The 115,343-nt window shown below is 60.5% G+C and carries 98 protein-coding genes, 1 tRNA gene, 2 pseudogenes and 1 riboswitch (1 of these 102 running past the window's edge); of the genes and pseudogenes, 37 read left to right on the top strand and 64 right to left on the bottom strand.

All coding sequences use genetic code 11. From position 1 onward, the window contains the following. Positions 1–1,161 carry the 3' portion of a helicase HerA-like domain-containing protein gene (locus tag ACWPWQ_RS13010; RefSeq protein ID WP_454009962.1) on the top strand. Its footprint begins 345 nt before the window's first position, so only the last 1,161 of its 1,506 coding nucleotides appear in the window; its start codon lies beyond the left edge, outside the window; it ends in the stop codon at positions 1,159–1,161. A 238-nt stretch (positions 1,162–1,399) separates the two neighbouring features. Here the strand turns inward: ACWPWQ_RS13010 and ACWPWQ_RS13005 are convergent, their stop codons facing one another. The 3 genes from ACWPWQ_RS13005 to ACWPWQ_RS12995 all read right to left on the bottom strand — a co-directional run bounded on the left by ACWPWQ_RS13005 (position 1,400) and on the right by ACWPWQ_RS12995 (position 4,923). Further along, positions 1,400–2,590 (bottom strand): amino acid aminotransferase, encoded by a 1,191-nt coding sequence (locus ACWPWQ_RS13005; RefSeq protein ID WP_454009961.1) that lies wholly within the window; start codon positions 2,588–2,590, stop codon positions 1,400–1,402. A 145-nt stretch (positions 2,591–2,735) separates the two neighbouring features. Next, positions 2,736–3,677 carry a hypothetical protein gene (locus ACWPWQ_RS13000; RefSeq protein WP_454009960.1) on the bottom strand — a complete coding sequence of 314 codons (942 nt, stop codon included), beginning with the start codon at positions 3,675–3,677 and terminating at the stop codon, positions 2,736–2,738. Between the two features lie 202 nt (positions 3,678–3,879). Further along, complete coding sequence (locus ACWPWQ_RS12995) at positions 3,880–4,923, bottom strand: porin (protein ID WP_202046094.1); 1,044 nt, start codon at positions 4,921–4,923, stop codon at positions 3,880–3,882. Positions 4,924–5,308: 385 nt separating this feature from the next. Between ACWPWQ_RS12995 and dinG the strand changes: the two genes are divergently transcribed. From dinG to ACWPWQ_RS12980, 3 genes are all read left to right on the top strand, one after another. Beyond that, positions 5,309–7,381, top strand: coding sequence for an ATP-dependent DNA helicase DinG (dinG, locus tag ACWPWQ_RS12990; RefSeq protein ID WP_454009959.1), 2,073 nt, complete (start codon positions 5,309–5,311; stop codon positions 7,379–7,381). Between the two features lie 144 nt (positions 7,382–7,525). Further along, a complete protein-coding gene (locus ACWPWQ_RS12985) occupies positions 7,526–8,185 on the top strand; it encodes a YccT family protein (RefSeq protein WP_454009958.1) in 660 nt (219 codons plus the stop codon). 73 nt (positions 8,186–8,258) lie between these two features. Continuing rightward, positions 8,259–9,155, top strand: a complete 897-nt coding sequence (locus ACWPWQ_RS12980) for a histone deacetylase family protein (RefSeq protein ID WP_454009957.1) — start codon at positions 8,259–8,261, stop codon at positions 9,153–9,155. A gap of 156 nt (positions 9,156–9,311) precedes the next feature. On the opposite strand, the gene ACWPWQ_RS12975 is transcribed toward ACWPWQ_RS12980, so the two are convergent. Further along, on the bottom strand, positions 9,312–10,460 hold the full coding sequence (locus tag ACWPWQ_RS12975) for an MFS transporter (protein ID WP_454009956.1): 1,149 nt from the start codon (positions 10,458–10,460) through the stop codon (positions 9,312–9,314). A 376-nt stretch (positions 10,461–10,836) separates the two neighbouring features. After that, positions 10,837–11,787 (bottom strand): ribosome biogenesis GTPase YlqF, encoded by a 951-nt coding sequence (ylqF, locus tag ACWPWQ_RS12970; protein WP_454009955.1) that lies wholly within the window; start codon positions 11,785–11,787, stop codon positions 10,837–10,839. Between the two features lie 326 nt (positions 11,788–12,113). Here ylqF and ACWPWQ_RS12965 point away from each other — a divergent pair, with 326 nt between their 5' ends. The 8 genes from ACWPWQ_RS12965 to uhpC all read left to right on the top strand — a co-directional run bounded on the left by ACWPWQ_RS12965 (position 12,114) and on the right by uhpC (position 20,747). After that, the gene (locus tag ACWPWQ_RS12965) at positions 12,114–13,505 is read left to right on the top strand and encodes an alkaline phosphatase (protein ID WP_454009954.1); all 1,392 of its coding nucleotides are present in this window, start codon (positions 12,114–12,116) and stop codon (positions 13,503–13,505) included. A gap of 23 nt (positions 13,506–13,528) precedes the next feature. After that, on the top strand, positions 13,529–14,896 hold the full coding sequence (locus tag ACWPWQ_RS12960; protein ID WP_454009953.1) for an alkaline phosphatase: 1,368 nt from the start codon (positions 13,529–13,531) through the stop codon (positions 14,894–14,896). Between the two features lie 49 nt (positions 14,897–14,945). Further along, on the top strand, positions 14,946–15,629 hold the full coding sequence (locus ACWPWQ_RS12955) for a hypothetical protein (RefSeq protein ID WP_454009952.1): 684 nt from the start codon (positions 14,946–14,948) through the stop codon (positions 15,627–15,629). An 82-nt stretch (positions 15,630–15,711) separates the two neighbouring features. Then, the gene (locus ACWPWQ_RS12950; protein ID WP_454009951.1) at positions 15,712–16,446 is read left to right on the top strand and encodes a substrate-binding periplasmic protein; all 735 of its coding nucleotides are present in this window, start codon (positions 15,712–15,714) and stop codon (positions 16,444–16,446) included. Between the two features lie 227 nt (positions 16,447–16,673). Continuing rightward, entirely contained in the window at positions 16,674–17,069 is a 396-nt protein-coding gene (rnk, locus tag ACWPWQ_RS12945) for a nucleoside diphosphate kinase regulator (RefSeq protein WP_247626555.1), read from the top strand. Between the two features lie 211 nt (positions 17,070–17,280). Next, positions 17,281–17,871, top strand: coding sequence for a transcriptional regulator UhpA (gene uhpA, locus ACWPWQ_RS12940; RefSeq protein WP_202046104.1), 591 nt, complete (start codon positions 17,281–17,283; stop codon positions 17,869–17,871). After that, the gene (gene uhpB / locus ACWPWQ_RS12935) at positions 17,868–19,385 is read left to right on the top strand and encodes a signal transduction histidine-protein kinase/phosphatase UhpB (protein WP_454009950.1); all 1,518 of its coding nucleotides are present in this window, start codon (positions 17,868–17,870) and stop codon (positions 19,383–19,385) included. Before uhpA ends, uhpB begins: the two co-directional genes overlap by 4 nt. A gap of 27 nt (positions 19,386–19,412) precedes the next feature. Continuing rightward, on the top strand, positions 19,413–20,747 hold the full coding sequence (gene uhpC / locus ACWPWQ_RS12930; RefSeq protein WP_454009949.1) for an MFS transporter family glucose-6-phosphate receptor UhpC: 1,335 nt from the start codon (positions 19,413–19,415) through the stop codon (positions 20,745–20,747). A 187-nt stretch (positions 20,748–20,934) separates the two neighbouring features. Here uhpC and ACWPWQ_RS12925 read toward each other — a convergent pair whose 3' ends face one another. Next, on the bottom strand, positions 20,935–22,062 hold the full coding sequence (locus tag ACWPWQ_RS12925; RefSeq protein ID WP_139437019.1) for a GGDEF domain-containing protein: 1,128 nt from the start codon (positions 22,060–22,062) through the stop codon (positions 20,935–20,937). A 485-nt stretch (positions 22,063–22,547) separates the two neighbouring features. Between ACWPWQ_RS12925 and ACWPWQ_RS12920 the strand changes: the two genes are divergently transcribed. The 4 genes from ACWPWQ_RS12920 to ACWPWQ_RS12905 all read left to right on the top strand — a co-directional run bounded on the left by ACWPWQ_RS12920 (position 22,548) and on the right by ACWPWQ_RS12905 (position 26,157). Beyond that, entirely contained in the window at positions 22,548–23,348 is an 801-nt protein-coding gene (locus ACWPWQ_RS12920; RefSeq protein ID WP_454009948.1) for a transporter substrate-binding domain-containing protein, read from the top strand. Between the two features lie 96 nt (positions 23,349–23,444). Then, positions 23,445–24,404, top strand: coding sequence for an amino acid ABC transporter permease (locus tag ACWPWQ_RS12915; protein WP_247626619.1), 960 nt, complete (start codon positions 23,445–23,447; stop codon positions 24,402–24,404). Next, positions 24,388–25,131: an amino acid ABC transporter ATP-binding protein gene (locus ACWPWQ_RS12910; protein WP_319916645.1), complete on the top strand. Its 744-nt coding sequence runs from the start codon at positions 24,388–24,390 to the stop codon at positions 25,129–25,131. The genes ACWPWQ_RS12915 and ACWPWQ_RS12910 overlap by 17 nt, the downstream gene beginning before the upstream one ends. Before the next feature lie 186 nt (positions 25,132–25,317). Next, positions 25,318–26,157, top strand: coding sequence for a sterol desaturase family protein (locus tag ACWPWQ_RS12905; RefSeq protein WP_454009947.1), 840 nt, complete (start codon positions 25,318–25,320; stop codon positions 26,155–26,157). 86 nt (positions 26,158–26,243) lie between these two features. Here ACWPWQ_RS12905 and ACWPWQ_RS12900 read toward each other — a convergent pair whose 3' ends face one another. The 9 genes from ACWPWQ_RS12900 to tadA form a co-directional block, all read right to left on the bottom strand. Then, positions 26,244–27,644, bottom strand: coding sequence for a basic amino acid/polyamine antiporter (locus tag ACWPWQ_RS12900; protein WP_454009946.1), 1,401 nt, complete (start codon positions 27,642–27,644; stop codon positions 26,244–26,246). Positions 27,645–27,653: 9 nt separating this feature from the next. Next, entirely contained in the window at positions 27,654–28,556 is a 903-nt protein-coding gene (locus ACWPWQ_RS12895; RefSeq protein WP_454009945.1) for a homocysteine S-methyltransferase family protein, read from the bottom strand. A 274-nt stretch (positions 28,557–28,830) separates the two neighbouring features. Beyond that, positions 28,831–29,373, bottom strand: coding sequence for a hypothetical protein (locus ACWPWQ_RS12890; RefSeq protein WP_162627170.1), 543 nt, complete (start codon positions 29,371–29,373; stop codon positions 28,831–28,833). A 19-nt stretch (positions 29,374–29,392) separates the two neighbouring features. Beyond that, the gene (locus tag ACWPWQ_RS12885) at positions 29,393–30,712 is read right to left on the bottom strand and encodes a hemolysin family protein (protein WP_139437003.1); all 1,320 of its coding nucleotides are present in this window, start codon (positions 30,710–30,712) and stop codon (positions 29,393–29,395) included. Positions 30,713–30,904: 192 nt separating this feature from the next. Further along, positions 30,905–31,615: a phosphate signaling complex protein PhoU gene (gene phoU, locus ACWPWQ_RS12880; protein ID WP_025327511.1), complete on the bottom strand. Its 711-nt coding sequence runs from the start codon at positions 31,613–31,615 to the stop codon at positions 30,905–30,907. Positions 31,616–31,806: 191 nt separating this feature from the next. After that, complete coding sequence (pstB, locus tag ACWPWQ_RS12875) at positions 31,807–32,625, bottom strand: phosphate ABC transporter ATP-binding protein PstB (RefSeq protein WP_005328825.1); 819 nt, start codon at positions 32,623–32,625, stop codon at positions 31,807–31,809. Positions 32,626–32,735: 110 nt separating this feature from the next. Next, complete coding sequence (pstA, locus tag ACWPWQ_RS12870) at positions 32,736–34,385, bottom strand: phosphate ABC transporter permease PstA (protein WP_319916641.1); 1,650 nt, start codon at positions 34,383–34,385, stop codon at positions 32,736–32,738. A 50-nt stretch (positions 34,386–34,435) separates the two neighbouring features. Continuing rightward, complete coding sequence (locus ACWPWQ_RS12865; RefSeq protein WP_454009944.1) at positions 34,436–36,673, bottom strand: phosphate ABC transporter permease; 2,238 nt, start codon at positions 36,671–36,673, stop codon at positions 34,436–34,438. A 201-nt stretch (positions 36,674–36,874) separates the two neighbouring features. Then, entirely contained in the window at positions 36,875–37,384 is a 510-nt protein-coding gene (gene tadA / locus ACWPWQ_RS12860) for a tRNA adenosine(34) deaminase TadA (RefSeq protein WP_454009996.1), read from the bottom strand. A gap of 269 nt (positions 37,385–37,653) precedes the next feature. Here tadA and ACWPWQ_RS12855 point away from each other — a divergent pair. The 4 genes from ACWPWQ_RS12855 (at position 37,654) to aceA (ending at position 41,828) form a co-directional block, all read left to right on the top strand. Continuing rightward, positions 37,654–37,730: transfer RNA gene (locus ACWPWQ_RS12855), tRNA-Pro, on the top strand. Positions 37,731–37,988: 258 nt separating this feature from the next. Continuing rightward, complete coding sequence (locus ACWPWQ_RS12850) at positions 37,989–38,129, top strand: hypothetical protein (protein WP_163153711.1); 141 nt, start codon at positions 37,989–37,991, stop codon at positions 38,127–38,129. A 705-nt stretch (positions 38,130–38,834) separates the two neighbouring features. After that, positions 38,835–40,442, top strand: coding sequence for a malate synthase A (gene aceB / locus ACWPWQ_RS12845; RefSeq protein ID WP_454009943.1), 1,608 nt, complete (start codon positions 38,835–38,837; stop codon positions 40,440–40,442). Positions 40,443–40,514: 72 nt separating this feature from the next. Continuing rightward, positions 40,515–41,828 carry an isocitrate lyase gene (gene aceA, locus ACWPWQ_RS12840; RefSeq protein ID WP_454009942.1) on the top strand — a complete coding sequence of 438 codons (1,314 nt, stop codon included), beginning with the start codon at positions 40,515–40,517 and terminating at the stop codon, positions 41,826–41,828. 93 nt (positions 41,829–41,921) lie between these two features. Here the strand turns inward: aceA and hda are convergent, their stop codons facing one another. The 3 genes from hda to upp form a co-directional block, all read right to left on the bottom strand. Then, positions 41,922–42,623, bottom strand: coding sequence for a DnaA inactivator Hda (gene hda / locus ACWPWQ_RS12835; protein WP_162519142.1), 702 nt, complete (start codon positions 42,621–42,623; stop codon positions 41,922–41,924). A 224-nt stretch (positions 42,624–42,847) separates the two neighbouring features. Continuing rightward, positions 42,848–43,876, bottom strand: a complete 1,029-nt coding sequence (locus ACWPWQ_RS12830) for a DUF2066 domain-containing protein (RefSeq protein ID WP_139434895.1) — start codon at positions 43,874–43,876, stop codon at positions 42,848–42,850. Positions 43,877–44,023: 147 nt separating this feature from the next. Continuing rightward, positions 44,024–44,650 carry a uracil phosphoribosyltransferase gene (upp, locus tag ACWPWQ_RS12825; RefSeq protein ID WP_005302745.1) on the bottom strand — a complete coding sequence of 209 codons (627 nt, stop codon included), beginning with the start codon at positions 44,648–44,650 and terminating at the stop codon, positions 44,024–44,026. Between the two features lie 175 nt (positions 44,651–44,825). Between upp and purM the strand changes: the two genes are divergently transcribed. Together purM and purN are read left to right on the top strand one after the other, a co-directional pair. After that, positions 44,826–45,863 carry a phosphoribosylformylglycinamidine cyclo-ligase gene (purM, locus tag ACWPWQ_RS12820; protein WP_454009941.1) on the top strand — a complete coding sequence of 346 codons (1,038 nt, stop codon included), beginning with the start codon at positions 44,826–44,828 and terminating at the stop codon, positions 45,861–45,863. 8 nt (positions 45,864–45,871) lie between these two features. Then, positions 45,872–46,510: a phosphoribosylglycinamide formyltransferase gene (purN, locus tag ACWPWQ_RS12815; protein WP_454009940.1), complete on the top strand. Its 639-nt coding sequence runs from the start codon at positions 45,872–45,874 to the stop codon at positions 46,508–46,510. Between the two features lie 175 nt (positions 46,511–46,685). On the opposite strand, the gene ACWPWQ_RS12810 is transcribed toward purN, so the two are convergent. The 5 genes from ACWPWQ_RS12810 to ACWPWQ_RS12790 form a co-directional block, all read right to left on the bottom strand. Beyond that, complete coding sequence (locus ACWPWQ_RS12810; RefSeq protein ID WP_454009939.1) at positions 46,686–47,447, bottom strand: Nif3-like dinuclear metal center hexameric protein; 762 nt, start codon at positions 47,445–47,447, stop codon at positions 46,686–46,688. Between the two features lie 142 nt (positions 47,448–47,589). Beyond that, positions 47,590–48,924: a sigma-54-dependent transcriptional regulator gene (locus tag ACWPWQ_RS12805; protein WP_454009938.1), complete on the bottom strand. Its 1,335-nt coding sequence runs from the start codon at positions 48,922–48,924 to the stop codon at positions 47,590–47,592. A 55-nt stretch (positions 48,925–48,979) separates the two neighbouring features. Continuing rightward, positions 48,980–50,014, bottom strand: coding sequence for a sensor histidine kinase (locus ACWPWQ_RS12800; protein WP_106886368.1), 1,035 nt, complete (start codon positions 50,012–50,014; stop codon positions 48,980–48,982). Between the two features lie 105 nt (positions 50,015–50,119). Further along, positions 50,120–51,541, bottom strand: coding sequence for a sigma-54 dependent transcriptional regulator (locus tag ACWPWQ_RS12795; RefSeq protein WP_454009937.1), 1,422 nt, complete (start codon positions 51,539–51,541; stop codon positions 50,120–50,122). 247 nt (positions 51,542–51,788) lie between these two features. Next, positions 51,789–52,637 carry a DUF2726 domain-containing protein gene (locus ACWPWQ_RS12790; RefSeq protein WP_454009936.1) on the bottom strand — a complete coding sequence of 283 codons (849 nt, stop codon included), beginning with the start codon at positions 52,635–52,637 and terminating at the stop codon, positions 51,789–51,791. A gap of 256 nt (positions 52,638–52,893) precedes the next feature. Between ACWPWQ_RS12790 and ACWPWQ_RS12785 the strand changes: the two genes are divergently transcribed. From ACWPWQ_RS12785 to ppx, 3 genes are all read left to right on the top strand, one after another. Continuing rightward, the gene (locus ACWPWQ_RS12785) at positions 52,894–53,406 is read left to right on the top strand and encodes a glycine cleavage system protein R (RefSeq protein ID WP_139434884.1); all 513 of its coding nucleotides are present in this window, start codon (positions 52,894–52,896) and stop codon (positions 53,404–53,406) included. 76 nt (positions 53,407–53,482) lie between these two features. Continuing rightward, a complete protein-coding gene (gene ppk1 / locus ACWPWQ_RS12780) occupies positions 53,483–55,552 on the top strand; it encodes a polyphosphate kinase 1 (protein WP_202046123.1) in 2,070 nt (689 codons plus the stop codon). Continuing rightward, entirely contained in the window at positions 55,542–57,032 is a 1,491-nt protein-coding gene (gene ppx, locus ACWPWQ_RS12775; protein ID WP_139434879.1) for an exopolyphosphatase, read from the top strand. Before ppk1 ends, ppx begins: the two co-directional genes overlap by 11 nt. A 58-nt stretch (positions 57,033–57,090) precedes the next feature. Here ppx and mgtE read toward each other — a convergent pair whose 3' ends face one another. The 14 genes from mgtE to ACWPWQ_RS12705 all read right to left on the bottom strand — a co-directional run bounded on the left by mgtE (position 57,091) and on the right by ACWPWQ_RS12705 (position 71,728). Further along, complete coding sequence (mgtE, locus tag ACWPWQ_RS12770) at positions 57,091–58,434, bottom strand: magnesium transporter (RefSeq protein WP_454009935.1); 1,344 nt, start codon at positions 58,432–58,434, stop codon at positions 57,091–57,093. Between the two features lie 124 nt (positions 58,435–58,558). Beyond that, a riboswitch (M-box (ykoK) riboswitch) is annotated at positions 58,559–58,728 on the bottom strand. A 179-nt stretch (positions 58,729–58,907) separates the two neighbouring features. Next, a complete protein-coding gene (gene flgL, locus ACWPWQ_RS12765) occupies positions 58,908–60,116 on the bottom strand; it encodes a flagellar hook-associated protein FlgL (RefSeq protein WP_454009934.1) in 1,209 nt (402 codons plus the stop codon). Between the two features lie 3 nt (positions 60,117–60,119). Then, positions 60,120–62,108, bottom strand: a complete 1,989-nt coding sequence (locus tag ACWPWQ_RS12760) for a FlgK family flagellar hook-associated protein (RefSeq protein ID WP_454009933.1) — start codon at positions 62,106–62,108, stop codon at positions 60,120–60,122. A gap of 3 nt (positions 62,109–62,111) precedes the next feature. Further along, positions 62,112–63,224, bottom strand: a complete 1,113-nt coding sequence (gene flgJ / locus ACWPWQ_RS12755) for a flagellar assembly peptidoglycan hydrolase FlgJ (RefSeq protein ID WP_454009932.1) — start codon at positions 63,222–63,224, stop codon at positions 62,112–62,114. 115 nt (positions 63,225–63,339) lie between these two features. Next, positions 63,340–64,437 (bottom strand): flagellar basal body P-ring protein FlgI, encoded by a 1,098-nt coding sequence (locus tag ACWPWQ_RS12750; protein ID WP_202046129.1) that lies wholly within the window; start codon positions 64,435–64,437, stop codon positions 63,340–63,342. 61 nt (positions 64,438–64,498) lie between these two features. After that, the gene (gene flgH, locus ACWPWQ_RS12745) at positions 64,499–65,170 is read right to left on the bottom strand and encodes a flagellar basal body L-ring protein FlgH (protein WP_139434917.1); all 672 of its coding nucleotides are present in this window, start codon (positions 65,168–65,170) and stop codon (positions 64,499–64,501) included. Between the two features lie 16 nt (positions 65,171–65,186). Then, positions 65,187–65,975 (bottom strand): flagellar basal-body rod protein FlgG, encoded by a 789-nt coding sequence (gene flgG, locus ACWPWQ_RS12740; RefSeq protein WP_010675290.1) that lies wholly within the window; start codon positions 65,973–65,975, stop codon positions 65,187–65,189. Between the two features lie 14 nt (positions 65,976–65,989). Then, positions 65,990–66,736, bottom strand: a complete 747-nt coding sequence (gene flgF, locus ACWPWQ_RS12735; RefSeq protein ID WP_139434871.1) for a flagellar basal-body rod protein FlgF — start codon at positions 66,734–66,736, stop codon at positions 65,990–65,992. Between the two features lie 146 nt (positions 66,737–66,882). After that, entirely contained in the window at positions 66,883–68,241 is a 1,359-nt protein-coding gene (flgE, locus tag ACWPWQ_RS12730; RefSeq protein WP_454009931.1) for a flagellar hook protein FlgE, read from the bottom strand. A 10-nt stretch (positions 68,242–68,251) separates the two neighbouring features. Next, positions 68,252–68,989 (bottom strand): flagellar hook assembly protein FlgD, encoded by a 738-nt coding sequence (locus ACWPWQ_RS12725; protein WP_454009930.1) that lies wholly within the window; start codon positions 68,987–68,989, stop codon positions 68,252–68,254. 105 nt (positions 68,990–69,094) lie between these two features. Further along, on the bottom strand, positions 69,095–69,514 hold the full coding sequence (flgC, locus tag ACWPWQ_RS12720) for a flagellar basal body rod protein FlgC (protein ID WP_005329775.1): 420 nt from the start codon (positions 69,512–69,514) through the stop codon (positions 69,095–69,097). After that, the gene (gene flgB, locus ACWPWQ_RS12715; protein WP_005329774.1) at positions 69,514–69,912 is read right to left on the bottom strand and encodes a flagellar basal body rod protein FlgB; all 399 of its coding nucleotides are present in this window, start codon (positions 69,910–69,912) and stop codon (positions 69,514–69,516) included. Before flgB ends, flgC begins: the two co-directional genes overlap by 1 nt. Before the next feature lie 62 nt (positions 69,913–69,974). Continuing rightward, positions 69,975–70,799 carry a CheR family methyltransferase gene (locus ACWPWQ_RS12710; RefSeq protein ID WP_005329773.1) on the bottom strand — a complete coding sequence of 275 codons (825 nt, stop codon included), beginning with the start codon at positions 70,797–70,799 and terminating at the stop codon, positions 69,975–69,977. Positions 70,800–70,816: 17 nt separating this feature from the next. Further along, positions 70,817–71,728, bottom strand: coding sequence for a chemotaxis protein CheV (locus tag ACWPWQ_RS12705; protein ID WP_025327540.1), 912 nt, complete (start codon positions 71,726–71,728; stop codon positions 70,817–70,819). A gap of 236 nt (positions 71,729–71,964) precedes the next feature. Here ACWPWQ_RS12705 and flgA point away from each other — a divergent pair, with 236 nt between their 5' ends. The 3 genes from flgA to ACWPWQ_RS12690 all read left to right on the top strand — a co-directional run bounded on the left by flgA (position 71,965) and on the right by ACWPWQ_RS12690 (position 73,398). Then, on the top strand, positions 71,965–72,570 hold the full coding sequence (gene flgA, locus ACWPWQ_RS12700) for a flagellar basal body P-ring formation chaperone FlgA (RefSeq protein ID WP_310650727.1): 606 nt from the start codon (positions 71,965–71,967) through the stop codon (positions 72,568–72,570). A gap of 94 nt (positions 72,571–72,664) precedes the next feature. Then, positions 72,665–72,985, top strand: coding sequence for a flagellar biosynthesis anti-sigma factor FlgM (gene flgM / locus ACWPWQ_RS12695; protein ID WP_025327542.1), 321 nt, complete (start codon positions 72,665–72,667; stop codon positions 72,983–72,985). Beyond that, complete coding sequence (locus tag ACWPWQ_RS12690) at positions 72,982–73,398, top strand: flagella synthesis protein FlgN (RefSeq protein ID WP_454009929.1); 417 nt, start codon at positions 72,982–72,984, stop codon at positions 73,396–73,398. Before flgM ends, ACWPWQ_RS12690 begins: the two co-directional genes overlap by 4 nt. Before the next feature lie 33 nt (positions 73,399–73,431). On the opposite strand, the gene yfcE is transcribed toward ACWPWQ_RS12690, so the two are convergent. Together yfcE and ACWPWQ_RS12680 are read right to left on the bottom strand one after the other, a co-directional pair. Further along, positions 73,432–73,986, bottom strand: a complete 555-nt coding sequence (gene yfcE, locus ACWPWQ_RS12685; protein WP_454009928.1) for a phosphodiesterase — start codon at positions 73,984–73,986, stop codon at positions 73,432–73,434. A gap of 10 nt (positions 73,987–73,996) precedes the next feature. Continuing rightward, positions 73,997–75,634, bottom strand: coding sequence for a peptide ABC transporter substrate-binding protein (locus ACWPWQ_RS12680; protein ID WP_454009927.1), 1,638 nt, complete (start codon positions 75,632–75,634; stop codon positions 73,997–73,999). 300 nt (positions 75,635–75,934) lie between these two features. Here ACWPWQ_RS12680 and ACWPWQ_RS12675 point away from each other — a divergent pair, with 300 nt between their 5' ends. Then, complete coding sequence (locus tag ACWPWQ_RS12675) at positions 75,935–76,858, top strand: DMT family transporter (RefSeq protein WP_454009926.1); 924 nt, start codon at positions 75,935–75,937, stop codon at positions 76,856–76,858. 169 nt (positions 76,859–77,027) lie between these two features. Here the strand turns inward: ACWPWQ_RS12675 and rsuA are convergent, their stop codons facing one another. Beyond that, positions 77,028–77,720, bottom strand: a complete 693-nt coding sequence (rsuA, locus tag ACWPWQ_RS12670; RefSeq protein ID WP_106886353.1) for a 16S rRNA pseudouridine(516) synthase RsuA — start codon at positions 77,718–77,720, stop codon at positions 77,028–77,030. 174 nt (positions 77,721–77,894) lie between these two features. Between rsuA and ACWPWQ_RS12665 the strand changes: the two genes are divergently transcribed. Continuing rightward, a complete protein-coding gene (locus tag ACWPWQ_RS12665) occupies positions 77,895–79,082 on the top strand; it encodes an HD-GYP domain-containing protein (protein WP_139434857.1) in 1,188 nt (395 codons plus the stop codon). Here ACWPWQ_RS12665 and ACWPWQ_RS12660 read toward each other — a convergent pair. After that, positions 79,079–79,267 (bottom strand): hypothetical protein, encoded by a 189-nt coding sequence (locus ACWPWQ_RS12660; RefSeq protein WP_139434855.1) that lies wholly within the window; start codon positions 79,265–79,267, stop codon positions 79,079–79,081. The genes ACWPWQ_RS12665 and ACWPWQ_RS12660 overlap by 4 nt on opposite strands. A 123-nt stretch (positions 79,268–79,390) precedes the next feature. Then, positions 79,391–80,044, bottom strand: coding sequence for a fructose-6-phosphate aldolase (gene fsa, locus ACWPWQ_RS12655; RefSeq protein ID WP_265436688.1), 654 nt, complete (start codon positions 80,042–80,044; stop codon positions 79,391–79,393). A 128-nt stretch (positions 80,045–80,172) separates the two neighbouring features. Here fsa and ACWPWQ_RS12650 point away from each other — a divergent pair, with 128 nt between their 5' ends. The 5 genes and pseudogenes from ACWPWQ_RS12650 to ACWPWQ_RS12630 all read left to right on the top strand — a co-directional run bounded on the left by ACWPWQ_RS12650 (position 80,173) and on the right by ACWPWQ_RS12630 (position 87,316). Further along, complete coding sequence (locus tag ACWPWQ_RS12650; protein ID WP_454009925.1) at positions 80,173–81,069, top strand: glycyl-radical enzyme activating protein; 897 nt, start codon at positions 80,173–80,175, stop codon at positions 81,067–81,069. 4 nt (positions 81,070–81,073) lie between these two features. Then, positions 81,074–83,506: a formate C-acetyltransferase/glycerol dehydratase family glycyl radical enzyme gene (locus ACWPWQ_RS12645; RefSeq protein ID WP_454009924.1), complete on the top strand. Its 2,433-nt coding sequence runs from the start codon at positions 81,074–81,076 to the stop codon at positions 83,504–83,506. Between the two features lie 95 nt (positions 83,507–83,601). Next, positions 83,602–84,347 (top strand): annotated as a pseudogene (locus tag ACWPWQ_RS12640) (DeoR family transcriptional regulator). 133 nt (positions 84,348–84,480) lie between these two features. Beyond that, a complete protein-coding gene (locus ACWPWQ_RS12635; protein ID WP_139434844.1) occupies positions 84,481–85,374 on the top strand; it encodes an EamA family transporter in 894 nt (297 codons plus the stop codon). 136 nt (positions 85,375–85,510) lie between these two features. Further along, complete coding sequence (locus tag ACWPWQ_RS12630) at positions 85,511–87,316, top strand: extracellular solute-binding protein (RefSeq protein ID WP_454009995.1); 1,806 nt, start codon at positions 85,511–85,513, stop codon at positions 87,314–87,316. An 86-nt stretch (positions 87,317–87,402) separates the two neighbouring features. On the opposite strand, the gene ACWPWQ_RS12625 is transcribed toward ACWPWQ_RS12630, so the two are convergent. Further along, positions 87,403–87,795: a DUF2750 domain-containing protein gene (locus ACWPWQ_RS12625; RefSeq protein ID WP_005331447.1), complete on the bottom strand. Its 393-nt coding sequence runs from the start codon at positions 87,793–87,795 to the stop codon at positions 87,403–87,405. Positions 87,796–87,889: 94 nt separating this feature from the next. Next, on the bottom strand, positions 87,890–88,447 hold the full coding sequence (locus ACWPWQ_RS12620; protein ID WP_454009923.1) for a hypothetical protein: 558 nt from the start codon (positions 88,445–88,447) through the stop codon (positions 87,890–87,892). A 248-nt stretch (positions 88,448–88,695) separates the two neighbouring features. On the opposite strand from ACWPWQ_RS12620, the gene ACWPWQ_RS12615 reads away from it, so the two are divergent. Next, the gene (locus ACWPWQ_RS12615) at positions 88,696–88,944 is read left to right on the top strand and encodes a TIGR02647 family protein (protein WP_202046142.1); all 249 of its coding nucleotides are present in this window, start codon (positions 88,696–88,698) and stop codon (positions 88,942–88,944) included. Here ACWPWQ_RS12615 and ACWPWQ_RS12610 read toward each other — a convergent pair. From ACWPWQ_RS12610 to ACWPWQ_RS12580, 7 genes are all read right to left on the bottom strand, one after another. Beyond that, positions 88,931–89,227 carry a hypothetical protein gene (locus ACWPWQ_RS12610; protein ID WP_454009994.1) on the bottom strand — a complete coding sequence of 99 codons (297 nt, stop codon included), beginning with the start codon at positions 89,225–89,227 and terminating at the stop codon, positions 88,931–88,933. The genes ACWPWQ_RS12615 and ACWPWQ_RS12610 overlap by 14 nt on opposite strands. Before the next feature lie 95 nt (positions 89,228–89,322). After that, positions 89,323–89,532 carry a cold-shock protein gene (locus ACWPWQ_RS12605; protein ID WP_005331438.1) on the bottom strand — a complete coding sequence of 70 codons (210 nt, stop codon included), beginning with the start codon at positions 89,530–89,532 and terminating at the stop codon, positions 89,323–89,325. A 205-nt stretch (positions 89,533–89,737) separates the two neighbouring features. Beyond that, complete coding sequence (locus ACWPWQ_RS12600; RefSeq protein ID WP_454009922.1) at positions 89,738–90,838, bottom strand: dihydrolipoamide acetyltransferase family protein; 1,101 nt, start codon at positions 90,836–90,838, stop codon at positions 89,738–89,740. Between the two features lie 94 nt (positions 90,839–90,932). After that, positions 90,933–91,919: an alpha-ketoacid dehydrogenase subunit beta gene (locus ACWPWQ_RS12595; protein WP_218409232.1), complete on the bottom strand. Its 987-nt coding sequence runs from the start codon at positions 91,917–91,919 to the stop codon at positions 90,933–90,935. Further along, positions 91,912–93,009, bottom strand: coding sequence for a pyruvate dehydrogenase (acetyl-transferring) E1 component subunit alpha (gene pdhA, locus ACWPWQ_RS12590; protein ID WP_454009921.1), 1,098 nt, complete (start codon positions 93,007–93,009; stop codon positions 91,912–91,914). The genes ACWPWQ_RS12595 and pdhA overlap by 8 nt, the downstream gene beginning before the upstream one ends. Before the next feature lie 261 nt (positions 93,010–93,270). Then, positions 93,271–94,287, bottom strand: coding sequence for a succinylglutamate desuccinylase (gene astE / locus ACWPWQ_RS12585; protein ID WP_454009920.1), 1,017 nt, complete (start codon positions 94,285–94,287; stop codon positions 93,271–93,273). A 272-nt stretch (positions 94,288–94,559) separates the two neighbouring features. Further along, a complete protein-coding gene (locus tag ACWPWQ_RS12580) occupies positions 94,560–94,769 on the bottom strand; it encodes a DUF1127 domain-containing protein (protein ID WP_005331430.1) in 210 nt (69 codons plus the stop codon). 522 nt (positions 94,770–95,291) lie between these two features. Here ACWPWQ_RS12580 and ACWPWQ_RS12575 point away from each other — a divergent pair. Beyond that, positions 95,292–96,185, top strand: a complete 894-nt coding sequence (locus tag ACWPWQ_RS12575; protein ID WP_454009919.1) for a DNA replication terminus site-binding protein — start codon at positions 95,292–95,294, stop codon at positions 96,183–96,185. Positions 96,186–96,283: 98 nt separating this feature from the next. Here ACWPWQ_RS12575 and ACWPWQ_RS12570 read toward each other — a convergent pair whose 3' ends face one another. The 13 genes and pseudogenes from ACWPWQ_RS12570 to ACWPWQ_RS12510 all read right to left on the bottom strand — a co-directional run. Further along, entirely contained in the window at positions 96,284–100,126 is a 3,843-nt protein-coding gene (locus ACWPWQ_RS12570) for a DEAD/DEAH box helicase (protein WP_454009918.1), read from the bottom strand. Between the two features lie 206 nt (positions 100,127–100,332). Beyond that, a complete protein-coding gene (locus ACWPWQ_RS12565) occupies positions 100,333–100,986 on the bottom strand; it encodes a YceH family protein (protein WP_454009917.1) in 654 nt (217 codons plus the stop codon). A gap of 171 nt (positions 100,987–101,157) precedes the next feature. Next, a complete protein-coding gene (locus ACWPWQ_RS12560; RefSeq protein WP_454009916.1) occupies positions 101,158–101,610 on the bottom strand; it encodes a glycine zipper 2TM domain-containing protein in 453 nt (150 codons plus the stop codon). Positions 101,611–101,787: 177 nt separating this feature from the next. Beyond that, the gene (locus ACWPWQ_RS12555; RefSeq protein WP_454009915.1) at positions 101,788–103,503 is read right to left on the bottom strand and encodes a Wzy polymerase domain-containing protein; all 1,716 of its coding nucleotides are present in this window, start codon (positions 103,501–103,503) and stop codon (positions 101,788–101,790) included. Between the two features lie 95 nt (positions 103,504–103,598). Continuing rightward, positions 103,599–104,684, bottom strand: coding sequence for an LPS O-antigen chain length determinant protein WzzB (locus ACWPWQ_RS12550; RefSeq protein WP_454009914.1), 1,086 nt, complete (start codon positions 104,682–104,684; stop codon positions 103,599–103,601). Between the two features lie 109 nt (positions 104,685–104,793). After that, a complete protein-coding gene (gene wecA / locus ACWPWQ_RS12545) occupies positions 104,794–105,846 on the bottom strand; it encodes a UDP-N-acetylglucosamine--undecaprenyl-phosphate N-acetylglucosaminephosphotransferase (RefSeq protein ID WP_429158077.1) in 1,053 nt (350 codons plus the stop codon). A gap of 1,908 nt (positions 105,847–107,754) precedes the next feature. Beyond that, positions 107,755–108,102 carry a hypothetical protein gene (locus tag ACWPWQ_RS12540; RefSeq protein ID WP_454009913.1) on the bottom strand — a complete coding sequence of 116 codons (348 nt, stop codon included), beginning with the start codon at positions 108,100–108,102 and terminating at the stop codon, positions 107,755–107,757. 2,597 nt (positions 108,103–110,699) lie between these two features. Then, a complete protein-coding gene (locus ACWPWQ_RS12535) occupies positions 110,700–111,341 on the bottom strand; it encodes a glycosyltransferase family 2 protein (RefSeq protein WP_454009912.1) in 642 nt (213 codons plus the stop codon). A gap of 34 nt (positions 111,342–111,375) precedes the next feature. Continuing rightward, positions 111,376–111,945: an acyltransferase gene (locus ACWPWQ_RS12530; RefSeq protein ID WP_454009911.1), complete on the bottom strand. Its 570-nt coding sequence runs from the start codon at positions 111,943–111,945 to the stop codon at positions 111,376–111,378. 5 nt (positions 111,946–111,950) lie between these two features. After that, positions 111,951–113,060: a dTDP-4-amino-4,6-dideoxy-D-glucose aminotransferase VioA gene (gene vioA, locus ACWPWQ_RS12525; protein WP_202046157.1), complete on the bottom strand. Its 1,110-nt coding sequence runs from the start codon at positions 113,058–113,060 to the stop codon at positions 111,951–111,953. A 40-nt stretch (positions 113,061–113,100) separates the two neighbouring features. Beyond that, a complete protein-coding gene (locus tag ACWPWQ_RS12520; RefSeq protein WP_202046158.1) occupies positions 113,101–114,531 on the bottom strand; it encodes a lipopolysaccharide biosynthesis protein in 1,431 nt (476 codons plus the stop codon). Continuing rightward, on the bottom strand, positions 114,531–115,079 hold the full coding sequence (gene rfbC, locus ACWPWQ_RS12515; RefSeq protein ID WP_454009910.1) for a dTDP-4-dehydrorhamnose 3,5-epimerase: 549 nt from the start codon (positions 115,077–115,079) through the stop codon (positions 114,531–114,533). The genes ACWPWQ_RS12520 and rfbC overlap by 1 nt, the downstream gene beginning before the upstream one ends. Before the next feature lie 50 nt (positions 115,080–115,129). Next, positions 115,130–115,343 (bottom strand): annotated as a pseudogene (locus ACWPWQ_RS12510) (glucose-1-phosphate thymidylyltransferase RfbA); the annotation flags it as partial.

Below are 115,343 nucleotides of genomic sequence, written 5' to 3'. Positions count from 1 at the left end.
GGCCCCCTGCTGCTGGCCCGTCTGCTCGGCCTCAACGACACCCAGAGCGGGGTGCTGGAGCTGGTGTTCAAGGTGGCGGACGACGAGGGGCTGTTGCTGCTCGATCTGAAAGACTTGCGCGCCATGGTGCAGTTTGCCGGAGACAACGCCAAGACCCTCACCACCCGTTATGGCAATGTGTCCACCGCCTCCATCGGCGCCATACTGCGCAACCTGCTCACCCTGGAGAGCGCGGGAGGGGACCACTTCTTCGGCGAGCCCATGCTGGACATTCAGGATCTGCTGCAGACCGACGGGGCCGGCCACGGCCACATCAATGTGCTGGCGGCCGGCAAGCTCACCCAGTCCAGCCGCCTCTATGCCTGCTTCCTGCTCTGGCTGCTCTCCGAGCTGTTCGAGCAACTGCCGGAGGTGGGGGATCCCGATAAACCCGTGCTGGTCTTCTTCTTCGACGAGGCACATCTCTTGTTCAACGACGCCCCCAAGGCGCTGCTGGAGAAGATAGAGCTGGTGGTGCGCCTCATCCGCTCCAAGGGAGTCGGCGTCTACTTCGTGACCCAGAGCCCGGCCGACATTCCCGACAGCGTGCTGGGGCAGCTCGGCAACCGGGTGCAGCACGCCCTGCGCGCCTTTACCCCGAGCGATCAGAAGGCGGTGCGCATCGCCGCCAACACCCTGCGCGCCAACCCGGCCTTCGACGCGGCCGGCGTCATCACCGAGCTCGGGGTGGGCGAGGCCCTGGTCTCCCTGCTCGATGAGAAGGGACGCCCCTGCGTGGTGGAGCGCGCCTTCATCGCCCCGCCCGCCAGTCGTATAGGCCCCCTGAACGACGCCGAGCGGCAGGCCCTGATCCAGGGGTCAGTGCTTCACGACAGATACGAGACCCGCGAGGATCGCGAATCCGCCTTCGAGCGGCTCAATGGCGGGGCACCGGCCGTCTCAGATGATGCCCCTCCATCCCCCTCGGAGCAGGGCGGCGGATTGCTCGACGCCCTCAACGGCATCCTGTTCGGGCGCACAGGCCCGCGCGGTGGCCAGCATGACGGCGTGGTGCAGACCGCCGCCAAGAGCGTGGCCCGCACCCTGGGCAACGAGGTGGGTCGCCAGCTGGTACGGGGGGTGCTGGGCTCTCTGCTGGGGGGCAGCAAACGGCGCCGCTGATACCGGAAAACAGGCATGAAAAAGCCCACCAGGGAACACCTGGCGGGCTTTTTACTGAGCGGATGCCGATGGTTGTGTTTACAGCACCTTGGTGATGGCATCGCACAGGGGATCTATATTGACGCGGGTGATTCCCGCATAGAACCTCTTCGCCTCAGTTACAGCACCTTGGCGATGGCGTCGCACAGGGGATCTATATTGACGCGGGTGATTCCCGCATAGAACCTCTTCGCCTCAGTTACAGCACCTTGGCGATGGCGTCGCACAGGGGATCTATGTTGGCGCGGGTGATCCCGGCCACGCTGATCCGGCCGGAACCGACGATGTAGATGGCAAACTCGCTCTTGAGGCGCTCCACCTGATCCTTGGAGAGGCCGGAGAAGGAGAACATGCCGTTCTGCTCGCGGATGAAGCTGAAGTCCTGGCTCACGCCGAGGGCGCCGAGTTTCTCCACCAGCAGCTCACGCATCTCGCGAATGCGCACCCGCATGGCCGCCACCTCTTCCACCCACTCTGCATAGAGGGCCGGATCGCTGACGATGGTGGTCACCACGGCGGCGCCGTGTGACGGCGGGTTGGAGTAGTTGGCACGGATGACGGTCTTGACCTGGGTGAAGGCCACGTCGGCAATCACCTTGGTCGCGCTCACCAGGGTGAAGGCACCGACCCGCTCGTTGTAGAGGCCGAAGTTCTTGGAGAAGGAGCTCGCCACCAGCAGCTCGTCGTGGCACTCGGCGAAGATGCGCAGCCCCTCGGCATCCTCTTCGATACCGCGGGCAAAGCCCTGGTAGGCGAAGTCAAACAGCGGCAGCCAGCCGGCGGCGGCGCTCTGTTTGGCCAGGGCGCGCCACTGATCCGCGGTGGGGTCAATGCCGGTCGGGTTGTGGCAGCAGCCGTGCAGCAGCACCAGATCACCGGCCTGGGCTTCGCAGAGCGAGGCCTGCATGGCGGCAAAGTCGAGACCCTTGGTCGCCGCATCGTAGTACTTGTACCACTTGACGGTGAGGCCGGCGGCCTGGAACACACTGACGTGGTTGGCCCAGGTGGGATCGGAGATCCAGATGGTCTTGGCCAGACCGTTGCGCACCACGAACTCGGCGGCAATGCGCAGGGCCCCTGTACCACCCGGCGCCTGGGCTGTCTTGGCGCGGCCGCTGGCGACCAGGGCAGAGTCCTGCCCGAACAGCAGTTGCTGCACTATGCGGCCATATTCGATATTGCCTTCAATACCGAGGTAGTTCTTGGTCTTCTCGTCGGTGAGCAGCTTCTGCTCGGCTTTCTTGACGCAATGAAGGATAGGAGTGGCACCGGTCTCATCCTTGTAGATCCCGACCCCCAGATTGATCTTGTGGCTGCGAGAGTCGGCACGGAAGGCTTCGGTCAGGCCCAGGATCGGATCCGCTGGGGCGGCAACAACCTTTTCAAACATGGTATTCCCTGTATTCCGTTGAGTTCGTTGGCTGGCAAAGTAGGTTGGCAAACAAAAGCGCCCCTTTGGCGAGCGCTCCGTCAACTCTTTATACCACTGCCTTCCATAGGGGAAAACCGCTTTCTCAAGGGGGATGACGGCCTCGTCAGCCGATGGCATGCCAGCCCGATGCCAGGGCACATACTTCGGCCGACAGGCCACGGTTGGACTCCACCAGATCGCTGCACAAAGCCCGCAATGGACGGGGGATCCGACTCGGCTCCCAGGGACGAGCGTCTTGCAGAGGGGCGGCATAGGCCTCCTTGATGGGGGTCAGCTCCCGGGGCAGCCACCAGCTGGCCGGGCGCCCCAGCCGCTGGGCCAATACCAGGACCCTGTCGACACCGGCCGGGTCCAGTGCTGTGAGGTGACTCCAGAGGGTCTGGGGAGGCAAGGCGGCAATCAGGGGTTGCAGGGCACCGGGATCCTGGGCGGGCAGCCAGACCAGCAAGGCATCCTCCGGGAGACTCAGCTCGGCGAAGACGCCAACGGAATCTGTGCTGATCACTCGCTGGATCTCCCCCTCCCCCCACAGGATCTTGCCAAGACCCGCCAGGGTGCGGGCGGGTAGTGCCACCTCTCCCAGGGTGCGCAACCAGGGGGCCGCATCGAGCAGGGTGCCACCGCTGAAGAACAGGCTGAACGGGCGGGCGGCCCGCAGCCGCAGCGGCAGATCGCTGCACAGCCGTATCCCCTTGTCTTCGAAGTTGATCTGCTCAACCGGACTGAAGCTCGCCTCCCCCTTGCGATAGAGCGCCGCCAGCACCCGCTCGTTGACCCGCTCCCCCAGTTGCCAGCCCTGGGCATGGAGCCACTCCTCGGGCTCGGGGGGGGCACAGGCCAGCTCGGCCAGCATCAGCTCACGGGTGAGATAGCGCCGTCCGGCCGGGGTCAGCTCATAGCGGTGATTGCCAAGGGGGAGCAGCAACTGATTGTCCCTGAGCATGCCGATGAGGGGCTGCCATTGGCGACCGCGGATAACCTGGGGCGCCTCGTCCAGCAACTGCTGAGCCAGCGCTCGCCACTCGGGGTGACTGAAATCGATCACACGCATCCTTCCCTGTCGGCAGACCATCTTTCAACGAATTGAATAATCTAGCGATTTACGACCAAGGAGCCAAGGGCGGAAAAGAGACAACGTGACCTGGCGCAGGGCCAAACGGCGGGGTATGAGGAAGGTGAAAGACAGATAAAACAAAACGGCCAAGCAAGCTTGGCCGTTTATCAACTAAATCCGTATTAAGACTGGATTAGAAGTTGTATTGCAGGGCAACAGTGAACTCGTCGTCCATGTCATCGATACCCTGGATCTTGTACTCGGTGTACGCCTTCAGCTTGGAAGTGAAGTTGTACTGTACGCCCAGCAGGGTTTCGTCAACCATGTCTTCGTAGGAAGAACCGGCAGAGTTGTCCTTGCCTTCCTTGAAGTTGTAGCCAGCCAGGAAGGTCCAGGCATCAACGTTGTAGGAAGCAGCCAGCTCGTAGCCACGACCTTCACCCTTGTAACCGGTGGTGTCGTTCTTCAGGTCGCCTTCGGTGTAGACACCGGCGAAGTAGAAGCCGTTGATGGCGTAGTGTGCGCCCAGGGCCCACTCGGACTTGTCACCAGTGTTGGTGCTGGTGGTGCTTTCCAAGTCGGAGTAAGCATAACCACCGTTCAGGCCCAGACCGAAGTCGAAGTCATAACCGATGGCAGCTGCGTAGCCGTAGTTACGCTTCAGGTCCGGGAATACGGTAGTGACGGTTTGGCCACCCATGTCAGAAACCTTGACGGCTTCGTCGTCGTTGGTCTGGTAGGACACTTTGCCCTTGAAACCACCGTAGGTGTTGGAGTAGATGATCTGGCCTTCTTGACGACCATCGTAGAAGTTACCGTAATCACCCCACTCGTTGAAGATATCGGTCGGCTCCAGCACGTCGTAGAACGCGGTGTCGGTCTGGCCGAAGATGATCTTGCCGTACTGGGTACCATCGAAGCCAACCCAGATGTGACGGGAGTTGAACTTGTTGTCGGAGTTTTCGGCGGAAACCTGCCACTCGGTCTTGGCAATACCGGACCAGGTGTTGTTCAGCGCAACTTTACCGGACCAGCCCAGACGGGAGGAACCGATCAGCTCGGCATCACCAGCGTTGCTGGCAGTGATGGGGCTGGCGTCTTGGCTGTCAGCGTAGTAGTTAGCCTGAACACGGCCGTAGATATCAAAAGAGGTACCGTCTTTGTCATAAACGACTGCGGCGTTAGCGGCAGATGCGAACAGAGCCGGGATAGCAATAGCCAGAATTGTCTTTTTCATAGTTGTTTCCAATGCCTACTGTAATTAAACACTAAGTCCTTGTTATTCCCTGTGTTAGCGATGTTCTTTGCATCACTATGCCGCCGAGACTATCACCGGGTTTTAGGATCCGCAACGAAAAAACTTGGAACTTTTTGAGAAAACCATAGTCATAGGGAAAAAATTGTGAGCTGAATCCCATATTGTTTGCCCTCTAAGGGAAAACGTTTACAGCGATACTTGCTGCCTGAACAGCCCTTTTTTGGTGGTTTATTGCACACACAATCCACCCCATGACATAAGTGCGGATCCCGGCCCGCAACCCCTGCCTCGCCTTGCCTCGACCCCGGCCGCCTGTTGCGGGTATCCTGTGGCCATTCATCCCAGACACGGTCACGCCCCATTCATGCTATCGACTCGCCTCAAAGCCACCATTCGCAATACCTATCGACAGATTGCCGATGGTTTACCCGGTTTTGTGCCGCGCAAGGAGCAGAATTTTCTGGTGGCCGAAATCGCCAAGACACTCACCGGAGAGTATGAAAAGAGTCGTCGCATCCTGGTGGCCGAAGCGGGCACCGGCATCGGCAAATCCCTCTCCTATGCCCAGGGCGCCATCCCGGTAGCGCGGCTCACCCAGAAGAAGCTGGTGATCTCCACCGCCACCGTCGCCCTGCAGGAGCAGCTGATCCACAAGGATCTGCCGTTCTACCATCGCCACAGCGAGCTGCCGTTTCGCTTCATGCTGGTCAAGGGGCGCCAGCGTTACTGCTGCGAGCATCTGCTTGAACAAGCGGCAAGCGGCGCCGACATGGCCAATTTCGAACTCGATTTCGGCAGCTTGAGCAAGCACAAGCCGTCAGATTCTGACAAGGAGCGCTATCAGGCGCTGTGGCAGGCCTATACCGAGGGGAAGTGGGACGGGGACAGGGACAACTGGCTCAAGCCCATCCCGGATCTCTGCTGGGATCGCATCGCCGCCGATCGCCACAGCTGCAACAAGGCGCTCAGCCACCATCAGCACTGCCCCTTCCACCGTGCCAGGAATGACATGGACGCCGCCGATGTGCTGGTGGTCAACCATGCCCTGCTGCTCTCCGATCTCACCATGGGCGGCGGCATCATACTGCCGCCACCGGACGAGTGTATCTATGTGCTGGATGAGGCTCACCACCTGCCGACCATAGCCCGGGATCACGGCGCCGCCTCGGCCAGCATCAAGGGGTCCCGCCGCTGGCTGGAAAAGCTGGTGCAGAGCGCAGGCAAGCTGGCCAGGGCGCTGAACAAGGAGAGCTTGCTCGACCCCCAGCTCAAGCTGCAGGATGCCCTGGCCTCCCTGCAGCCGGATCTCAAGGCGCTGGAGCAGTGGCTCGCCGGCAACGATCACCTGTTTGGCTCCGAGCAGCACCACAGATTTGCCGAAGGGGTCCTGCCCGATCCCCTGCCCATGCTGGCGGAGAACCTGAAGGAGGCGAGCAAGAAGGCGCTGCGGGCGCTGGACAGGATGCAGGGCGCCATCGGCGAGGCACTCAAGGACGGCGAAATCCGTCGCAAGGAGGCCGAACCCCTGCTGGCGGAGAGCGGTTTTCACCTGCAGCGGCTGGAGAGTTTCTGCGCCCTGTGGGAGATGCTGAGCCGTCACGTGCCCACTGGCAAGACACCGCTGGCCCGCTGGATGGCCAGGAGCGAGGACGGGGACATCTGGCTGCACGCCTCCCCCATAGAGGTGGGTTATCTGCTGGAAGAGTGGCTCTGGTCCCGCTGTCTGGGCGCCGTGCTGGTCTCGGCCACCCTCACCGCCCTCTCCTCCTTCAGCTATTTCCGCCACCAGGTGGGACTCAAGGAGCACGACGGCACCCGCTACCTGCGGCTGCGCTCTCCTTTCGAATACCACAAGGCCGAGCTCTATCTGCCCAAGATGGCCCATGAACCGAGCGCACCCGGCTTTACCCAGGAGCTGGTCGATACCCTGCCCCGGCTGCTGGCGGGCAAGGAGGCGAGCCTGGTACTCTTCTCCTCCTACCGCCAGATGAACGAGGTGGCGGTGGGCCTGCGGGCCAAGGGGCTCTCCCTGCTGGTGCAGGGGGAAGCGTCCCGCAACGCCCTGCTGACCTTGCACAAACAGAAGTGCGACGGCGGCCAGGCCAGCATCCTGTTTGGCACCGGCAGCTTCTCGGAAGGGCTGGATCTCCCCGGTCACTACCTCACCAACCTGGTGATCACCAAGCTCCCCTTCGCGGTGCCGAACTCCCCGGTGGAGGAGGCGACCGCCGAGTGGGTCGAAAAACGCGGCGGCAACCCCTTCCTGCAACTGACGGTGCCGGAGGCGTCCCGCAAGCTCATCCAGGCCTGTGGTCGCCTGATCCGCAAGGAGGCCGATCGGGGCCGGGTAACCATTCTCGATCGACGCCTTCTTACCAAGCGCTACGGCAAGGGGTTGCTGGACGCGCTCCCCCCCTTCACCCGGCGTATCGAGTGAGGCATGCCGGGTTTATTTGACAGATGAGTCAGCAAACTTCCCGCCGGGCGGCGCCATAAACGGCTATTGCTGCTGTGGGGCAAACCTGTAAAAATGAGCCCCTATTTTTCAGTGGGCAATCGCCTGACTGTTCAAGGAGATGAAATGAAACTGACTGTTCTGGTGCCGGCTCTGGCTGGTCTGTTGTGGGCAGGTAGCGCCCTGGCTGATAGCCAACTGGAAATACACAATCCCTATGTGGTGCAGCTGATCGATGGCGAGTCCATCAATCCCAAGCTGCTGGAGAAGACCAGCAGCTTCCCCATCAGTGCAGGCAAGCACCAGCTGGTGGTGGCCTTCGAAGGCAACTACTCCAACCGCAACGACATCAAGCTGGTGACCGCCGAGCCCCTGGTGATCAACTTCACCGCCGGTGACAACCAGAAACTGGTGCTGGATTTCAAGAAGCCCCGTAACGAAGACGAAGCCAAGGCGTTCGTGAAAGAGCAGAAAGTCGTGCTCAAGGACAAGGTCAGCGGTCAGGCCCTGGCCAGCGAGCAGTTCGTCATGCCGAAAGTGGGTGGCTTCCAGCTGACCCGCGACTACCAGCAGGAGCTGCTCAAGATGGGCAAGGCCTTCAACCAGCCAGCGACCGTTGCCGTCTCCACAGCTGCCGTGATGGCCGCCGCCAGCGCACCGGTGGAAGTGGCGCCGAGCAAGGCCCAGAGCAATCCGGAAGCCCTGACCCAGCTGCAAAACTGGTACAACAAGGCCGATGCGGAAACCCGCAAAGCCTTCCAGATCTGGGTGATCCAGCAGCAATAAGGGCGCAGCGCGTCTCTTTATGCATAGAGGGGAGCCTGGCTCCCCTTTTTCATATCAGTTCAGGCTTATTGCCATGTCCCTGCGCATCTTCTACCACCCCTATTACTCCTCCCTGACACTGCCCGAGCGGCACCGCTTTCCCCTGGCCAAGTATCAGGCGCTCTACCAGCACCTGGCAGCACTGGGCTATCCGCTGGCAGAGGCCGCGCCCGCCACGCCTGAGCAGATCAAAAGAGTGCACGACGCCGGCTATGTGGACGCGGCCCTTGCCGGCACCCTGGATGACGGCGCCATCCGCCGGCTCGGCTTTCCCTGGTCACCCATGCTGATGGAGCGCACCCTGCGCTCGGTCGGGGCCACCATAGCCGCCAGCCGCCACGCCCTCGAGCAGGGCTGCGGCCTGCAGGTCTCCGGCGGCTATCATCACGCCCACAGGGACTTTGGCAGCGGCTTCTGCCTGTTCAACGATCTGGTGATCGCGGCCCGGGCCTGCCTCGACGAGGGGCGCTGCGAACAGGTGCTCATCGTGGATCTCGATGTCCACCAAGGGGATGGCAGCGCCGCCCTGTGCACGGGGAGCCGGGAGATCATCACCCTCTCCCTGCATGGGGAGCACAACTTCCCCCACCACAAGCCCGCCTCCCATCTGGACTTCGCCCTGCCAAGCGGCATGAAGGACGATGCCTACCTCGAGACCCTGAGCCAGGCGCTCTCTCTGGCGCTGCGCCTCTACCGTCCCGATCTCATCCTCTATCAGGCCGGGGTCGACGTGCACCAGGCCGACGAGCTCGGCTATCTCTCCCTGAGCGACGCCGGGGTGCGCCAGCGGGACGCCATGGTGTTTGACTGTGCGATAAGCCACGGCCTGCCCATCGCCGCCGTACCGGGAGGCGGTTATCGGCGCGACTGGCGGCAGCTGATCCCGCTCCACCTCTCCCTGTTTGAAGAGGCGAAAAAGCGCCATGGCTAGCGCCCCTTTCCCCCTCCCAGCCCCTGATAACAACAAGGCGGCCCCGGGGCCGCCTTGTTGTATCGGGCACGGCTGCCTTTTGCTGCCCCTGTCACCAGAGACAGCACAGGGCATCATGCCTGGCTCGCGGCGCCTCTTTCCATCAGACACTCGCCATCAGGCATGGGCCACCGGCGTCGGATGCTCACCCATGGGGCGCAGCAGCATCAGCAGATAGATGAAGGAGACGCTGGCGATCATGATAAACAGCAGCTTATCCGAGTAGTGCTGCATCAAGAGCGCGGTATAGGCCGGGCCCAGCAGGCTGCCGATGGTGTAGCTCAGCAGCAGCGCCTGATTCATCGCCACCAGCTGATGCTGCTCGACCCTCTCGCAGGCCCAGGCCATGGCCACCGGATAGAGGGTAAAACCGGCGGCGCCCAGGATGAAGAGCGCCGGCCCCATCGCCAGGTTGCCGAGCATCGCCAAGGCGCCCAGGATGACCACCAGCACCTGCAGCCGCAGTACCGGCAAGCGACCGAACCTGTCTGCCAGACGGCCGGCGGGCCACTGCCCCAGGATGCCGGCGCTCACCATCACCGCCATCCAGTAGCCGATACCGGCATCACTCACCCCCTGGTGGTTCAGGTAGAGCGGCATCAGGCCATAGAGCGACCCCAATACGATGCCGGAGATGATGCAGCCATTGACCCCGAGGCGCGCCTGACGCAGGCGCAGCATGGGCCACACCCGGGTTGCCCCCTGCGGCTCCCCCTGCTCGCTGACAATGCGGGTGAACAGCAGCGGCAGGAGAGCGGCCAGTACCAGGCCGGTCACCCAGGGCAACACATCCATCAGCGCGGTCGGCAGCGTACTGACCAGCAGTTGCCCGAGCACAGTCCCCAGGTAATAGACCATCATGTAGGCGGCGAGCAGGCGCCCCCGGTTGCGCGCGTTGCCGCTGCACATCAGCGCACTCTCCACCACCACCCAGATCATGGCGCAGCCGATGCCGGCGATGAAGCGCCAGGCGAGCCAGCTCCAGAACCCCAGGGTGACTCCTAAGCCCACACAGGCGGCGGCAAAGATCAGGGATGCCAGGTAGTAGCTGCGGTTGAACCCGGCGCGTTTGATCAGCGCCCCCGCCAGCAGGGTCCCCAGCAGGTTGCCGCAAAAATAGGCGGAGCCGACCATGCCCACCTGCCAGGTCGGCAGCTGGTCATGGGCGAGCCAGAGCGGCACCAGGGTATTCAACACTGCGATGGCCAGGGTCAACAGCAGCAGGCCACAGAGCAATAACAGCACTGGCCGGGAGTATGTGGTCATGGATAAAACCGTGGGGAGAGTCAAAATGCGAGCGCATCATGCCACCGCCAAAGCCATTGTCAATCGGCACTGAATGAGCGGCAGCCAGGTTTGGCTTCGCACAGGCCTTGTGCCCTGGTGCTGACCCCTGCAACCCCTGCCCGGCAGCAGGATGAACCACTGACCAAACGGGACTTGGACTGCAAGGGATAGGGCCGGATGGGGATCTTCATCCCTCTGCTAGCGGCGGCATCAAGGCGAAGCGGGGCTGCTCCCTTGCGCTATGGGCGCGCCATCGTTTCGGCTACTTTTTCCTTGCCTCGTCCCTGACCATGAAGGCCATAACAGAAGAGGCGACCCCGGGGTCGCCTCTTCATTATTCCTGCCACAATAGCGGTTATTTCTGACGCTTTCTGGCGTACTTGCGACGGGCCCGCGCCTGGCGCTCCTCTTCCCGCTCCGCCTTCTCCTTGGCCTTCTGCTCCGCCTCCTCGGCCGCCAGCACGATCTCGGCGCTCACCATCTCCGGGGTCTCCAGGGAGATGCGCCCCAACATGCCTGAGCGGAACTCGTTGACCAGGATCTCGGAGGCCTTGTGCAGATCCGCCAGGCCCCCCTTGCGCATGAAGGCGCGCTGGCGGGCGATGAGCTCCAGCAGCTCGATCTCGGTCTCGGGCAGTTCAGCTATCTGGTAACGGGCCTTGATCCGCTCCGGGTAGGCCTTGATGAAGTAGTCGGCGGCGAACATGGCGATGTCGGCGTAGTCGAAGACGGTGTCCTTGATGGCCGCTGTGATGGCCAGCCGGTAGCCGCAGGAGGGCGGGTTGAGCTTGGGCCAGAGGAAACCCGGGGTATCGGTCAGGATGACGTTGTTGTCCAGCTTGATCCGCTGCTGGGACTTGGTCACCCCCGCCTCGTTGCCGGTGCGGGCGATGATGCGCCCCGCCAGGGTGTTGATCAGGGTGGACTTGCCCACGTTGGGGATGCCCATGATCATGGCGCGCACCCCGCGCAGGTCGAAGTTGCGCTCCGGCAGCATCTCGTGGCACAGGGTCAGCAGCGCCTTGATCTTCTCTGGCTCCTGCTGGGTCAGGGGCAACGCCTTGATCCCCTTCTCTTGTTCCATGTGCGCCACCCACAGCTCGGTGATCGCCGGATCGGCCAGATCCGCCTTGTTCAGCACCTTGATGACAGGGGTATCCCCACGCAGCTCGGGCACCAGGGGGTTCTCGCTGGAGAAGGGGATGCGGGCATCGAGCATCTCGATGATGACATCGACCTGGGGCATGACCTCGGCAATTTCTTTGCGGGCCTTGTGCATGTGGCCGGGGAACCAGTTGATGGACATATCCGTTACTCTCTCATTGGGGATGCGGGCTCCCGCTGGGGGCTGCGGGCGCCTGGTGATGCGCCAAACCGCTGGCACTCATCGCAAGGGGGCGCATTTTACCTGCTGCGGCCCCGATTTGACAGGCCATTGTGGCCACAGGCGAGCACGGCAGCGGCGCCGGTGCCACCGCAACTGCCTGGGGCAGAAGGGCAGGCAGCAATCAATAAGTGATTGATACAACATAACATTTATACGGTGCCTTCACCGTATTGTCATCCAGACTCACTAAAAGTGTCATCTGCCCCCTCTAGGCTGCGCTCAGGTTTTACAAGGAGCGAACCCCAATGAGAAACATGGCAGGACTTGCAGTGATGATAGGCGCCACCCTGGTCGCCGGCTGCAACTCCAACAATGACAGCAGCACCCCGGAGCCCAGCGCCAAAAACGTCATCTTCTTCCTCGGCGACGGCATGGGGCTCAACACCCTGACCGCCGCCCGCATCTACGGCGTGGGGGAAGAGGGCAGCCTCACCATAGACACCCTGCCGGAAACGGCCTTCATCAAGACCTTCTCCCACGACGCCCAGGTCACCGACTCGGCCCCCTCCATGGCGGCCTACATGACGGGGGTCAAGAGCAACAACGGCGTCATCAGCATGGACAGCGACGCCACCTATGAGAGCGACTGCAGCAAGAGCGCCGGCAAGCCGGTCACCACCCTGCTGGAGCTGGCCAAGGCCGACGGCCGCGGCACCGGCGTGGTCACCAGCACCCGGGTGACCCACGCCACCCCTGCCGCCACCTATGCCCACATCTGCAATCGGGATCTGGAAGCCGACATCGCCGCCCAGCTGGTACCGGGCGGCGCCGGCTACAACGGCGCCCTGAAGGAGGGGCTGGACGTGGTGCTCGGCGGCGGCAGCAGCTTCTTCCTGCCAAAAGCCGACAAGGGCAAGCGGGAGGATGGCCGCAACCTCATCGACGAGATGCAGGCCAAGGGCTATCAGTTTGCCAGCACCCTGGACGAGCTGAACCAGGCCGAGGCGGGCAAGCCGCTGCTGGGGCTGTTTGGCTCAAGCCACATGAAATATGACCTCGACAGGCCCGCCAGCGAGCCGTCGCTGGCCCAGATGACCCTGGCCGCCATCAAGCAGCTCAAGGACAAGGAGAAGGGTTACTTCCTGATGGTGGAGGGGGGCCGCATCGATCACGCCCTGCACGACACCAACGCCAAGCGCGCCCTGCAGGATACCCTGGCCTTCGACGACGCCATCAAGGTCACCCTGGACGAGGTGAAGAAAACCGACCCCGAGCTGAAAAACACCCTGATCGTGGTCACCGCCGACCATGACCATACGCTGGTACTGAACGGCTACGCCAAGCGCACCGGCAAGACCACGGCTGGCAACCCCGGGGTGCTCGGGTTGGTGAAGAACTACGAGACAGGCGAACCGAGCAAGGATAGCGATGGCATGCCCTACACCATCATCGGCTTTGGCAATGGCTACAACCGGGTGGACGGCCCGCGCAGCAGCGTGGCGCCGCTCGACGATGCCACCGTCTCCGCCGACGACTATCACCAGGAGGTGGTGGTCAAGGTGGGCGAGATAGGCAACGAGACCCACGGCGGCACCGACGTCTTCCTCGGTGCCATAGGCCAGGGAGCTGACAGCTTCCACGGCTCACTCGATAACACCGCCGTGTTCGGCAAGGTCAAGGCTGCGGCCAAGCTGTGAGGATCATTCCCGTGAGAAAAACCATGAACAAGACCCTGGTCTGCACCGCCCTGTTCGCCGCCCTCGGCGGCCTCTCCCAGGCGCACGCCGCCGACGCCAAGAACGTCATCCTCTTTATCGGCGACGGCATGGGCCCCACAGTGCTCACCGCCACCCGCCTCTTCAAGGTGGGGGAAGAGGGAGATCTCGAGATGATGAAGCTGCCACGCAGCGCCCGCATCAAGACCTTCTCCCACGACGCCCAGACCACGGACTCGGCCCCCTCCATGGCGGCCTACACCACCGGGGTCAAGATGAACAACGAGGTGATCGCCATGAGCAGCGACACCAGGGCCGTGGCGCCGTCCAAGGATGCCAACGGCAACAAGGGCATCAACAACTGCACCGGCGACAACGGCACCCCGGTGCCGACCATACTCGAGCTGGCCAAGGCGGCGGGCAAGTCGGTGGGGGCCGTCACCACCACCGAGCTGACCCATGCCACCCCGGCGGCCACCTACTCCCACATCTGCCACCGGGATGCGGCCTACGCCATCGCCGAGCAGGCGGTACCGGGCGGTGCCGGCTTCAACGCCGCGCTCGGGGACGGGGTGGACGTGCTGATGGGGGGCGGCGCCAATCACTGGACCCCCTACAGCGCCAGCAACAAGGGGGGCCGGGCCGATGGCCGGGATCTCACCGCCGAGCTCGGTGCCCAGGGCTATCAGTACGTCACCACCCAGAGCGATCTCGCCAGGATAGAGAGCGGCAAGGTGCTGGGTCTGTTCAGTGCCAAGTCCCACCTCGACTACGAGCTGGACCGTGTCGCCAAGGGAGCGGCCAACACCCAGCCGTCCCTCTCCGAGATGACCGCCAAGGCGATCGATCTCTTGAGCCAGAACAGCCAGGGTTACTTCCTGATGGTTGAAGGGGGCCGCATCGACCACGCCCTGCACGCCACCAATGCCAAACGGTCGCTGACCGATGCGGTGGCGCTGGACGAGGCGGTCAAGACGGCGCTGGGCAAGGTGGACCTGACCGATACCCTGATCGTGGTCACCGCCGATCACGACCACACCATGACCATCAACGGTTACTCCGCCAAGGGCAACCCTGTGCTGGATCTGGTGAAAAACGGCGACGGCTCGACCCAGAACGACGTGGATGGCAAGCCCTTCACTACCCTGGTGTTCGGCAACGGCCCGAACCGCGCGGACCAGCGCCCCACCCTCACCAGCAACGAGGTGATGGGGGACGACTACCTGCAGGAGACCGGGGTCAAGCTGGGCTCGGAGACCCACGGCGGCGGTGATGTGATGCTGTTCGCGGGCGGCGCCGGCAGCGGCCGCTTCAAGGGCACGCTCGACAACACCCTGGTGTTCGGCAAGCTCAGGGAGGCGCTCGGCCTGTAAGAAAGCGGGCCCGGTGTCACACCGGGCCCCTTCTTTCGAGCGATCACCCATGATGCGACTGTTACTTCCGTTATGGCTCCTTGGCTGCAGCCTCTGCTTCCCCCTGCTGGCCGACGAGGCGCCCGATCTGGCCGCCCGCATCCGCTATCAGGACAGGATCACCAGCAGCGACGGCATAGCCCGGGAGAACCACTGGCAGGAGAAATGGATCCGGGTCGGCAACCAGGTGTGGAGCCAGCGGCTCATCCCCCTGCCGCTCGCCCGCGCCTACCACGCCAGCCACGATGCCACCCCGGGCCACAAGCATTTCACCCACCAGATGGCGGCCCGCTGGGTCAGCCGCAGTGATGAGGGGGAGCTGCAACTGCGCTACGCCGACGCCTGGCACAACCAGCTGGTGGAGGTGCCGCCGGAGGAGTATGGCCAGGTGGCCTTCATCCCCCACTGGGACAAGCTTCGCCACCTGGTGGATCCGGCCTTGCTGCAGGGCATGACCCCCCTCGACGACGCGGCTCCCGAGCAGGCCCGCTGGTACGAAAAACGCGAGGGCAGGCAGCGCACCCGCATCCTCTGGTCGAGCCAATGGCAGTTGCCCCTGGTGGTGGAGTCCGCGAGCCTGGACGGCTATCGCAGCTACCGGATGGAGGTGACCCTCAAACCCCTGCCAGGGCAGCTACCCTGGCAGCAGCTGGGCGGCTACCAGACCCTGGATCTGCGGGACTTCTTCGACTGACGGCCCGCTCCCCTCGATGGGTTGGCTGACTTGGGGTAACGGGATGTTACACTCTGTGTACTCATCCCTGACCCGGTCTCCTATGCGCCTTCCCCTACTGCTTCTGCTCTGCTGCGCCCTCCTCTTCCCGGGCCCCGGCGCCCACGCCGTGGTTGTCCTGGCCGCAGACGTTCCTCCCTATGTCATTCGCTCCCAGCAGGGGGCCCCGAGCGGCATGGCCATCGAGGTGCTGGAGGAGGCGGCCCGCCGCCTCGGGGAGCCTCTGGAGATAGAGCTGATGCCGCTGGCCCGCGCCCTCAGCCAGACCCGCCACCGAACGGACGTTCTGCTGCTGCCACCGGCCCGAAATCCCCAGCGCGAACCCCTGTTCCTCTGGATTGCCCCCCTGCTGGAGGAGGCCTTCGTGCTGGTCAGCCACCGTCAGCACCACCCGGCCCCCCTCTCGGCCAAGGCGCTGACCGGCCTGACCCTGGGGGCGATGCGTGGCTCTCATGGTCAGAGCCTGATCCAGCCCCTGAAGGGGGTAACCCGGGAGCTGGTCACCGAGGAGGTCAACAATGCCAGCAAGCTGGCGCTGGGCCGTATCCAGGGCTGGGCCGTGGCCTGGAACACCGCACGCTACAACCAGCAGCGGGCCGGCTTGCCCCTGGGGGATCTGGTGCGCGGCGACACCCTGCAAGAGAGCGCCCTCTATCTGGCCGCCAGCCCGCGGTTTCCTGCGGCCGAGGCGCTGCGCTGGCGCAAGGCGATCGAGGGGATGCGCGAGGATGGCAGCCTGGCGCACATCCTCAAGCAGTACGATTATCAGGCGCCCTGACCCCGGGCCGGACATTTGCCAAAGCCATTCAGAATGGTTATGGTATCCCCATGAAAGCGCTCATGATTTTTTCCAGTCTGCTCACACCCCGTTGAGCCCCCGCCCTCGCCCCTGACAGCGAGTCGCTCGGGGGCATCGCGCTTGCGATCTATTCTCACAATCCGAACCCTTTTTCGACCAGCTTGTCCGTCATCCTGGTCCTTTCAGCCATTGATAAGGAATACCCAATGCAACAGCCTCATCTCGTCATCTCCAGCCTGGATCTGGATCGCATCGAGCAACTGCTCGGCAACCACCCGCAACACCTGGCCCTGCAGGAGGAGCTGAACCGCGCCGAGATCCGCGACCCCGCCGACATGCCGCCGGACGTGGTGACCATGAACAGCACGGTGCGCTTCAAGATGCAGAACAGCGGCAACGACTTCTGCCTGACCTTGGTCTACCCGAAGGACGTGCAGGGGGACGAGTCGAAGATCTCCGTGCTGGCACCGGTCGGCAGCGCCCTGCTTGGATTGAAGGTGGGTGACAGCATCGCCTGGCCGGGCCCGGCCGGGCGCACCATACAGGTGGAGATCCTGGAGGTGGTCTATCAGCCGGAGCGCGCGGGCGAGCTGCACCGCTGACAGTGCCGGGCACGCTCTGCCGCCCAGGCGAGCAGGGCGTGCCTCTCCTTAATAATGCCGCCCTGAATCCCGCACTCGGGTGAAGCACCCATCGCCGCATCTCCAGCCCCGGGGCTATCCTCCCCCTTGAGCCTCCCCTTGAGCAAGAAGGCGAGCGGGAGTATCTTGTTGGCCGCGCCAGCGCCCTGGCCGCAGATTTCAGGCTGACATCATGATAAAAATTGCCCTCATCGACGATCACCAGATAGTCCGCTCCGGCTTTGCCCAGTTGCTCAATCTCGAACCCGATCTGCGGGTCATCGCCGAATTTGGCAGCGCCGCCGACGCCCTCGCCGGCTTGCCGGGCAGCGGCGTCCAGCTGTGCGTGTGCGACATCTCCATGCCGGATCAATCCGGGCTGGACCTGCTCAGGCAGCTGCCCGCCGGCCTCGCCGTAGTGATGCTGTCGGTGCACGACAGCCCGGCCCTCATCGAGCAGGCCCTGCAGGCCGGTGCCAAGGGGTTTCTCTCCAAGCGCTGCAGCCCGGAGGAGCTGATCGCCGCGGTGCGCACCGCCGCCCAGGGGGGCTGCTACCTCACCCCGGACATCGCCCACAAGCTCGCCAGCAGCCACAGGGATCCCCTCACCAACAGGGAGCGGGAAGTGGCCCAGCTGCTGGCCGGCGGCATGGAGGTGAAGGCCATCGCCGAGCGCCTCGGCCTCTCCCCCAAGACGGTACACGTGCACCGCGCCAACCTGATGGACAAGCTCAACGTCAACAACAACGTGGAGCTGGCCCACCGCATGCTGGACAGCTGGTGATCTCCCGGTTTGCCAGCTATGTCGCCATCGCCCTGGCGGCCAGCTTCATCTTCGCCGCCGGCTGGTTCTGCCTCTGGAGCATAGGGCTGCACCTGGTGGAGAGCCCGGTGCTGGCGGTGCTGCTGTTCCCCTTCGGATTGCGTCTGGGCCTGCTGCTGCAGAGCCCCCTCCCCTACTGGCCGCCCCTGCTGCTGTGTGAGGCCCTGCTGCTGCACTGGCTCGATGGGGAGGTGGGCATGCCCCTGTGGCCCCTCATCCTGGCCGGCAGCCTGCTCACCCTGCTGCCGCTGCTCATCGCCCGCCGCCAGCGCATTCGTGACGACTGGCAGCAACTGCTGGTGCTGCTCGCCACCGTCACTGTGGCGGCGGCCCTGCAATCCCTGCTCTGGCATCTGGCGGGGGAAGATGGCCTCACCGCCCTGCTGCTCACCCTGACCGGCGGCCTCACCCTCACCTCCACCTGCATGCTGATCTGGCACTATCTGACCCGCGCCACCTGGGTGCCGCTCGGTCCTGCCCTCATCGATCAGCCGGTGGACTGGCGCTTTCGCCACCTCATCTGGTACCTGCTGCTGTTCGTGCTGAGCCTGGGGCTGCAGCTCGGCCTGCCGGACTCCCTGGTGCGTTTCACCCCCTTCTGCCTCGCCATTCCCATCATGGCCATGGCCTGGCGCTACGGCTGGCAGGGGGCTCTGCTCGCCACCCTGATGAATACGGTGGCCCTGATGGCGGGTCAGGCCTGGCACGAACATCCCCTGGATCTGCTGCTCTCCCTGCTGGCCCAGAGCCTGACCGGCCTGCTGCTGGGGGCCGGCATCCAGCGCCAGCGCGAGCTCAACCAGGCGCTGACCCGCCAGCTCGCCCACAACCGCCAGCTCACCGAGCGGCTGCTGGAGACCGAGGAGAGCATCCGCAAGGAGGTGGCCAGGGAGCTGCACGACGACATAGGCCAGACCATCACCGCCATCCGCACCCAGGCAGGCATAGTGCGCCGCCTCGCACCGGACAACCCCAATGTCGGCCAGAGCAGCGCCCTTATCGAGACCCTGTCGCTTGGCATCTACGATGCGGTGCGCGGCCTGCTCGGTCGCCTGCGCCCGCGCCAGCTCGACGACATGAGCCTGGAGCAGGCGGTGCGCGGCCTGCTGCGGGAGCTTGAGCTGGAGCGGCGCGGCATCGTCACCCGCCTGGAGTGGGAGCTCGTGGATGAGGCGCTCTCGGACGCCCAGCGGGTCACCCTGTTCCGGGTCTGTCAGGAGGGGCTCAACAACGTGGTCAAGCATGCCAATGCCAGCGCCGTCACCATACTGGCCCGCCAGCAGACCGACAGGGTGCTGCTGCAACTGGACGACGACGGCTGCGGCCTGCCCGAGCAGACGCCCCAGGGCTATGGCCTGCTCGGCATTCGCGAGCGGGTACAGGCGCTGGGGGGCACACTGCGCCTCTCCTGCGCCCAGGGAACCCAGCTGACTGTCAACCTCCCCAGCCGTAAACGGGAGGAGTCCCATGACTGATCCAGGATCCAGAAGGCAGGGCGCCCCATGCTGAGCTTTATGAAGAGCCGCCCGGCGGCCCCTCTGGTGCGGGATCAGGCCGAGATCGATGCCTGCTATCGCCATTGGCGCCTCCACATACTGCTGACCATGTACCTGGGCTATGCGGTCTTCTACTTCACCCGCAAGAGCTTCAACTTCGCCATGCCGGACATGCTGGCGAGCGGCATCCTGGACAAGGCCGACATCGGCATGATGTGGACCCTGTTCTACCTCACCTATGGCTGCTCCAAGTTCGTCTCAGGCATCATCAGCGACAGGGCCAACCCCCGTTACTTCATGGGGCTGGGGCTGATGGCGACCGGGGTCATCAACATACTGTTCGGCCTCTCGTCGGCCCTCTGGATGTTCGTGGCACTCTGGATTGCCAACGCCTTCTTCCAGGGCTGGGGCTGGCCCCCCTGCTCCAAGCTGCTCACCAGCTGGTACTCGAGGACAGAGCGCGGCTTCTGGTGGTCGGCCTGGAACACGGCCCACAACGTGGGTGGGGCCCTGATCCCGCTTATCGTCAGCACCATAGCCCTGCAGCACGGCTGGCGCTACGGCATGATAGTGCCCGGCCTCATCGCCATACTGGCCGGGCTGCTGCTGTGCTGGCGGCTGCGGGACACCCCGAGCACCCTGGGGCTGCCCACGGTCGGACAGTGGCGAAATGACGCCCTGGAGATGGCCCAGCAGACCCAGGATGTGGGCCTCTCTCCTCGCCAGATCCTGCACAAATACGTGCTCGGCAACCCCTACATCTGGCTGCTCGCCTGCTGTTACGTGCTGGTCTACGTGGTGCGCACCGCCATCAACGACTGGGGCAACCTCTACATGACGGAGCAGCGCGGCTTCAATCTGATGAGCGCCAACTCGGCCATCTCGATGTTTGAAGTGGGGGGCTTTATCGGCGCCCTGGTGGCGGGCTGGGGCTCGGACAAGCTGTTCAACGGCAACCGGGGCCCGATGAACCTCATCTTCGCCATGGGGATACTGCTCTCGGTCGGGTCGCTCTGGCTGATGCCCTTCTTCAGCTACGTGATGCAGGCGGCCTGCTTCTTCACCATCGGCTTCTTCGTGTTCGGCCCACAGATGCTGATCGGCATGGCGGCCGCCGAGTGCTCCCACAAGGATTGCGCCGGGGCCGCCACCGGCTTCGTCGGACTGTTTGCCTACATGGGAGCGGCGCTGTCGGGGTATCCGCTGGCCAAGGTGATGGAGATCTGGCACTGGAACGGCTTCTTCGTGGTCATCTCGGTGGCGGCCGGGGTCTCGGCCCTGCTGCTGCTCCCCTTCCTCAAGGCCCAGGCGCCACGTCCCCTCGCCACCGAAGCGGGCTAAGAGGCCGCCTCCCGACCCTGCTGCCACACCTCTTCAGGCTCAAAGCCCAGGCGCCCCGTACCCCCTCGCCACCGAAGCGAGCTAAGAGGCCGCCTCCCGACCCTGCTGCCGCACCTCTTCAGGCTCAAAGCCCAGGCGCCACGTACCCTCGCAGCCGAAGCGGGCTGAACATCAGGGTCATCAAGGATCAGGCCGGCAGGCAGACCCGGTTCTTGCCGCTGCGCTTGGCCTGATAGAGGGCGCGATCCGCCTGCCCGAACAGGGTATCGAGATGCCAGCCCCGGGCGTAAGGCACCAGCCCCAGGCTGGCGGTGACCTGGATGCCGTCCAGGGGCAGCGTCGCTATGCCCTGGCGGATCTGCTCGCAGCGCGCCTGCTGGGCCGGGGCATCCCCCTCGGGCAGCAGCAGCACGAACTCCTCGCCGCCGAAGCGGCTGGCCACCAGATCCCCCTGACCGGCCAGATAGGCCCCCACCGCCGCCAGCACCCTGTCCCCCGCCTCGTGACCGTGGCGATCGTTGATCTGCTTGAAGTCATCGAGATCCAGCACCACCAGGGCTCCCTGTTTGGGCGCCTGCGCACAGCGCTCCATGAAGCCACGCCGGTTGAGCAGGCCCGTCAAAGGATCCTGGCTCGCCTGCCGGCGCAGGGCCAGGGCCCGGTACTGGGTACAGAGCAGCAATACCCCGAAGGTGGAGAGGTAGTTGCCCATCAGCATGGAGAGGAAGGGCAGCACATTGACCACGTGCTGATCCATCAGCACCCGCACCTCGCCGCTGAGCAGGGCCCCCATCCGGATCAGGTTGAAGCCGTAGAGCAGAATGTTGACCACGGTAAACACCAGAATGGCGGGCAGATAGGCGGGGTAACCGTGGCGCCACACCTGCCACACGATCACGGCCCCCAGCACCATGTAGCTCAGGCAGGCCAGCAGCACCCGGGGCGCCATCTCGTCGTTGAACAGCACGCTCCAGCAGAGGATCAGCAGGTAGACCAGCATGAAGAGCGCGAAGGCCCGCCAGGCCGGCGGCTCGCCGAAGAAGCGCTGCAGGGCCAGCGGCATCAGCGCTATGCAGAGGGTGATGAGCAGGTTGGCCAGCCAGATCCCCGCGATGTGGGGGGCGAACGCCTGCATAAAGAAGAGCGACTGGGCCGCCAGGGCACAGAGGCTGGACCACCACCAGAGCCCGAGGCCGGGGATCTCCCTGTGGGTCGACCAGATGATGGAGAGGGTGATGAACCCCAGGCTGTAGCCCCCGAGGGCCATCAACATCAGGGTAAACACGTCCAGATTGAGCAGAATTGAGGCGTCCATTCCCGAACCTTACTATGGGGATGGCTGAGTATATGGGAAGGCCATGACAAGACACAGAGGGAGCCCTCTGGCGCGAAGAAATATTTTCCGGACAGCCAACTGGCCCCTCTCACTCGGCCAGCCGGCCTGATGCCTGGCGCTCCAGGTTCGTTCGGCCCCAGATTTCCCGCCGACCACACAGCAAAATGCCTGCCAACTATTTTTGCACTTGAACCCGCGCCCTTAGATAGATATGTTGTTTTCATGTGGTTTTATGAGCCGTGCCGCGAGGAAAAAGTGCCACTAACCTATTGAGTCGTCTGACACAATCGGATTTTGGTACATTTTTCACTCACCGGATGGAGAATAGAATCTCATATGGGGCTTTTGCCTCAATCAAGACAATAATCCTGTCTTGCCTGCTGCCGGATGCAGCAGTCTCTTGTGCCATGGAGTCGCACGGAGCAGGTTCAAGGCCGAACACACTTACGACAGAGACGTCACTTATGATCAAAAAACTCATTCTCTCTACCCTGCTGCTGTGCGGGCTCGCCAATGCTGCCACCAGCGCAGCCCCCAGCTCCACCCTGGACGCCGTGCTGGAGCGCGGTGTGCTGCGGGTCGGCTTCGACGCCGGCTATCAACCCTTCGAGATGACCAACAAGCAGGGCCAGTACATCGGCTTCGACGTGGATCTGGCCAAGATGGTCGGCAAGGAGATGGGCGTGAAGGTGGAGTTCGTCAACACCGCCTGGGACGGTATCATCCCGGCCCTGCTGACCGACAAGTTCGACGTCATCATGGGCGGCATGACGGTCACCCCCCAGCGCAACCTGCGCGTCAACTTTGCCGATCCCTACATAGTCGTGGGCCAGACCATAGTCCTTCGCAAGGACAAGGCGGGGGAGATCAAGTCCTTCCAGGACCTCAACGATCCCAAATACAAGATCGCGGTCAAGCTCGGCACCACTGGCGAGCAGGCGGTCAAGCGCATGATCCCCAAGGCTACCCTGCTGCAGTTTGAAACCCAGGACGACGCCAAGCTGGAAGTGATCAACGGCAAGGTGGATGCCTTCGTCTACGACCTGCCCTACAACGCCATCTTCGCCTCCCAGAACACCGGCGCCGTGGTGCACCTGGACAAGCCCTTCACCTTCGAGCCGCTGGCCTGGGCCATCCGCAAGGGGGATCAGGACACCCTCAACTGGTTCAACAACTACCTGCGCCAGATCAAGGGCGACGGCAGCTACGACCGTCTCTACAAGAAGTGGTTTGAATCCAACGCCTGGCTCAACCAGCTCAAATAACCTCTCAAGGGGCGGCTCGCCGCCCCTTCACGCAGACCCCACACAATAACGACAAGAGAGGTTGTGACAGTGATCAACCCCAAAATCACAAGACAGATGGAAAAACAGCCCAACCTGCTGCTCTGGCACGGCGTCTTCCTGCTGATGGTGCTGGCCGCCATCTTTGGCATCTACAAGGCCGTGCAGGCGGTGGATTACACCTGGCGCTGGGAACGCATTCCCCAGTACATCGCCTACCAGGCCGAACAGAAACAGTACGCAGAATTTGACGGCACAGTGGTGACCGGCACCACAGCCGCAGAGAAGGGGCAGCTCTTCCTGCAAGACGATCTCGACCCCAACCGTCGCCAGGCCATCGCCAGCACAGGCGCCCAGGTTGCCGAAGGGGATACCGTCTTCCTCGGTGACACCCTGGATGTGCAACTGAGCTGGACCGCCGGCCCCATCGCCTGGGGTGTCTGGGTCACGGTCAAGCTCTCCCTGGTGGCTGGCGTCTTCGCCATCCTGCTGGGCACCCTGGCCGGCCTCGCCCGCCTCTCACCCAATCCCGCCCTGCGCAACCTGGCGGTCACCTATGTGGAGCTCATTCGCGGCACCCCGCTGCTGGTGCAGATCTTCATCGTCTACTTCTTCATCGGCACAGTGCTCAACCTCGACAGATTCACCGCCGGGGTGGCGGCGCTGGCGGTCTTCACCGGCGCCTATGTGGCCGAAATCGTGCGCGCCGGCATCAGCTCCATCCACAAGGGGCAGATGGAGGCAGGCAGAAGCCTGGGCCTCACCTCGGCCCAGACCATGCGCTATGTGATCCTGCCCCAGGCGTTCAAGCGGGTCTTGCCGCCGCTGGCGGGCCAGTTCATCAACCTCATCAAGGACTCCTCCCTGGTGTCGGTCATCTCCATCACGGATCTCACCAAGGCAGGACGGGAGGTGGTCAGCTCTACCTTCAGCCCGTTCGAGGTGTGGTTCACCGTGGCCCTGCTCTATCTGGTTCTGACTGGTACTCTCTCCTTCCTGGTACGCCGTCTGGAGGTGAAATATGCGAAAAGCAACTGATCCCATTATCAAGGCGAGCGGTGTAGAGAAGTTCTACGGCACCGAGGTGCACGCTCTCAAGAACGTCAGCACCCAGGTAGCGGAAGGGGAAGTGGTGGTGATAGTGGGTCCGAGCGGCTCTGGCAAATCCACCTTCCTGCGCACCCTCAACCAGCTCGAGACCATCAACGACGGCCATATCGAGGTCGATGGCATCAGCCTGACCGAGCCGGGCGACGTCAACAAGCTGCGGGAAGAGGTGGGCATGGTGTTCCAGTCCTTCAACCTCTTCCCCCACTTGAACGTGCTGGACAACATCAGCCTCGCCCCCCAGAAGGTGCGGGGGTTGTCCCGCCAGGACGCCGAGGAGCGGGCCAAGGCCCTGCTGCTGAAAGTGGGGCTGTCGAACAAGGCCCAGAGCTACCCCTCCCAGCTCTCCGGCGGCCAGCAGCAGCGGGTGGCCATCGCCCGGGCGCTCGCCATGCAGCCGCGCATCATGCTGTTTGACGAGCCCACCAGCGCCCTGGACCCCGAGATGGTGGGGGAAGTGCTGGACGTCATGAAGGGCCTGGCCAAAGAGGGCATGACCATGGTGGTGGTGACCCACGAGATGGGCTTTGCCCGGGAAGTGGCGGACAGGGTGCTCTTCATGGAGAGCGGCGAGCTGCTGGTGGATGAGAAGCCCAGCGACTTCTTCGACAATCCCCCCTCCCCGCGCCTGCGCCAGTTCCTGAGTCAGGTGCTGTAAACAGGAGCAGAAGAGGGAGCCCTGGGCTCCCTCTTCACTATTCTCACCTCGCCACCTTCCCCTGATCCTTCACTGAGCAGCACGCCGTCATCTGGCTGCCCGCCGCGCTGACTGTGACAGGATGTTAATGAAATTTTAAATTCATTCGGTATGCTGGAACCCAACTGGTCCAACCGGATGCCTCACATGGATGTGCAACTGCTGCTGCTCTACCTCTCCCCTCTCTTTCTGGCCTTCGTCGGCTGGGAGATGCTCTATCTGCGCAAACACGGGGCGGCCTTTCCCACCGCCACCTATCATTGGCGCGACCTGTTCGCCAATGCCGCCCTGGCCCTGATGCACCAGGGGGGCGATGCCCTGGCGGCCATCGCCATCGCCTACCTCTATGAGGGTCTGTGGGGCTGGCGACTGTTCGACATAGAGCTGAACCTCTGGAGCCTCTTGCTGCTCTTCCTGCTGCAGGATCTCTGCTACTGGCTGTTCCACTTCGCGAGCCACCATGTGCGCTGGCTCTGGGCCTCCCACGTGGTGCATCACAGCTCGGAGCGGCTCAACCTCTCCACCGCCTTTCGCCAGAGCCTGATGTATCCGGTCTCCGGCATGTGGCTGTTCTGGATACCCATGATCCTCATCGGCTTCCCCCCCGAGGCGGTGGTCGCCACAGTGCTGCTCAGCCTGGGTTTTCAGTTCTTCGTCCACACCCAGGTGGTGGGCAAGCTCGGCTGGCTGGAGTGGATTTTCAACACCCCCTCCCACCACAGGGTGCACCACGCCAGCAACCCCAGATATATCGACCGCAACTTCGCCGGGGTGCTGATCATCTGGGACAGGCTGTTTGGCACCTTCGTGGAGGAAGACCCCGCCGAGCCCTGTCGCTTCGGCATCACCAAGCCCATCCACAGCTTCAATCCGCTCACCCTCACCTTCCACGAGTGGCGCGACATGGTGCAGGAGGCCCGAGGCCTGCCCTGGTCAGAGAAGCTCAAGGTGCTGTTTGGCAAACCGGCGGGGCCCGCCAGCCGCTAAGTCCTTGCCGCAGCTAAAACCAGTCCGCGTCGCAGACAAAAAGAGAGCGCCCCTGGGCGCTCTCTTGCATTTGATCATCAGCTTGCTCAGACGTGGGCAAAGGACCAGATGGCGGGCACCAGGCTCACCAGGGTTATCCCGGCCAGCAGCCGCTCGCGCCCGCTGAGCCGCTGGTCCGCCCCGAGCTGGCGGCGGCTGTAGAGAAACAGCAGCAGACCCGGCCCGTAGAGCAGCAGGGAGAGCAGCAGGTACTCCACCCCGGCGGCGTAGAGCAGCCAGAGACCGTAACCGCTCGACACCAGGGCTACCGCCCGCACCCGACCATTGCCCTCTCCACTCAAGGAGAGCTTGAGCAGGAAGAGGCCGATCAGCAGGTAGGGCACCAGTATCATGGAGGTGGAGATGAGCAGCAGGTTGGTGTACCCCTTGCCGAGCAGCCATACCAGCAGCAGACAGCCCTGCACCGTCAGGCTGGTGAGCCAGAGGGACGCTATGGGGGTGCCGTTGCGGTTCTGGCGCCGGAAGATGGCCGGGAAGGCGCCGTGGCGTGCCGCGCTGAACGGCACCTCGGCCGAGAACAGGGTCCAGCTCACGTAGGAGGCGAGCACCGACACGATGAGGCCGGCGCTGATGAGCACCTTGCCCCAGGAACCCGTCATCTGGGCCATCAGCCCCGCCATGGAGGGGTTGGGCAGGGCCGCGAGCTCGGGGCGACTCAATATCCCCAGCGCCAGCACAGAGATGAGCACATAGAGCAGCAGCGCCAGCACCACGCCGAGCACGGTGGCGGTGCCCACGTCCCGCTTGTTTCTCGCCCGGGCCGAGAGCACCGCCGCCCCCTCGATGCCGGTGAAGACCCAGAGGGTGATGAGCATGGTGTTGCGCACCTGCTCGGAGACCGGCACCGCCAGGGTGCTGCCCTGCTGATCCGCCGCGAAGGTGACAGGATCGAACCAGTAGCAGGCGAACAGGATGAACAGCAGCAGCGGCAGGCTCTTGGCCAGGGTCGCCACCAGGTTGAACAGGGCCGCCTGCTGCACGCCGCGGGCCACCAGCAGGTGCACAGCCCAGAGGATGCAGGACTCGCCGATGAAGGCCGCCAGGGTGTTGCCGTCACCAAACCAGATCTGTTCCGGGGTATCGACGAAGCTGCCCAGCGCCGCGAAGGCGATGACCAGATAGCCCACCACGCCGATGGTGGCGCAGAGCCAATAGCCCCAGGCGGAGAAGAAGCCCACCAGATCGCCAAAGCCGGCGCGGGCATAGCTGTAGATGCCGCCGTCGAGATCCGGTCTCAGCCGCGACAGATAGAGGAAGCTCGCGGCCAGCGCCAGGATGCCCACCCCGGTCACCCCCCAGCCGATCAGCACGGCGCGCGCCCCGGCCACCTCGGCCATGTTCTGCGGCAGGCTGAAGATCCCCGCCCCCACCATGGAGCTGAACACCAGGGCGGTGAGGGACCAGAGCCCTATCTTGCTCTCTTTCATGGGCTCTCCTTAGCGCAGCCGGCTGGCCAGCGCCTCAATGTGTTCCGGGCCTATGCCGCAGCAGCCGCCGATGAGAGAGGCCCCGGCTGCGCGCCAGCGCTCGGCCCAGCCGAGGTAATCCAGCGGCCCCAGATCGGCGCGGATCTCGTCCAGGCCGTCGTTGGCGGTGGCCTCCTTGGGCTGGGGCGGGAAGGCGTTGGCGTAGGCGCCGAGGCGAATGTCGCTGCGACCCAGGGCCTGCAAGCCGGCGCAGGCCACCTTGAGCGCCCCCTCAATCACCTCGGGCTGGCAGCAGTTGAACAGGATGGCGTCCACCCCGGCCGACGCCAACGCGGTCACGGCATCGGCCACCCGCTCACCGGAGCGCAGTCTGGGTTCGCTGCCCGGCGCCTCGTCCTCCAGGGTGAAGGAGACCCAGAACGGCTTGCCATCGTCTGGCAGCAGGGCCTTGAGGGCCAGCGGCTCGGCAATGAGGCTCATGGTCTCCGCCAGCCAGAGATCCACCTGGGGAGAGAGCGCCCGGATAAGCGGGGTCGCCAGCTCGCTCACCCTGCCCGCGTCGAACAGGTCGGCACGGTAGGAGCCAAAGAGCGGTGGCAGGGAACCGGCCACCAGCACGGCGCCCCCCTGGTCGTCGGCCACCTCCCGCGCCAGTTGCCCGGCCAGGGCCGCAAGCCGCTCGCCATCTGCGGCGAAGCGTTCGTCACCGATATGAAACGGCACCAGGGCATAGCTGTTGGTGGTGATGACCCGGGCCCCGCTCGCCACATAGGCCTGATGCACCTTTCGCACCGTCTCTGGCGCCTCCATCAGGGCCAGGGCCGACCACTCCGGCTGGCGAAACGGTGCACCCCGCCGTGCCAGCTCGCGCCCCATGCCGCCATCCAGTACCCACAAGTCCTGTGTATCCATCTCTGTCTCTCTGCGTGTCCCCGTCATGACGGGTGTTTATTGTGTGGAACAACATTAAGCCATCAAAACATCTAGACGGCTATATGCCCTGTGCATCATGGCGCAAAGCAGAGAGAGAGGCAATCGGGAACGAGGAACAAATCCGGGCAAGCTCGGGATGAGAGCGGCAAAGGAAGGCCCCGCCCTCGCCGCCCTGGGCTCGGGGCTCGGGGCCCTGAACGACAAGAGGCCACCCCGGGGGGTGGCCTCTTGTGAAACATGGATGGCTGGCGACTCAGCGCCCTGCCAGTACCCGCTTGGTCTGCTTGACCCAGTCGGAGACACGCCCCTGCTGGGGGAAGCCTTGCCAGATCTGCTCCCACTGGGCCGGACTCAGGGGGCGGCCCAACCTGCGCTGCACCCCGGCATAGAGGTAGTCGTGGGCCGTGGTACGGGCCTGGGCCGAGGTGAGGAACTTGGCCACAGGGTCGGTCAGGCGCACGTCCCGCATGCCGAGCAAGGGGTAGTCGCTGTGCACCGCCGCCAGCATGGTTTCACGCATGGCAGATTCTATGTAGCCACGGGCGAACAGGGCGGTCACCGACTCCAGCGACCCCTGATCCGGACCATGGTACTCCTCATCGAACACAGGGCTCGGCTCTGCCACTGCACTCTGCACCACGGCATCGGGGTCCGGCTGCGGCGCCACCACGGCAGCCTTGGGGGCCACGGGCTTGGGAGCGGCGGCGGGTTTGCGGGGCGCGCTCTGGCTGCAGGCCCCCAGCGCCAGGGCGAGAGCCACACAGCTCAACGCACGGGAATAAGACGGCATCTTCATGACTCCTTGGTAACTCCTTTCACGATTCCAGGGCGGGTTTGTCGATCACATTGGGTTCAATACGGGTGACCAGCAGCTGATCGATCTTGTAGCTGTCGATGTCGACCACTTCGAACTTGTAGCCCGCGTACTTCACCGAGTCGGTCCGCTTGGGGATCTTGCGCAGCATGAACATGATGAAACCGGCTATGGTCTCGTAGTTCTGCGCGTCCGGGAACTCCTCGATGTCGAACGCCCGCATGACGTCGGAGATGGGGGTGACCCCGTCCACCAGCCAGGAGTTCTCGTCCCGCTGGACGATCTGCTCTTCCACCACGTGGGTGGCCCACTCCCCCATGACGGTGCTCATCAGGTCGTTCATGGTGACTATGCCCACCACCAGGGCGTACTCGTTCATCACCACGGCGAAGTCGCCCCTGTGGTTCTTGAAGTACTCCATCGCCTCGTAGAGGTTCAGGGTGTCGGGAATGATGATGACGCTCTGCACCAGGGAGCCGCTGTTGAGATCGATGCTCTGGCCGCTGATGACGCGGATCAGCAGCTCCTTGGCATCCACGAACCCCTTGATGCTGTCGAGGTTGTGGTCGCACACCAGGAACTTGTTGTGGGGGTGCTCGGCTATCTTGGCCTTGATGCTCTCCTCCCCCTCTTGCAGGGTGAAGTAGATCAGGCTTTCGCGGGCCGTCATGGCGGAGGTGACGCCGAGGGACTGCAGCTCGAACACGTTCTCGATGAGCTGGTGCTCCTCGCGCTGGATGACGCCGGCCTCGGCCCCCGCATCCATCACCGCGTAGATGTCGTCCGAGGTGATCTCGTCGTTGCGCACCATGGAGACCCGCAGCAGGCGGAACAGGGCGTTGGCCATGCCGTTGAAGAACCACACCAGCGGCATCAGCAGGGTCACGCACAGCAGCATGGGACGCACCACCACCACCGCAACCCGTTCCGGCATCGTCATGGCGAGGCGCTTGGGCATCAAGTCCGCTATCAGGATGAACATGCCGGTGACGAACACGAAGGAGGCGATCGAGCTTATCTGGGAGAGCCAGGGGCCCTGATAGAAGCCGGAGATAAGCTCCTTGATGGCGGGGTTCAGGGCGGATTCGCCCAGGATGCCGCCCAGGATGGCGACGGTGTTGAGGCCTATCTGCACCACGGTAAAGAAGTTACCCGGCTGGGCCTGCAGCGCCAGCACTTTTTCGGCATGGCGATTGCCCTCGTCGGCCATCACCTGCAACTTGATCTTGCGGGAGGCGGCGAGAGAGATCTCGGAGAGCGAGAAGAACACGCTGCCGGCGACCAGCAGCATCAAAAAGAACAAACTATCGGCAAAACTCATGATTAACCTATTGCGACAGCCGCCTTAGCACAAGACGGCAAACTGGGCCCGGGAAACCGGACCGTGACTCCATCCGGGACTCACACAGGGGCCATATTCTAGCAGAAAAGCGCCCCGTGGGGCGCGTTATCTTAAGCCGCCCCCCAATGCAATAAAAAAGGCGCTCAAGGCGCCTTTTTATTCATCCTGGATTCAATGCTTGCCGAGCAGGTCGCTCAGTTCATCCGCCTTGGTGTGGCGTACGTCCTTGCCCTTGACGTAGTAGACGATGTATTCGCAGATGTGCTGGCAGCGATCGCCGACCCGCTCGATGGCCCGCGCCGCCCACAGCACGTTCAGTACCTGGGGTATGGTGCGGGGATCTTCCATCATGTAGGTCATCAGCTCGCGGATGATGGACTCGTACTCCCGGTCCACCTTGTCATCTTCCTTGTAGACGGCGATGGCCGCCTCCAGATCCATGCGGGCGAAGGCGTCGAGCACGTCGTGCAGCATCTTGATGGTGCGACGGCCCATGTTCTCGAGGGACACCAGCGGCGGCTGCGGCTTGTTGGCGTTGTCGGTCAGCATGCGGGCTATCTTGTCCGCCACGTCGCCGATGCGCTCCAGATCCGTGATGGTCTTGATGATGGCCATCACCAGGCGCAGGTCGGAAGCCGTGGGCTGGCGCTTGGCGATGATGCGGGTGCACTCCTCGTCGATGGCCACTTCCATGGCGTTGACCTTGTGGTCGTTGGCCACTATCTTGCGCGCCGCATCCAGATCCTGGATGTGAATGGCGGAGATGGCGTCCGTCAGCTGCTGCTCCACCAGACCGCCCATCACCAGCACCTGGTTGCGCACGTTCTCGAGCTCGGCATTGAACTGACCGGAGATGTGTTTATTGAGGTTCATATTGTCCATACAAATAATCCTTGTTGCTCCGATTATGCCTTAGCCGTTGAACCGACCGGTAATCTGTTTATTGATGCTCATCTTGTTCATACCAATGATCCTTGTTGCACCAACCATGCCTTAGCCGTTGAACCGACCGCTAATCTGTTTGTTGATGCTCATCTTGTTCATCTCAATAACCCTTGTTACACCAACATGCCTTAGCCGTAACGACCGGTGATATAGTCCTCGGTCTTCTTCTTGGCCGGGGTGGTGAAGATGGTGTTGGTGTTCGAGTACTCGATAAGCTCGCCCATGTACATGAAGGCGGTCTGATCCGACACCCGCGCCGCCTGCTGCATGTTGTGGGTCACTATCACCACGGTGAACTGGCTCTTGAGCTCGTTGATCAGCTCCTCGATGGTGAGGGTGGAGATGGGGTCGAGCGCCGAGGTCGGCTCATCGAGCAGCAGCACTTCCGGCTCGATGGCGATGGCACGGGCGATCACCAGACGCTGCTGCTGACCACCTGAGAGGCCGAACGCGTTGTCGTGCAGGCGATCCTTCACCTCTTCCCACAGGGCCGCGCCGCGCAGTGAGCGCTCGGCGGCCTCGTCCAGGGTGCGTCTGTCATTGATGCCCTGCAGGCGCAGGCCATAGACCACGTTCTCGTAGATGGATTTCGGGAAGGGGTTGGGGCGCTGGAACACCATGCCCACCTGACGGCGCAGGGCGGAGACATCCACGCTCTTGTCGTAGATGTTGTGGCCGTGCAGCTGGATCTCCCCCTCGATGCGGCAGATCTCCACCAGATCGTTCATCCGGTTGATGCAGCGCAGCAGGGTCGACTTGCCACAGCCGGACGGGCCGATAAAGGCCGTCACCTGGCCTTTCGGGATCTTCATGTTGACGTTGAACAGCGCCTGCTTGTTGCCGTAGTACAGGTTGAGATCCTTGACCTCAAGGGCGGTCTGCTCCGGGCTCAGGTTGAGCAGGTCCAGTGCGGTATGCTGGGTCGAAGTCGGTGTTACGTTGATCATCTGTTACCTCAAATTCTCTTTGTGGCGGCGAGCACTCTCGTTGCCCGCGGCCTGAACGCTTGGCTGGCAGGGAACCCTGTTCCCGGCCCGTCTCTGTGGTAGCTGGTCTATCAATGTTCCAGCGACCGGAATTTCTCGCGCAGGTGGTTACGAATACCGATAGCCGTCAGGTTGAGGCCCACGATCACCGTCACCAGCAGGAAGGAGGTGGCGTAGACCAGGGGCCGCGCCGCCTCGACGTTCGGGCTCTGGAAGCCGACGTCATAGATGTGGAAGCCCAGGTGCATGAACTTGCGCTCCACATGCAGGTACGGGAAGTTGCCATCCATCGGCAACGTGGGAGCAAGCTTCACCACCCCCACCAGCATCAGGGGTGCCACTTCACCGGCGGCCCGGGCAATCGCAAGGATGAGGCCGGTCATGATGGCCGGGCTCGCCATGGGCAGCACTATGCGCCACAGGGTCTCGGCCTGGGTGGCCCCCAGGGCCAGGGAGCCCTGGCGTATGGTGCTCGGGATCCGCGCCAGCCCCTCTTCGGTGGAGACGATCACCACCGGCAGGGTCAGGATAGCCAGGGTCAGCGCCGACCAGATGACGCCGGGTGAGCCAAAGGTCGGGCTCGGCAGCGCTTCCGGGTAGAACAGCTGGTCCAAGGAGCCACCGAGGGTGTAGACGAAGAAGCCCAGACCGAACACGCCATAGACGATGGAGGGCACACCCGCCAGGTTGATCACCGCGATGCGGATGATCTTGGTCAAGCTGTTCTTGCCCGCATACTCGTGCAGGTAGACGGCAGCCACCACTCCAAGGGGCGTCACTATGATGGCCATCAGCAGCACCATGAAGACGGTGCCGAAGATGGCGGGGAAGACGCCGCCCTCGGTGTTGGCCTCACGGGGATCGTCGGAGACGAACTTGCCAATCTGGTGGAACCAGTGACCCACCTTGGCGGGCAGGCTCATGTCGTTGGGCCAGACCACGTCCAGCACCTTGGACATGGGCATGGTCACCTGCTCGCCACGCATGTCCTTGACCGTGATGGCGTCTCTGTCCGCCTGGGCACGCAGGGAGAAGAGCTCCTTCTCCAGCACCTGATAGCGATCGTTGAGGGCCTGGCGCTGCGCGGCGAGGTCCGCCTTGAGCGCGTCGGTCAGCTCCCCTTCCAGCTCCGCCTTGCGCTCTTTCAGGCGCAGTCGCTCCAGCTGGTAGTTGATGCCGCCGATGTCTCCCTTTTGCAGATCGTTGGCCTGCTCCGACAGGGCGTTGGCACGGGCCAGTACCCGTTGCAGGGCGGGATGCAGATCCTGGGTCAGCTCGCGGCCATCCTCCTTCACCGAGGTGATGTAACCGTAGAAGTTGCCGTTGGTGGCACGCTCGACCATGGCGAGCTCGGCGGGCTGGGTGCGGGACTTGATGTCGGTCTCCAGCACCCAGCGGAAGTCGAGGTCGACGAACTCGCGGTTGCCGGTCTTGACCAGATAACGGGTCAGCAGCTCGCGCTCCTCCCCCTCCAGCGCCTGACCCGCGGCGCGCAGCCGCTCCACAGGTACCAGCTCGCGGTCGTTGATCTCGCCGATCAGCACGCTCTTGTTGCCCTGGGCGTCTTCAAGCTGCCACTCATAGATGGGGTGCGGCCAGAAGTAGACCAGACCACGCCAGCCGATCAGCAACAGCAGACCCAGTACAGCCACCAGACTCAGGCTGACGGCGCCCCCCGTCATCCAGATCCAGGGGGCCCCCGATTTAAACCACTTACCCATTATCGATTCCTTGTTCATATGCAGAGCGCCGCTTTTGATGGAACGGCTCATTACAGAGAGCTGTACTTTTCACGCAACCGCTGACGGATGAACTCGGCCAGGGTGTTGAACATAAAGGTGAATACGAAGAGGACGAAGGCTGCGAGGAAGAGCACCCGGTAGTGGGAGCTGCCCACTTCCGACTCCGGCATCTCCACCGCGATGTTCGCCGCCAGGGTACGCAGCCCCTGGAACATGGAGAAGTCCATGATGGGGGTGTTGCCGGTGGCCATCAGCACTATCATGGTCTCGCCCACGGCGCGGCCCAGACCCATCATCACCGCCGAGAAGATGCCCGGACTCGCGGTCAGGATCACCACCCGGCTCAGGGTCTGCCAGGGGGTGGCGCCGAGGGCCAGGGAGCCCTGGGTCAGGTGCTTGGGCACCGAGAAGACCGCATCTTCGGCGATGGAGAAGATGGTGGGGATGACGGCGAAGCCCATGGCGATACCGACCACCAGGGAGTTGCGCTGGTCAAACTTGATGCCCATCTCGTGGGTCAGCCAGATGCGCGAATCCCCGTGCATGAAGGCATTCTCGATGAGCGGGCTCAAGGCGAAGGCGCCCCAGCCAATCAGCAGCAGTACAGGAATGAGCAGGATGGCGTGCCAGCCATCCGGCAGCCAGGAGCGGCCACGCTCCGGCAGGTAGTTCCACACCAGGGCGGTGAGCAACATGCCCATCGGCAGCAACAGCAGCAGCAGGATCACCCCTGGCAGCGCCCCTTCGATGATGGGGGCCAGCCACAGACCCGCCAGGAAGCCGAGGATGACGGTCGGCAGCGCCGCCATGATCTCCACCGTCGGCTTGACGTATTTGCGCAGACCCGCCGACATGAAGTAGGCGGTGTAGATGGCACCGGCCACGCCGAGCGGCACCGCAAACAGCATGGCGTAGAAGGAGGCCTTGAGGGTCCCGAACACCAGGGGCACCAGGCTCAGCTTGGCTTCGAAATCGTTGCTGGCAGAGGTGGACTGCCACACATACTGGGGCTCCGGATACCCTTCGTACCACACCTCTTGCCACAGGGCGGACCAGGTCACCTCGGGGTGATCGTTCTCCACCTCAAATACCTTGAAGTCATTCCCCTGCTGGGTCAGCAACAGGTTGTGACGGGGAGAGATGGCCAGGGCCGCCAGGGCGCCGCCTTCTATGGTTTCGCCAAGCAGCTTGGCCTCGCCGGTGGCGTGGAAGAAGTTGATGGTCCCGTCGTTGGCGGCGCTGATGAAGCCCTTGCGGAAATGCTCCGGGGTCAGCAGCGCGACCGGGCCGTCGCCCTTGAAGTCACGGATCTGGGTGAACTGGCGCTTGCCATCCTTCGCCACCTCGAACCACTGGGAGATGACGCCATTGTCATTGCCCACCATCAGGGAGGAGGCGCCGGAGAGCAGGGCAACCTGGGTCACGTCGGCGTTGGGGGCATTGATCTCCATGACGTCGCGCAGGGATATGTCGCTCAGGTTGTGGATGTCATAGACAGACAGGCGATTGCCTTCACGCACGAACAGGATGCGCAGATTGGGGGTCAGCAGCATCTGATCCACGTGACGAGGCAGGGAAGGAATGGCGTAGTTCTGGCGGCTCCACTCGATCTCGCCGGAGAGGAAGTTCTCCTCACCGCTCATCACCGTCATCACGCCACGGCCATCCTCGGTCACGGCGGCGGTGGCCATCTTGTCCTTGGTCGCCTCGAACACCATGCGGGTCAGCGCCTTGCCCTGGGGATCTATCACCACAGGCTCTTCGCCGAAGGGATATTGCAGGCTGGGCTCGATGACGCGCACGTCATTCGGGTAGGAGACCTTGAACGAGGGCTGCACCACCATGGCCTTGCCATCGGCAAAGCCATAGGCGATGAGCTTCTGGCCCGGCGCGGGAGGGGCGACGGCGGTGACGTCACCGGCCACACTGGCCTGACCCAGCACCTGACCCACCTTGACGCCGCCATCCGCCTTGACGGCGAAGAAGCTGACCTGACCCTGGTCGTTGAAGCGATACCCTATCTCGTTCTGCTCCTCGACGCCGAGCCAGGCCGTCTTGCCCTGCGTCGGCAGGGTAAAGGAGGAGGTCGCCTCCACGCTGGCGCCATTGAAGATGGGTTTCACCACATAGAGCAGGTAGAAGAAGATAAGCAGCAGGGCCACCAGTACCAGGGCTCCCCCTGTGGTGACGCCGTATTTGGCCAATTTATCCTTGATCCGGCGTTTTCTACTGCCCGCCATGACCAGGTTTAACGATTCCGATGACATGCAAGACCTCAATGTGAGCTAGGCTTGGCGGCATTATATGGCGGTTGCATGACAGTTTTGTTACATCAAGAGCCTCTGTGAAGAGGTTATTTCAGGAGGGATACAGACCGGAGATCGAGGGCAAGCCGAGGTGCCAACCCTCTGTTTTATATATGGATATGTGAATAAATCCGGGACGGGCAAGACGATGCCCCGCCCGCCTCAGAGGGCCGGGCCACCACTTTGTTTCAGCGCCTCTCTGGCCGCCTTCTTCTCGGCGCGGCGCCGCTTGAAGAAGTCTGACAGCTGGGCCGAGCAGGCCTCTGCCAGTACGCCTCCCGTCAGCGCCACCCTGTGGTTGTGGCGCGGGTCCTGCAAAATGTCGAACACCGAACCCGCCGCCCCGGTCTTGAGATCGCGGGCCCCGTAGACCACCCGCTTCACCCGGCTGTGGATCAGGGCACCGGCACACATGCAGCAAGGCTCCAGCGTCACATAGAGGGTGGTGTCGAGCAGCCGGTAGTTCTCCAGCGTGATGCCGGCGGCACGGATCGCCATGATCTCCGCATGGGCGCAGGCGTCATGGGCGCTGATGGAGCGGTTCCACCCCTCGCCGACCACCTCGTCCCCCAGCACCAGCACGGCACCGACCGGGATCTCCCCTATCCCTTCCGCCCTGGCCGCCAGGGCCATGGCATGACGCATCCAGCGCTCGTCCTGGGTGATCTGCATCTCGGCTGCATTCTTCTGTACTGGCTCCACGGCCGATCCTCTCATTTATCTGCATTCATCATCAAAGACGGCCCTGTCCGCTCGGCCCGGATCCAGGGCCACCTGCACCAGGCGAGGTGGGCGGCGATTATGCCAAAACTCCCGCCAAGGCCCAAGTTGCATCTTGGTTGAGCAATAAAGAAGCAATCGGCATCTCCCTGATAAAAAAGGAGTTGCACCCTAGAGTTCATCCTATTAGACTCCCTTCCCGTCAGCCGAGCTGACTCCGTCGGTGTGTAGCGCAGCCAGGTAGCGCATCTGCATGGGGTGTAGAGGGTCGGAGGTTCGAATCCTCTCACACCGACCATTTTCCCCGAAAATAGCCCAGTCAAACGACTGGGCTATTTTTTTGCCTTCTTTCTGCCCGTCCCCTGCACGTCCTCTTCTTGTCTCACCCCGGTGGCTTGCACAGAGGCGGTGATGGCATGAATTTTATACAGAACCACTTGAAGCTTTCATAAAGTCCCGCTAGGATACGCAACTTTTCCGCCGGCCATCAGACAGGGAGGTGGCATCAGGGTGAGGGAATCACCAACCGGCTTGCAATCCATTGAGGCAAGCACCCATGAACCAAGCAGTCGACACTCAGCCCGATCAGCCCCTTCTCTCCTCACCCCATTCCGATCTCGAATCCACCGACACCGGCCTCGGCGGCACAGTGCATCTCGATGTGATCGATCTCGCCGCGCCGGATGATGACTACTGAGGCGGATCTGGCCCAGCCCCTCTCCAAACCCTGCGGATGAAAGGCCGGTTTTGTTGTCCGGCACCCCGTCCCGACCCGGCTAAAAAGCCGCCAACGAAAATAACCATAAAATGCTGATAAACATCCAGGGATTGGTGTTATTCACTACTCCGTTCCCCGTCATCTCCCTCCCCCTGCCCCCGCCCTTGAAATTACAAACCTACGTTATTGCTCGTCATTTCTACCACTCGCCCCCCTATGCCCCCACTTCGCAAGATTTGACCATTTCGTTTTAAACAGCAGTTCACCCGTCAATGACGTCACATGCCAGATGCAGACTGTGTTGGTAGCAGGCATTTCATACAGCTGTTTTCACAAAGCCTGGAGTAAGGTCGGGATTTGTTTTTGCATTGGTAATTTTATTACGTAATTAATTACATTTTTGATGTGCCGCACCCGGCGCTTTCATCCCCCCTGACAGCCTTGTCAGCCGAGAGCATAACCATCTGCGTAGAGCTTTTATGCTAATCACATAACCACTTTAAAAACATCAACTTAAATACCAACCAAAAACACCTGTTTTAAAAATCAAGTTGACGAACCAAGCATTATTTTGCACCTTATGAGTCGTGTTACCCCGCTGTTATGGGGAGTTTAAGAGAAACGGATATAGACGTTAGTCGTAGTTAGTAAGTTCAAAATGTAACTTTCAAAGGAGTGAAACCTATGTCGGCACCGGCCCAGACCATCAGCAGCACCCGTCTGCGCATCCAAGGCGAGATGCTTCCCGATTACGCGCAGATCCTGACGCCGGATGCGGTGGCCCTGGTATCCGAACTGGTGGAACGCTTCGCTCCTCAGCGCAATGAACTGCTGAAACAACGGGTGGCTCGCCAGGCTCGCATCGATGGCGGCGAGTTGCCGGACTTCCTGCCCGAAACCGCCCACATCCGCGAAGGCAGCTGGACAGTGCGCGGCATTCCCGCCGATCTGCAGGACCGCCGTGTGGAGATCACAGGCCCGGTCGAGCGCAAGATGGTGATCAACGCCCTCAACGCCAACGTCAAGGTGTTCATGGCGGACTTCGAGGATTCACTGGCCCCCGCCTGGAACAAGGTGATCGAGGGTCAGATCAACCTGCGCGATGCGGTCAATGGCACCGTCTCCTACACCAGTCCGGAAGGCAAGGCTTACACCCTCAATCCCGATCCCGCCGTGCTTATCTGCCGGGTCCGTGGCCTGCACCTGCCGGAAAAACACGTCACCTTCGATGGCGAGGCCATCCCCGGCGGCCTGTTCGACTTCGCCCTCTACTTCCTGCACAACCACAAGGCGCTGCTGGCCAAGGGCTCGGGCCCCTACTTCTATGTGCCCAAGCTGCAGAGCCACCTGGAAGGGCGCTGGTGGAGCGAGGTGTTCGCCTGGACCGAGGACAAGTTCGGTCTGCCCCGCGGCACCATCAAGGCCACCGTCCTCATCGAGACCCTGCCTGCGGTGTTCGAGATGGACGAGCTGCTCTATCAGATGAAGGATCACATAGTGGCGCTGAACTGCGGCCGCTGGGACTACATCTTCAGCTACATCAAGACCTTGAAGAATCACCCTGACCGTGTCCTGCCGGACCGCCAGGTGGTGACCATGGACAAGCCGTTCCTCTCCGCCTACTCGCGCCTGCTGATCAAGACCTGTCACAAGCGCGGCGCCCTCGCCATGGGCGGCATGGCCGCCTTTATCCCGGCTAAAGATCCTGCGGTGAATGAACAGGTATTTGCCAAGGTGAAGGCTGACAAGGAGCGTGAAGCCAACAACGGCCACGACGGCACCTGGGTCGCCCACCCCGGCCTCGCCGATACCGCCATGGCGGTGTTCAACGCCGCCATCCCGGCTGGCGCCAAGAACCAGATCGATGTGCTGCGCGAGCAGGATGCTCCCATCACCGCCGCCGATCTGCTGGCCCCCTGCGAGGGGGAGCGCACCGAGACGGGCATGCGCACCAACATCCGGGTCGCCCTGCAATACCTGGAGGCCTGGATCAACGGCAACGGCTGCGTGCCCATCTACGGCCTGATGGAAGACGCCGCCACCGCCGAGATCTCCCGCACCTCCATCTGGCAGTGGATCCGCCACGGCAAGAGCCTCACCAATGGCAAGGTGGTGACCAAGGCGCTGTTCCGCCAGATGCTGGCCGAGGAGCAGGAGGTGGTCAAAGCCGAGGTGGGCGAGGCCCGCTGGCAGGCAGGTCGTTTCGCCGAGGCGAGCGAGCTGATGGAGCAGATCACCTGCGCCGACACCCTGATCGATTTTCTGACGCTGCCCGGTTACGAGCGGCTCTGAATCCGGGCCCCGGGAGGGGCTCGTCCATAACAAATCAATGGAAACGTGAAATCAATGAAAGAGGGAACTGATATGGCACTGACCCGTGAGCAACAGATCCAGGCTATCGAGAAAGACTGGGCAGAAAACCCCCGCTGGAAAGGGATCAAACGCGGCTACAGCGCCGAAGACGTGGTGAACCTGCGCGGCAGCCTGCAGCCGGTACACACCCTGGCCCAGCGCGGCGCCGACAAGCTGTGGGAGCTGATCCACGGCGGCGCCAAGAAGGGCTACGTCAACTGCCTCGGCGCCCTGACCGGTGGCCAGGCGGTGCAACAGGCCAAGGCGGGCATAGAGGCCATCTACCTCTCCGGCTGGCAGGTGGCGGCGGACAACAACTTGTCCTCCACCATGTATCCGGATCAGTCCCTTTACCCGGCCAACTCGGTGCCGTCCGTGGTGGAGCGCATCAACAACTCCTTCGCCCGTGCCGACCAGATCCAGTGGGCCAACAAGGTGGGCCCGCAGGATGCCGGTTTCATCGACTACTTCCTGCCGATCGTCGCGGATGCGGAAGCCGGTTTCGGCGGCGTGCTGAACGCCTTCGAGCTGATGAAGGGCATGATTGAAGCGGGCGCCGCCGGCGTGCACTTCGAAGATCAGCTGGCATCGGTGAAGAAGTGCGGTCACATGGGGGGCAAGGTGCTGGTGCCGAGCCAGGAAGCGGTGCAAAAACTGATCGCCGCCCGTCTGGCCGCGGATGTCTGCGGCACCACCACCCTGGTGATCGCCCGTACCGACGCCAACGCCGCCGACCTGCTGACCACGGATGCCGATCCCTACGATGCCGGCTTCCTGACCGGTGAGCGTACCGCCGAGGGCTTCTACAAGGTGCAGGCCGGTATCGAGCAGGCCATCTCCCGCGGCTTGGCCTATGCCCCTTACGCCGACATGGTGTGGTGCGAGACCGCCAAGCCGGACCTGGACGAGGCTCGCCAGTTTGCCGAGGCCATCAAGGCCCAGTACCCGGGCAAGATCCTGGCCTACAACTGCTCCCCGAGCTTCAACTGGAAGAAGAACCTGGACGATGCCACCATCGCCCGCTTCCAGCAGGAGCTCTCCGACATGGGCTACAAGTACCAGTTCATCACCCTCGCGGGCATCCACAACATGTGGTTCCACATGTACGAGCTGGCCTACCAGTACGCCCGCGGCGAAGGGATGAAGCACTACGTCGAGATGGTGCAACAGCCGGAGTTCGCCGCCGCCGAGCGGGGTTACACCTTCGTGGCACACCAGCAGGAAGTGGGTACGGGTTACTTCGACAAGGTGACCACCGTCATCCAGGGTGGCCAATCCTCAGTGACAGCGCTGACAGGTTCCACCGAAGAAGATCAGTTCCACTGATAGACATTGAGATAGCAAAACCCCGGCCTGGTGCCGGGGTTTCTTTTTGCTCGCAACTCAAGGATGTGGCGCAGACAGGCAATCACCGTTGGCTCAGAGTTCGAGGATCTCTTTGACAAAGGGGATGGTGAGCTTGCGCTTGGCGCGAAAGGAGGCGTTGTCGAGCTGATTGAGGGTGGTGAGCAGGGTACGCATGTCACGGGACAAGCGGTTGAGCAGGAAGCGGCCCACGTCGATGGGCAGTTTGAAGCCCCGCAGCTCGGCACGCAGCTGCAGGGCACTGAGCTTGCCTTCGTCATCGAGCTCGTCGAGATGGAAACTCACTCCCCAATCGAGGCGAGAGGCGAGATCCGGCAGTTGCAGCCCCAGCTTGCGCGGGGCGCTGCAGCCGGTGACCACCAGTGTGCCCTCGCCTTTCTCTTTCCAGCGATTGTAAAAATCGAACAGGGCCCGCTCCCACAGGGCATTGCCGGCGATGGCTTCCAGGCTGTCGAGACAGACCAGGGGCAGGCTTTCGAGGGCGTCGAGCATGCTGGGATCCAGCTGTTCGAACTGGTCGAGGGAGAGATAGGCGGCGGCGGCGTCGCGGGCATTGACCTCGGCGCAGGTGGCGTGCAGCAGGTGGGAGCGTCCGGAGCCCTTGGCTCCCCAGAAATAGAGGAAAGGAGCGCCCTGACCGATGGCCGCATTCTTGAGGGCGGTGATCAGATGGGCGTTGTTGCCGGGATAGAAACTGACGAAGGTTTCATCATCCGGTAATTGTACGGCTAAAGACAGTTGGGCCGGTTGCTTCACTCGTTGGGCTTTGACTGTGATATTTGCGCCCAAGTGTATCATTGCAGCGGCAGATAGAGAACCGCCCGGGTCATGCCGGGCGGTTGGGATCATCAGAAAGCGTCAGGGCTGCGACCATTGATAACGCAGACCGCTCTCGTTGTCTTCGATCCAGCACTGCTGGCTCTCGAGCTGGAGAACCGCACAGACTCTTCATGCCGGGCGGTTGGGATCAGCAGAAAGCGTCAGGGCTGCGACCACTGATAACGCAGACCGCGCTCGTTGTCTTCGATCTGGTGCAGGCGACTCTCCAGTTGCAGGCCCCTTACCAGCTCGGCCTTGTCCCCCTGAAGCGACAGGTTGAAGGTGACCTTGTCCCCCTCCAGCTTGCCGATCGCCACCTTGGTGACGCTGGCCATGCCCTGCAGCATCTTCTGTATCTGGATCATGCCGTCGATGCCGGACAACCCCTCCACCACCAGGGTCTGGCTGGAGACGACCCCGGACAGGCGAGTGCCGTACTGTTGCACCAGCCAGCCCGCCAGGGCATCGGCCATGCCCTGCGCCACCTCGGCCTGGGTACCCGAACCGGCCCCCTTGGTCAGCTCGGTCAGCTCTGCACCGCCCTGAGCTCCCGGCTTGGCGCCATAGAGCCCCCAGTCGATGCTCCACTTCTCCCCTTCCGGCGTCAGCTTGCCCAGCACCACCATCTCGGCGCCATAGCGCTCGCTCGCCTTGAGGATGGGGTCGGCGAAGCGGCCCCAGACATCGGTGGCGCTGACCGCCATGTTGTCGTCCAGATCCATCAGCGGGATGCTGACCGGCAACCCCATGGCCTGGGCCTGGCCGCGCAGGGCGGCGGACCAGCCGTCGCTGGACTGATCCGGCAGTATGCGGCGCTCCCCTTCATCTATTACCAGCCAGAGTGCCATTTGCGGGCGGACGGGCCCCAGCAGGGGGAACTTGCTCTGGCCTACCAGGGCATTGACCTTGGCCACGTTGAAATCGGCCTTGAGAAACTTGACCGGTCCCACATCCTGATAGCCGTAGTGCTGCACATAGTCACCGGGGGCCGCCAGCGCCTTGGCCACCTCGGGCTGGGTGAGGATGTCGCGCCTGCCGGTCACCTTGACGAGTACCTCCCCCAGTGCCTGGGACTGGGCGGCCGTCATGTCGCCGCTGGTCGGCGCCTTGCCCTGATAGAGGTCAGTCACCTGGGCAGCCGACACCATGAGTGGCAGACAGCAGAGGAGAGTCGCTAAGCGTTTCAGCATAAAGAAGATTCTCGAAATGGGGGATGCTGCTTATGGTAGCGGCAAGGCGCGCATGGCAGCAAGCCGGAGGGCGGGATAAACGACGGAGCCGGCAAGGTGCCGGCTCCGTTTGCGCTCTTTCAAAGAGAGCGGCTATGGCGTCAGGGGTTACTTGGTGCCGAAGATCTTGTCGCCGGCATCCCCCAGACCCGGGACTATGTAGCCCTTCTCGTTCAGTCCCTGATCGATGGAGGCACAGAACAGCTCCACGTCGGGGTGAGCGGCTTCCAGCGCCTTGATCCCTTCCGGGGCGGCAACCAGCACCAGCACCTTGATGGACTGGCAGCCTTTCTTCTTCAGCAGATCTATGGTGGCAATCATGGAGCCGCCGGTGGCCAGCATGGGGTCGATGACCAGGGCCAGACGCTCTTCGATGTTGCTGACGATCTTCTCGAAATAGGGAACCGGCTGCAGGGTCTCTTCATCGCGGTAGATGCCGACCACGCTGACACGGGCACTCGGCATGTGCTCGAGCACACCATCCATCATGCCAAGACCGGCGCGCAGGATAGGCACGACGGTGACCTTCTTGCCCTTGATCTGGTCAACTTCCACTGGCCCGTTCCAGCCATCGATGGTAACTTTCTCGGTTTCGAAGTCAGAGGTCGCTTCGTAGGTCAACAGACTGCCCACTTCCTTGGCCAGTTCACGGAAACGCTTGGTGCTGATGTCGCCTTCGCGCATCAGGCCGATCTTGTGCTTGACCAGGGGGTGTTTGACTTCAACGACTTTCATTATTATCTCCTCGAACCGGCGCCAAAAAATCGCGGAATCATACAACAAAAGCCGCGGCTTGTAGAGCTTTTCCACGCAAAAACGCGCAAACGATTTTCTTTCTGCTTTTACCCGCCCACTGGTAGAATACGCCCCGAATTTTACCCTCCACTTCTCTATATGACGGGGAATACGCGTGACTGACAAAACCTCACTGAGCTACAAGGATGCTGGCGTGGATATCGATGCCGGCAATGCACTGGTTGAACGTATCAAGGGCGTGTCAAAGCGCACTCGTCGTCCTGAAGTCCTTGGTGGTCTTGGCGGCTTTGGGGCCCTGTGTCAAATCCCTGCTGGCTACAAGGAGCCGGTACTGGTCTCCGGTACCGACGGTGTGGGCACCAAGCTGCGTCTGGCCATCGATCTGAAGAAGCACGATACCGTGGGCATCGATCTGGTGGCCATGTGCGTCAATGACCTCATCGTGCAAGGCGCCGAGCCCCTGTTCTTCCTCGACTACTATGCCACCGGCAAGCTGGATGTGGATACCGCCGCCGCCGTGGTCACCGGCATAGGTGCAGGCTGCGAGCAGTCCGGCTGCGCCCTGGTGGGCGGCGAGACCGCCGAAATGCCTGGCATGTATGAAGGGGAAGACTACGACATCGCCGGTTTCTGCGTCGGTGTGGTGGAGAAGAGCGAGATCATCGACGGCAGCAAGGTCGGCGAAGGGGATGCCCTGATCGCCCTGGCCGCGAGCGGCCCCCACTCCAACGGCTTCTCCCTGGTGCGCAAGATCCTGGAAGTCTCCCAGGCCGACGTGCATCAGCCGCTGGGTGACACCACCCTGGCCAACGCCCTGCTGGAGCCGACCCGCATCTATGTGAAGCCGGTGCTCAAGCTCATCAAGGAGTGCGAGATCCATGCCCTGTCCCACATCACAGGTGGCGGCTTCTGGGAGAACATCCCCCGCGTGCTGCCCGCCAATACCCAGGCGGTGATCGACGAACAGAGCTGGCAGTGGCCGGCGGTGTTCAGCTGGCTGCAGCAGGCCGGCAACGTCACCCGCCACGAGATGTACCGCACCTTCAACTGCGGTGTCGGCATGATCATCGCCCTGCCGGCGGATCAGCTGGACAATGCGCTGGCCCTGCTCAAGGCCGAAGGCGAGAACGCCTGGCACATAGGCCACATCGCCAAGGCGGCCGATGGCGAAGAGCAAGTCATCATAAAATGACCTCCCCCATGAAACGGATCCTGGTGCTGATCTCCGGCAACGGCAGCAACCTGCAGACCATTCTCGACCACTGCGCCAGCGGCAAGGTTGCCGGTGAGGTGGTCGGTGTCATCAGCAACAGGGCCGATGCCTACGGCCTGGTTCGCGCCAAAGAAGCCGGGGTGGCCACCGCCATCCTGGCCCAGCAGCAGTTTGCCAGCCGGGAGGAGTATGACGTCGCCCTGCTCGCCCTGATGGCGGACTATCAGCCGGATCTGGTGGTGCTGGCCGGGTTTATGCGGATATTGAGCGGCGATCTGGTGCGCCATTTCGCCGGGCGGATGATCAATATCCACCCCTCCCTGCTGCCCAAGTATCAGGGACTGCACACCCACCAGCGCGCCATCGACGATGGGGAGCGCGAGCACGGTGCCAGCGTCCACTTCGTCACCGAGGAGCTGGACGGCGGCCCTGTGATCCTGCAGGCTCGCGTCCCCATCTTCGAAGGGGACAGTGCCGACGAGGTGGCTGCCCGGGTCCAGGTCCAGGAGCACAGCATCTACCCCCTGGTGGTGCAGTGGTTCTGCGAGGGACGGCTGCAGATGCGGGAGGGTGCCGCCCTCTTGGATGGCGCCGAACTCGGCCCGGCGGGTCACGCCAGCGAGTAAGCAGACGTCTTGTCGAGATGTGAAAAAAGGAGGCCGATGGCCTCCTTTTTGTTTCCTGAATTTTCCCACCACAGGCACAGGCTTAAACCTGTTCACGACCTGCAGCGAGAAACTGTCAATAAGCGAGCAGCACATGAGCCTTGATCACGGCTTCGTAGCCAGATCGTGGACAGGTTTAGACCGGGTTGTCGATATCGATAAAGGTCACCTCCAGCCCGTGCACGGTGGCGAGCCACTCCCCCAGCGCCTTGACGCCGTACCGCTCGGTGGCGTGGTGACCAGCTGCGTAGAAGTGCATCCCCATCTCGCGGGCGGTGTGGATGGTCTGCTCTGAAGCCTCGCCGGAGATGAAGGCATCTATCCCCTGCTCCGCCGCCTGGTTGATATAGCTCTGGCCGCCGCCGGTGCACCAGGCCACTGAGCTGATGAGCTCGGGGCCGCTGTCGCCACAATGGAGCGGCTCACGGCCGAGCCGCTCGGCAATAAGTCTGGCAAAGTCGGCTCCGCTCATGGGTGTCTCCAGCTTGCCCACCATGGCCACGCTCTTGCTGTTCCAGGGTTCGAGACCACGGCGCACCTTGATGCCGAGCAGCCTGGCGAGCTGGGCGTTGTTGCCCACCTCGGGGTGCACGTCCAGCGGCAGGTGGTAGGCAAACAGGTTGATGTCGTGGGTCAGCAGGGTCTTGAGGCGGCGCTGCTTCATGCCGGTGATCTGGGGTGGTTCCCCGCTCCAGAAGTAGCCGTGATGGACCAGGATGGCATCGGCATCCAGGGCCACGGCCGCATCGATCAGGGCCTGGCTGGCGGTGACGCCGGTGACCACCCGGCGAATGCGCTCGCGCCCCTCCACCTGCAGCCCGTTGGGACAGTAGTCCTTGATGGCGTGAGGCTCGAGCAGGTGGTTGAGCACGGTTTCCAGTTTGCGATGAGAGATCATAGGAGTCCCTTGTAAAGGCGCTGCTCCCCCTTGTCTGCGATCAGGCTCTTGTCTGCAGTCACAACGGGGCCCAGGCTCATGATGCCGAGGGCCCCATGATAATCGAGCCGGGCCGGCAAGGCCATGACACCGGCAACAGGTGCTAGGCGGGCAGCTCTATGCCGGCGTCACGCATCTGGGCCAGCTTGTAGCGCAGGGTGCGCGGGCTGATGCCGAGCTTGTCGGCCACCTCCTTGCGGCTGCCGTTGCACTCCTGCAGGGTGTCAAGGATGATCTGATGCTCCTGCTGCTTGAGCTCGCCGCCGAGTCCCTCCCCCGACAGACGCTCTAGGGGGCGCACCAGCTCCTCGTCCGTCTCCTCCAGGATCAGATGCTCGCAATCGATGAGACCTTCGAGGCAGAGGATCAGGGCCCGCTGCACCACATTGTCCAGCTCGCGCACGTTGCCGGGCCAGGGGTGGGTCAGCAGGCGCTCGCGAGCCGCATCGGCCAGCTGCGGTGTCGGCAGCCCCTGCTGACTGGCATGGAGCGCCAGCAGGTGCTCCGCCAGGGGCAGTATGTCGCCGGGCCGCTCCCAGAGGGAGGTCCAGCGCAGGGGGAAGACGTTGAGACGGTAGTAGAGATCCTCGCGAAACAGGCCGTCCTGCACCGCTTTTTTCAGATCCCGGTTGCTGGTGGCGATGACCCGCACGTCCAGCGGGATCATCTTGCGGCTGCCGAGCCGCTCCACCTCTTTCTCCTGCAGCACCCGCAGCAGCTTGGCCTGCAGGCCGAGATCCATCTCGGTGATCTCGTCGAGCAGCAGGGTGCCGCCCTGGGCCTGCTCGAACTTGCCCGGGCACCCCTGCACGGCGCCGGTGAAGGCCCCCTTCTCGTAGCCGAACAGGGTCGCCTCCAGCATGTTCTCCGGGATGGCGGCGCAGTTGATGGCGACGAAGGCCTGCTCGGCGCGGCTGGAGTTGTCGTGGATGTAGCGGGCCAGCACCTCTTTGCCCGTCCCGCTCGGGCCTGTCACCATGACGGTGGCTTCGCTTCTGGCGACCCGGGTCGCCAGCTGGAACAGCTCGGCGGTCCTGGGATCGCCATAGACCACGGCGCGCTTCTCCACCTTCTGGGCCGGCACGTAACGGCTGACCTGGTTGAGCAGCACCTCGGGGGAAAACGGCTTGGCCAGATAGTCGATGGCCCCCTCCCGCATGGCGCGCACGGCACCGTCGATGTTGGCGTAGGCGGTCATCAGGAGCACAGGCACCTGGGGATATTGCTGGCGGATGTTGGCCAGCAGGGTGAGGCCGTCCATGCCCCCCATCTGGATGTCCGAGATCACCATGTCGAAGCGCTGGCGAGAGAGTGCCAGCAGGGCCCGCTCGCCGCTGTCCACCTCGCGGCACTCGTAACCGCCGAGCAGCAGGGTATCCACCAGCGCCTCGCGCAGGCCGTTGTCGTCTTCCACCACCAGAATACGGGCCTGGGTCATGCCACACCTCCAACCACGGGCCCGCAGGCCTTGCACCACAGGGACAAGATGGGATTCATGCTACACCTCCAAGCTGCACCGCTTGCTGATGCAGGGGGAACGACAGGGTAAAACAGGTCCCTTCTCCGGGCACCGAGGCCACGCTGACCTCCCCCTGATGGGCACGCACCACGGATTGCACCACGGCAAGCCCGAGGCCTGTGCCCTGGGAGCGGGTGGTGAAGAAGGGTTCGAAGATCTGGCTGAGCAGCTGGGCAGGCATCCCCTTGCCATTGTCGAGGACGCGCATCTCCACCCGGTTGCCGCTGCGCACCGCGCTCACCAGGAGCGAATCGGCCCCGGCCTGTCTGGCGTTGGCGATCAGGTTGTTGATGGCCCCCGCCAGGGCACTGCTGTTGGCGAGCAGGCAGAGATCCGGTTCGGGCGCCTCCATGTGCAGCGCGCAGCCCTGCTGCTGGCAGAAGGCCTCGGCACCGGCCTGCACCTCCGCCAGCAGCCCCTGTACCGAGACAGGAGCCACCACCTGGTTGTCGCCGTTGCGGGCAAACAGCAGTATGTCGTTTATCTGCTTCTCGAGATCCTGCAGCCGGGCCATCAACTTTTGCTGGAACTGGGTGCGGGATTCCGGTTTCAGGGTGCGGTTCGCGAGGTTGGCCGCATAGAGCATGGCGGCGGAGAGGGGGGTGCGGATCTGGTGTGCGAGGGAGGCCGCCATGTTGCCCAGGGCCGACAACCGTTTCATGTGGTTGACCCTGTCCTGCAGCTGGCGGGTCTCGGTGAGATCCGTGATGAACACCAGCTGGCCGGGCTGATCCGGCAGCGGCTGGGTGGAGAGTTGCACCCGGCGACCGTCCCGCAGGGAGATCTCGTGACCATCGTCTTCCCTGGGCTGGAAACAGCGGGCGATGATCTGGCGCCAGGCCTGCCCCTCCAGCGGCTCCCCCAGCAGGGTCAGGGCGGCCGGGTTGGCGCGGGTGATCCTCCCCTCCCCATCGAGCAGCAGCACGCCGGTCGGCAGTGCCGTGAAGATGGCATAAAGCTGACTCACTTCGTGTGACTGGAGCGGATTGTCCTGCTGCGAGATTGTCATAAAGCTGACCTCAAACTGGCGATTGGGTCAGCTTATTCAATTTCCATGCCAGTAAATTATTTGTTATATATCAATGCCTTGACTATGGCCGTCAAAGCATTGACCTCAGTTGTCCTTGCTCATGCCGTATTTTTTCATCTTCTCCACCAGGGTGGTGCGGCGCATGCTCAGCAGGTCGGCGGCGCGGGCCACCACCCCGTCCTGGGACTCCAGGGCCTGACGGATCAGCTCCACCTCGAGATCCGCCAGCATCTCCTTGAGATTGAGCCCCTCCTGGGGCAGCTGCATGGGCAGCTGCGCGGCAAGGCCCGGATCCAGCGCAGGAGGCGTCTGGAACACGGCGGCCAGGGCATCCCGCTCGTCCATCTCGGTGAGCCGCTCGTCCCTCGGATCGCTTGGCAGCAGACGGTAGCGACCGGGCAAGTCCGCCACATCGATGATCTGGTTCGGGTAGAGGATCAGCAGCCGCTCGATGAGGTTCGACAACTCCCGCACGTTGCCAGGCCAGGGGTACTGCATCAGGGACTCCATGGCCCGCTGGGTCAGGCGGATGATCCCCCTGTGCTGCTCCCCGTGGCGGTTGAGCAGCTCCTGCAGCAGCAAGGGAATATCGTCGCAGCGCTCGCGCAGGGGCGGCGTCTCTATGGGGAAGACGTTGAGGCGATAGTAGAGATCCTCGCGAAAACCCTGGGTGCGGATCATCGCCTCCAGATCCCTGTGGGTCGCCGCTATGATGCGCACATCGGCCTGGATGGGCTTGCCGCCACCGACCCTGTCGAACAGTCGCTCCTGCAGCACCCGCAGCAGCTTGACCTGCATCGGCAGCGGCATGTCGCCGATCTCGTCGAGGAACAGGGTGCCCCCCTGGGCCAGCTCGAAGCGGCCGCGACGGGCGGCGATGGCGCCGGTGAAGGCCCCCTTCTCGTGGCCGAACAGCTCGCTCTCCAGGAGCTCCGCCGGAATGGCGCCGCAGTTGATGGGTACGAAGGGGCCCGAGCTTCGGGCAGAGAGCTCGTGAATGGCGCGGGCCACCACCTCCTTGCCGGTCCCGGACTCCCCCAGGATCAGCACGTTGGCGTCTGTCTGTGCCACCTGGCCTATGAGGCGGCGCACCTCCTGGATCCCCCGCCCCTTGCCCACCAGCAGTCGCAACAGGGTCTGACCCTTGTCGTGCACCTGCTGGCGGGGATGGAGGGAGATGAAGGCCTGACAGAAGTGCAGGTGGCGCGTCAGGGACTCATAGGTATAGGGCTCGTCGCTGCCACCGATGAAGTTGCTGTTGGGGTGATCGGCCTGCATCAGGGAGAGGAAGGGGATGCGGGGGAAGGCGGCCAGCAGCTCGCCGAGGGAGCGCTCCAGCAGCTTGCCCGTCAGTATCCCTTGCAGCGGGCCGGAAGATTCGATGGCCACGTCCAGATCGGTTTCCACCACCTCCTGCCAGGGGATCCCCATGAAGGAGAGCACGGTCCCCAGTTGCTGACGCCGCTGTTCATCGGCATCAACGATCAACACCCCCATAGCCATCATATTTATCTTCCTTACACACCTGACGCCAAGTTATTGTTTTTTAAGTGCTTATGATAATGAGCCATGCACTGTGTTATAGGGTGCACAAAGTGCCAAAATTCTGGCGGTTTGTCAAAACTTGTCGCGCTCGGCGCGGCCCGGGCGGGATGGGGATCACACTCGGACAGCCGCTGTCGGCCAGGCGCCCGGGGTGGAACGCGGTGCAGGAGAGGCAAGGCGCCGACCGCAGCCGGCGCCAGCGCGGGGATCAGTGCCTGGCCTGCTCCTGGGGGGCGGCGTAACGGCACTCGGGGAAACGGCTGCAGGCCAGGAACAGACGGCCGGCATGGGGACCCTTCTTCGCTTCCCGGGCCACCAGGGGCGCCGCGCAGCGGGGGCAATGGGGCACAGAGGCGGAGGCCTCCTCCTCCTCTTCGTCCGGGCCGATGAAGGGGTTGTCCATCAGCACCGGCCCCTGCTCGTCAGGCTGAGGCGACTCGGCCTGTGGCGCCCTGGGCATACGCCCCCCATGGTGGGATGCACTCAAGTCCACACCATCGAGCAGCAAGGGGTTGAAGGTCGGCTCGCGGCGCTCCCCCGGCAACAGATCCTCCACCGGGAGGCTCGTCTTGACCAGCAGGGGCAGCAACAGCTCGCGCAACTCGTCGACCTGGTAATGGCTGCTGGCCGGGATCTGCAGCAGCGGCAGGCCGGCGCTGTCACAGGCGGACTTCAGGAAGAGATCCCGCACCTTGCGCTTCTGGTGGCGATGGGCGCTGTCATCGAGCTCGACGGCGCACAGGAAGGAGAGATCCGTCGGGTGGCAGAGCAGGTAGTCGAAGCGCTTGGCGCTGATCATGTCGAACGCCTGCTGCCACTTGCCCTTGCCCAGGCGCGCCTGCGGGGTCAGCACATCCGCCACCCTGACCTTGGCAAAGACCCGGGCCTGGTCGCCCACCGCCAAGTCCAGCACCCCGAGGAAGGCGCGCTCGGCGGGGCTGAACAGTGTCTCCTGCAGCTCATAGGGCTCGGCCTTGCCCCTCTTGCTCCTGCGCCAGAGGATCACCAGCAGGAGCAGCACCAACAACACGGATCCCGATACGACAAGGCTATTCATAAACACATACCCCGTTCACAAGACATATCCAGTTCATCAAACACGAAGGGGCAACACTCTACCACGGGGGAACCCCGGCAGGCAGAGCTGAAATCAACGCCGCTCCGGCATTCGCGTTTTTTCACTAAATTTGCGTGAGGCGGGCTTCATATGGCCTGTCGCAGCAGGCACAATGCTAGAGCCTATGGACGTTTCGGCGCACAGAGTCGCGGCCAGGCGTCAATGACCCCACCCAGTCCCATTCAAGGAGAGCAGGATGCAAAAGCAATTGGTCGTCACCGTGATCGGCGCAGACAAGCCCGGCATCGTCGAGAGCCTGGCCGACACCATCACCCGGCAGCAGGGCAACTGGCTGGCCAGCTCCATGAGCGAACTGGCGGGGCAGTTTGCCGGTATTTTGCACGTCGCCGTGCCGGACGAACACTACCGCAGCCTGTGCGAGGCACTGGTGATGCTGCCGGGTCTCACCGTGAGCTTCGCCGAAGGCCAGCTCAGCCCCGAGCCCGCCAACCAGCTGATGCTGAGCGTCACCGGCAACGACAGGCCCGGCATAGTCCACGAGGTGGCCAGCATACTGCGCCAGCTCAACATCAACGTCGCCGACCTCACCACGGGGTGCGAGCCCGCCCCCCACTCCGGGGCCCCGCTCTTCTATGCCCATGCCCTGGTGGCCCTGCCGCCCCAGCTCGAACTCGACGATCTGATCACGGCGCTGGAGTCCCTCTCCGACGATCTGGTGGTCGACATCGATCACGATCTGACCGAATAACGCGGGTTGTCATAAATTTGTCATGGTTTGACGCCATAACTTCCGCGCAGACGCAACCTGAGTACAGAGGCACCAGATGAGCACCGACAGGCAGTATGAAGAGAAAGAGCTTAGCTGGCTCTCATTCAATGAACGGGTGTTGCAAGAGGCAATGGACAAGACGGTCCCCCTCATCGAGCGGGTCCGTTTTCTGGGGATCTTCTCCTCCAACCAGGATGAGTTCTTCAAGGTACGGGTCTCGGACGTCAAGCGCCGCATCCTCATCAACGAGGTGCACGGTGGCGATGACGAGGCCAAGGTGTTGCTGCGCGCCATCCAGCAGAAGGTGATGGCGCTCGGCGAGGCGTTTGACAACACCTACAAGGAGTTGCTGATCGCCCTGGCCCGCCACAACATCTTCCTGGTCAACGAGAACCAGCTCTCAGAGGCGATCCAGCAGTGGCTGCGGGTCTTCTTCAAGGAGAAGGTGCTGCGTCACATCATCCCCATCCTCCTCAACAAGGAGGTCAACCCGGTCAAGTTCCTCAAAGACGAGCACACCTATCTGGCCATCGAGATGAAGAAGAACGGCCAGGTGATCCAGTACGCCCTGGTAGAGGTGCCGACCGACGATCTGCCCCGCTTCTTCCAGCTGCCGCCGGAGGGGACCCGCCGCAAGAAGCAGATCATCATCCTGGACAACGTCATCCGCTTCTGCCTGGACGAGATCTTCAAGGGCTTCTTCGACTACGACGAGATAGCGGCTTATGCGGTCAAACTGACCCGGGATGCGGAGTACGATCTCTCCGACCAGCTGGATCTGAGCCTGGTGGACAAGATGAGTGACGGCTTGAAGCAGCGCCTCACCGCCATGCCGGTGCGCTTCGTCTACGAGCGGGAGATGCCTGCGGCCATGATAAGCTTCCTGAAGCTCAAGCTGCAGATCAGCTCCTACGACGCCATCATGCCGGGCGGGCGCTATCACAACTTCAAGGATTTCATCGGCTTCCCCAACGTGGGGCGGGACTATCTGGAAAATCCCAAGCTGCCGGCCCTGGATTGCCGCGATTTCGATGGCTTCGTCAACGCCTTCGACGCCATCACCAAGCAGGACATACTGCTCTACTACCCCTATCACAAGTTCCACCACTTCACCGAGCTAGTGCGCCAGGCGGCGTTCGATCCGGCGGTCAGCGCCATTCGCATCAATATCTACCGGGTCGCCAAGAAGTCGCGGATCATCCACTCCCTCATCGACGCCGCCAACAACGGCAAGAAGGTGACAGTGGTGGTGGAGCTGCGCGCCCGCTTCGACGAGGCGGCCAACATCGACTGGGCCAACATTTTGACCGATGCCGGGGTCAAGGTGGTGTTCGGGGTGCCCAGCCTCAAGATCCACTCCAAGCTCTGCCTCATCACCCGGCATGAGCATGGGGAAGCGGTACGCTACGCCCATATCGGCACCGGCAACTTCAACGAGAAGACCGCCAAGATCTACACCGACTTCTCCCTGCTGACCCGCCACCCGGACATCACCGCCGAGGTGGAGGGGGTGTTCGAGTACATCGAGTACCCCTATAAACGCTACAAATTCAACCACCTGCTGGTCTCCCCCATCAACAGCCGCCGCCAGCTCTATCGCCTCATCGACAACGAGCTGGCCAACGCCAAGGCGGGCCAGCCCAGCGGCATCACCCTCAAGATCAACAACCTGGTGGACAGAGACCTCATCAACCGCCTCTATGCCGCCGGCCAGGCCGGGGTGCCCATCCAGATGATCATCCGCGGCATGTGCGCCCTGCGTCCCGGGGTGCCTGGCCTGAGCGACAACATCCAGGTCATCAGCATCATAGACCGCTTCCTCGAGCACCCCCGGGTGATGGTGTTCCACAACAAGGGCAACCCCCAGCTGTTCATCTCCAGCGCCGACTGGATGAGCCGCAACATCGACGGCCGGATCGAGGTGGGCACCCCCATCTACGACGAGCGGCTGAAACAACGCATCCTGGACATCCTCGAGCTGCAGCTGAGCGACACCTGCAAGGCGCGGGTCATCGATGCCGATCAGAAGAACGAATACGTGAAGCGGGGCAACCGCCGCAAGGTTCGCTCCCAGGTTGCGATTTACGACTATCTCAAACGTATCGAGTCAAACAATGGACAATAGTCTGTACGCCGCTGTCGATCTGGGGTCGAACAGCTTCCACATGGTCATCGCCCGCCTCAACGAGGGGCGGATGCAGATCGTCGATCGCATCAAGGAGCGGGTTCGCCTCGCCGAGGGGATGGATGAGCAGCGCCGCATGTCGGCGGAGGCCATGGCTCGGGGGCTCGACTGCCTCGCCCTGTTCGCCGAGCGCCTCACCAACATCAAGCCGGATCAGATCCGCATCGCCGGCACCTACACATTGCGCCGCGCCAGCAACGCCCGGGATTTCGTGCGCGAGGCGGCCGAGGTGCTCAACCACCCCATCGAGATCATCAGCGGCCAGGAAGAGGCGCGCCTCATCTATCAGGGGGTCGCCCATACCCAGCACATCGAAGGCCAGGTGCTGGTGGTGGACATCGGCGGCGGCAGCACCGAACTCATCATCGGCGAGGGCTTCGAACACAAGGCCCTCACCAGCCGCAAGATGGGCTGCGTCAGCTTCACCCAGAGCTTCTTTGCCAACGGCAAGCTGAGCGAGAAGGCCTTCAACAGCGCCGTGCTGGAGGCGCAGCACCAGCTCGCCCCCATCATCAACCAGTACCGCAAGCTGGGCTGGCAGAGCTGTCTCGGCAGCTCGGGCTCCATTCGCACCGTGCGCGACGTCTTGCAGGGGGAGGAGTGGACGGATGGCGCCATCACGCTGGCGGGTCTGGAGCGGCTGAAAGAAGAGATGCTCAGGCACAAGCGGGTCGACCAGCTCAAACTCGCCGGCCTCACCGAGGAGCGCCAGGGAGTCTTTGCCGCCGCCGTGGCCATACTGCTCGGGCTCTTCACCTCATTGCCCATCGAGCGGATGGAGTACTCCGACGGCGCCCTGCGCGAGGGGCTGCTCTATGAGTTCGAGGAGCGGCTGCAGCACCACGACATTCGCGAGCGCACCGCGCTGGCCCTCAGCTCCCACTACCACATCGACAAGCGCCAGGCCACCCGGGTGGAGCGGAGCGTCCTCGATCTGTTCGACGCCCTGAGCGACCCCTGGGAGATGCCCATCGAGCCCTATCGCGCCATCCTCGGCTGGGCGGCGCGGCTGCATGAGATTGGCCTTGCCATCAACTACAGCGGCATCCATCGCCACTCCGCCTACATCCTGCAGAACACGGATCTGCCCGGTTTCAACCAGGACGATCAGGCCCTGCTGGCGGCCTTGGTGCGCTTCCAGCGCAAGGGGCTCAAGCTCTCCGAGCTGCCCGCCCTGCCCAACCACGACGAGCAGACGGTGCTGCGCTGCATCCGCATCCTGCGCCTCGCGGTGGCGGCCCACCACAGGCGCCAGGACAACCTGCTGCCGGAGTGGCGGGTGCAGGCCGCCGGGGATCAGCTGGTGGTCACCCTGCCCACCGACTGGTGCGAGGAGAACCGCCTGCTGATCCAGAACCTGGAGAAGGAGCACCGCTATTGCCAGGAGCAGGGCTGGCCCCTGCTGTTCCAGCTCGGGTGATCGTTCACCTCAAACGAAAGAAGGCAGCCGATGGCTGCCTTCTTGCTTTCTGTCGGTGTCACTGCAGCTCGGGCAGCAACCACTTGGCGATCTCGAAATAGATGATGAGGCCGGTGCCATCCACCAGGGTGGAGATGAAGGGGGCAGAGACCACGGCCGGATCGATGCGCAGGCGACGCAGCACCATGGGGATGATGGAGGCGACCGCGGCGCTCCAGAGCACGATGGCGATGATGGTCAGGGTGACCACCATGCCGATCTGGGGACCCACCCCCAGGCTCCAGGCCCGGATCCATGCCGCAACCGCAATGGCGGCCGAGATCAGCAGACCGGTGGAGAGCTCTTTTCTGAGCACTGTGCCGAGGTTCTTCAGGCTCACCTCCCCCACCGCCATGGCCCGCACTATGGTGGTGGTGATCTGGGTGCCGCTGTTGCCGCCGGTGCCGATGAGCAGGGGGATGAAGAAGGCCAGGGCGATGGCCGCCTCCAGCTGCTGCTCGAAGGCCCGCAGCACTGTCCCCGTGTAGGCCTCCGCCACGAACAGGATCAGCAGCCAGCCCACCCGCTTGCGCCACAGCTGCCAGGGAGTGGCCTGCAGATAGGGGGTATCCAGGGGGGATGAGCCCCCCTGCAACTCCGCATCCTCGGTGGATTCGAGCTCCAGGATGTCGGCGGCGTCATCCACGTGGAAGACCCCCACCAGGCGCCCCTGATCCTCCACCGGCAGGGTCGAGATGTCGCGATCGATCAGCAGGCGGGCGGCCAGCTCCTGATCCGCCCGGGCGTTGATCCGCACCGCCTCCCGCTCCATCAGCTCGCTCACCGGTCGCAGGGGATCGGCGATCAGCAGGGACTTGAGGGAGACGCTGCCGAGCAGGCGCCGCTCGCCGTCGACCACATAGAGGTGCTGAAACAGCTGGGCCTTGTCCCAGGCGTCGTGGATCCGCCGCTTGGCGCTCTCCACCGTGGTGCCCTGGTCGACGGCCAGGTATTCGTGGCGCATGTTGGCACCGACCGACTCACTCGGCCAATCGAGCAGGGCATCGTAGATGGCCTGAGCCTGGGTCGGGAAGCGGGCCAGCAGCCTGGTGCGATCCTGGGCACCCAGCTTGCGCAGGATGGCCACCATATCGCGCCGGGGAATGGCCTCCTGCAGCACGCCCACTATGCTGCCATGCAGGCGCAGCAGCAGCTGGCCCGCGCTCTCCGCCGACAGGGAGGCGAGCAGGGCGGCTCCTCGCGGCGCAGGGAGAGTATCGAAGACGCAGTTGAGCTCTTCCGGGCGCAGGGTCAGCAGTTGATCGGCCCGCTGCACCGGGTCCAGGTTGTGGTCGAGCCAGCCCTGCAGGGCGGCGAGATCGAGCAGTTGATGACGGTTGAGCAGGGTGTGTGTTTTCTTCATCACAGATATCCTCATGTGATTTCAGGCAGGGCCTGAAGGCAACCGGCTCGCACCGGTCGCTGTCGACAAGAAAACAGCAATTTGATTGACGAGTAACAGGCAGGAAATGACGCCGTCCGGCGTGTTTTCATCCCCACGTACCAGCTTTAGCACTGCATAACGTATCCGGCATGCCGGAAGCCACTTGGGTTGACACCTTAATCCGATGAAAACTGTCCTGATCTTGGGCGTCTCTGGACGTCGTGAGATCAGTGGCCTGTGTTTATGCAGGAGCCTCGCCTAACGAGATGCTGCGAAAAATGCGCGCCACCTGGGTGGTGCGGGCGGCATCATCTGTCCGGGGCCTCCCCGAGTCAAGGCCATTGGGCTCCTGGCAACGGGTTGTTACAAATTGGGCGGGAAGCGGGCCGCCCATGAAAAGAACGCTCCCCCGGGCCTGGGCCACGGGGGAGCGGGCGATCAACGGGTAGATATCAGCGGATATAGTCGAACAGGGTCAGCTTGCTTATCTTGCTGAAGGCGAGCTGGGAGGCGCTCATGGCCGCATCCTCCTTGGAGAGCGCCGCAATCACCTCGTACATGTCCGCCTCGGAGACCTTGGCCCGCGCCTGCTGGTTCAGGGTGCTGAGCCCGTCGTTCGACCCCATCACCTGCTCCAGGCTGTTCATCCGGCCACCCAGCTCGCCGAGCCCCCTGTCTATCTTGGTCCTGGCGTTGTTCATGTGGGTGGTGGCATCGGCCACCGCCAGCTGGAAGCCGTCCGCCGAGAGGCTGGGGTCGCGCAGGGCGGTGAGGAAGTCGGACATGCCGTTGAGCACGCTGTCGTTCTTCGGCTTGTCCAGCACGAAGGTCTGATCCGCCCCCCCTGCCGGCAGGTCCAGGGTCAGCTCCAGCCCGTTGAAGGTGATCTTGTTGCCCGCACTGTAGTCCCCGTCCTGGATCAGGCCACCGCCGCTGTCCCGGATCTCATACCTGTCCGGCGGGCCCACCTGAGTGCTCACTGTGAACTGGTTGCTGGCAAGGGAGGCGTCGTAGTTGTTGCGATAGAAGCTCTCGAAATTCCCCTGATCCCCGACCCCTACCTGGATGTTGGCGCTGGTGCCACTGGCGGTGCGCCGGGTCGCCACCATCTCGAACAGATCGAAGCCGGAATCATTGGCCGGGATCTGCACCGTGGGAGAGACCTGGATGCTGCGCTGCCCGGTGTCCCCCTGGAACACATAGTTGCCGCTCGCATCTTTCACGAAGGGCTGGGTCTTGCTCTGGTTGCCGCCGAAGATGAACTCCCCCTGGGAGTTCTTGCTGTTCATCAGATCGAACATCTGCTTCTGCAGCCCCTCCAGTTCGCTCGCGATGGCGTTGCGCTCCTCCGAGCCCATGGCCGAGCTGTTGGCCTTCTGGATCAGGGTCTGGGCGCTCAGCATGGCGTTGTTGAGGGAGGTGAGCACAGTCTCCTCGTGGCCCAGGCTGTTCTCCAGCAGGCTGCCGTTGACGCCGTACTGCTTGAAGAGATCGATCTCCTTGGTCAGCGCCAGCTTCTGGCCCATGCCGGAGGGGTCTTCCCCCGCCCGGGAGAACTTCTCCCCCGTCATCAGCTGTTCATAGGCAGTATTCTGACGCTCGCTCACCTTGCTCATGGAGGCCAGGTTGCGGTCGTAGATCATGTTGGTGGTGATGCGCATGACTTACCTCACGGAAGACAACAGGGTATCGAAGATGGTCTTGGCGGTATTGACTATCTGGGCCGAGGCGGCATAGGACTGCTGGAAGCGGATGAGGTTGGCCGCTTCCTCCTCCAGGTTGACCCCGGAGACGCTCTCGAAGATGGCGGTGCTCTGGGTCAGCTTGGCCTCATTGGCCTGCAGCAGGGTCTTGGCCTGGCTGGCCTTGTTGCCCACCCCGGTCACCAGGGCGCTGTAGGCGTCGTTGAAGGTCATCTTGTCGTTGCTGGTGGCGGCGTTGTTGTTCTTGCGCACCAGCTCCTTGTTCTGCAGCTCCGCCAGCGCCAGCCCGTTGCCGTTGTCGGCAAAGCCATCCTTGTTGTAGCTCAGGGTGAAGCTGTCGCGGGCCTCCACCTTGCCGGTGATGCTGAAGTCGTAGCCCGGGGTCAGGGCCGGCACTATGGGAGTGCCCAGCGGCAGTTCGAGGGCGGACATCAGGTTCTGCCCCTTGGTGGAGGCGGGGGCCACCCCGAGCAGGTTGTTGTTCTTGTCATAGACCTCGTAGTTGCCGCTGCCGTCGATCTTGATGACCTGGGGAGCGCTCGGGTCCAGGGTATTGGTGCCAAAGCCCGACCCCGTGCCTGTGTTGTAGACGCTGTTGACCTTGATCTCGCCCGAGCCCAGGTTCTGGGAATGCTTGTCCGCCTTGATGGGGGATGCCAGCGCGATGTCTTCCGGCCTGGTGGCGGCCTGCGCCATGCCGGCGGCGGCGTGCTTGGTGGGTTGCAGCACTATCTTGTCGCCCCCGACCGGGGTGCCGGACAGGTCGATCTCGATGCCGTGCCCGGCCACCTCGAACTTGGCGGGGGGCGTGGTGCCGGTCGCCACCGAGGTCCGCTGGCCTGAGCCGTCGATGGAGAAGACCTCATAATCGGTGCCGTTGTTGAACTGCACTTCGTAATCGAAGGTGGTCACTTCCGAGCCCTTGCCGGGCACGAAGTTGACGCTGGCCGCGCCGCTGCCCTGGTTGCCGGCATAGGGGAGCCCCTGGCTCCCCTTGAGGGAGAAGAGATCCCCCCCCAGCTCGTTGTCCAGATCCATGCCGAGGCGGTTCTGCTGGTTCATGGCATCGGCCATGGCGACCGCCAGCTGGCCCAGCTCCCGCTTGGCGGGCTCCAGATCGTTGCGCGCCGTGAAGAGGCCGCCGATGGCGCCCCCCAGATCCTTGTCATTGATGTTGGCCTGGTTGGCCCCCAGGGTGAGCTGCAGCCTCGCATCCCGGGAGTCCGGGCTGCCTGGCACCACCTTGAACTGGGCCACGCCGCCGTCCAGCACCAGGGAGTGCCCCGTGCTCATGTTGACCAGCATGCTGCCGTTGGGCTGGGTCACGGTGCGGATCTCCATCTTCTCGGAGAGCTGGCGGATCGCCTCGTCACGCTGATCGAACAGCATCAGGTTCTCTTCCGGCGAGCCCTGGGTCCGGACTATGGCCTGGTTCAGATCGTTGATGCTGTTGAGCAAGCTGTTCACCCTGTCCGTCTCGTCCCCTATGGTGGCGTTGATGGTGTCGCTCTGCTTGTCGAGCTGGGCGGAGAGGGTGTGGAAGCGATCCACCATGCCGCTGAGCTCGCTCAGGGTGGTCTTGCGCCCCCCCACTTCCGCCGGCGATTCGTTGGCGGTGTGGAAGGCCTTGAAGTAGGAGGTGATGGTGGTGCCCACGCTGTTGCTGGCATCCCCCAGCAGGCTGTCGAGCTGGAACAGCTGATCGTAGCGCGAGCCTGCGGCATGGTAGGCGGAGGTATCCCGGCGCACCTCAGCCTGGGCGTAGGCGTTGATGACCCGCTCGCTCACCATGTCGCCCGTGCCCAATCCGACGGAATTGGTGTAGATCAGGGTGCGTTCACGTACATAGCCCTGGCTGTTGACGTTCACTATGTTGTTACTGGTGGTCTGCAGCAGTCGCTGCTGGGCCAATACACCCGAAGTCCCGATTCCAAGCAGATCGCTTGCCATAGCTTACAGCTCCATCTCTGTGTTCCTGGTCGCAGCGTTGCCGGGCATCGAGTAGCCGGCGATGGCATCACTGCGCAACACTTGTTTAAGTTTGCTGGCGTACTGGGGATCGGTGGCATAACCGGCCTGCTGCAGCGCCTCGAAATAGCGATCCGGGCTGTCCACCTTGGCCAGCGCCCCCTTGTAGCGACTCCCCGAGGTCAGGAAGTCCACATAGTCGTTGAAGCTCTCTTCAAACGACTCGTAGGAGCGGAACGCCGCCTTCTGGCGCGACGCCACCCCTTGCTCGTACTCCAGGGTGCTCACCACGGCCTTGGGCCCTTCCCAGCGGGGATCGGCCTTGATGCCGAACAGGTTGTGGCTCATCTGCCCTTCCCCGTCCTTGATCACCCGCTTGCCCCAGCCACTCTCAAGGGCGGCCTGGGCCACCAGCACCGCCGGACTCAGTCCCAGCTTGTCCGCCGCCTTCTTGGCCAGCGGCATCAGGCGCTCGACGAACTCCTCCGGACTGTCGAACACCTTGGCGCTCTCATCCAGGGCCGAGGCCCGCGGGGTGCTGCCCATGGGCGGCACGGTGCGATGGGGGCGTCTGGGCAGGTTCAACGAGGACTCGGCCCCATTCAGTCCACCCTTCATCTCGCTCTTCATTTCGTTATCAGCAAAATCTTTGCCAACTTTGGAGGCGGCGATCAGATCGTTGGAGGCGCTGGGGGCTTCATAGGGCTTGTAGACCCGCTCGGTGCGCTGGGGCAGCTTGAGTACCCGCCCGTCGTTATGGGTGAAGGTCTTCTCGGGGGAGAACTGCTTGGCCACCATCTCGGCGATGCCAAGGCCCCCCTTGCTCGACATGTCGGAGACCCGTTGCTCGTCCAGCATCCCCTCGTAGAACTGGGTGTAGCTGCTGTTCATAGGGTTATCTTGGGTCAGCACCGAGTTGGCCTGGCGCATGCCCTTGAACAGGGTCTGGGTGAAGATGGACTCGAACTGGCGGGCCGCCGCCATCAGTGCCTCTTGCTTCCCTTCCTTGCTGTGGCTCATCTGGCGCAGCTTGTCCAGATTCTGAACGTCCTGCACCATGCCAAGATTGATACCACTCTGGGTGTCGAACTCTGCCATAACCTTCCTCTTTGCCGCCCGTGGCAACCTCTTGCCGCTCAAGAAATGACTGTTTTACCTGTTGGCTCTCCGGGCCGGCTGCTGCGCCAGCCCGGAGATTCGCCGAGACAGCCTGTTACAAGATGACCAGCTGCCCCTGAATCGCCCCCGCCTGCTGCAGGGCCTCCAGAATCGCCATCAGATCCCCCGGCGCTATCCCCACCTGATTCACCGCCCGCACCAGGTCATCCAGGGTCGCCCCGGTGTCGAGCTTGAACATACGCCCCGGATCCTGCTGCACGTTGATGGTGGAGTTGTTGGTGACCGCGGTCTCGCCCCCCGCCAGCGGATTGGGCTGGGAGACCTGCTGGTTCTCGGCGATGGTGACCGTCAGGCCCCCATGGCTGATGGCGGCGGGCCGCAGCTTGACCTCGCTGCCGATGACGATGGTGCCGGTGCGCGAGTTGACGATGATCTTGGCGGACTCGGTGGCCGGATCCACTTCCAGGTTTTCGATGGTCGCAAGGTAGGTGACCCGCTGGCTCGGATCCCGCGGGGCAAACACCTTGATGGAGGTGGCGTCCAGGGCCTGGGCCGTGTTGGGGCCCACCAGATCGTTGACCACGTCGGCTACCCGTCGGGCCGTAGTGAAGTCGGGCCGGTTCAGGTTGAAGGTGATGGTGTCCCCCTGGGAGAAGGAGTTCGGCACTTCACGCTCCACGGTCGCCCCGTTGGCGATGCGCCCCACTGTGGGGGTATTGACCACCACCTTGGAGCCATCCGCCCCCTCGGCCCCGAGACCACCGACCACCAGACTGCCCTGGGCCACCGCATAGACGCGGCCGTCCAGCCCCTTGAGGAAGGTCTGGAGCAGGGTGCCGCCCCGCAGACTCTTCGCCTCGCCGATGGCGGAGACGGTGACGTCTATGGTCTGGCCCGGCTTGGAGAAGGGGGGCAGATCGGCGTGGATGGCCACGGGCGCCACGTCCTTGATCTTGGGCTTGATGTTGTCCGGCACCTTGATGCCGAAGTTGTTGAGCATGGTCCTGAAGGTCTGCTCGGTGAAGGCGTTGTTCTTCTCGCCCGTCCCGGGCAGGCCCACCACCAGACCGTAGCCGATCAACTGGTTGCTGCGCACCCCTTCCACCGAGCTGAGATCCTTGATGCGGGAGGCGTGCGCCAGCCCGAGCGGCAAGATACAGCACAGCAGGCCAAGCAAACGGAGTCGGTTCATGACATCTCCTGACTAAACCATTCCGGCCCCGGGTCGCCACTGACGACCCGGGGCCCGAGTATTAAATGGGCCACCAGGGGCCGTTGAAGAAGCTGGTCAGCCACCCCTGTTCCTGGGTGTTGGCCAGATCGCCGGTGCCGCCGTAATGGATGCGCGCATTGGCGACCCGCTGGGACGAGACGCTGTTCTCCGAACTCACATCCTCCGGGCGTACCAGGCCGGTGATGCGAATGTATTCGTTGCCGTTGTTGAGCATGATCCACTTCTCGCCGCGCACCAGCAGGTTGCCGTTCGGCAATACCTTGACCACGCTGACCGAGATGTTGCCCTGCAGGCTGTTGCTCTGATCCGCCTTGGCCTGGCCCTTGAACGCACTGCTCTGGCCGATGGAGGCCGACAAGTCATAGGGACTCGCCGTCACCGGCACCCCGCCCAGGGTGACGGGCTCCAGCTCCATCTTGTTGTCCTTGCCGCTCTGGGTATTGGCCTTCTTCGACGCCGAGGTCGACTCCGCCAGCTCTATGGTGATGATGTCACCTACCCTATGGGCCTTGATGTCCGAGTAGATGCCGTTGACCTGCTCGGGCTGGAAGATGGCCCCGGTCGGGCGCACCGACACCGGCTCCGACTCGCCATACACGGGGGCAAATTCGGGGTCGTCGGGTCTGGCGGTATTGGGGGTGCTAGTACAGCCTGCCAGTGTCAGCAGGCCCAGCATCCATAGGGCTTTCATCATGGCTCTCCTTTCATCAGGTCCGCTGGGTCAGGAAGGACATCATGGAGTCTACTGCCGAGATGACCTTGGAGTTCATCTCGTAGACCCGCTGGGCCTGGATCAGGTTCACCAGCTCCTCGGTCACGTTGACGTTGGAGGTCTCCAGCATGCCCTGCTTGATCACCCCCAGTCCGTCCGCACCTGCCGTCCCCTGGATGGGGGCGCCGCTCGACTGGGTCTCGAGGAACAAGTTCTCCCCCATGGGTTGCAGGCCGGTCGGATTGACGAAGTCGGTGGTGTTGATCTGGCCCACCACCTGGGACTGGCCATCCCCCTTGAGCTGGACGGAGACCTGGCCATCCTCCCCCACGGTCACGCTCTGGGCGTTCTCGGGGATCTGGATCTCCGGCTGCAGCGGGTAGCCGTTGCCCGGGGTGACTATGGTGCCCTCGTCATTGAGGGTGAACTGGCCGTTGCGGGTGTAGGCCGCGCTGCCGTCCGGCAGCTGGATCTCGAAGTAGCCGCGGCCGCTTATCATCAGATCCAGGGAGTTGTCCGTGGTCTGGACGTTGCCCTGGCTGTGGTTTTTCTGGGTGGCGACCACCTTGGCCCCCGCCCCCAGCATCAGGCCGGAGGGCAGCTCGGTATCCGCCGAGGAGCGGCCACCTGGCTGGTTGATGTTCTGATAGAGCAGATCCTCGAAGATGGCGCGGGCCTTCTTGTAGCCTACGGTGCTGGCGTTCGCCAGGTTGTTCGAGGTGACCGAAATGTTGGTCTGCTGGGCATCGAGGCCGGTCTTGCTGATCCAGAGTGCAGGATTCATTTAATGCTCCTTGATTAGCTGATACGCAGCAGCTGGGTTTGGGCCTCGTCATTCTCCTCGGCGGTCTTCATGATCTTGACCTGAGTTTCGAACTGACGCTGCAAACGAATAAGGTTGGTCATCTCGTCGACCACGTTGACGTTGCTCCCCTCGAGGGAGCCAGCCAGCAGGCCGACCTCGGCAGAGGCGGCTTCCTTCTGGCCATCCTTGCGGCGAAACAGGCCATCCTGCCCCTTCTCCACCGCATCGCTGGGAGGGTTGACCAGCTTGATGCGCTGGAAATCCTCCGGCAGGTTGGCGGCGGCCCCCTCGGGACGGCCGCTGATGGTGCCATCCCGGTTGATCTCTATCTTCTCCATGGGCAGGGGCAGCACTATGGGCTGGCCTGCGTCATCCACCACGTTGAGTCCGGTGGAGGTCTGCAGATTGCCGGTGGCATTGAGCTGCAGGTTGCCCATGCGGGTATAGGCCTCTGCCCCATTGGGATCCTGCACCGCAATCCAGCCCGGGCCGTCGACGGCGACGTCAAGATCCCGCCCCGTGGTCTGCAGCAGGCCGTGCTGCAGGTTCTGACCCGGCCGCTCCGTCATGGCGAACACCCGGGACGGCAGCCCTTCGCCAAACGCCTGCATGCTGCGCGCCTGCTCGAAGTCAGACTTGAAGCCGATGGTGTTGGCGTTGGCCAGGTTGTTGCCACGCACAGCCAGGCTGTTCATGTTCTCCTTGGCCCCGGACATGGCGATATAAAGCAGGTGATCCATGGGATCCTCCGTCAAACAGATGACTCTCGCAGGACAACTGCAAATTGAGTGCCAAGAGATATGGGAAGGGTGAAACAGAGGAGGAAAAAGCGCCGCATCGGAAACGACAAGGGGCGCATGAGCGCCCCTTGTCACCGCGATAATCCTTAGCGGATCTGCAGTATGTTCTGCTGCAGTGAGCTGTTCACTTCCAGGGAGCGGGAGTTCGCCTGGAAGTTGCGCTGGGCGGTGATGAGGTCCACCAGCTCTGTGGTCAAGTCCACGTTGGATTGCTCCAGGGCCGACGACTTGATGGAGCCGAAGGTGCCGGAGTTCGGGGTGCCCGGCAGGGCATCACCGGAGAGCAGGGACTGGCGCCAGGAGGTGTCCCCCACCTGGGTCAGCCCCTGGGAGTTGGCGAACTTGGCCATGGCCACCATGGCCACCTTGACGGTGGTGGCGTTGCTGTAGGTCGCCGAGACTATGCCGTCAGCGGTGATTTCAACCTTGGTCAGCCGGCCGACGGTGGAGCCATCCTGGGTCAACTTGTTGACCTCGAACGGCGAGGCGTACTGGGTCACTGTGCCGAGCTTGAGCTCGATCTCCTGGGTGCCATCGGCGCCATTGTTGATGATGCCGGCGCCCGGGGTGCCCAGCGGCTCTGTCTTGATGATGGCCGGCGTGGTGGGGGTCTGCATCTTGCCGGAGGCATCGAAGGTGACGCGGGCGCTCAGGGGGGCCTGGCTCAGGCCGGTCGCCATGGTGGTGGCAGTGCCGCCCACGACGTCGATGGGCTTGTCCCCTTCATACATGTACATGCGCCAGGCCGTCGGGCTCGCAGGCTGGGTCAGGTTCGCGGGATCCGCTTCCTTGACGAAGTACTGGGTGATGGTGTGCGGCTCCCCCAGGGAGTCGTAGACCACCACAGAGGTGGAGGAGGAGTAGGTGCTCGAATCCTTGGGATCGAACTTGGAAGCATCGGCGGCGCCATTGCCCGCCGCCAGCGGCGAGGCGGTGGACGGCAGGTTGAAGCTGGCCTCGATCTGCGAGGTCTGGACCGGCTCGCCGGCCTTGTCAGGGATCTGGATGGGCTTGGTCGCGTTGATGCTCACCGCCTTGGGGGTGCCATCAGAGTTGATCTCGTACCCCTGCAGGTAACCGCCGGAGTTGCTGACCATGTAGCTGCTTTCGTTGAGCTTGAAGGCGCCGGAGCGGGTGTAGCTGCGATCCAGGTTGGTCAGGCCATCGGAAGTCACGAAGAAACCATTGCCCTGGATGGCGAGATCCAGCGCGTTGTTGGTGAACTGCAGCGCCCCCTGGTGGAACTGCTGCGCCACCGCCCCCGTCGCCACCCCGTTGCCGACCTGGGTCTTGGCGTTGACGAAGATGGAGTTGGCGTAGACGTCGGCGAACTCGGCGCGGGACTCCTTGAAGCCGGTGGTATTGACGTTGGCAATGTTGTTCGCGGTGACGTTCAGGTCTTTTTGAGCCGCATTGATGCCGCTGAGGGCATTGTTGAATGACATGTCTTTCTCCTTAGATCACTGCGTTAGGGGTCGGTGTCGGCGTCGGTGTCGACTTGCCGGTCGTCCCGCCAATTTCCAATACATCGGTCAGATAGATGCCACCCAGTCCCTTGAGTTTGAGGGTGCTGGGGTTGGTGCTGGTGCCCAGGGTGACGCTCTCCACCTTGGCATAGGTGAGGGCCGGTACGCTCTCGGACTTGCCATTGACAGTGGCGTGCGCCTCTATCGAATACTTCCCGCTCTTGGCGGCATTGCCCGACTTGTCCTTGCCATCCCACTCGAAGGCCACGTTCCCCTTCTGATCCCCTTCGATGGAGAACTCCTTGATCACCTGACCGCTTTCGTCCTTCACCGTCACCTTGACGTTGCTGCCACCGTCCCCGGTGGCGATGACGCCGGAGAGGGTGCTCCCCTTCTCCAGATAACCGGTGTTGGAGGGAATGAGCACGTTCTGGCCCACCAGGGCCGAGGCCTGCAGCGCCTGGCTGGAGGTCATCAGGCTGTTGAGGCTCTCCATCTGGGTGGAGAGGCTGCTGATCCCCTGGGACGTCGACATCGAGGTCATCTGGGAGAGCATCTGGGCGTTGTCCACCGGCTTGAACGGATCCTGGTAGGAGAGCTGCATGGTCAGCAGCTTCAGGAAGGACTCCTGATCCAGCTCCTTCTTCTGGGTCGTGGTGTTGGTGGTATTGGTCTGGGCGGGCGACGTCCGGTTGACCCCCAGCAGGCTGTCATAGGTATCTGCCACTTAGGATTCCCTCTCTGTCCGGGTTTGCCGGGCGTCGTACGGGTCGAACCCATGGTCGCGGCCATGCAGGCCGTCACTGATCACTGTCATCCGGGTTCACCTCTATCAGGACTTGCCGAGGCCGAGCGTCTGCTGCAGCATCTTCTTCGCCGCATCCGCCACCTGGACGTTGGTCTGGTAACTGCGCGACGCCGCTATCATGTCCGCCATCTCCTCCACCATGTTGACGTTGGGCTTGAAGATGAAGCCATCCTTGTCCGCCATGGGGTGGTTGGGGTTGTACTCCTTGAGCAGCGGCGCATCGCTCTCGACTATGCCCTTCACATCCACCCCCACCGAGGCCTGCTTGTCCGACATGGCCTGATCCAGCTGGGCGGCAAAGACTGGCCGCCTGGCATGGTAAGTTTTTTCCACGCTGGAGCTGACGCTGTCGGCGTTGGCCATGTTGCTGGCCACCGTATTGAGGCGGACGGACTGCGCGCTCATGGCAGAGCCTGCAATGTCAAAGACCTTGAACAAACTCATTACTGATCTCCTTTCAACGCCTTGAGCAGGCCGCTTATCTTGCCATTCATGAATTCGAGGGAGGCCTGGTACTCGAGGCTGTTGCGCAGGAACTCGCTGCGCTCCTGCTGCACATCCACCGTATTGCCGTCACCTGTATCCGGTTGCAGGGGGTTGCGATACTGGGTCGACCCGGGGGCATCCATCTGCAAGGCGAAATGCTTCTCGCTGGTGGTGGACAGCCCGAACCCTTGCTGGCTCTGGGCATCCTGCAACGCCTGGGAGAAGTTGATGTCACGGGCCTTGAAGCCCGGCGTATCCGCGTTGGCGATGTTGCTCGATAGCACCTCCGCACGCTTGGCGCGAACGCTCAGCGTGTACTGGTGAACACCGAATGCCTTGTCGAATGAAATTGCCATAGCGCACCTCCTGCTTCACGAATGTTTAGCAAGAGGTATGCCAAAGAGGGACGAGGGGGGAGTTATTTGACCTTGTAGACGATGCCGGGGTTGCAGCGGATCATCTCGAACTTGTCGGTGAGGCCCGCCAGGGACTCCGAGGCCCCCAGCATCAGATAGCCGCCAGGATTGAGGCTGCTGGCAAACTGGTTGAGGATCTTGGACTTCACCTCTGGCGCAAAGTAGATGAGCACGTTGCGACAGAAGATGATGTCAAACTTGCCGAGCAGGCTGTAGCTCTCCAGCAGGTTCAGTGGCCGGAAGCTGGTCAATTTTCTGACACGCTCCGATACCCGCATCTTGTTGTCGCCGCAGGGCTCAAAGAACAGCCGCTTGCGCTCGGGTGACAGGCCGCGGGCCAGTGCCAGGCTGTCGTAGACCCCCTCCTTGCACTGGTTGAGCATGGTGCTGGAGATGTCGGTCCCCACTATCTGCACCCCGCCCGGCAAGGTGCCGGGGCGTTTGACCTGCTGCTCCAGCGCCGTCATGGCGATGGAGTAAGGCTCCTGCCCGGAGGAGGAGGCCGCAGACCAGATCTTGATGGGACGACCACTCTTGCCGAGCTCGGGGAAGATCTTGTCGCTCAGCAGCTGGAACGGGTAGGTATCGCGAAACCACAGGGTTTCATTGGTGGTCATGGCATCGACCACGGCCATCTTGAGCTCCCGCTCGCGCACGTTCATCGCCCGGGTCACCAGTTCAGACAGACTCTCGATACCAAACTGAGTCATCAAGGGCGACAGACGGCTCTTGACCAGATACTGTTTGTTGTCACCCAGCACTATGCCGCTCTGCTGCGCCAGAAAATTGCTGAATTGCCTGTATAAGTCGTCCGAAAGTGTCTTCATGCAGTTGTTCTTCTTTATTAGAGGGCGCCTTGTACGGCCTTGGCCAACTCATCAGGCTGGAATTTGGCTATGAAGTTGTTCGCACCAACTTTCTGCACCATGGCCTGATTGAACACCCCACTGAGGGATGTGTGCAGGATAACATGCAAATCCTTCAGGTTGGGATTGTTGCGGATCTCGGCGGTGAAGGTGTAGCCATCCATCTCCGGCATCTCGATGTCGGAGATGACCAGGGCAATCTGATCGAGGATGGGGCCCTGCTTGGCCATCTCCAGCAACATGTTGAGGGCCTCCCGTCCATCCTTGGCCAGCACGCACTGCACCCCGATGGCCTCCAGCGCCCGCTGTACCTGCTTGCGCGCCACCGAAGAGTCGTCGGCGACCAGCACAGGACGGCCGTGGGGGTTGCGCTCCACGCTGGCTTCCACCAGCTCGGCACTCACCTCGGTGGAGACCGGCGAGATCTCGTTGAGAATGCGCTCCACGTCCAGGATCTCCACCAGCTCGCCATCCACCTCGGTCACCGCCGTCATGTAGTTGATGCGACCGGCGCCCTTGGGGGGCGGCAGGATGGACTCCCAGTTCATGTTGATGATGCGCTCGACCGAATGGACCAGGAACCCCTGAACGGATCTGTTGTACTCGGAGATGATGATGAAGCACTTGGAGATGTCCTGGATGGGGCGCTTGCCCATCGCCATGCTGAGATCGATCACCGAGATGGTCTGGCCGCGAATGTGCGCCACACCGCGTATGCAGGAGTTGAGCTTGGGCATGACGGTCAAGGGAGGGCACTGCAGCACCTCACGTACCTTGAATACGTTGATGCCAAATCTTTGACGTCCGTTGAGACGAAACAGCAGCAGCTCCAACCGGTTTTGTCCCACCAGCTGGGTCCGTTGGTTGACCGAGTCCAGAATACTCGCCATAAACACTCCCTAAAAAACGCTTGGCACTGATCGTGCATGTTGTGTGTGCATGCACATTGGCTTGCATCAGACTATCGATGTCTCGACAACCGAAATCTGCAGCAAGCATAGTTAACTGCGATGGTGTACGTGAACAACTTATCGACCGGTAAGCAAAAATGATTAATAGACTTTTCCTCATCTTACTGCCGTTTTGCAGCCTCTCTCACGCCATGGCATCCGAGGTGACCGACTATCTGCAGGAGCAGGCACAGACATTCGTCCTCGACCAGCTGGATGTCCCCCTCGACGCCCAGGCCGAGGTGACCGCCGGTACCATAGATGAGCGCCTCCCCCTGAACCACTGCGAAGAGGGGCTGACTATCTCCCTCCCGGCCAAGATGGAGATACGCCGCAACACCACCGTCTACCTCAAGTGCGAGGGAGACAAACCCTGGGATCTCTATCTCCCGGTGCGGGTCAGCATCCAGAAACCCTATGTGACCGTCGCGGCTCCCGTGGCCAAGGGGGACATACTGAGCGAGTCCATGCTGACCCTGGCCTACCAGGATCAGACCCTGATCCGCGGTGACTATCTCACCGACCCCGCCGCCCTCATCGGGGTGCGCAGCAAGCGTGAACTCAAACCGGGCCAGCCAATCAGGCTGACTCAGGTCTGCGTGGTCTGCAAGGGGGACCAGGTCACCCTGAGTGCGGAAAACAGCAGCATGCAGATCAAAACCATGGCCCGAGCCTTGCAAGATGGCAGCTTCGGAGACATGATCAGGCTCGTCAACATTCGTTCGGGCAGAGCGGTGCAGGGCCAGGTGAGTGCCGTCGGCTCTGTGGTGGTCACATTCTGACTGTTTTATTAATGCAGCAATTTTTTTCTAAAGTTCTGACCGCCGTCACCGATAAACAGGTAAGCGAACAGCAAAGCAGACGAAGGTAAACCGTATGGCTATCAACAATATCAACAACTTGGCAAACAGCCGGTTGCAAAACAGTGGGACCAGTCAGGGTGTAGCCACCAAGTCCGCGACCTCTGCCGAGAGCAATCGTGCGGCGACCGTCAAGACCGACTCTGTCTCCTTGACCAGTGAGGCGCAGCAATTGCAACAGATGCAGAAGACCCTCAACACCGCCTCCACCGGTAACGAGAGCCGCGTCGAAAGCCTGAAGAAGGCCGTGGCCAGTGGGGAATACAAGGTCAACAGCGAAGCCGTGGCCAGGAAGATGTTCAGCTTCGAAGCGGATCTGGACAAACGGCTGGGATGATGGAACTGCCTTCGCTGCTGCACGCCCAGGACCACAACCTCTCCCAGATGCAAGGTTTGCTGGCAGAGGAGTTTGACCTGCTCAAGGCACACCGGGCCCTGGCCTTGCCGGCGCTGGCCGAGCGCAAGCAGCAACTGCTTGAGGCCATCGAGACCCTGGACAAGAGATTGGCCGAGCTGCCCGATCTGCAGCAACAACTCGGCGCCTTCCCGGCTCAGGTGCAGGCCCTGCAAGCCAAGCTGGAAGCCTGTCAGGAGCAGAACAACCTCAACGGTCGACTGCTCGAGCTCAGCATCATCTCCAATCGCCGCCTGGCGAGCTTTCTCAGCAAGTTGCGAGACAGCAACTCCCTGACCTATGACGCCAAGGGCAATACCCGCTCCGGCACCCGCTCCCTGGGTATCAAGGCCTAATCCTCTCTCCTTCCTTCTCTTGATGCCCGGCCGTCAGAGCACCAGTTCCATCAGCCTTGCCCCGTCGCGGCAGGCATGAATGCTCATGACGCCATCCTCATACCGGCCATAGCTGGCCGCCCATTCTCCCCTCGGAAAACAGATGGATCCCGGGTTCACCAGCACCATTTCCCCTTCTTGCCGCACTTCTCGTCGCAATACGGGCAGGTGGGTATGGCCGCTGATAAAGAGGCTGCCCGCCGGCAAGGGCACCGCCTCGGGATCATAGAGATGACCATGACTGACGAACCAGCGCCGCCCGTCCACCAGCAACTGGTTGTAGGGGGCCGTGATGGGGAAGTGCAGCAGCATCTGATCCACCTCTGAATCGCAGTTGCCCCGCACCGCCATGATCCGGGGGGCCAGCTGGTTGAGCCGCGCCGCCACGGCGGCAGGCTCATACCCCGCCGGCACCGGATTGCGCGGGCCGTGGTTGAGCAGATCCCCCAGCAACAGATAGTGATCCGGCTGCCAGGGGGCAAGCTGCGCCAGCACCTGCTCCAGGGCAGGCAGGCTGCCGTGCAGATCGGAAATGATGGCTATCTTCATCGCACACTCCTCATGGCTGGCTGAAGTAGAGATCCTTGGTGGCGATGGCCCCCTTCAGGTTGCTGCTCGGCAGGCCGCGCAGGGCGGGGTCCACCAGCCTCATCTGGTTGTAGTGATAGACGGGGATGACGGGCATCTCCTCCATCAGCAGTTGCTCGGCCTTGCGGTAGAGCCCGGTTCGGGCGGCACCATCCAGAGAGTCAGCGGCCTGTTGCAACAGGCCGTCGAAGGCCGGGTTGCAGTAGCCGCTCTCGTTCTGGGGATCCTGACAGCGGAAACTGCCCAGCATGGACGAGGGCTCGACATAGTCACCAAACAAGAAGGAGCGGGCCAGCATGAAGTCGCCGCTGTCCTTGGCCACCTGATAGGCATTCCACTCCATGTTGTTGAGGGTGACCTCCACCCCCAGCGGCTTCCACATGGCCGCGACCGCCAGGGCCAGCTTCTTGTGATTCTCCGAGGTGTTGTAGGCCAGCGTCAGCTTGAGGGGGTGGGCGCTGTTGTAGCCCGCCTCCGTCAGCAGGGCAGCGGCCCTGGCCAGACGGGTCGGCATGTCCTCCAGGGCCAGCGCCGAACCCAGCTCTTCGTAATCCGGCATGCCGGGCAGCAGGGACCAGGCCGGCCGCTCCCCCTGACCGCTCACCTTCTCGGTCAGCAGGCGGCGATCCATGGCCATGGAGAGCGCCTGACGCACCCGCACATCCTGCAGCTCGGGACGGCGCAGGTTGAAGGTATAGAGGTAGGTCCCCAGCAGCGGCAGGCCCCAGATCCGCTCCGGGGTCTCTTCCATGGTCTTCTGGTAGTACTCCAGCGCCACCTTGTTGGTGAGCTGGATCTCTCCCGCCTCGTAGCGCAGCCGCTCCGCGTGCTGGGAAGCCAGGGGCAGATAGGTTACCCGCTGGATCCGGGTGTGGGCATCATCCCAGTACTGGGGGTTGCGCTCGGCTTCGATGCGCTCGTTCGGCACCCAGTTCACCAGCCGGTAGGGGCCGTTGCTGACCAGCTTGCCAGGCTGGGTCCACTGCTTGCCAAACTGGGTGATGGCCCGCTCGTTGACCGGCACGAAGGGGCGCTGGCTGATGAGCTGCAGGAAGTAGGGCACGGGCCGCTCCAGGGTCACCTTGAGGATCTGATCGCTCTCGGCCTCCACCCCCAGGGCATCGAGATCGAGGGCACCGGCATAGATGGACTGAGCATTGTTGATGCCGGTCGCCAGCAAGAGACCGGCGGAGGGCGAGGCCTGCGCCGGGCTCAGCAGACGCTGCCAGGCGTAGACGAAATCCCGGGCGGTGAGTGGCTCGCCGTTGGACCACTTGAGCTGCGGGCGCAGGAAGAAGCGCCACACCAGGCCATCCTCGCGCGTCTCCCAGCGCTGGGCCTGGGCCGGCACTATCCTGCCCTGCCCATCCTCGCTGACCAGCCCCTCGAACAAGTCCACCAGCACCACCTCCCCCGGGAAACCGGAGCGGATCTGGGCAGGGTCGAGGGACTCTGGTTCGGCGCCGTTGCCCTTGACCAGGGTCTGCCTGTCAGAGAGCGCAGGCTGCTGCACCACTGTGGTCGCCTGCAACGGCGGCGCCAGCATCAGTCCGAGCAGCATGGGGGAGAGCCAGCGACGGGCTGGCCGGGCGGCGAAACGGTAAAGCATGAGATCAACCTCGTTCAATTCACTTTATTTTAAGAAGGGGAAGGCCGGCGGCGCGCCTTAAAACGAATGCATGATGCCGCGCTTGTTATCCCCGAAGACGCCCCGTATTGTATCGGGCTTGCCCGGCAGATGGAGTCTTTCGGGCTATTTTTTTCAGGGGATTTTTCCCAACTGTCAGCCACGGGCGTGCAAGACCGCTTGACGGTCCCCTCGACTCGCCTCGCATGAAGGTCAGTCAGGGCGCCATGGCGCTCGATGCAGGCATCAGCCCGGCTGATTTCTACCGTTTCAGGGGTCTTTATGGGGTATGAGTGGCTGGCGCTGGCTGCCGCCAGTTTATGGGCCGTCGCAGCCCTGATTTCCGTCAAACCTGCACGCCATCTGGGGGCCTTTGCCTACAGCCGCTGGCGGATGTTTCTGGTCAGCCTGATGCTGGCCAGCGCCAGCCTGGTCACGGGGGGCTGGCAGAGCCTCACCCAGAGCGCCCTGCCACTGCTGGCGTTGTCTGGGCTCATCGGCATCTTCGTCGGTGACACCGCGCTATTTGCCTGCATGAACCGGCTGGGGCCCAGGCGCAGCGGCTTGCTGTTCTCCTGCCACGCGCTCTTCTCCGCCCTGCTCGGGCTCTGGCTGTTTGGCGAACAACTCGGTGGCTGGCGTCTGGTGGGGGCCTTGCTGGTGCTGGCGGGGGTCATGCTCGCCATCCTGTTCGGCCGCCGTGGCAACCCGCAGCAGGCGCAACAGCACAACGAGTGGGAACAGGTGCGCGGCCACCTCGGAGTCGGCATCGCGCTCGGCCTGACTGCGGCCCTGTGTCAGAGCCTGGGAGCCATCATCGCCAAGCCGGTGATGATGGCTGGCAACGTGGACGCGGTGAGCGCCTCCGGCATCCGCATGGGGAGCGCCCTGCTGGCGCACTATACCCTGCGGGTGCTGAGGGTGCCCCTGGCCATGCCGCACAACCCCATCAATCGCCAGGTGCTTGGCATGATAGGCATCAACGGCTTCCTGGCCATGGCCCTAGGGATGACGCTCATCCTGGTGGCCCTGCGCCAGGGGGACGTGGGCATGGTGGCCATCCTCTCCTCCACCACACCGGTCATACTGCTGCCCCTGCTGTGGTGGCACTCGGGGGTGCGCCCTGCCCTGCCCGCCTGGGCCGGCGCCCTGCTGGCCACCCTGGGCACGGCCCTGGTACTGGGAGCGGGGTCAGTCGGGGGTTGATGCTGGGCTTCGCTCAGCGCCAACCTGCGCCCAATCATCAAATTCATCCGAATACGCTTTGCTATTCGAACCTACCAAATTCAATTGCTTCTGCCGGTTCGATTAGCCGCGTCGCGGCGTAATCGGACGCGGTAACCTCATTGCGAACCTTCGCCGTCGGATGGCGTGATTAAAACTGGGCCACTTCCTCGGCGGTCAGCTCCCGGTATTCCCCCGGTGCCAGCTCGTCGTCCAGGCCGAGTGCCCCGATCCGCTCCCGATGCAGCCCTATCACCTTGTTGCCGATGGCGGCAAACATCCGCTTCACCTGGTGGTACTTGCCCTCGTGAATGGTCAGCCTGGCCTCGCACTCCCCCAGGATCTCCAGCTGGGCAGGGCGGGTCTTGTCGGTCTCGTTGCGCAGGTAGACGCCATCTTCAAACAGCGAGATGGCATCCTCGCTCACGGGGTCGGCCAGCCAGACATGATAGGTCTTGGCACACTCGTGGCGCGGCGAGGTGATGCGGTGGGACCACTTGCCGTCGTCGGTGATCAGCACCAGGCCTGTGGTGTCGAGATCGAGCCGGCCAACCACGTGCAGCTTGCCCATGGCGGGCTCATCCAGCAGATGGAACACGGTGGCGTGATCGGGGTCTTCGTTGGAGCAGACGTAGCCTTCCGGCTTGTGCAGCATGAAGTAGCGATTCTGCTGATTCAGGGTCAAGGTCACGCCATCAAACTCGATCAGGCTCTGCTCATTGATGTGGAAGGCGGGCTGCTTGACCAGGATACCGTCCACCATCACCTCCCCCTGACGGATCAGCTTGCCCGCCTGGGAACGGGTCAAATCGGAGCAATCGCAAAGAAATTTATCGAGCCGCATGCACAAAACCTCGGAATCCAACGTTATCAAGGGGCGTCATTATATAGGCCGGCCCCCACAACGCCAGCACTAAGGGAGAAGTTAGGCAGATGGCGCCTGACGCCATGATGTGCCAGTGATAGACTGCCGACAGAGCGCCGACAACACGCATAATAATAATCCCAGGAAGCCACCATGAAGCCGACTCAGCCTCATCCCGTCATCCCCGTCAACCAGTTGCAACCTGGCATGTACGTGATAGCCATCGCCAGCCAGACCGGCGCCATGGAAATCGCCCAGACGGGGCTGGTGACCAACCGTCAGCAGGTGGATGCGCTGATCCGGCGCGGCGTGCTGACGGTGCGGGTGGATCTCGCCCGCAGCAAACTGCCCGGGATCGAGCAGGTCGTCTCCCCGAGCCCAGCCCAAAGTGCAGGCTCGGCGCGTCCCGCAGGCAGTGGCGAAGGGCGCGAGCTCAAGATCCGCCGTCTCTATCAGGAGGCGCGCGAGCTGCAGGGCAAGTTCATTCGCCACCTCAAGGCCGGGGAACCCATCGACATCACTCCGCTGGCGGCGGTCGCCGAGGAGATGGTGGACACCATGTTCACCCATGGCGACGCCATGCTCTGTCTGGCGCGGATCCGGGCCAAGGATGCCTACCTGATGGAACACTCCATGAACGTGGCCATACTGCTCGCCAACTTCGGCCGTTATCTGGGGCTTGAGCGCAGCGTGCTCAAGGAGCTGACCCTGGGTGGCCTGCTCCACGACGTGGGCAAGATCATGACCCCGGACGAGGTGCTGAACAAGCCGGGCAAGCTGACCGACGAGGAGTTTGGCGTGATGCGCCAGCACGTGGTGCACAGCTACGACATCCTCAGCAATACCGCCGGCATCACCCCCACCATGCTGGAGGTGGCCGCCAACCACCACGAGCGCCTCGATGGCACCGGCTATCCGCAGCGGCTCAAGGGGGATCAGCTCTCCCTCTACACCCGCATGAGCGGCATCGTCGATGTCTACGATGCGGTGACGGCAGACAGGGTCTACAAGCAGGGGATGCAGCCGACCCAGGCGTTTCGCATCCTGCTCAAAGGCATCAACCAGCACTTTGATGCCGAGCTGGTCACCAAGTTCATCAAGTGCATGGGGGTCTATCCGGTGGGCACTCTGGTGCAGCTCTCCAACCAGCGGCTGGCGGTCGTGATGCAGCGCAACGAACAGCAGCCGCTCAAGCCGCTGGTCAAGGTGATCTATCACGCCACCCAGCGCCACTACCTCGAGGTGCAGTGGCTGGATCTCGCCAGAAATGGGGGGCAGGAGAGCATAGAGAGCACGGTCGATCCCAAGGAGTTTGGCATCAACCTGGCCAACTTCGTCTAGCGAACCTGGGACTCCGGTGCCTGCTCGCGGCAATAACGGAGGAGGAACTCCTCATCCAGCGGGGAGAGATCGAAGCGAACGCAGGCCTCCTCGATGGCCCGGATGTCGTGTTCATGGTGTTCGCTGAGCCAGCGTACGGCGCGGCGCAGATCCTCACCATGGGGCAGCAGGGTATGGTCGCTCATGGGATACCTCCGGTAGACAGCAAGGCGGCCAGCGAAGGTGGCCACCTCTTCCAAGTCTAGTCGGTCAATCCCCATCACCCGCGCCTCTTCACCCTCCCCCCCTCTATCACTGCAGTCAGGCAATCAGCGACCGAAGGCGCGCTGCCAATCCTGATCAAACTTCACCAGCGCCGCATCCACCGCAGGCACGTTCAGCAGCTGCTCCGCCACATCAAGCGGCAATGTGATGGATTGGCAACCGGCCAGCAGGCAGTCAAGCGCCTGACGGGGAGTACGGAATGACGCCGCCAGCACCTTGCTGTTCGGGGCGTGCAGCTCAAGCAGCTGTTGCAGCTCCTGCACGGTGGCGATGCCATCACCACCCTGGGCATCCAGCCGGTTCACGTAGGGAGCGACATATTCCGCCCCCGCCACCGCCGCCAGCCAGCCTTGCAACGGGGTATAGACAGCCGTGCCCAGGGTCGGCACGCCGTTGGCGGTCAGGCTCTTGATGGCCGCCAGCCCCTCTGCGCATACCGGGATCTTGATCACCAGATCCGGGTCCAGCTCACGCAGGGCAAATGCCTCGCGCACCATCTCGGTTTCGGTTTTGGCCATCACCTGGGCAAACAGTCGAGCCTTGGGTCCCAGCACGTCGCGCAGGGCGGGCAGCAGCTCGTCGAGCGGCAATCCCCCGGCGGCAGTAATGGAAGGATTGGTGGTAACACCGGCCAACGGCAGGATCCGTGACCAGCGACGCACTGCCGCCACATCGGCGGTATCGAGATACAGCTCCATCTCTAACTCCTTAATGGGATGTTCAATATGTCGCCATTCTAGCGATAAAACATCTGCAAATTACTTGATCGAAATCAAATCAACCTTCGAATGAAAGCAAATAGAATAAAAAAACAAAAGGAGGCGGTATGATTTTCGACCTGCAACGATATTCAACTCACGATGGCCCCGGCATTCGCACCCTGGTATTTCTCAAGGGGTGTTCGCTGGCCTGTCTGTGGTGTCAAAACCCGGAGAGCCGCTCTCCCAAGCCGGACATATTACTCGACCGGCGCCAATGCATTGAGGGATGCCAGCTCTGTAGCCAGACCTGTCCGGCTATCTTGCGTGACAGCGAGGGGATCCAGCTCACCCGTTCAGCCCTCAAGGCCGAAGATATGGAACGGCTGCGCGGCCTCTGCCCGAGCGAAGCGCTGCAAGTGTGCGGCCGGGATGAAACCCTGGATACCCTGATGGACACCATACTGCGGGATCGCCCCTTCTTCGAGCGCAGCGGCGGTGGCGTCACCCTCTCCGGTGGCGAGCCGTTTATGCAGCCCGACTTTGCCGCCGCCCTGCTGGCCCGCTGCAAGGCACAAGGGCTGCACACCGCGGTCGAGAGCTGCCTCCATGTGCCCTGGCACCAGATTGAGCCGAGCCTCCCCTCACTGGATCTGGTGCTGGCGGATCTCAAACACGTGGATAAAGAACGTTTCTTCCACTGGACCCGCGGCAAGGTGGAGCTGCCCATCGCGAACCTCAAACGCCTCGCCGAGCACGGCGTGCCGATGCAGATCCGGGTACCGCTCATTCCCGGCTTCAATGCCGACCGCGAATCGATCGAAGCCATCACCGACACCGCCGCCAGCCTCGGCATTGTGCAAGAGATCCACTTCCTCCCCTACCACACGCTGGGGATGGGCAAATATGCCCTGCTGGATCTGCCCTATCAGGCGCCGGACACACCGCTCGACGACCCCGATTTACTCCGCTTTGCCCACGCATACGCCCAACATCAGGGGCTGACCCCTGTGACCAGAGGATAAGATCATGACCCAGCTCGACCTCAATACCCTCAGCCCGCGGATCCGCGCCCACAAAGAGAGCCTGATCCACATCGTTCAGCCACCGGTCTGCACCGAGCGTGCCCGCCACTACACCGAGGCCTATCAGGCTCATCTCGCCCGCCCGCTGCCGGTGCGTCGCGCCCTGGCGCTGGCTCATCACCTCAAGGAACGCACCATCTGGATCAAGCACGACGAGCTTATCGTCGGCAATCAGGCCAGTCAGGTACGGGCGGCGCCGCTGTTTCCCGAATACACGGTGAGCTGGATTGAGAAGGAAATAGACGAGCTGGCAGACAGACCCGGTGCCGGCTTTGCGGTCAGCGAAACCGACAAGGCGATCATCCATGCCCTCACCCCCTTCTGGCGTGGCCAAACGGTGCAGGATCGCTGCTTCGGCCTCTTTACCGACGAGCAGAAAGCGCTGCTGGAGAGCGGCATCATCAAGGCCGAGGGCAACATGACCTCGGGGGATGCCCACCTCGCGGTCAACTACGAGGAGCTGCTCACACTGGGGCTCGATGGCTTCAAGGCCAAGGTGGCCGAGCGGCGCAGTCGGCTGGATCTGGCGGATTGGGCCGATCTGCAGCGCGAGCAGTTCCTGCACGCCGTCGCCATCACCCTGGAGGCGGTCAGCGATCATATCGGGCGCTACGCCATCCTTGCCCGCGACATGGCCGTGCAGGAGCCGCGCCCCGAGCGCCAAAGCGAGCTTGAGACCATGGCGCTCAACTGCGCCCACATCGCCCACCAGCCACCCGAGACCTTCTGGCAGGCGCTGCAGCTCTGCTACTTTATCCAGCTCATCCTGCAGATCGAATCCAACGGCCACTCGGTGTCGTTTGGCCGGATGGATCAGTACCTCTACCCCTGGTATCGCCGCGAGGTGGAATTGTCGGAATCTCTGCCTCGGACACGCGCCATCGAACTGCTGCAAGGATGCTGGCTCAAATTGCTGGAGGTGAACAAGATCCGCTCCGGCACCCACTCCAAGGCCTCCGCCGGCAGCCCGCTCTACCAGAACGTCACCATCGGCGGCCAGAACTGGCGTGATGGTGCGGCCCATGACGCAGTCAACGGCCTCTCCTACGCGATTCTGGAGTCCTGCGGCCAGCTACGCTCGACCCAGCCCAACCTCTCGGTGCGCTACCACGCGGGGATGAGCGAGGATTTCCTCGACGCCTGCATTCAGGTGATCCGCTGCGGCTTCGGCATGCCCGCCTTCAACAACGACGAGGTGGTGATCCCCGAGTTCATCAAGCTCGGGGTGAGCGTGGAGGATGCCCACCACTATGCCGCCATCGGTTGCATCGAGACCGCCGTGCCCGGCAAGTGGGGCTACCGCTGCACCGGCATGAGCTTTATCAACTTCGCCCGCATTCTGCTGGCCTCCCTCGATGGCGGCCGCGATGCCACCACAGGCAAGGTCTTCCTGCCCCAACCCCAATCGCTGCGAGACGGCAGCTTTGGCAACTTTGACGAGGTGATGGCCCGCTGGGATGAGCAGGTGCGCTACTTCACCCGCAAATCCATCGAGATCGACTGCGTGGTCGACAGCGTGCTGGAGGCGCAGGCCCATGACATCCTCTGCAGCACTTTGGTAGATGACTGCATCGAGCGCGGCAAGACCATTAAGGAGGGGGGCGCCGTCTATGACTGGGTCTCCGGTCTGCAGGTGGGGATCGCCAACCTCGGCAACAGTCTGGCTGCCCTGAAGAAACTGGTGTTCGAACAGGGTGCGGTGGATCAGCACGAGCTGGCCGCCGCCCTGGAGCAAGACTTTGCCGGGCTGGCGGGGGAGCAGTTGCGCCAGCGCCTCACCAACGCTGCCCCCAAATATGGCAACGATCTGGACGAGGTTGACCTGCTGCTGGTGCAGGCTTACCAGAGCTACATCGACGAGCTCAAGGGGATGCACAACACCCGCTTCGGCCGTGGCCCCATCGGCGGTACTTACTATGCCGGCACCTCCTCCATCTCCGCCAACGTGCCCTTCGGTGCCGCCACCATGGCCACCCCGGATGGTCGCCGCGCCCGCACCCCGCTGGCGGAAGGGGCCAGCCCCTCCTCGGGGTCGGATCGTCTCGGCCCGACGGCGGTATTCAACTCCATCGGCAAGCTGCCCACGGCGGCCATCCTCGGCGGGGTGCTGCTCAACCAGAAGCTGAGTCCGGCCAGCCTTGAGAACGAGCGGGACAAAACCAAGCTGATGAGCCTGCTGCGCACCTTCTTCGAGGTGCACAAGGGGTGGCACGTGCAGTACAACATCGTCTCGCGCGAAACCCTGCTGGCGGCCAAGGCCAATCCGGATCAGTACCGGGATCTGGTGGTGCGGGTGGCCGGCTATTCGGCCTTCTTCACCGCCTTATCCCCGGATGCGCAAGATGATATCATCGCCCGCACCGAGCACAGTCTCTGACGGGGCGCCCCCCATGGCGCCCGTGACGTCATATGATTGGCAAGCCACCCCAGGGGTGGCTTGCCGCTATCCACCACCTTGCATGCGAGCGCACCATGAATCCACGCCACCAACTGATCCTCACCCTGGTACATCAGGCCCGCAAGATGAGCGTGGCCGAGCTGTCACGGCACACAGGGGTGTCAGAGGTGACGGTGCGCAACGACCTCACCGCGCTGGAGAAACAGGGACTGCTCAGACGGGTGCACGGCTCGGCCATGGCGCTGGAGACCGATGATCCGGATGCCCGGATGAACATCAACTACCTGCTCAAGGAGCGCCTCGCCGAGCGGGCCGCCCAGCTGGTGGAAGATGGCGAGACGGTCTTTATCGAAGGGGGCAGCGCCAACGCAATGCTGGCGCGCCACCTTGCCCTGCACAAGCGGGTCATCATCATCACCATCAGCAGCTATATCGCCCATCTGCTCAAGGACACCCCGGCTCAGGTGGTGCTGCTCGGCGGCCTGTTCCAGCATCAGAGCGAAAGCGTGGTGGGGCCGCTGACGCGCCTCTGCATCGAGCAGGTGCACTTCTCCAAGGCCTTCATCGGGGTCGACGGTTTTCACCCCGAGGTGGGCTTTACCGGCCGCGACATGATGCGGGCCGACGTGGTCAACAGCGTGCTGGCCAAGGGGATGACCAATGTGGTCATCACCGACAGCAGCAAATTTGGCGCCATCCACCCCAGCCAGCTGGGTGCCCCGGGCCAGATCGGCGTGCTGGTCACCGACGATGGCCAGTTCGCCCCCATGCGCGCCGCCATCGTAGCCCGCGGCATAACCTGCACTGCGTCACCGCCTGAACCTGTCATTGCGGCTTGCCGCCTGACCTGCCCCACCTCCCCGCTTGCGACTTGACGCCAGCCACCCTGTCGAGGGTATGCTTCGCTCTTCCGGCGCCATCTCATGGCCCTGCCTCTCACACAAGGACGCTGTATGCAAGCCAAGGACAAGTGTCTGGCCGCCCTGGTCATTCTCTGCTGGGGACTCAACTTCGTGGCGATCAAATGGGGGCTGGAGGGCATACCGCCGCTGCTGCTGGGGGCGCTGCGCTTCGTCGGCGTTGTCTTCCCCGCCATCTTGCTGGTGCCCAGGCCCGCCATGCCCTGGCGCTGGCTGCTGGCCTATGGCGGCGCCATCAGCCTGGGGCAGTTCGCCTTCCTGTTCTGCGCCATGAAGTTCGGCATGCCAGCGGGCATGGCCTCCCTGGTGCTGCAATCCCAGGTGGTGTTCACCCTGCTGTTCGCCATGATCTGGCTGGGGGAGCGCTGGCAGCCCCACCACTGGGTAGCGCTGCCACTGGCGGGGGCCGGTCTCTATCTCATCGCCACCCATGGCGAAGGCAACCTGACCCTGCTCGGCTTCGTGCTGACCCTGTGCGCCGCCGCCTGCTGGGGCCTTGGCAACGTCATCAATCGCCAGATTGGGCTGCGTTACCAGACCGCGCTGCCAAGCCTTATCGCCTGGGGCGGCCTGGTGCCCATACTGCCCTTCTTCGCGCTCTCCTGGTTGTTCGAGGGGCCCGATGTCATTGCCACCAGCCTGCTCAACTTCAGCTGGCAGGGGCTCTTGTGCGTACTCTATCTCTCGCTGGTCGCCACTTGGCTTGGCTACGGCCTCTGGGGGCGGCTGCTGATGCGCTATCCGGTGGCCCAGGTGGCGCCACTCTCCCTGCTGGTGCCCTGCGTCGGCATGGTGGCGGCCGCCCTGCTGCTCGATGAGCACCCCACGTCACTGCAGTGGCTGGGATCCGGCCTGGTGCTGCTCGGCTTCGTGGTCCATCTGCTGGGCGGAAAAATGAGGTTGTTCAAGGCACAAGCCGAGCATTGACCTCGATGGGGAAACTTCCCATGATGAGACAGGCCCTTACGGGCCCCACAGCTTGACCCGGCAGGACGCCAACCATCAGGAGAGCAAGGACATGCTGCACAGTTCACCCTCGGTCATCCCCGCTTTGCCCCGTGTCATGCGGGCCGCGGCCATGATGCTCCCCCTCTGCTGGAGCGCCTTCGGCTGGAGTGCCACCCTGCCGGCGGATCTCAAGTGGGAGAGCAACGACACAGACCCCGTCTATGCCGATCCAGAGGCCAAACGGGGCGGCACCTTCCGTGACTTCATGTCGAGCTTCCCGCTCACCTTGCGCAAGTACGGGCCCGACTCCAACGGCGGCTTCGCCGGTTACGTCCGCGAAACCAATCTGCCCCTGCTCGCCACCCATCCGGTGACCGGCAATCCCATTCCCATGCTGGCCAGCGCATGGGCCTTCGGCGCCGACCACAAGACCCTCTATTTTCGCCTCAATCCCAAGGCGCGCTGGTCGGACGGCCAGCCCGTCACCGCCGATGACTGGCTCTTTACCCTCAAGATGATGCGCAGCAAGGAGATCAATGATCCCTGGTACAACAACTACTACAGCACCCAGATAAGCGAGGTCACCAGGTTCGACGATCACACCCTCGCCATCACCAGCGGCACCGAGAAGAGCCGGGAGGATTTGCTGGAATCTCTGCCGTTCAGCCCGGAGCCGAGCCATGCCATCCAGCTCACGGCCAACTGGGTCAAGGAGTACAACTGGAAGGTGCTGCCGGTCACCGGCGCCTACCAGATTGGCGAGCTGAAGAAGGGCAAGTCGGTCACCTTCAACCGGGTCAAGGATTGGTGGGGTGACGGGGAGCGCTATTTCCAGCACCGCTTCAACCCGGACCGGATAGAGATCAAGGTGCTCAGGGATCAGAACATCGCCTGGCAGCACTTCCTGCGCGGCGATCTCGACACCTTCCCTCTGGTCATGCCCAACTGGTGGCACGACAAGAGCAAGACAGCCGAGTTCGAGAAGGGCTATATCGAGCGGCTCTGGTTCTACAACCAGACGCCGCAGTCCCCCATGGGGCTTTACCTCAACACCGCAGACCCGCTGCTCAAGGATATCAATGTGCGGCTCGGCATCCAGTATGCCCTCGCCCTCGACAAGATGATCGCCACCCTGCTGCGGGGGGACTACCAGCGCCTCAACAGCTACGGCTCGGGCCAGGGGGCCTTTACCAACACCGACATCAAGGCACGCCCCTTCGATCCCAGGCTCGCACGGGACTACTTCGCCAAGGCGGGCTTCACCAAGACGGGGCCGGATGGCATCTTGCAAAACGACAAGGGCCAGCCCCTCTCCCTCAGCATCACCTACACCACGGCCGAGCATGCCCAGCGCCTGACCCTGCTGCGGGAAGAGGCGAAGAAGGCGGGCCTCAATCTGGAGCTGAACCTGATGGATGCCTCCGCCGGCTTCAAATCCATGCTGGAGAAGAAGCACCAGAGCGCCTGGATGGCCTGGAGCAGTGGCCGCTACCCGGCCTACTGGGAGCACTTCCACAAGGTCAACGCCAACAAGCCCCAGACCAACAACATTATGAACCTCGATGACGACGCCATCTCGGCCCTGGTGGAGCAATACGACAAGGCCTTCGACTTCGGCAAGAAGGCCGAGCTCTCACGGCAGATCCAGCAGCGGCTCTATGAGCTGGCCAGCTTCGTCCCCGCCTATCAGGTCCCCTATACCCGGGCAGGTGCCTGGCGCTGGATAAAACTGCCCAAGACGCCGGCAACGCCCCAGAGCGATCTGCTCTACTGGCCCCTGGATGGCGCCAACTCGGGCTACAGCTTCGGCGGCCTGCTCTGGATTGACGAGCAGCTGAAAGCGGAGACGAAAGCCGCCATCAAGCAGGGCAAGACCTTCCCTCCCGTCACCCTGATCGACACCCGCTATCAACAGCCCTGAGCCCTCTCCACGCTCTGGCTCGGCGCAAACAAAAGACCCCGCACTGTGGCGGGGTCTTCTTTGTGGCGGCAGCGCCTGGACGGGGCTTAGCCGCGCTTGGCCTGCTTTTGCGCGATGGCGTCGGCCACGTCGGCCGGATCCAGCACTATGCCTTCCTGCTCCGGGGTCGGGAACACGGCCACACAGAGCTCGTCCTGCTCCATGCCATCGACCCAGCGATCCAGCCACACCTTGAGGGTGATGGACTGCGGCTTGCAGTCTGCCCACTCGCCTTCGGCCCAGGCCTTGGCGTATTCCGGATGCGGCCAGACCGGGATGCAGTCTTCGTCTTCGGTGGTCAGCATCATGACGCCGTGCTCGTCGGTCAGAACAAACAGCTCTTCGTGCTCGACCAGCTTGCTGATGAAGTGATCAAAGCGGTAGTCGGCGTTCAGTTGCAGCGCGGCATTGCGCTCGGTGTCGCTAAGTTCATAGCTCATTGGTCAAGTCTCTCATTCAATAAAGGGCGACATGTTCACATCTTGCTGGCGCCTTGTCCAGCAAGAGTGCTCAGTCGCCCCTGTTTCGGCGATCTCAGCCCAGCGCCGGGGTCATCAGGGTGATCTCCGCCGTCTCGCAGAAACGCTGGCGCAGCCAGTAGGCGGACTCCACCTCGACGAAACAGAGCTGATCCCGCCCGGCCTGCACACCTTGCATGATCTGCTCGAAGCGCGCCTGTTGCTGCTGCTGCCAGGCGGTCGCCAGCCCGGTGCCATGGGCTTCATCCACCACCTCGCGGCGCAGCTCGAACAGGTTATCGGTGATCGGGCTGTTGATCTTGCCAGGGCTGTGCCAGTACATCAGCAGGTTGTCCAGCATCTCTTCGTCGTAACTCGCCAGCGCGTCCAGCTCGGGAGTATCCCCCTCGCCGCCGGTTCCGAAGTCGCACCACCCCACCGCCAGAGGGGCCAGGGTCTGGGCCCCGCCCCCCTTGCCATGCTGGCGCAGGGCGGCGACATCCGCCCCCTTGATGGAAGGCAGCCAGAGATCCCCCTGATGCTCATCGAGCAAGGGGAGCAACAAGGACGGAGCATAAACAGGAAAGCGGGGACCTAGGGTGTGCAGCAGAGATACCAGAGTGACAGTGATCATGAGACGCGCCTTGAGCTGGAAGACCTGGGTTCATACCTGGCCAGGGGGACAAAAGAGGGGCCATTCTACCATGTTTAGCGGCACGCGGACTCTGCTCGTCCAGCCAGCCGGGGCGTGATGCTTCCGGCCAAAAAAGCAGCGTTCGGGCACAGCCGGCCCAGACAAAGCCCAATACTTTGAGCCAGCGCCCACTAAAGTCAAACCGGGAATGCTAGTTTGCATACATCTTTAGCGTAAGGAGTGCATCCATGAGTGGGATCGACCAGGTTTCCGACGATTTTGTGAATGAGCTGAAAATACTGGCATGCTTTGATCCGGCGAACATGAGTCTGGGGATCAAGTTACGCAGCGACATGTCTGAAGAGCTGTGCCTGGCGGCGCAGCGTCTGCACAGCCAAGGCTTGATCAGTGCCGTCGATGGCGGCTATCTGACCCCCTTCGGCATGACCATGCTGGAGCATCTTCAACACCTGCTGGTGGCACTCAAGCCGAATTGAGTTCCTGCGGCGCCCAGAGCGAGAAGTTGAGCAATTCCCAGCGCTTTCCCTGCCGCAGCAAACAAGCAAACAACAAAGGACCTTCGGGTCCTTTTACCTTGCCATCGATCAGCCACTCCCCTGCCCGCTTCGGGACAGGCTGCACCTTGATCTCCTCGGGCTGCTCTGCCTTGCCCAAACGCACCTGCACGAATTGCTGGCACACGGTCACGGCCTCGCTGGCCGCAGGATCCGGCACGGGAGCATTGGCAAGCACCACGGTCAACAAGAGTGATGGGAGCATGATGATGGTCATTGGCAAAGGTGGTTTATGAATATGCCATAAAACAAAAAGCCGTGGCACCAGAGGTACCACGGCTTTCTTAAATTCTGTAAGAATTACAGAGCAGTTACGTTCTCAGCCTGCGGGCCTTTCTGACCTTGGGTCACAGAGAACTGTACGCGCTGACCTTCAGCCAGGGTACGGAAACCGTTACCGCTGATAGCGCTGAAGTGAACGAAAACGTCCGGGCCGTTTTCTTGCTGGATGAAGCCAAAACCTTTGGTTTCGTTGAAAAACTTAACGGTACCGGTGATCATGTTAGACATATCTTTAACCTGTATTCAAAATAATTACTTATGCTTTTCAGCGGATAAAGCTCAAAAACGGGATTAACTTATGAACAACAGGAAAAGATGCAAAACATCATATTCATTGACATAACTAACGCCCTTTCAAGCTGGTTTAGATTATACGTGCCTTTGTCGATTACGCAACCAAATTTGCACCCCGCCAAGGGCAGGGTGCAATCACTTACGCATCCGCCGCTTCCAGTGCCTGAACCAAGGCTTTGAGGAAGCGCGCCGCCTCCCCGCCGGTACAGGCCCTGTGGTCAAAGGTCATCGACAAGGGCAGTGCCCGGACCGGCCGCGCCTCCCCATGGATGAAGACCACTTTTTCGAACAATTTGCCCGCCCCTATGATGGCCACCTGGGGTGGCGTGACGATAGGGCTGGCATAACGGCCTGCTATGGCACCGAAGTTGGTGAGAGTGATGGTCGCCCCCTGCAGCATCTCTCGCGGCACGGCGCGTGCCTTCACATCGGCGATCATCCGATCCAGTCCGAGCCTTATGTCCGCCCTCTCCCGCTCGGCCACGTTCTCCATCACCGGCACATAGAGCCCGTGCTTGGAGTCGACGGCAATGGCCACGTTGACCTCCCTGAACAGCCGTCTTGACAGGGTATCCCCGTCAAACCAGGCATTCATGGAGGGCTCGGCACGACACGCCACCCCGATGGCCTTGATGAGGCGCACCGTCACGTCTTCGTCTGCCCGCCAGTGACGCAGGTCCACCTCGTCGGTGATGCTGACCGGCACCACTGTCTGATGGGAGTGCTCCATCGCCTTGGCCATGGCCCGGCGCGAGCCCTTGAGGAACTCGTTGCCGCTGCTCTGCAGCGCTTCGAAGGCGCTCTGCACGTCCTGCTCGGTCACCATGCCGGCGCTGCCAGTGCCCTTGAGCCTGTCGATGTCCAGCCCCAGTTTTTGCGCCAGCAGACGTACCGCCGGCATGGCCTGCACCAGGGCGCCACCGGGTGCCATGGCTCCCACCACGAAGTGATCCTCGATGTGCCGTTGATGGGCGCTGACCTTGCCCACCACAGTACCGTCGTCTTCACCTCCTTCGAACTCCACCAGGGGAGCACCGATGTGGAGTATGTCTCCCTCCTGGCCGCACAGCCTGGCGATCACTCCCGCCACCGGCGAGGGCACATCCACCAGCGCCTTGGCAGTTTCCACCGACAGCAGCACCTGATCGACACTCACGGTATCGCCGGCACTGACCTTCCATTCGACTATCTCGGCCTCGGCCAAACCTTCGCCCAGATCCGGTAATTTGAAAAATTTCATGACCAGTTCTCCATCCGCGGGAACATCACCAAAGATTGACCGACTTCATGGCTCTTCCTTGCTCGGGCGCCTGGGCGCCAACAGTTGAGAGACGTCATAGCCACTTGTTCTCCATCAGTTGGTGAGCCGCATCCGCAATATCCTGCTCGGTGATGAGGTAATACTCCTCGTTGCGATAGTAGGGGACGGCGGCATCCACCCCGGTGAGGCGCTTTGGCGGCGCCTTGAGGGAGGTCAACGCCTCCTCGGTGACCCGCGCCACGATTTCGGCACCGACCCCGAAGCTGCCGCACGCCTCGTGCACCACCAGCAGACGCCCGGTCTTGCGCACCGAGGCCAGGATGCTCTCCATGTCCAGGGGCTTGATGGTGGCGAGATCCAGCACCTCGCACTGGATGTCCTGCTCCGCCAGCAGGGCGGCGGCTCGCATCACCTCCTGGATGCAGGCTCCCCACGCAACCACGGTGAGATCCCGTCCGGGCCTCAGGGTGAAGCAGACATCCAGCGGCAGGCCGACGCCGTCATCCACCACGTCCGACTTCATGGAGCGATAGATACGATCCGGTTCGAAGAACATCACGGGATCCGGATCGCGAATGGCCGAGAGCAGCAGGCCATATGCCCGCCTCGGGCTGGAGGGGATGACCACCCGCAGGCCCGGAATATGGGCAAACAACGCCTCCACACTCTCACTGTGGTGCTCGGGCGAATGAATACCGGCACCGTAGGGGGAGCGGTAGACGATGGGGCAGGAGAGCCGGCCGCGGGTGCGGTTTCGCATTCGTGCCGCCTGGCAGATGATCTGCTCCATGCCGGGGAAGATGAAGCCCTGGAACTGGAATTCGGCAACGGGTTTGAGCCCCTGGGTCGCCATGCCGACCGCCACCCCGGCGATCAGTCCCTCCGCCAGCGGCGTATCGATCACCCGCTTGAAGCCAAACTTGTCCCGCAGGCCCACGGTGGCGCGAAACACCCCGCCGTTGACTCCCACATCTTCACCCAACACCACCACATCGGGGTCGTGCTCCATCTCATGGTGCAATGCCAGATTGACCGCTTCGAGCAGTGTCATGTCACTCATGGTGTGTCTCCCCGCCGCGCTGCTGCATGCCCTTGGCGATGATGCGCTGACGCTGGGCACGATACTCCCGCGGCAGCTCGGCAAACTGATAATCGAGCAGGGTTTCCGGCGCCTGCGCCGTTGTGCCTTCATAAACGGCCACTGCTCGTTCGACCTCGCGGGCCGCCTCGGCCAGCAATGCCTGCTCCTGCTGCTCGTCCCACCAGCCCTGCTCAAACATGAACTGGCGCAGCCGCTTGACCGGTTCCTTGGCCCAGGCTGCTTCCACTTCGGCCGCTTCCCGATAGCGGGTCGCATCATCGGCCGTGGTGTGATCCCCGAGCCGGTAGCTGACGGCTTCGATCAGCGTCGGCCCCTTGCCGCTGCGGGCCCGCTCCATGGCGGCGCGGGTCGCCTCATAGACGGCCACCACGTCGTTGCCATCGACCTGCAGGCTGCGCACCCCGGCCCCTATGCCCTTCTGGGCCAAAGTAGGCGCGCTCGACTGCAGCTTGCGTGGCACCGAGATGGCCCACTGGTTGTTGTTGATGATCATCACCATGGGGAGGTGCCAGACGCCGGCACAGTTGAGCCCCTCGAGAAAATCCCCCTTGGAGGTGCCGCCATCCCCTATGGTCACCACGGCGACCCTGGGCTGGTTGCGCAGCTTGAAGGCGGCCGCTATGCCGGCGGCATGGGTGATCTGGGTGGCGATGGGGACGCAGATGGGCAAGTCTTCCGACAACTCGCCATCGGCCTTGTAGAAGACACTGCCCCTTTCATCTCCGCCCCAATATTGCAGGTTCTGCTCCATGGGCACGCCCCGCACATAGAGGGTGGGCATGTCCCGGTAATAGGGCACATAGACATCCTCCGGCCGCATGGCGAGACCAACCCCGATCCCCACCGCTTCCGCCCCCAGGTGGGAGGGAAAGGTGCCGAGCTTGCCGGTTCGCTGCAGTGCTATCGCTTTCTTGTCGTAACTGCGCACCATCACCATGTTGCGGTAGAAGGTGTGCAGCATCGCCTTGTCCAGCCAGGTCGGCAGTGTCGCGACCGGGCGCCCCTCCTCATCGAGGTAACGAAGGAAGGGGATGTCGACATGGGTCATAACTGGCTCCTTGCCGTTGTCAGCGTCACCACCATGAGGTGACCCTTAGAATGTAAATAAGATGTTAAGCAAAGGGCAACGTGATTCATTCAGGTAAGACCAGTAGAAACTTCTTTAATTTCAGAAAGAAGATGAGATTTTCGGCGAGCAGAAACGAAGAAGGGAGCCCTTTCGGGCTCCCTGTCAGGGCGAGTTCGGGATCACGACCATCCTGGCCACGCCGCCAGGGGCGCAGGGTTGGTGTGAAAAGAGGGGCTCAGATCACGACCACAGGCGGGTTGGCACCACCAGCAGCATGGTCCGCTGGCCGATGGCCACGTTGGCATTGGGGAAGACCACCGCCTCCCGCGCTTTCTCTACCCTGTACTGGCGATCCCCGTCTTCCGCCAGCACAAACCCCTGGGGAAATTCGGTGAAATTGTCCACGTCGCTGGCAAACAGGAAACGAAACGCGGCCGTTTGCTTGTTGATCACCCGATCGATGGCAAAAATCGTGAAGTCATCCGCCCGCCAGGGCTCGAGCGCCACCTCATCCTGGGTCACCAGCTCCTGCAGCGCCTGACGCGCCTCGATGAAGCGGGTCATGTCGTTCTCGCCGAAGGGGCGCACCTTGCCAAGCTCCACCGTGAAGGCATGGGCGTCATGCTGGTGCGAGCTGTAATAGCTGAAGGTGGTGGTCGGGCCGCTCGAGAGCAGTATGGTGCGCACTCCGCAGGCCCCGAGGAACTGCACCTGCTCCTTGCAGTGGGGGCGCTCGTGGGGGAAGGGATAGACCGCAAACTTCTCGTGACGAGAGCCGCGAATGGCGGTGTGCAGATCGTAGTGATAACGGGGCCGGGCGGGATCGGCGAAGAAGCGGCTCACATACTGCTCCAGGCGCATGGCGCGAATGCGTTCCCGGTTGCACAGCCCCTCCCCCTTGCTGTGGGCACCACTGAAGAGCCGGTTCATGTTCTCCTCCACCTCGCGCGCCCCCTGGTTCATGGCGGCAGGGTTGCCAAAGAGGAACAGCACCCGGTGGCGGGCCTGAAGCTCCCCGCTGAGCAGCCGGGTCAGCAGCTGGTTGCAGATCTCGATGGGGGCAGTCTCGTTACCGTGAATGCCGCAGGAGAGCACTATGTCCTTGCGCCCGCCAGGCGACTCAGGCGCGGGCTCCAGGCAGAGCACGCCGGTGTCCCACACGCTCACCCGGGTGCCGTTGGCCAGGTCGAAGGCAAAGGGCTCGAGCTGCCACTCGTGGCGGCGGGTCAGGGCCAAAAAGTCATGCTGGGGAATCATCCATCTCACCCTCTTGTCTGGAATGCCATGGCCGGATTATACGCAAGGCAGCCGGGCTTAAAATCAGTTTTTAAACAAATTCAAACAGTAAGGATACAAAGTTGGCGAGGGATGATGACAACTCATGGCACAGGGGGCAAACAGAAGGAAGAACAGACAAGGGGGAAAACAGGAAGCGGCAACAGGGGAAAAGTCAGGCCCGTCTGGGGGCGGAGAACATCAGGCAGAGCCGTTCAGATCAGCAAGAAAACGAGGCATCCATGCCCGGCTGATCAACCACGCCAGAACGGCTTGGTGGTCTCTTGATAGCGGTCAGCTTCGTTCAGACCGATGTCCTTGAGCAGGTAGGCGGGCAGCTCGGAGAGCTGGCGACGGCTGCGGCTGCGTTCCAGCCAGGTCAGGACGGTCATCTTGACGCGAGCAACCAGATTCGATTCGCTGGAATCCTGGTAACCGGCTTCGGTATAAGTCATGTTGGCCATGATATGGCTCCTCTCTCTAGTTCTGCGCAAGGCTCGGATTTGATGCGCAAAGCTTAGTCAGGGCGAGGAGGTGCCTCAATTGACGAATTTTGATACATGGGATTAGTAAAAGTAATGGCTGATCTCGCCATGGGGTGAAACACAAAATATTGATTTATATGAAAAATATTAACCAGACATTCCCTCGACCAGCCCGGCAGCATTTTCTCCTGCATCATCTGCTTCTAACTATGCAGTTTCCCACGTTAGCTATGCAGAGCCCGAGTGCCAGGCAGGACGCGGCTACCTCGGCCCAGGCGCCAATTGTTAATTGCTGGATCACTTAAAGATCGTTATTTAACAGGATGATACAGACAGGCAACCCTCGGAAGGCGACCAGGGCTGCCACCCCCGGACGGCGCTTGAAAGGCGGCACTTGGCGCCTTCCCGTCATACTGGTATGGTTATTTATACAGTGCTTTAATCATGCCCCTGATCGTCACCTTTAGGGCGACGAATTGGGGAAACAGACAGGATATGCCGATGGATACCTTTACCCCCACCGCCGCCCTGCGTCAACAGATGGACGAACTGGAAGACGCCCTTGCTCGTCTCGCCAGACAGCTCGGTCAGCTCGAGTTGCTGGAGGCCCATGTCTATCCCCTGCCCGCCGTGCCGCAAGGGGAAGAGCACGATCCCATCGAGGCCATAGAGGTGGGCTATCTCTCGGGGGAGGAGGCACTGGCCGCCACCCTGACCGCCTTTCAGGATCACAGTGCCCGCCCAGGCTGCTCCACCAAGGCGACTCACCGCCTGCCTGGCTGGTTGCGCTTCCCCGCCGCCAGCGCCCCCCTGTTGCAGCCGCTGCTCGACGAGATCAACGGCCACAAGCTCGCCTTCAAGGCGCTGGTGCAGGCCGCTGGCGGGCGGGACGAGAAGTTCGAACTGGTGCACGGCGCACTGCCCGGGGTCATCACCCTGCAGGTCTATCGCAAGCTGACCCTGCTCACCGGAGAGCTGCATTCCCTCGGTTTCACCTGGGCCGACAAGCAGAGCATCAGCCGCCTCAGTCGCGAGCAGGTGCTGGAGATGCTGGAGCGCAGCCGCCGCTATGTGCCGGCGCTCTCCAGCAACGAGGAGTGGAGCAAGATGGTGGATCAGGAGGTGTACGACATCCGTCGTCTGCCAGCGGATGCGCAGCTGCGGATCCGCCGGCCGGTCAAGACCCATCCCATGATCAACCTGCTCTGGCTGGACAGGGAGCCGCGCAAGCAGCAGCTCAAGGCGAGCCTGCCCCTGCTGCTCTGCTCGGATACCCAACCCGCCGTCACCCACCTCGGCCACTATCCGCCCAAGCTGCGCCAGGCGCGGCGGGATCGCAAGATTGGCGGCGAAGCCATCATAGAGCGGCTGCACCTCTACCGTTATCAGGGTTAGCGCCTCCTGGCCAGAGCCGAACCATGAGTCCCTGAAACAGAGAGGGGGATGGCCACCAGGACCATCCCCCTCTCGCACCCAGGCAGGCAGAGCCGCGCCTAGCCCATCAGCAGCGCGCGCAGGCTCTCCACATCCAGACCGCGCACCTCGGACTGGCCGCTCAAGAGGCCATCGGCCAGGGCCCGCTTCTCGTCGTGCAGCGCCACTATCTTCTCCTCCACCGTCTGCTCGCACACCAGTCGATAGACGGTCACCGGCTGGGTCTGGCCCATGCGGTGGGCCCGATCGCTCGCCTGATCCTCCACCGCCGGGTTCCACCAAGGGTCGAGGTGCAGCACTGTATCGGCCTGGGTCAGGTTGAGGCCTGTTCCCCCTGCCTTGAGGCTGATGAGGAACAGGGGAACCGGTTCATGACGAAAACGCAGTATGGACTCCTGACGGGACTTGGCGGAGCAGCCGCCGTCCAGGTAGCAGTAGTCCCATTGCCGCTGCTCGATGCGGGCTCGCAGCAGGCTCAGCAGATCGACGAACTGGCTGAACACCAGCACCCGGTGGCCGCCATCGATGGCTTCTTCCAGCAGCGCCATGGCCTCGTCCAGCTTGCTGCTGGTCTGGGACCACTCCGGCATCACCAGCTCGGGGGAGCAGCAGAGCCGCCGCAAGCGGGTCAGGCCGCTCAGCACGTGCATCAGGGCGCGGCCATCGGCGCTCTGCACCTGCTGCACCACCTCGCGCCTGGTCGCCTCGTAGAGCTGACGCTCCTCGGGGGAGAGGCTGATGTGGTGGATGATCTCGGTCTTGTCCGGCAGCTCGGTCAGCACCTGCTGCTTGAGGCGGCGCAGGATGAAGGGGCTGATCACCGCCCGCAGCAGCGCCATGTGCTGGGGATCCTTCACCGCCTTGCCGAAGCGGCGCTTGAACTCGCCGAGGCTGCCGAGCAGGCCTGGATTGATGAAGGTGAACAGGCTCCACAGCTCGCCCAGGTGGTTCTCGATGGGGGTGCCGGAGAGGGCAAGGCGAAAATCCCCCTCGAGCTGGAACAGCAGCTTGGCACGCTGGGTGCCGGCATTCTTGATCTGCTGCGCCTCGTCCAGCACCATGCTCGCCCAGCGGCGGGACTTGAGGGTCTGGGCCAGGCTGCCGAGCATGCCGTAGTTGACCAGGATGATCTGGCCCGCCCTGGCCTCCTGGATCAGGGTCTCCCGCTCGGCGGGATTCTCGAACACCACCACCTCCAGCTCGGGGGCGAACCGCGTCACCTCCTCCTGCCAGTTGGTGACCACGGACTTGGGCACCACCACCAGGGCGGGGCCGAGGTGCTGGCGCATGCGCAGCACCATGAGCGCCTGCAGCGTCTTGCCAAGGCCCATGTCATCGGCGAGACAGGCACCGAAGCCATGGTGGGCCAGGGTTGCCATCCAGCGCACCCCCTCCTTCTGATAGTCCCGCAGCGCCGTCAGAAGCTCGGGGGCACACTCCACCTCCTGCTGCCACTCCTGCTGCAGGGAGTGCCAGGCATCATCCCCGGCCGTGGTCACCGCCGACAGCAGGCGGGCCAGGGGGTAGGCCAGCTTGTTGTTGATGCGCTGCTCGGTATCCAGCATGGCCCCCAGCATGGTGAGGCGCTCCACCAGCTTGTCGCTCAGCATCAGACTGGTCTTCTCGTCGAGCTGAACGGTGCGCTGACCCGGGGTCAGCTGGCGCAGGATGAGGCGCAAGTCGAGGATCTGGTGCTCGTCCAGCGCCAGCGCCCCCTCCACCTGGAACCAGTCCTGGCGACGCTCGATGCGCAGGCTCAGGGCCGCCTCGTCGAGGCTCTTGAGACGGGCGCTGTCCTGATGCCAGTGAACGACCACTCCGGCGTCCACCAGCTCGGGCAGCGCATTGACCAGGGTCAGTGCCTGCTCACCGTCCAGCTTCCATTCGTTGCCCGGCAGGCCGATGGGCAACTGGTTGCGCAGCAACTGGGCCTCGGCCTTCTCGGCGGCCAGATCCCGTTGCCAGTAGTGATAGTCCCTGACGCCCTGGCGCACTATGGCCTCCCCCTTGCCAAGGGGCAACGGCGGCAACTCCCCCTCCCGGGTCACCAGCTGGACCACCAGCTGACCATCCTGCCAGTCCAGCTGGACCGAGGGCACTCCGGGCCAGGGGGTCAGCTCGGCATTGCCACTGAGCCCCTCGACCTGGCTGTGCCAGGGCAGCTCGGGAATGGCGTCCAGGGTACGTTGCAGCTCGGCGAGCCCGTCCGCTGGCAATAGCGGAATGGATTCCAGCGCAGGCAGTCTGTCCAGCAGCGCCTGCGGGGTCAGGATGAGCTGCCACAGATCCTGGGCCAGGGGCACTATGTGCGCCCCGCGCGCCGCGGCGGCCGGGCTCAGGACGGCGCTCATGCCCTGCTCGGTGGCGACCACCTGCAGCAAGGGGGCGCTGATGGCCAGTTGCAGCTTCTGCCCCTTGGCGTTGAACAGGCGCGGATGGCTGGCCAGGGGGGCCCAGGCGTCACGGGGCAGCTTGCTCATGCCCCGTGGCAGGGTGCGTACCAGGGCCCAGTCCGCCTCGTCGAGCAGGGCGGCATACTGGGTGGAGAGCAGGGCCGGATCGACCCGGCGCCCGGCGGTCCACTCCCCCTTGGTGCTCTGCTTCTGGATCTTGCACTCGAGCTCGGGCCCTTCCGCATGGAGCAACCATACCAGCCGCTCCTGCGCCTTGCGCACGCCGCTGGAGCGCCCCAGCCCCTGCAGCCAGTTGAGCCAACTGGCCGAGGCGGGGGTCTTGTCCTCATCCTCTGCGTCGCTGGCCACCTCGGGAGCCGGGGTGGCACGCAGTTGCTGCAACGGGGGACGCTCGGCCCCCTCTCCCAGCAAGAGGCGCAACAGATCCTGGCAGAAGGCCATCAGGCGATGGCGGGGCTCGGCCTCCTGCACATGGGAGAGATCCCACTTGTGCAGTATGGCCACCTGAGGGCTCTGCTCGCCGTGGCGCGCGAGGGCGCAGAGATCCAGCCAGAGGTAGCCCCAGTGGAGCTCCTCCAGCGGCAGTTGCAGGGTATCGAACAGGCCTATCGCCTGACCGTGACGATCACCGGCCCACTGTCCCAGCAGATCCGAAAGCAGGGGGAAATGGTTGCCAAGGCTGCGCTGCCACTTCTTGCGCTGCTCGCTGGCGAGCACAGGATCGGCCTGCTGCAGCCAGCCAAGCCAGAGCAGGGCGCTGAACATCCTGGGCCAGGGCTCTTGCGCCGCCACGGCCTGCCACTGCCCCAGCGCGCCGAGCAACCGCTCCGCCAGGGGCTGCTCATCCCCCTGCTCCGCCAGTTGTTGCAGGGCCGGCCAGTGAGTGGTCACCTCGCCGGCCAGCGGGCCGCAGAGCCAGTCCCACTCGCTGGCCAGCGCCTCGAGGCGGCTTGCCAGCGCGGGGGCGCAGGCCGCGGTCACGGGCGCCAGCGGCCAGCGCGCGTCAGGCTCGGCATCGAGCAGGGTCTGCAGGGCGAAATGTTCCAGCAGCAGCTGTTGCCAGGCAGGGCTTGAGCCCGCCAGCAGGCGGTGGGCATCGGGTAGGTCCAGCAGGCTCAAGAGATCCGCGCTCTGGTAGTAGGCGGGGATCTGCCCCGCCTCCCCCAGGCAGAGTTCGCGCACCACTCCTTGTGCCATCTCCTGACCGGTGACCGAGGGGACCCGCGTCCAGTCCGGCATGGGGCAGGCCCCTCCCCGCACCGCCAGGATCAGGGCCAGGGTGCCCTCCGCCGTCAGACTCCACTGCTGCTCGGTGCGCAGCCGTATCAGCCCTTGCTGCTGCAACTGGTTCAGCATCTCCGTCAGCGCCTGCCCGGGCGAGCGCTGCGCGTACAGCGTGTCTTGCAAATAACGGGTACTGGCGGCGCGCTGCAGTTGCAGCTCGCTGAGCAGGGCATGGCAATCCGAAGAGAGGGTGAAGGCTGACATCAGAACTCGCGGGCAGGTGCAAAGGCGGAATTTTAACGGGAAAGCGGCGGCGGCTCGACCCTTAACCGCGAATTAGTACAAAAAAAGCGGTCAGGCTCATAAAAGCGGGGACAGGGGGCCGGGCAGACCCTCTTCTGCGGGCGGCCAGCAGGGCATGAAAAAAGGCGCCGCTGCGCCTCTTGATGGGATAAGCAAACTCGCCGGATTCAGCCTTCCAGGTGCGCCAGACGGGCTTCCAGGGCCTGCAACTGCGACTTGAGGCGCTCCACTTCCTCTTCCAGCTGGCTCAGGCGATCGGCGGCAGGAGAGGCATAGCTGCTGGCGGGAGCGGCCTCGGCCAAGGCTTCCAGATCGATTTCACCGCCAAACAAATGGGCATAGCGGGATTCCCGCTTGCCCGGCTCCCGGGGCAGCTTGACCACATAGGGTCCCCGCTCGGCCAGCGCGGCCAGCACCGCATCCACCTCGGTCACATCGTCGAAGCTGCACAGCCGGTTGGTGCGCGAACGCAGCTCACCCGGGGTCTGAGGGCCCCGCAGCAGGAGCTCGCAGATAATGCCGAGCTCCTGGGCGCTGAACTTCAGTTCACCGAACTCGGTGTTGCAGAAACGGTGCTGATAGCGGGGCACCCGGGCATTGAAGCCGGCGGTGTTGACCACCAGGCGGCGGCGGATCAGCTCGTCGATGACGGCGCGGATATCCAGCTCGGCGAGCTCGAGCACGGGTTCACGATTGCTCTTCTGGTTGCAGGCATTGACCAGTGCATTGAGAGAGAGAGGGTACTGATCCGGCGTGCAGATCTCTTTCTCTATCAGGCAGCCGATCACGCGAGCCTCTAATGGGCCTAGTACTATCTCCACGTCAACCTCCATTGCCAAACGTTAAGGCCGTTATCTTAGCCAAGGCGCTCTCGCCGTCCAGCACGGAACCGCATTTTTGCGAGCCGATGAAACCCTTGATGAAACATCGTACAACCCGGCCACGACCAAAGGGCAGCACCATACCGCCAGGAAGCCAACACCAGGCAGCGCCTAGACGGACTTGTCGACCCGGGTATCCGTTCCCGTGGTCAGGATGCGCACCTTGTCCCCCTTGTTGAAGGTGAGCGCGGGATCCTGATCCTGCACGACGTTGAGCAGTTTGCCTGCCTCGGTCTTGATCATCAGCTCGACCGTCTGCTTGCCCTGCACACTCTGCTGGTTGCCCTGACGGCGACGGGAGGCCTCGGCCCCCGCCACTGCCCCCACAGTGGTGGCGACGGTCTGGCCAGAGCCACCGCCAAACTGGCTGCCGACGGCAGCACCCAGGGCGGCGGCCCCTATGGTACGAAGTGGCCGGGTTCCGCCCTGCTGGGGCGCCACCTCCTGGGTCAGGATGCGGCTCTCTTGCACTGTGCCGTATTCCACCTGGGCGCTGGTGCCTGCGAGGGCCGGTGTGCCCATCAGGATGAGCAGGCTGGTAATGATGGATGCAATCTTCTTCACTATGTCGACTCCGATGACGACTGAGACCCGATGGCGCCGGCACCGCGCCTGCGCGGCCCCGCCATCCCCATTCGGGAGACTACACCGCCGATCCTGACTGTGAGCTTGCCTGAGGTGGAAATGATCACGGCCGCAGGGCGGCCGTGATGGGATAAGGAGAAGCGGCGCCCGGCCCGCTCATGAGGAGGGCTTGGGCTCCAGGGTCGAAGCGACCGACCTGGCCGCCGAGGCGGTGAGCAAGGGCTCACCCGGATAGAGCATCAGCGCCTGGGTGCGCAGGCGGCTGGCCTCTTCGGTCCGTCCCAACGCATTGAGGGCAATCACCATGTTGGCGTAGATGTTGGCCCTGGGGGTATGACGCACAAACGCCTGCCCCCAGTCGAGATAGGCCTCCAGCTCCGCCTTGTTGTTGGCCTGTAAACCCACCATCAGGCGCACCGCGTTGACGTCGAACTCCACTCGGGTCAGCCAGGCCATGGGGTTGACGATGTCGAGCAAGAGCGCAGGCTGCTTGTAGCCGCCGCGCTCATACTTGGTCACCACCCAGGCGGTATGCAGGGCCGTCAGCATGAAGGGAACGACGATCAGGGGAATGGCAATGGCCAGGAAACGCAGCAAGAGCCAGGGGCGATAGACATGCTCCCGCCAGTTGGCATGGCCAGCGGTTCCCCCCTCCTCCACTTCCGCATCCAGCACATGGATGAGCAGCAGCAGCGCCCACCACAGGGCGATGGCATGGTAGAAGGGATACTCGGTCTGGGTGTGCAGCAGTATGGGGATCACCAGGGCCAGCAAGGCACTCCCTCTGACCCAGCCAGCCCGACCCAGTCGCCACAGCAGGGCCCCGCCCATCAGCGCCATGCCGAGCATGGGGGCCAGCCCCCCCTCCACCGCCCAGTAGAGAAACTCGTTGTGGGGGTGATCCAGGTTGTACTCGATCTGCACCATGGCGGGATTGAGCGCCTTGTCCGCCATGTAATGCTGGAGGAACACGGACTCGAAACTGCCATAGCCCCAGCCGGTCCAGGGCGCCTCGGCAATCAGCCTGGCGGCATAGGGCCAGTAGATGGATCTCATGCCGCCGGACTGATACATCTCCAGTCCCCGCTTGGCCCCGGCCATCCAGTACTGGGAAGCCAGCCCGAGCGCTATGCCCAGCCCGACCAGTCCCAGCACTCGACCCAGTTGCCGCTCGCGATGCAACTGCGGCAGCAGCAGGATCAGGGCCAAGGCGCCTCCCAGCTGGCCCACCCTGGACTGCAGTACCACCAGCAGCAAGGCTGTCGCCAGGATCACGGTATGACGCAGCCCCTTGAGCCAGGGGTTGACGTGCCCTCGTATCTGAAGCCATATCGCCAGGGCAAGCCCGGTCGCCATAAAGCTTGCCATCACATTGGGTTGCTGGAAGATGCCATAGGGGCGATTGGTCCTGGTGTCATAGCCTATCCAGTTGCCCGGCACCAGCAGGTAGTACTGCACCAGGCCGAGCAGCGCCTCTATGGCGACCGCCCCCAGCAGCAGGTAGAGCAAGCGATCCCGCATCTGACGGTCCAATCGCCACTGATAGAGGCAAGCGAGAAACAGCAAACCGGCAAACAGCCCCATCAGGCGGGGGATGGCATAGTCCTTGAGCTCGAAGCCCGGATAAGCCATGGGCAACAGCAGCAGCAAGGCCCCCAGCCACAGGACCGTCAGCAGCGGCGAGACCACCAGCCGCTGGTTGAGGGTGACCTGCCACAGACCCAGCGCCATCACCAGGCTCGCGAAGATCCAGCCCCAGGCGTTGAAGGGCAGATAGAGCCCGGCCCCGCCCGGGTTGTGCATGAAAAAGTGCATGCCCAGCAGCCAATAGAGGATGCTGACCAAGCCAAAGATCCCTGTTGTTGTCCTCATCGTTCCTGATCCCTGCAGCGTCATTTCCATGGTGTCGTCACCAAGCATCCAATACGTAAAAGGGGGCAACCGCCCCCCTGTTCACTTCCTTGCCATCATGCCGGCTCTGGCCTGCGAAACACATGACGGACCAGCACTATGCCCACGCCCAGCATGCCGCCGAGCAAAGTGGCCAAGACCACGACCAAGGGACGCTTGGGCTTGTCACGACTCAGGGGTTCACTCGGCGAGGCCAGATAGGCAAAGGACTGGAAGGGCAGTTCCTCGAGCTTGATGGCCTGCAGGCTGCTCAATTGCAGACGCAGGGCTCCAATCCCCGGATTCATGAACTCGGGGTTCTTGATCTCCTTGAGGATCTTGAGCTTCTCCGCCAGGGCACGAGCCCCCAGATCGATGGGCAGGCTCCCCTGATCCTGCAGGTTCTGTACTGGTGCCTCCAGCCCAGCCGCCTGAGTGATACGCAGGCTGTATTCGGTACGCAGAATATCGTCTTGCAGCTGTTTGAGGGTATCGGCCCGCGCACTCTCATACTGGGTTTGCAGCGTCTTGATCCGGTTCTGCCAGATGGTGTTGAGCTCTTTGCCCTTGGCCGCCGACTCCTGCTGCTGGATAAAGGCGATATATTGCTCCAGACGCTCCTTGGCCTCGGACGCCGTACCTGCGGCGAAGGAGAGGGTGACATCTTCGCGCAGTTTCTCCGTGGCCTTGGCATTGATCCCTTCGGCCATCGTTTTGAGCAGCAGTCGCTTGCCTTTCGGATCGGTGACCTCGGCCTGTGTGGCCTCGGCATCCAGATAGCCTCTTTCCAGCAGGAACTGGCGCTTGTTGTTGAAGCTGTTGAAGTTGTTGACGAAATCTCCGTAGAGCGCCTTCTTGTCAAAGGCAGTGAAGGCGGTCGCCGGTACCTGAGCGTTAATCAGTTGGTTGATATTGAGCTCGAGTGATTCCACCTCCTTGAGGGTGGGTTGCTTGATCTCGGCCTGGCTGACCCAGACCTGGGGCGCCAAAAGGGCATAAGCGATAGCTGCTGCGGCAAATACACCCGCGACCAGCAGGATCAGGAGCTTCTGGTGCCATAACACAAGAATCAGCTCGCGCAGATCGATCTCATCGCCGGAGGAAGTTTGCCAACCTTGTGGCAGATGAGAGTCAGATATTGGGGTTATCTCTTTGTTAGTCATAATGACATTCGTATCCTAATCGGTTCAGAGAAGTAATAAGGTGCCTAATAAGCCTTATCAGAGAAATCAGGGGCATACTTTCAATATTTCAGCACATAATCGGCCCAATTTAATTAGGCTCAATGGGAGTTTTTGGCTTAATCTTGGCGAGAATACGCCATATATTGTTAAGCAACTGGTAATAGAGAGCAAACACCAGAACAAATAACAACAAACTGACCCACTCCGGTACGGCCCCATATTCAAGAGCGATGCCCACAACGGCCAGCAAGGTCGCAATGCCGCAAATCACCACCAAGGCTTGATGGGATGAAAGCCCTGCCCGCAAGCAGATATGATGCAGATGTTCCCGATCAGGCTTAAAGGGAGAAACCCCTTTGCGAATACGCCGCACCATGATACAGGTCATATCCATCAGCGGAATGGCAATCAACCAGAGTGCGGTGACCGGGTTCATCTGTGCTTTTGGGCCTTGGGTCCCCTGCAATAATACCCAGATAACGGTAAAGCCGATCAACATACTGCCCGCATCCCCCATAAAGACCTTTTTACGCCCTCCAAAGGGGAAGCCCAAGTTCAGACAGATATAGGGCACCACCACGATCATCATCAACAGACAGAAACGGGCCAAGGGGAGTTGTCCATCGGCGTAGTGGATATAGGCGAGAGCCCCGAAGGTCACCATGGTGAGCCCACCCAATAAGCCATCGATGCCATCCACCATATTAAAAGCATTAATAGCGCCAAGCACAGCAAAGATGGTAACGATATAACCAAGCGGCCCCAAGTCCACTTCATAGCTGAAGAAAATATGTCCTAGGCTCTTTAAAGAAAGCCCAGCAGCGAAAATCATCGCGCAAGAGATCAAGATCTGCACCACTAACCTGACGCGATAATCAACATCATATTTATCATCGATGGCTCCCATCATCACCAAGACGGAGGAGCAAAGCACATAAATATCGGAGTGGTTCAACAGACCAGGTTTATACCATAAGGCTAGCATCAGCGTCAGATATATCGAAATCCCCCCAACTAAAGGAACCAACCCCTGATGTAATTTACGTTCATTAGGCCGGTCTACCAAATTTATTTTTTGCGCTACTTTTCTTGCAAAAAATAATATTAAAAAAGATGCAGAAAAAAGTGATAAAAATTCCACCGTCTGACTCCATAACGACAATAAAATAAATGTTTGATAGATCAATTCACATATGATTCGGTATCATTAATGCCTTATGCTTATTTAAAGAATCGCTGAATTATGGTGAGGTGACACTCAAAAAAAAAAAAAAAAAAAAAATACAATAACACGCAATAAATTAAAAAATATTTAACAATAAAACAACAGCCAATGCTAGTTTGTCCCGAACTCTGCGTCTTAATTTATTAATATTTATTAAAAGATAGAGATTACCAACATAACCATTCATCAGTTTTTTTACAACGAATATCTTCTAGCCCTAATAATATGATGGCAATACTAACAATTTGATGTCTATACCACTTACCTTTAATCAATCGCAGTCTCTTTTTCTGCAGAGGTATTATTAGTTCCTACCTGATTATTCTGATGTTGGCGATATCACTCATGCTAGGATTAGAATCGATATACCAGTTATAGCCATTGCGCCTAGCAAATGCGTATATTAACCAGTCATATCAAGCCACATTGTTTGCTATTACTTTGCTGATGTCTTATTAACCATTCTTGAAGCAAAACCGAAATCCGCTTGAAGACATAAGTACACCCCATTGCAACTTCAAATAAATAATCCCAACGCTGTTGCGAGTTGTATATCAATTAGAACTTCGCTACCATCTTCCCCAAAAAATACGGCTGCTGTTGATGTAATCATGTTGTACAATTTATCAATTGCATTAAACATTATCTTGATGCCAAATATCGTCCTGATCGCTAAAGGCTATGTAATCAAAAAATGAAAAGTTGCAGTCTTTTACTAGACGATAAAAATTTTTCCTGCGCCACCAAAAAAGATTCGCCATATGGCAGTATCTTCCACATTAGAATACAAATCAGCGTATTTTCTGCACAACACGAAAGTATCATCGGTACTTCTATCAACACTAATAGCGATAGATATATCAACGTTTTGCTGACTCAGTATTGAATCAATTTGCTCTGTTAACCATCGCTGACCATTATAAGCTACAGCCAAGCAATACTTTTGCTTCTAGACACACTGCACCTTTAATCATAAGTTTAAATAGGTTATTTGTGCAAGATGAATTTGCAAATTCATTTCATTAAATTACATATTTTTCATGGAATTGTAATCAATATTACTAAAGATGAAACACATTCCAACTTCAAGCATGATTATTATAGGTGAATATGCTTACAGTAAAAAACAATGCCAATACAGGAGCCAAATCTGCAAAGCCTTTAAGGTAAATCATTAAATATAGTAATAAAAATGCAAAAGAGTACATTACCATCATAATTCTCCTCATAGAAACTGACAGAGAATATTGAAGAGAATAAGAACAACATGACTCCAAATACACTAAAAATAAACAATATACGTAAGTAACCCACATCAGTGCCCATATAATAAGAGCCCATCTTCAGCAGTATACAATCCATCACAATCAAATAAGTATATATATTGGTAGGGAATATATACATTGTAGCCAATTGTGATGTGGATTCTGTAGTCAATGAATGACTCAAAATAATTTAAAAACATCTCCGACAAAATTAAAAAGAAGGCTATAGAAACAATTATCTTGGGGAAAAGCACATATACGAATATAACAGCCAGCAACATAATTGCGCTAACCGAAAACAATAGCATTACATTACGTAACCAATGCAGATTTAATTTTAATAATCCTGAACAAGAAGCAGCAATAAAGTGCTATGCCAGAAGCCGATAAATGTTGTTCTGGCCATACCAATGCCAACAGCGAAAATAAATAAGAACATAGCCGAGGCTTTCAGCATGGTGGAATCATATTCTCCGACCTAATCAAATAAGCGGGATAATCAACGCCAATCCATGGGTTATCCCAGCACCAAAATATTGAGAACCGAAACCAATTATTCTCATCTCTGAGAGTGATGACATTTTTTTCCTGCTTCATCGATTGAAATAACCTGTATTGATGTCATGAGCTCCTGCATAGGAATGATAAACATCAATAAAACAGCAACACTTTGGATAAATACAACACCAATAAATAACTTTGCAATATAATTAAAATCACATGGGATATCCATTATCTCAAAAATACGAATCAATGCACTGAATAATATAGCGATAATGAATGCTGGGTATTTTATAAATTCAAAATCAGAGGTACCATTAATTAATATTGACAAAAAGCTCAAAGAAAAAATCAAAAATAATAAAGAAAGTACGGGTAGATATTCATTTGCCAACGACAGGCACACAGACGAACCCATACAAGATTAAAACAATAGCAAAACAAGAATATAGTAGTCTTGTGGAGACTGGTATTCCGACAAATAAAATAGGGTATATATAAAGAACAGCATAACCAGAGCTAAACATCTCTCACTTATATTCTTATACCAGAAGGCTATTATATAAGGATAAATGTTCTAGTGAAAATCTTTCAAGACTAAATTGTTCGGCTACTAATCTTGCTTTTTCACCAACTAACTGACGAAGGGACGCATCAAAATAAAGAGATGACATTGAACTCAAATAACTGTCAGCATTAAACATTGGAATCAGATAAATATTTTCTCCGTGATGCTTATCTCACTAAAAGCTGGAATATCGTGTGCAACAACAGGAAGTGAATACAAAAATATTCTAACAGACTTATACTAAAGCCTTCACATAGCAACACAAGGCGGGGGAAAAAGAGCAATGTTTGCGTTAGCTAAAATATGTCTCACATTAGATATGTGACCTGAAATTTTACACTATCATGTAACTTTAAAATTCTCTGCAAGATATTCCAACATCTCTTTTAAGTCACCGTCCCCCACTATCAGCAATTCTGCATTTTTTATGCTCTTTGATAAAGGAGGACCAGATCTTGAGCAAAAAATCATGATTTTCCATCGACAAGTCGAGCTAAATAAACAAATACAATTTTGGCTTTCTCCGGCATTCCTATTCCGTTCATAATGGTAGATGATATATCTATTCCATTGTATATCAGAAATAACTTATTAGTATAAGTGGAAGAAACGGATGTTATTTTCATGGATTTTTTTAGAATGCCAATAACTGACATATTCGAAATCTTGGCAGCAACTTTTTCACTATCAAGCCTCCATTTTTTATAAAGGATTCGCTTTCTTCACAAAAAGCCCGGATGTATATGTACAGTTCTCACTTGCTGAAGATATGAAGAACAACTTAGATATCAGGGAGCATACTAACAACCTAAAAGCATACAAATGGTAATGGATGATATCAGTTTATTTTCTTTTAAATAAAAGCCTAACTTTGCATAGGCTATAGGATTTAATGAAAGCTACCATTTTTTAATATGTTGAATTTTTTGATAAACGACACCTGCGTCAAGATGTTCTGCACGATTCGACTGATTCCATCTAACACCAATACAGTTACAACATGACCGATTTTAAAGCAATAGTTAGCTAAATCTACAATTACTTTTTCTCCGCCCGCATTAAATATGTCAGTCACAAACAATATATTCATAATATATACCTTGTAGGTAATACTCATCGTTTATCGTGTAAGCTTTACCATCCTTATAGCCACCATACGTGAGAAAAGTATATCACTGAGATTGGAAAATGATAATTCTCCAATAGCTAGCCTTATGATGTTTTTCATAGAAAAACCTATCCCCATGAGGGTAAATATTATATCTTTGTTATATTTCCCTAGCATAAACCAAAACCCGCCATAACTTATTCTCTTAGACATTGGAGTATTACATGCATCAGGGATTGGATGATTAACTTCTACTGATAGTGCATGAACCCCTCCTCAAACCTCTCTTTAACAAAACGCTTAAGTACAGGTCTTCACATGACCATGAATTGTATCCCAACCCCTAGATTTTCATCAAAACGAATTGAATCATTCTGCTTTACTTTAGCAAAAATAGTAATAGATGATGACAATGAATAGAAGTTCATCATTGTTATTTCTTTTGGTGAAGTAGGTAATTTTATTACACTAATTTTTTTCTCGATCAAAAATACGGCCTGGAAATAAATCAACATTATCTGACTGAAACTTTAACATAACCTTTTCGAGTGTATCAGGATAATATGTACAATCATCATCTGGGAAGAGCGTAAATTATATCACCTGTAGCCATTTCAATTGTATTTCTGTTATAGACTAAACCTTTAACTGAAGACTTAATATGGAATATTTCTAAGCAGGATGAATATTTTGAGATTACTTTATCAAACGTTCGTCTTTTGTACGATCTATCAAAAAATATCAAAATTTTTATACGTACTATAAAAAAGCATAGCATTTAAAAAAAGCTCTACTTCGGTGACTCTATTTATAGTGGCAACAATCAGAAGACCTTCATTGGTTTCACTCTAGTTTTTCAAAAGATAGTATTGTATGTACTTCCACTCATAACATATCGAAAAGGATTAATTTATTGAGTAAATTATCAGGTTAAAAATTTCTTGGCACTCAGCCATTCAAATTTAAAAAAGATGACATTAATGTTTAGACTTGAACTTTATCAAATAGAAGGTATTTTTAGGAGAAACCTAAACATATATATAAATATTTGCATTTCCCATCCATTTTTAGTGCTCCAGATTGAACCATTATTTCTTTTGCCTCTTGGAAATATCCATTCAATAAAAACTCAACAGCAGCATCTGTTTCATGCATAACTGTATATTTAACATCAGAAACACTCACGCCATAACCAAGCCCATCAGCACGAATAAAAAACCATTCAAAGTTGAAAGTATGCTACTTTTTGAAAGCTGTCTTCTGGCTGAAGACCATGAACTAATAATGGCATTTACACGATAGACCGCTGATGCTTCAGGTAAATATGTTACTTACCATTTAATGAGCCCAATACTTGGAGATAGAAATCCCCAACCGGCGCAGTTAAAAACCAAGCAGGAATTTTCTGGACGATATTTTTTCTAAACATAAGTGATGCGGTTGGCATAAATCCACCACCACCACGAACAACCTCTGAAAGAGTAAACAATTTTACTATATCTGTATGCTTAGAGAAAATACCCATAGCACCATCTTCATTCAACGTCCTTGCTGATGTAAAACAAATATCTACATTTTTATTTTCTCTCAATGACAAGTATTGTCTTGTAATTTTATTCTCGTCAATCCAATAATCATCACCTTCACAAACTGCAATGTAATCCCCCTTGGCATAATTAAATACTCTTAAAAGATTCGCGTTTGCCCCAACATTACTTTCCGATGTAATAACTTTAATGATTGAAGGGTAGTTAGCCTGATATTCAGACAAAATTGATAATGTACCGTCGCCCCCGCAATCCTCACCGATTATAATTTCAAATGGGAACATGGTTTTTTGCATTAAAAAACTATCAATAGCTTGAGCGATATATTGTTCTTGCTTATATGTAATGCAACATATACTAACACGAATTGGTTCATCTGCTAACCAACTAGCCATGATGTCTTTTTCTGTACGATTAATCAACAGACCCCACCTTTGATTTTGATTGGCAATGTTTTTATTTTGCACGACATGCAAACAATTTATTTTCTTGTTCTAAAAGTTCTTTATTTCTATTTTTAATTTTCCTTGCCGGGGATCCAATATATATACCAAAGGCGTCACAATCTTTATTGACCAATGTGAGCGCGCCAATGGCTGCACCGTCATGCAGGGTTATCCCTGGCAATACCACTGAGCCACTACCAATAATTACATGTTTACCCAGTGTCACATCCGCATGTGTCACATTGGTATGTTCTGCAGGTACCATAGGGTTAGTCATATATGCACCACTATAGTCATCATTACTTGAATAAACCGCAACTTTTGAGGATATGTTACAAAAATCAGAAAGGGTGATTTTTCCTGCACCAATTAATGAACTATAAACAGCAATGTGTATATAATTACCTAGCTCTATCCCCCCAACTCCAGCTGAAAGCACACAAAAATCGTCAATACGCACATTAGAGCCAATATGTATTCGATTAGCCCCGTAGAATGAGACCTTATCAGAAATTAGCACATTAGTACCAAAAGATGCAAAGCCCATACTGGCCAGCTGCTCTTGAGTGAGAAAAGCCATAGATATTAGTTCTCTTTGATCAAGTTAATAATTTCATCTTGAACAAGTGGATTCAATTCATGATATATCGGTAGACAAAGCACTTTGTCTGCTACCTGATTAGCAAAAGGCAACAGATTGGCCTGCGCACTAGGCAGCCCGCGATACATAGGCATATTACTAATCAAAGGATAGAAATAACGGCGTGACAAAATATTGTTTGCTTTGAGCTTATCATACAACTCATCACGACTCAGTGGATAATCTGCTTCTACCAAGATCGGGAAGTAGGAGTAGTTACTGTTAGCATCTTTGTTGTGTTGATAGAGAGTGATACCTTTTACATCACCTAAGGCTGCATGATAATAAGCATCAATAGACTGTCGTTGCTGCATTGCATGATCGATATGCTTGAGTTGCACCAAGCCAAAGGCAGCATTAATTTCGCTCATTTTACCGTTGATACCTGGCGCCGTCACAGTCAGTTCATCGGCAATACCAAAATTCTTCAAGCGATCAATACGTTGTTTAGTTTTAGCATCCGGACTAATGATGGCTCCACCTTCAAAAGTATTAAACACCTTAGTAGCATGAAAACTTAAAATGGAGAGGTCACCCCATTGAAGCAAGCTTTCACCTTTATAATTTACGGCAAAAGCATGGGCAGCATCATAAATTACTTTAAGACCGTAGTTGTCGGCAATTTTCTGAATAGCCTCGACATCACATGGATTGGAGTAACAATGTACCGGCATAATGGCTGTGGTACGTGGGGTAATAGCTGCCTCTATCTTCGCGGAATCAATATTGAAGGTCTTTGGATCAATATCGACAAAAACCGGCTCCAAGCCATTCCACATGATCGAGTGGCTGGTTGCCACGAATGAGTAAGGGGTAGTGATGACCTCACCACTAATCCGCATCGCTTGTAATGCCGTAATCAAAGCAATTGTGGCATTATTGAATAGCGATATGTATTTAACACCAAGATAATCACAGAGTTTAGCTTCCAACTCTTGATGAAAAGGTCCATTATTGGTTAACCAACGATTATCCCAAATTTTCTCAAGATAAGGGATAAATTCATTTAATTCAGGCAGGAAAGGTTGGGTAACTGGAATGTTTACATTACTCATTTTTTCTTCCAAAAAATCATAACTCTTAGAGTAAGATAAGTTAACGACGCAAAGCGTTACGAACTTGCAATAGCAACGCCTTTTGAGCTAACACCAAATATAATAAATAGATAAGCACAGCAACACTGAGATTGATTATGATCTGCAACCAAGGTTGCACTTTCCAGTGCTGCCCAACGATATAAGCGACAACAGCAGAAATTATAACCGCTAACCAGATAGGGGCTAAATCTTTAAACTGTTGCCATTGACTAATACGAATAATTTTTGCTGTGTAATAGGTGTTAAACAATAATGAAAAGTAAGACGTAAGGGAAAAACCTATGCACATGCCTAGCACACCATAGGGTATACTGACCAACAAGATAACTATACCAATAGTTTTCTTGATCACTTCTAACTTTAAAAAAATATCGCTACGACCCATGACTTGCAACAAATTTAGATTTATTGCATGAACGGGATAGAGCATATAACCCATACACAATACACTGAGTAAACTCGCAGCGTCCTGCCATTGTTCGCCCAGTAGAGAAGTGAGTAGCGGCTGAGCAATAAGACCTAAACCAATAATTAATGGGAAAATAATCACAGCAGACATTTTCAACGTCACACGATAGACGCTTTCCATATTATCAGTGTGGTCTTGTAATTGACTAAACAGTGGAAAAGTCACCCGTTGAATAATACTGGTAAGGGTCATCGCGGGTACACTAGCCAACTGATTTGCTTGGGTAAAATGCCCTACTACTGCAGAGGTAAATTTCTTACCGATGATGATCTGGTAAATATTGTTGTAGATGACATCTAACAAACCAGAAAGCAATAACTTGCTACCAAAACCAAATAAATAGTTAAACGATTCCCTCGTGGCCCTTCCCCGTGGCAACCAAGGGGAATACAGATTAAATAGAATTAAATTAAAGACTGCATTGAGTAAGGTTTGTATCACTAATGCCCATACCCCATAGTCATGGAGCGCTAATACTATGGCTGCACAACCGCTAACCAATACACTGATGACCGAAATTTTAGCCTGAACTTTAAAATCCATTGCCACGGTCAATTGCATTCGAGGTATTAAGGTGAAGGCATTGATTAATACCGTCAGCCCTAACGTTCGTAGCAAACCTTGCAATTCAGACTGATGATAAAAACCAACAGTATAGGGAGCGACAAAATATAAAATAAGATAACAGAAGCCAGATATGATAATATTGTAGTAAAAAGCAGTGACGAGATCGCTATCTGTTCGATCTGTTTTACGGATCAGTGCCGAGGTAAAACCACTATCAACAAAAACATTAGCTATGGCAATAAATACCGCTAGCATGCCTACCAGACCAAATGCAACTGGCCCCAATAACCTCGCAAGTAACAAAGTCAAGACAAGCTGTATGCCTTGAGTCAATATACGCTCGACCGCACTCCACTGTAGACCTTTTTTAGTCTTAGTCGCTAAATCCGACATTAAAGATACTCGGCTATTATGAAAGGAGGTTGTCGTTGATCTTTATCGGATAAAATTAGTGGTAATCCAAAAATTGGCCATGCGATGGCAAGTCTTTCATCATTCCACTGGATGCCTCTATCGCTAGCAAGAAAACAGTAGTTGGTCGTTTTATATAAAAACTCCGCCGCCTCACTCAAGGTCACAAACCCATGTGCAAATCCTTCCGGGATCCACAGTTGACGCTTGTTGTCACCAGAAAGATGCACACCCACCCACTGGCCAAATGTCGGCGAGCTTTTCCTGATATCCACTGCAACATCAAACACTTCACCCGCGACGCAGCGCACCAGCTTCCCCTGGGCGTGGGGGGGCAGTTGATAATGCAAGCCGCGCAATACACCTCGGGATGACTTGGAGTGGTTATCTTGTACAAAGGTCACACTACGACCTATGGCCGCCTCGAATTGCTGGTGATTAAAACTCTCAAAGAAAAAGCCACGGTCATCACCAAACACTTTCGGCTCAAAGATAAAAACATCGGGGATCTTGGTTTGAATAACATTCATCATGAATACCTGATGTATAAATGGGGCTGATAGCCCCATGGTAAAAATGATTACTTCAACATTTTCAACAGATACTGACCATAGGCATTCTTTGCCAACGGAGCCGCGAGCTCGCGCACTTGGTTGGCAGTAATAAACTTCTGGCGATAGGCAATCTCTTCCGGGCAGGCAACTTTCAAGCCTTGACGATGCTCAATGGTTTGAATAAAGTTGCTCGCCTCAATCAGGCTTTCATGGGTACCGGTATCCAGCCAGGCATAGCCA

This window comes from Aeromonas sp. Marseille-Q7275 (assembly GCF_965119515.1).
Note: the sequence above shows the minus strand (reverse complement) of the source record. Positions and strands in the feature narration are given on the sequence as shown.

What these genes read in the sequence shown, in the direction of transcription:
- ACWPWQ_RS13005 (WP_454009961.1), bottom strand. Translation starts at nt 2,590, where the DNA reads ATGTTTGAAAAGGTTGTTGCCGCCCCAGCGGATCCGATCCTGGGCCTG.
- ACWPWQ_RS12995 (WP_202046094.1), bottom strand. Translation starts at nt 4,923, where the DNA reads ATGAAAAAGACAATTCTGGCTATTGCTATCCCGGCTCTGTTCGCATCT.
- dinG (WP_454009959.1), top strand. Translation starts at nt 5,309, where the DNA reads ATGCTATCGACTCGCCTCAAAGCCACCATTCGCAATACCTATCGACAG.
- ACWPWQ_RS12985 (WP_454009958.1), top strand. Translation starts at nt 7,526, where the DNA reads ATGAAACTGACTGTTCTGGTGCCGGCTCTGGCTGGTCTGTTGTGGGCA.
- ACWPWQ_RS12980 (WP_454009957.1), top strand. Translation starts at nt 8,259, where the DNA reads ATGTCCCTGCGCATCTTCTACCACCCCTATTACTCCTCCCTGACACTG.
- ACWPWQ_RS12975 (WP_454009956.1), bottom strand. Translation starts at nt 10,460, where the DNA reads ATGACCACATACTCCCGGCCAGTGCTGTTATTGCTCTGTGGCCTGCTG.
- ylqF (WP_454009955.1), bottom strand. Translation starts at nt 11,787, where the DNA reads ATGTCCATCAACTGGTTCCCCGGCCACATGCACAAGGCCCGCAAAGAA.
- ACWPWQ_RS12965 (WP_454009954.1), top strand. Translation starts at nt 12,114, where the DNA reads ATGAGAAACATGGCAGGACTTGCAGTGATGATAGGCGCCACCCTGGTC.
- ACWPWQ_RS12960 (WP_454009953.1), top strand. Translation starts at nt 13,529, where the DNA reads ATGAACAAGACCCTGGTCTGCACCGCCCTGTTCGCCGCCCTCGGCGGC.
- ACWPWQ_RS12955 (WP_454009952.1), top strand. Translation starts at nt 14,946, where the DNA reads ATGATGCGACTGTTACTTCCGTTATGGCTCCTTGGCTGCAGCCTCTGC.
- ACWPWQ_RS12950 (WP_454009951.1), top strand. Translation starts at nt 15,712, where the DNA reads ATGCGCCTTCCCCTACTGCTTCTGCTCTGCTGCGCCCTCCTCTTCCCG.
- rnk (WP_247626555.1), top strand. Translation starts at nt 16,674, where the DNA reads ATGCAACAGCCTCATCTCGTCATCTCCAGCCTGGATCTGGATCGCATC.
- uhpA (WP_202046104.1), top strand. Translation starts at nt 17,281, where the DNA reads ATGATAAAAATTGCCCTCATCGACGATCACCAGATAGTCCGCTCCGGC.
- uhpC (WP_454009949.1), top strand. Translation starts at nt 19,413, where the DNA reads ATGCTGAGCTTTATGAAGAGCCGCCCGGCGGCCCCTCTGGTGCGGGAT.
- ACWPWQ_RS12925 (WP_139437019.1), bottom strand. Translation starts at nt 22,062, where the DNA reads ATGGACGCCTCAATTCTGCTCAATCTGGACGTGTTTACCCTGATGTTG.
- ACWPWQ_RS12920 (WP_454009948.1), top strand. Translation starts at nt 22,548, where the DNA reads ATGATCAAAAAACTCATTCTCTCTACCCTGCTGCTGTGCGGGCTCGCC.
- ACWPWQ_RS12915 (WP_247626619.1), top strand. Translation starts at nt 23,445, where the DNA reads ATGGAAAAACAGCCCAACCTGCTGCTCTGGCACGGCGTCTTCCTGCTG.
- ACWPWQ_RS12910 (WP_319916645.1), top strand. Translation starts at nt 24,388, where the DNA reads ATGCGAAAAGCAACTGATCCCATTATCAAGGCGAGCGGTGTAGAGAAG.
- ACWPWQ_RS12905 (WP_454009947.1), top strand. Translation starts at nt 25,318, where the DNA reads ATGGATGTGCAACTGCTGCTGCTCTACCTCTCCCCTCTCTTTCTGGCC.
- ACWPWQ_RS12900 (WP_454009946.1), bottom strand. Translation starts at nt 27,644, where the DNA reads ATGAAAGAGAGCAAGATAGGGCTCTGGTCCCTCACCGCCCTGGTGTTC.
- ACWPWQ_RS12895 (WP_454009945.1), bottom strand. Translation starts at nt 28,556, where the DNA reads ATGGATACACAGGACTTGTGGGTACTGGATGGCGGCATGGGGCGCGAG.
- ACWPWQ_RS12890 (WP_162627170.1), bottom strand. Translation starts at nt 29,373, where the DNA reads ATGAAGATGCCGTCTTATTCCCGTGCGTTGAGCTGTGTGGCTCTCGCC.
- ACWPWQ_RS12885 (WP_139437003.1), bottom strand. Translation starts at nt 30,712, where the DNA reads ATGAGTTTTGCCGATAGTTTGTTCTTTTTGATGCTGCTGGTCGCCGGC.
- phoU (WP_025327511.1), bottom strand. Translation starts at nt 31,615, where the DNA reads ATGGACAATATGAACCTCAATAAACACATCTCCGGTCAGTTCAATGCC.
- pstB (WP_005328825.1), bottom strand. Translation starts at nt 32,625, where the DNA reads ATGATCAACGTAACACCGACTTCGACCCAGCATACCGCACTGGACCTG.
- pstA (WP_319916641.1), bottom strand. Translation starts at nt 34,385, where the DNA reads ATGGGTAAGTGGTTTAAATCGGGGGCCCCCTGGATCTGGATGACGGGG.
- ACWPWQ_RS12865 (WP_454009944.1), bottom strand. Translation starts at nt 36,673, where the DNA reads ATGTCATCGGAATCGTTAAACCTGGTCATGGCGGGCAGTAGAAAACGC.
- tadA (WP_454009996.1), bottom strand. Translation starts at nt 37,384, where the DNA reads ATGCAGATCACCCAGGACGAGCGCTGGATGCGTCATGCCATGGCCCTG.
- ACWPWQ_RS12850 (WP_163153711.1), top strand. Translation starts at nt 37,989, where the DNA reads ATGAACCAAGCAGTCGACACTCAGCCCGATCAGCCCCTTCTCTCCTCA.
- aceB (WP_454009943.1), top strand. Translation starts at nt 38,835, where the DNA reads ATGTCGGCACCGGCCCAGACCATCAGCAGCACCCGTCTGCGCATCCAA.
- aceA (WP_454009942.1), top strand. Translation starts at nt 40,515, where the DNA reads ATGGCACTGACCCGTGAGCAACAGATCCAGGCTATCGAGAAAGACTGG.
- ACWPWQ_RS12830 (WP_139434895.1), bottom strand. Translation starts at nt 43,876, where the DNA reads ATGCTGAAACGCTTAGCGACTCTCCTCTGCTGTCTGCCACTCATGGTG.
- upp (WP_005302745.1), bottom strand. Translation starts at nt 44,650, where the DNA reads ATGAAAGTCGTTGAAGTCAAACACCCCCTGGTCAAGCACAAGATCGGC.
- purN (WP_454009940.1), top strand. Translation starts at nt 45,872, where the DNA reads ATGAAACGGATCCTGGTGCTGATCTCCGGCAACGGCAGCAACCTGCAG.
- ACWPWQ_RS12810 (WP_454009939.1), bottom strand. Translation starts at nt 47,447, where the DNA reads ATGATCTCTCATCGCAAACTGGAAACCGTGCTCAACCACCTGCTCGAG.
- ACWPWQ_RS12805 (WP_454009938.1), bottom strand. Translation starts at nt 48,924, where the DNA reads ATGACCCAGGCCCGTATTCTGGTGGTGGAAGACGACAACGGCCTGCGC.
- ACWPWQ_RS12800 (WP_106886368.1), bottom strand. Translation starts at nt 50,014, where the DNA reads ATGACAATCTCGCAGCAGGACAATCCGCTCCAGTCACACGAAGTGAGT.
- ACWPWQ_RS12795 (WP_454009937.1), bottom strand. Translation starts at nt 51,541, where the DNA reads ATGATGGCTATGGGGGTGTTGATCGTTGATGCCGATGAACAGCGGCGT.
- ACWPWQ_RS12790 (WP_454009936.1), bottom strand. Translation starts at nt 52,637, where the DNA reads ATGAATAGCCTTGTCGTATCGGGATCCGTGTTGTTGGTGCTGCTCCTG.
- ACWPWQ_RS12785 (WP_139434884.1), top strand. Translation starts at nt 52,894, where the DNA reads ATGCAAAAGCAATTGGTCGTCACCGTGATCGGCGCAGACAAGCCCGGC.
- ppk1 (WP_202046123.1), top strand. Translation starts at nt 53,483, where the DNA reads ATGAGCACCGACAGGCAGTATGAAGAGAAAGAGCTTAGCTGGCTCTCA.
- ppx (WP_139434879.1), top strand. Translation starts at nt 55,542, where the DNA reads ATGGACAATAGTCTGTACGCCGCTGTCGATCTGGGGTCGAACAGCTTC.
- mgtE (WP_454009935.1), bottom strand. Translation starts at nt 58,434, where the DNA reads ATGAAGAAAACACACACCCTGCTCAACCGTCATCAACTGCTCGATCTC.
- flgL (WP_454009934.1), bottom strand. Translation starts at nt 60,116, where the DNA reads ATGCGCATCACCACCAACATGATCTACGACCGCAACCTGGCCTCCATG.
- ACWPWQ_RS12760 (WP_454009933.1), bottom strand. Translation starts at nt 62,108, where the DNA reads ATGGCAAGCGATCTGCTTGGAATCGGGACTTCGGGTGTATTGGCCCAG.
- flgJ (WP_454009932.1), bottom strand. Translation starts at nt 63,224, where the DNA reads ATGGCAGAGTTCGACACCCAGAGTGGTATCAATCTTGGCATGGTGCAG.
- ACWPWQ_RS12750 (WP_202046129.1), bottom strand. Translation starts at nt 64,437, where the DNA reads ATGAACCGACTCCGTTTGCTTGGCCTGCTGTGCTGTATCTTGCCGCTC.
- flgH (WP_139434917.1), bottom strand. Translation starts at nt 65,170, where the DNA reads ATGAAAGCCCTATGGATGCTGGGCCTGCTGACACTGGCAGGCTGTACT.
- flgG (WP_010675290.1), bottom strand. Translation starts at nt 65,975, where the DNA reads ATGAATCCTGCACTCTGGATCAGCAAGACCGGCCTCGATGCCCAGCAG.
- flgF (WP_139434871.1), bottom strand. Translation starts at nt 66,736, where the DNA reads ATGGATCACCTGCTTTATATCGCCATGTCCGGGGCCAAGGAGAACATG.
- flgE (WP_454009931.1), bottom strand. Translation starts at nt 68,241, where the DNA reads ATGTCATTCAACAATGCCCTCAGCGGCATCAATGCGGCTCAAAAAGAC.
- flgC (WP_005329775.1), bottom strand. Translation starts at nt 69,514, where the DNA reads ATGAGTTTGTTCAAGGTCTTTGACATTGCAGGCTCTGCCATGAGCGCG.
- flgB (WP_005329774.1), bottom strand. Translation starts at nt 69,912, where the DNA reads ATGGCAATTTCATTCGACAAGGCATTCGGTGTTCACCAGTACACGCTG.
- ACWPWQ_RS12710 (WP_005329773.1), bottom strand. Translation starts at nt 70,799, where the DNA reads ATGAAGACACTTTCGGACGACTTATACAGGCAATTCAGCAATTTTCTG.
- ACWPWQ_RS12705 (WP_025327540.1), bottom strand. Translation starts at nt 71,728, where the DNA reads ATGGCGAGTATTCTGGACTCGGTCAACCAACGGACCCAGCTGGTGGGA.
- flgM (WP_025327542.1), top strand. Translation starts at nt 72,665, where the DNA reads ATGGCTATCAACAATATCAACAACTTGGCAAACAGCCGGTTGCAAAAC.
- ACWPWQ_RS12690 (WP_454009929.1), top strand. Translation starts at nt 72,982, where the DNA reads ATGATGGAACTGCCTTCGCTGCTGCACGCCCAGGACCACAACCTCTCC.
- yfcE (WP_454009928.1), bottom strand. Translation starts at nt 73,986, where the DNA reads ATGAAGATAGCCATCATTTCCGATCTGCACGGCAGCCTGCCTGCCCTG.
- ACWPWQ_RS12680 (WP_454009927.1), bottom strand. Translation starts at nt 75,634, where the DNA reads ATGCTTTACCGTTTCGCCGCCCGGCCAGCCCGTCGCTGGCTCTCCCCC.
- ACWPWQ_RS12675 (WP_454009926.1), top strand. Translation starts at nt 75,935, where the DNA reads ATGGGGTATGAGTGGCTGGCGCTGGCTGCCGCCAGTTTATGGGCCGTC.
- rsuA (WP_106886353.1), bottom strand. Translation starts at nt 77,720, where the DNA reads ATGCGGCTCGATAAATTTCTTTGCGATTGCTCCGATTTGACCCGTTCC.
- ACWPWQ_RS12665 (WP_139434857.1), top strand. Translation starts at nt 77,895, where the DNA reads ATGAAGCCGACTCAGCCTCATCCCGTCATCCCCGTCAACCAGTTGCAA.
- ACWPWQ_RS12660 (WP_139434855.1), bottom strand. Translation starts at nt 79,267, where the DNA reads ATGAGCGACCATACCCTGCTGCCCCATGGTGAGGATCTGCGCCGCGCC.
- fsa (WP_265436688.1), bottom strand. Translation starts at nt 80,044, where the DNA reads ATGGAGCTGTATCTCGATACCGCCGATGTGGCGGCAGTGCGTCGCTGG.
- ACWPWQ_RS12650 (WP_454009925.1), top strand. Translation starts at nt 80,173, where the DNA reads ATGATTTTCGACCTGCAACGATATTCAACTCACGATGGCCCCGGCATT.
- ACWPWQ_RS12645 (WP_454009924.1), top strand. Translation starts at nt 81,074, where the DNA reads ATGACCCAGCTCGACCTCAATACCCTCAGCCCGCGGATCCGCGCCCAC.
- ACWPWQ_RS12635 (WP_139434844.1), top strand. Translation starts at nt 84,481, where the DNA reads ATGCAAGCCAAGGACAAGTGTCTGGCCGCCCTGGTCATTCTCTGCTGG.
- ACWPWQ_RS12630 (WP_454009995.1), top strand. Translation starts at nt 85,511, where the DNA reads ATGCGGGCCGCGGCCATGATGCTCCCCCTCTGCTGGAGCGCCTTCGGC.
- ACWPWQ_RS12625 (WP_005331447.1), bottom strand. Translation starts at nt 87,795, where the DNA reads ATGAGCTATGAACTTAGCGACACCGAGCGCAATGCCGCGCTGCAACTG.
- ACWPWQ_RS12620 (WP_454009923.1), bottom strand. Translation starts at nt 88,447, where the DNA reads ATGATCACTGTCACTCTGGTATCTCTGCTGCACACCCTAGGTCCCCGC.
- ACWPWQ_RS12615 (WP_202046142.1), top strand. Translation starts at nt 88,696, where the DNA reads ATGAGTGGGATCGACCAGGTTTCCGACGATTTTGTGAATGAGCTGAAA.
- ACWPWQ_RS12610 (WP_454009994.1), bottom strand. Translation starts at nt 89,227, where the DNA reads ATGCTCCCATCACTCTTGTTGACCGTGGTGCTTGCCAATGCTCCCGTG.
- ACWPWQ_RS12605 (WP_005331438.1), bottom strand. Translation starts at nt 89,532, where the DNA reads ATGTCTAACATGATCACCGGTACCGTTAAGTTTTTCAACGAAACCAAA.
- ACWPWQ_RS12600 (WP_454009922.1), bottom strand. Translation starts at nt 90,838, where the DNA reads ATGAAATTTTTCAAATTACCGGATCTGGGCGAAGGTTTGGCCGAGGCC.
- ACWPWQ_RS12595 (WP_218409232.1), bottom strand. Translation starts at nt 91,919, where the DNA reads ATGAGTGACATGACACTGCTCGAAGCGGTCAATCTGGCATTGCACCAT.
- pdhA (WP_454009921.1), bottom strand. Translation starts at nt 93,009, where the DNA reads ATGACCCATGTCGACATCCCCTTCCTTCGTTACCTCGATGAGGAGGGG.
- astE (WP_454009920.1), bottom strand. Translation starts at nt 94,287, where the DNA reads ATGATTCCCCAGCATGACTTTTTGGCCCTGACCCGCCGCCACGAGTGG.
- ACWPWQ_RS12580 (WP_005331430.1), bottom strand. Translation starts at nt 94,769, where the DNA reads ATGGCCAACATGACTTATACCGAAGCCGGTTACCAGGATTCCAGCGAA.
- ACWPWQ_RS12575 (WP_454009919.1), top strand. Translation starts at nt 95,292, where the DNA reads ATGGATACCTTTACCCCCACCGCCGCCCTGCGTCAACAGATGGACGAA.
- ACWPWQ_RS12570 (WP_454009918.1), bottom strand. Translation starts at nt 100,126, where the DNA reads ATGTCAGCCTTCACCCTCTCTTCGGATTGCCATGCCCTGCTCAGCGAG.
- ACWPWQ_RS12555 (WP_454009915.1), bottom strand. Translation starts at nt 103,503, where the DNA reads ATGAGGACAACAACAGGGATCTTTGGCTTGGTCAGCATCCTCTATTGG.
- ACWPWQ_RS12550 (WP_454009914.1), bottom strand. Translation starts at nt 104,684, where the DNA reads ATGACTAACAAAGAGATAACCCCAATATCTGACTCTCATCTGCCACAA.
- ACWPWQ_RS12530 (WP_454009911.1), bottom strand. Translation starts at nt 111,945, where the DNA reads ATGGCTTTTCTCACTCAAGAGCAGCTGGCCAGTATGGGCTTTGCATCT.
- vioA (WP_202046157.1), bottom strand. Translation starts at nt 113,060, where the DNA reads ATGAGTAATGTAAACATTCCAGTTACCCAACCTTTCCTGCCTGAATTA.
- ACWPWQ_RS12520 (WP_202046158.1), bottom strand. Translation starts at nt 114,531, where the DNA reads ATGTCGGATTTAGCGACTAAGACTAAAAAAGGTCTACAGTGGAGTGCG.
- rfbC (WP_454009910.1), bottom strand. Translation starts at nt 115,079, where the DNA reads ATGAATGTTATTCAAACCAAGATCCCCGATGTTTTTATCTTTGAGCCG.